Here is a 115,343-nt window from a genome sequence, read left to right on the forward strand (position 1 = left end):
AAGCCTCAGCCCCCAGATGATTGATCGAAAGCGTGGTGACCCACGTTGCCAGATTGGTATCGATTGGCCAGCCCGGCAGGGAATCATTCCCGGCGCTACGGCAGATTCCGCACGAAATGCGGCTCTGGCAGCTTTGAATGCCGTCGATGTGCGGGATGCCGTCGTGCGCGTCTCCCCGACTGTCATCGTGCCATCCACGTCCCGGGTCTCGGTCGAAATCGAAGTCCCCGTCGCCAGTAACAGTTGGGGAACCTCCTCATTTGTGGGGCTCGACAACTTAACCCGCTCTTGCACACTCAGCCGCGAACTTCTGGCTTTTTGAGACTTCGAGAGTCAAAGCACCGTGCCATGCTTGCGGCTCTGAGCTGTCCATTACATACATCTTAGACTTTGAGTCCACCCAAGGGTGGCCCGGCCAACTTGTGGCCGGGTCGTTGTGGCTCTGCACAACGACAAGAGGCCGCGCCATGCGCTTGCCCTTTCATATTCTTGACTTTGTCTCGGGTGGCACGCTTTTGGGTGGCACGACGCTGAAGCCCTTAAAAACTAAAACAGTGCGGAAGGGCGTGGACATCACGCCTTTTTACTTCATGTTTTCATCCTGTCAGGTGGCAGGGGTCGGATGTCTTCATCCGCCCCCTCATCAATCGAATTCACCAACGTAAATGCATCCGGAATAAGCTTTACTAACTTTCTACATGTTCGCGATGAACAAGCAAAGTCCCATGACCTGGGGGCAAACGAAGACGTTTGACCCCAGCCACCCCGTTTTAAGCCACGCAGTTGCCAGTCACACTTGAATGCAGAGATGTGTGTAATAGACAGCGGCTCTGAGCAAGCATGTTGTTGCATTCTTCAAGATGAGATTTCAAGCAACGATTCGTATCGGAAACATGAAGACAAACACCCGGAGCATGCGTCTCGGCAAAGAGCATGCTCCGGGTGCTGTTGTTTGTTCAATGACCAATCGAACTGAGTTCCTCTTGCGGAACGGTCCAGGTCATGTGATCGGTACCGGGACAAGCCGGTCACGCGTCATCGCTATCGCGCAACTTGGCGAGAATCGAAAGGTCTTCCAGAGTTGTCGTGTCCTGGACTGACTCCCGCCCAGCCGCAATATCACGCAGGAGCCTGCGCATGATCTTACCACTGCGAGTTTTTGGAAGTGCTGCCGTGTAGCGGATCTTATCAGGTGTTGCCAGAGCACCAATCTGCTTACGGACATGCTGAATCAGCTCTGCCGTGAGCGAGTCAGAACCCTCCGAATCCGCCGTCTTCAACGTCACAAAGCAGCAGATTCCTTCCCCCTTGAGATCATGCGGGAAGCCCACGACAGCCGCCTCAGCCACTGCCGGATGAGCGACCAGTGAACTTTCCACTTCCATGGTACTCAGGCGATGCCCGGAAACATTGAGGACGTCGTCCACTCGGCCCATCACCCAGATGTCGCCATCAGCATCGCGTCGGGCCCCATCACCGGCAAAGTAAGCCCCTTCAATCGTGCTGAAGTAAGTCTGCTTGAATCGCTCATGATCACCATAGAGCGTGCGCAGCATACTGGGCCAAGGTTGCTTCATCACCAGCAGCCCACCTTCGTTGGCTTCCAGTGGTGTTCCCTCTTTGCTGACAATCTCTGGCACCACACCTGGTAATGGTCGCGTACAACTTCCAGGTTTAGTGGCCGAAACACCCGGCAGCGGGCTGATCATGATGGCCCCGGTTTCGGTCTGCCACCAGGTATCCACAATCGGGCAGCGTTCCTGGCCAATCGTGCGGTGATACCACATCCACGCTTCCGGATTGATCGGCTCACCCACCGAACCCAGCAGTCTCAAGCTCGAAAGATCCCGGCTTTGCGGCCAATGATCGCCCCACTTGATGAATGCCCGAATGGCAGTCGGTGCTGTGTAGAAAATACTGACGCGGTACTTCTCGATAATCTCCCAGAAGCGGCCCTCATCCGGCCAGTTCGGGGCCCCTTCGTACATCACGACGGTCGAGCCATTCGAAAGCGGCCCGTAAACCACATAGCTGTGCCCCGTAATCCAGCCAATATCGGCAGTACACCAGTATGTGTCTTCCTCCTTCAGGTCAAAGACCCAGCGGCTGGTCATCGTCGTTCCCAGCAGGTATCCCGCTGTTGTATGCAGCACACCTTTGGGTTTACCTGTACTTCCTGATGTATACAGGATGAATAGCGGATGCTCACTGTCGACGGGTACCACATCGCAATGCGGATCCACGTCACTCATCAGATCATGCCACCAGTAGTCGCGGTCGGTCTGCATGTGAACCTGCTGACCCGTCCGCCGGACGACCACTACCTTCTGCACGGTGTGACTCTTGGTCAGACTTTCGTCCACGGCCGACTTCAGTGGAACTTCCTTGCCACGCCGCCAGCCACCATCGGCCGTCACGATAATTTTGGCCTGAGCATCATTGTTTCGATCAGCGACCGCATCGGCACTGAAGCCACCAAAGATGATCGAATGAGTCGCACCAATTCGGGCGCAGGCCAGCATCGCAATGGCCAGTTCGGGAATCATGGGCATATACAGCGTGACTCGATCACCCGTAGTGACACCCAGTTTCTTGAGCACGTTCGCGAACTTGCTCACTTCCCGGTGCAGATCGTTGTATGTCAGCACACGCGTGTCGCCTGGTTCGCCTTCCCACAGAATCGCCGCCTTATTGCGCCGCCAACTGGTGAGATGTCGATCGACACAGTTTTCGCAGGCGTTAATCTGCCCCCCCGTAAACCAGCGTGTCTCGGGCATTTCTCCCGAAATGACTTCCTTCCACGGTGTGATCCACTGCAATTCCTGAGAAAGCTCTCCCCAGAAACCGGCAGGGTCGTCTTTAGCCTTCTGCCACATCGACTGATACTGCTCTTCACTCGCAATGTGTGCCTGTGCCGAGAATTCACGCGAAGGCAGAAACTTTCGAGTTTCCTGGAGCGTACTTTGAATACTGCCAGAGTTCGTCATGCGGTCGCTCCGTGATGTCTGTCGAGAAGTGAGTGCTTGCGATTGGAGTTTTTTCTGTCTCAGCAAAGTGACCGCTTCGAGCTCATTTCCAATAAAAAGTGAGACTGGGACTTTGGTCGAGATGGCTGATCAGAATATTCACATATAAACCACTGGCCCAGAGTTTAGGTCGATTTTTGACGCAGTGTCAATCGCCGCCATTTCGGTAAGTCGGTCTTCGGGCAAAACAGCGGCTAAGGAAGCGACCACACGATCTTGCGAGTTGCCGCATTGACCTCTGTTTTGGTTTGAGCATCCGTCGGAATTCCTGTGGCCGAAGTTCTCAATTTGCCAAGCTTCTCGGCAAAGTCGGCCAGATCATTCACCGGGCCGATCTCCACAATTGTCTGACCTCCCAGAGTACTGGTCACGTATTCAGTTTCGTTGGGTTTCGGGCAGATTGAAACCATCTGATCCAGTACCTGAGTCAACTGCTCTCCTCCCAATGGCCGATTGATCAGGATGGTCACTTTTTGAGGCGGGCCCACCTGTGGCAACGACCGGGCCGATTCCGGGCTCAGTCTCTCTGCAATCCTGGCCAGTTCTTCCCCAATCGCACTTAAAGCCGGGAGCATGCCACCGGCATCGGTCGCTACATCAATCCGCAGAATCTGTGCTTCGATCGTTGCCAGGTTCGCCATGAGATCAGGTCGCAATTCTTCCCAGTCAATCCGGCCAAACTGTCGCCCCCATTCTCGAGTCTCTTCCAGAAAATCGGGCCAGGCTTGCGCCATCGATCGCGGCACAAAAGCATCTTCCACCTGAACAAACTCAATGCGCTGGGATTGCCCCGTGACCGGATCCTTGAGAACCACAATCGAAACGCCGTCTTCTTGAGATGGTTCCGTGCTGGTTTCCAACCGGCAGAGAAGCTCGAAAGGCATCTCGCCACGCAATTCGGCTTCATAAGCCATGCGGCCCATCACCCGCCGACCGGATTCGCGGAGAATCTCTTCGACAGTTCCTCGACGCAATTGATCGAGTTCCGTCACTCTCGAAAACGCCAGAAGGTTGATCACTTCAATCAACTCCTGAAAGTTTTGTTCAATCATCAAAGGCGCTGATTTCCCATCGCTGGTGGAACGGGATGGAAGATTTTCAGAAACGCTTCCATCAGGTTTCTCCGCTTTCTGACGTTCCATTTCAACGGCAGATGTGTTGAGCACATCCTTCATGAGTGGGAACTTCGTCCTCATGGCAAGGCCAAACCGCCCCAGCACATAAAACGATCGACTCCAGATCATGGCATCCATCGACCAGGCGGCTTCATGCATCGCTTCGTTCAAATCGTTGCGCCACGATTTGGGCAGAAACAATACAAATCGCTCGGGTTGCCGCTTTCTGATTCCTTCGAGCAGAAAATCAACCGTCTCTTTGGCGTTGGTTCGAGGCGGTTCCGCCGGTGGTTCTGTCAGGTCGGCACTGATCGTCGGATCGGGCTGAGGTCTCGGTGGCCTGACAAACTTCTTGAAACTGTGTGTGGGAAGTTCTTTCTGCTCTTCCAGATACTCTTCTGCTTCGCTTTTGCAACCAGCGAGGCATAACAGGCTGCACCACAAAATGCTGCCCATCCACACGTTCCACATGACGCCAGTCCAATCAAGCAGCGTTCGCTTCGCACCAGGTCGTTGATTTCCTGACCAATGCCACACGACTCTGCTTCCAGTCTCTGATGTTCGAGAATTGCTGATCGACAGATTCATGCCGGACAATCCTGCACAGAAGTTTAAAACCGCCAGAAGACAACGCGCTGCACGTCAAACAACGACGTCATTGAGCTTACTCTTTCCGGGTCGAGGTTTCGAACTCTGTTTCGATCAACTCCCGTTCAACGGACATTTCATCAGTATTGATGGCATCGTTTGTTGGCGAGCGTCTGCCGGATCTGCAACGTCCTCAAACTAGCAGGCTTCGACCGGAACTGGTTGATCTTTCCGGGCTGAGAGCAGGCAGGCTTCGAGAACCAGTTGCGTCTTCAGGGCCATCTCTGGCCAGTAGCTATCGGGGCTGTTCGTCAGCACGTTGTTCGAGAAAGTGCGGAACATATTCGTCTCTTGCGCCGTCGACCCACCTGTCGCGATTTCATCGACAGCATGATATCGCTCGTGGTTTTCCATCCGCATGAAGCAGCCTTCCGCCACGACCTGTGCCTGATGAGATGACCACCGACTGGCAGTTCCAAACCAGGGCAAAACAAAATCATCGAGAGAGACATATCCCTTCTCACCACTGAAGTGGGCCCACTGCTGGGTTTCCGTATGGAATGAACAATAAAAGCTGGCGGTTGTGCCTCCCTCAAAATCGAGTTCCGCAGAGAATTCGGTCGGCACGCCATTCCCGGTTGTTTGCAGACATCGGGCGCGAGCCGTATGCGGCATCTGACCGCGCAAACCACAAAGTGTCATACGAATGTTGTACCAGCCAAGATCACCCAGGCAGCCCAGTGGTTCGAGCTCATCGCTGGCACGAATATTCTCCTTAAAGAAACTCTCCGGGGCATGGAAGGAAAAGTGAGAGCAGATTCGCCGCACACGCCCCACTCGCTCGCTATCCATGATCTGTGCCACCATCGGCTCCAGCCGGGCACTGTGCATGAACATCACACCATCCATGAACTGGAGGTTCGCCTTTTGGGCAGCAGCCACAATCTCCCGGAGATCACGAACGGAAACTGTCACCGGCTTCTCTGATAAGACATGCTTCCCCGCAGCAATCGCTCGAAGAATCCACTCTTTCCGCACTCCCGTCGGCAAAGGAATATAAACGGCATCCACCTCTGGATGTGCCAGCAGTTCTTCATAGCTTCCCAGGGCCTCAACCTCATGAGGTTGAGGCACACTCCCCTGGCACTCTCGAATAAAACTCTGACTTCGTTCGAGGCTCCGGCTGGCAACGGCGACTAAACGCGAATTCTCGGCCCAGCGCAATCCCTGCCAGTTCTTTCTCGCAATGGCAGCAGCACCCATGATCCCCCAGCGACAGGGCTTGCCCGCAATCGAGGCCGACGATGCTTGAACGGACATGATGACGACCTTCTCAGTGCATATTCATAAGGAGTGAATTGTATTCTCAGAGAGCCGACACAAAGACCGGCTTTTCGCGAACGCGAACGATTGGAAACATGACAGACTTCCCTGTTGTTCTAGCGGCCACAAGGCCGTATCGACAAGCGCACAAACCGCAGGCTCGTCAACGATCTCAGTTTTCAGCCAAACAATCTCAACGATTCGCTGATCAATACGATCGATCTCTGCAAAAGTTCTCAGCAGACCGTGCCTCAGGAATTTTCAAAAAGCTCTGTCAGTGAAGAAATCTGTGAGGGGAGGACAACCTCATGTGCAGGTTCACGGCAGATCTGGATGGCGCTGAATCCCGCTCTTCGGGCGGCTTCAACGTCATGCTCATAGTCATCGCCGACCATGAAGATCTGTGCCGGGCTGATCGATGGGCTCTTCGTTCCTGCGGCTTCGAAGATGGCACGATAGAATTCGGGTGCAGGTTTTCGCCAACCCACCTGGCTCGAAATCAGGAGCTCATCAAATCGGTCAAGCAGCGAAAACCCCCTGAGAATCTCGATCAGTCGATTATCAAAATTACTGGCCAGCAGAACCTTGATGCCAGAGGCTTTCAACGCGTCGAGTGCGGGAACCACATCCGGGAAAAGTCGCCAGGAGCCCGGGTCAGCAAACTTATGCCACAGCTCGTCAAAACAGTCGTCGATCTTTTGTGGTGGCAATTCCTGAAAAACCGTCGCCACAACGTCATGCCAGAATCGGATCTCTTCAGCGTGAGATGTTCGTGTTCCTGTCTGCCGAGATCGATAGGCCATTCGAAATCGCGAGCCTACCTCGACTTCCGAAAGTGTGCTTCCCCTTTGATGACCAGCTCGATGATAAATGGTGACAATCGATTCGCCGGGCGTGATGATCGTTCCAAAAGCATCGAGCGCCACACAACGGATCGATCTGTCTCTCAGAAATCGATGAGGCATGACGACTTACCGCCAGGTGTTGTTCGATCGACTTCGCCCACACGTCAACAGGCAACCCAGTCTCAATCTCGAATCCGGATTAAACTCGCGTCATCGCGCGGAATCGAACATATCCCGCCGTGAAAAACGCGAGCGAAAAGCCCAGGAGCACAGCACAACTCTGCAAGACCACGGGAGTATCCACGACTCGACGAGTCAGGATCACATCGAAGCCAATCAGTGACCACGCATGCGGAGTTGCGAGGCTGATCGTCTGCATGACGGGTGGCAGCCAGTCGCGCGGCATAAAACAACCACTGATCGAGGCCAACAGAATCACCAGTGAAGTTCCATAGGCAGCCACCTGCTGATCAGTCTGCACGATCGTCGCCAGCAGCAGCCCCAGTGATGTCGCTGCCAGTGAAGTGCAGATCATCATCGGAATCAGCCAGACAGGATCTGGGCCCCACGACATCTGAAAAAACAACTTACCCGCAACAAACAACAGACAAACCTGCGTGAGCGATACCAGAAAGAATGGCAACGTCTTGCCAATTAAAATCCCCGTTGCCGGAATTGGAGCAATCCGCAGTCGGTCCAATGTCCCCCGGTCACGCTCCGCCAGAAAAGAGCGAGCCATAATGTTGACCACGAAAAACACGAACATCACCGTGAAGCCAGGCACCAGAATCAGATAAACATTGGCAGCGGCATTTTCCTTTGGTTTTGCAGACACTGGTTGATCCGCAGTCGGTACCGCTGAATCAACAGCGGGACTTGAAGCGGCTTCCCCCTTGGGGCTGGCGGCATCCACAGGCAACGTTTCGTTCGAAGGAACTTCTGTGGAAGATGGCGCCTCGTTGTCGACATCCTCGGGAGTCGTGGCGCTGTCATTGAAGAATCGACGTGTCAAGGCATTGCGGCGGCCCACGATCGGTGCAATGACTTTGAGAAGATCCGAGAGCAGTGCCGCCCGGAACATCTCGGCGTCTACCAGTCCGGGCCGCAAATCGAGTGTCAGATCAATGGCACTTAATCCCCCCGAAAGCTGACCATGATCCGGATCGAGCACATCCCGTAATCCCAGTTCATCAACTTTCGCAGTGAACTCCGGGCCAATAATCAAAGCACCATCCACCCGGCCCAGATCGACAAGGCTTTGAGCTTGCCCCGCACTATTTGCAATCTGAACATCAAGATTAGGACGGCTCTGATACCTCTCGACCAGCATATTGCCATACTCGCTGGTATCGGCATTGGAAATCGCCAGCCGGGGCGCCTTGCGAGTATCTCCGCCCGTGAGAAGCTGGCCTGTGGACATCCCCACAATCGCAATAAAGACCATCGGCAGCACCAATAGCGTCACCAGTGGCCGGCGATCTTTCAGGAGAAGTTTCAGATCCTTGATGGTCATCAGCAGGAACAATCCGAAGCTCCTTGTCCACGTCGATTCAAACTGAAAATGTTCATCGATGGCAGTTCATCACCACGCCAGGTTGTCCCCCGCATCGTTTTTTGAACGACTCAGGCGCTTACTCGACTGGCTTCACCATCCACTTTTCCGCGTCTGTGTCTACAATGAAGAGATTCACTGTTCTACGGAATTACCAGTAATGTCCGAAAACTCAGAAAGTTCTGATAATCCCGAGTTTGACGAGGGTGCACCTTTGGCAGCAATGCCCGAGGATCGCCTTTTGTCCGGTGAACGACCTTTACCACGTGAGAAAGTGAAAACTTTCCCCACGACACCCGGCGTCTATCTTATGAAAGATGCTCGCGGTCGTGTGATCTATGTCGGAAAAGCGGTCAATTTAAGAAGTCGCGCTGGAAGTTATTTTACAAAGCAGGCTGCCATCGACCGGCGGACGGCAGACCTCATCCCGGAAATTCACGATATCGACTTCCTCAATGCCGATTCAGAAGTCGATGCCCTGCTGCTGGAATCGCGATTGATTAAGGATATTCAGCCGCGATTCAATTCCGATTTAAAAGACGATAAGACATTCCCTTATCTGCAGATCACCACGCGCGAGCCCTTTCCACGAATTGAGTTCACCCGCAGGCCAAAATCTCGCGGGGTGAAACTCTTCGGGCCATTTACGAGTGCTCGAAAACTTCGTGGAGCCATCGCAGTTCTGCAAAAGATTTTCCGCTTTCGCAATTGCTCGCTCGATATCGACCCGAATGAAGAGAAATGGCGCTGGTTCCGCCCTTGTCTGCTGGCCAGTCTCGGACAATGCACCGCTCCCTGCAATCTCAGGATCTCCAAAGAAGATTACCGGCGGGATGTACGCCGGTTGATCATGTTCCTCGACGGGAAGAAAGAGCGTTTGCTCAAGGTGATGAACCGCGAGATGCTGGACGCTTCCAGGGAACTCAAGTTCGAGAAAGCGGCCCGTCTGCGTGATCAGATCAAAGCTCTGATGACCTTGCAGGAACGCGGCGACCTGGCATCCCACGCACAACCCGAAGCATTCTACGTCGATCCCAAAAAAGGGCTCTTAGGGCTCAAGAAAGTCTTTGGTCTCTCGAACTTGCCGCGCCGGATTGAAGGTGTCGATATTGCTCATCTGCAAGGTGGGGAGACCGTCGCCAGCCTGGTGCAGTTTATTGATGGAGTCCCCTTCAAGCAGGGATACAAACGATTCAAGATTCGTACCGTGGATGGTGTCGATGACTTCGCTTCCATGAGAGAAGTCGTGAGCCGCCGCTTTCGCAGGCTCGATCAGGAAGGGGAGAATTTCCCGGATATTCTGCTGATCGATGGAGGCAAGGGCCAACTGGGGGCGGCCATGGAGGCACTCAAATCCATCGAAGTCAAACTTCCACTGGTGATCTCGTTGGCCAAACGCGAAGAAGAGATTTTCCTGCCGGGCGAGAGCGAGCCAAAGGTTCTCAGCCGCCACTCGTATGCCCTGCGGCTGTTGCAATCCGTCCGCGATGAATCGCACCGCTTTGCCCAGCAGTACCACCATCTTCTCAGACGAAAGTCCACGTTTGGAGAAGAGTAAGCCCCCTTGTCTACTTTCTATCGATACATACCGACGAGAAGAGACCCTCTTCACTCCCCAGTCGCTGTGCTCACACCACTCAGAATTCATCGCCTGCATTCCCGGAAGATCAGAGGGAATAGGCAGCTTGCGAAATATGTCATGAATTCTTTCACCCTGGGGCTTTAAGTCGTTTGAGGGTCCTGAGGTGTCTTAGTGTCGCAAAACATCGGCAATTTTCGCCGATGAAGAAAATCGTGTCGGCAGAGTGCGAGGTGAACTTGAGGGAAAATCTTTCCGGGTTGACCAATTTTTCAGCATGACCTATATCGGAGCCTGAGAGGGCAGGATGCCATCTCGAAATGAATTGCTGCGCTATCAATTGCCGCAATGGAACTGCGACATGAGGCCCCCACAAACACCACGGATGAAACCTCCCCAACCAACGGTGGTGATGTTCTGTGTATTGCTGTTTGGCACCATTGGATATTCCGGTTGCAGCTCTCCCAACCATTTCTCAGCGCGAACATTGCCCCCGCAACTGGTCGCCAAAAAAGCGGAGAATGCCCAGACTCTTGACCTTTCCAAGCTGGCGACACAGTACCCAAGTAATGAATTGATCGGGACTGGTGATGTCGTCGAAGTCACCATCGCTGCCGGCCTGGGAGCCACTGAAGCCGTGATTTTTCCCACACGCATTGGGGAAGATGGCACTGCCAATATTCCTGTTGTGGGCCCGGTGGAACTGGCCGGGATGGAACTTTCAGATGCTGAAGGGGCCATTGCCTCTGTCGCAGTCAGCCGTGGTTTGTATCGCCAGCCCCATGTGACCGTAACAATGAAACGCCGCCGTTTGAACAGAATTACTGTTCTCGGCGCTGTCAACAAACCGGGTGTTGTTGAATTACCTCGCGATGCCAGCGATCTCCTCGCTGCCATTGTGGCGGCTGGAAATCTCTCACCCACTGCCGGCACGCATGTCGAAATCCGTAATCCGGAGAAAGGTGCTCCTTCACCCACACGGAACAGTGATCCCATTGCCCGGGTCAGTGGTCAAACCGAGATGGGTAAACCGAATGACATCAATGCAGGTGTAGGAGCGAAAAAGACCTTACAGATCGACCTTGTCTCGGCTGTCAAAGAAGGGCGAGGTACTGAATATCGACTGGAAGATGGTGCCGTCATCAACGTGGAAAGGCACGATTACCAGCCATTGCAAGTCATTGGTCTGGTCACCAAGCCCGGAAAGTTCGACTTCCCCGTCGGAAAAGACATCCACGTTCTCGACGCCATTGCAATTGCCGGAGGAGTCTCTTCCAAAGCGGCCAACAAGATCTACGTGATCCGCCAGCGTACTGACAGCAGTGATCCCGCTGTCGTCACCGTGAGTATGCAGAAGGCCAAGTCTAACGGCCAGGAAAATCTCTTACTACAACCAGGCGATGTCGTTTCGGTCGAACAGACCGCCGCCACCGTCATGCTCGACACGATCACCCAGGTGATTCGCTTCACCATCGGTGGCAGTGCCGCCATTTTCTAACGCCAGACAAGTTCACTTAAAGCACTTATTGACCAGAAATTCAGCCAACCTGAAGTCGTGACTCAACTCCGAATGAAGTAGCGAGAAAGTCTTTCGCCAATGTCTGTATCGCCCGAATATGAATCCGGTTTGCCAGGGTCGAGTACCCTGATGATGCCGGAGGCGAACACCATGCAAACGCTCATGCGTTTCTGGCGGAGCGTACAGTATCGCAAAGGGCTGATTATTCTGGCCGTCCTGGCTGCCAGTGCTTTAGGGGCTGCTTACTACATCGTTTCGACCCGATACTACGAGTCGAAAGCCGAACTTCTCATCCTGCAGACAGGCAGCAAAGTTCTGGATGGTGCTCCCGAAGGAGCTGCCATGAAGGATCTCATGCCCACTTACGAACGCATCATGCAGGGCGATATCGTCCTGGCAGATGCTGCTCAAAAGTTGCCTGTCAAATACCGCACCGACTTTCGTGGAGTCGCCCCTGCCGATTGGCCAGGCGTCCTCAAGAAAATGGTAACTGTCCGCTCTGCCAGGCAGACCAACGTGCTCGAACTGACTTGCCGCTCGCGGGATCCCAAAGCTGCCGCTGCCATTCTGTATGCCGTTCTCAGTGCCTCCATCGATTTTCTCAATAAGAACCACCAGGGAACTTCGCAGGAAATCCTGCAGATCCTCTCGAAAGAAAAAGTCGAACTCGAACAGAAACTCGCCACACGAGAGGCCGAACTCATCGAGCTGCGCGGGCGCTCATTGACCTTCGTCAGTAACGGAACAGATAACGCCACAAACGTGGCCGTGGCGCGCGTCGTCAGACTCAACGAAGAGTTCATGAAGGCCAAAGAAGAAACTCTGCGGGCGACGGCTCAACTGGCAGCTCTCGAACAGGCCATTTCCCGCGGTGAAGATGTCCTGCAGTTTGCCATGGCCAGTCTCGATGTCGTGGGCAAACAGTTCATGATGGGAGAACTGGGCCTCGATTCGCAGGAAGGCATGGCCATCAGTCGCATGACGGAACAACTCCTGCAAGAGCAGGCCAAAATGCGGACGGCTCTCGAAAGCTATGGTCCCAATCATCCTAAAGTCATCGAGCTTCGCGATGCCATTCAGGCCAAAGAGCAGTGGATGGCCAGCCGCAGGCAAGTCACCATCGACCGGCTCAAACAACTCCGCATGGAAGAACTCACACCGCGTCTGCTGCAAATGGCCAGGCAGCGTGTGCAGCATTCTCAGCAGCACGAAGCCTCTGTCAGTGCTCAATTCGATATCGAAAGGCAGAATGCACTTTCACTCAACGGTGAACTGGCCAAGCTCGAAATTCTGCAAATGGATACCAAGCGTCTGCGTGCTTTTTACGATCTCGTCCTCGAGCGAATTCGTGGCATTGATCTTGGTAAAGACAAAGGTATTCGGACCGCTGTCGTCGGAGAACCCAAGGTCAACCCGAGACCTGTGCATCCCAAATTGTCACTGACAGTCGCTGTCTCGCTGATGGCCGGGATCTCTCTGGGCCTGGCATTGGTGTATCTGGCCGATCTCCTCGACGATCGTTTTCGCTCACCAGAAGAGACCAGCTTGCAACTCGGGGCGCCCGTCCTTTCGTTTATCCCAACGCTTCCTACATACGATGGGAACGGCCTCGATTCTGTCCATGCGTTTGTCGCTCCGCACGAATCTTCGACAGAAGCCTTCCGCACCTTACGCACTGCGATTCAGTTTGCCGGAGACGATATCCGCCGTCTGGTCATCACGAGTACTGAACCTGGCGATGGCAAGACCACCGTCTCGACGAACCTCGCTGTGGCTTATGCTCAATCCGGCCGACGCACCATCATTATCGACTGCGATATGCGCCGCCCCGGACTTTCCAAAACCATGAAGCTGCGCGGATCGTATGGCCTCTCGACAATCCTGCGAAACGACGATTCGATTGAGAATTCTCTACGCAACAATGTGGTCGTTTCTGATCTCGCGGGACTCGATATCATCCCTGCCGGGCCCAGGCCGGCAAATCCTCTTGAACTCCTTTCCTCAACCCGCTTCAGTGAACTTCTGGCCTATGTGGAATCTCAATACGACCAGGTTCTGATCGACGCTCCTCCCATTCTGGCAGTCAGCGATGCTGGCGTGTTAGGACGCATGGTCGATGGCGTGGTGCTCGTTGTCCGGCCCGATAAAAATCAGCGGCGGTCAGTCATCCGTGCTGCCGAAACACTGCGGATGTGGGGCAATAACCTGCTTGGTCTGGCCCTCAACAACATGTCCAGTGATCGGGCTGGCGGCTACGGCTATGGCTACGGTTATGGCTATGGCTACGGTCATACCGATACCGATGGTGATCACGATGACTTGCTCGATGATCATGCTTCGTCACATTCGAGTTATTCTTCCAGGACGGCCGCCTGATGGACGCGACGCATGCCGAACATCGCTCGCACCGTTCCTCGAGGCGATCCTCCAGCCGCCATCGCGAGAGTCATGCCCGCACCGCACTTAATGAGCACTCTTCTGTCAGGCATTGGACGCTGCTCGATGGGGCACTGGTCCTCCTCGCTTTCGCAATCCCTTTCATCATGGGCGGTCGTGAGCCTTATGGCTGGATTGCCCTGGCCATACTGGGTCCGCTGGCCGCTGGATTGTGGTGTTTACGGCAGATCGTGACCGATGAACCCACTCCTCTGGTCTGGTCGTGGATGTATCTGCCCATGGCGTTTGTGGCCGGTGTCATGTTTCTGCAACTGACACCCCTTCCTGAAGCCACCTTGAAATCGATCTCGCCTCAACTGACCACTCTAGTATCACTTTCACCGGGCACAGGAGCCACCTCGACGTGGAAACTGCTCACGGTTGCTCCGCACGAATCGCAACAGGGATTGATCCTCTTCCTCTCCACAGTGCTGGTCTTTGCCATGACTTATCAGCACCAGAGACAAACCAGCGATGCCTGGCGTGTGCTGGGGATTGTCGCCTGTGCAATCATCGCCATGGCTCTGTTTGCCCTGCTGCAGTTTTTTGCCGGCACTCATCTGTTTTTTGGCTTCTACGAACATCACTTTGGCACAGCAAAAGATGTCGTCAAAGGGGCCTTTACCAACCGTAATAACTTCGCCCACTTTATGGCCATCGGGATCGGCCCTGTCCTGGCCTGGATGTGCTACTGGCATAGGCAGCATCAGCAACCAGCAGAACAACAGTCGGCGGGCGGATTCTCTTCACCGGGTTTTGGAAAGACTTCAGGAATCTCCATCGCCCTGCTGATGGCCGGATTATTGGCCGTCAGCGCAATTCTCATTAGTTTTGCTTCGTTGCGATCACTCTCCCGCATGGGCTCGATTGTGACGATTCTGGCCATTCTGACCTTCATGATTTCTGGCAGCCTCGCCCGATTAATCTCCTTTCGAATGCTCATGGGTGGTCTGCTGGCCTGTGCTCTCGTGGCTGGTGGCCTCGTCATTTTCAAACCGGAATTCATGAGTCTGGATGAAAAAGTAGAAGTCGCCATCAGTGGTGGCATTGAAGAAATGGATGGGGAAGACGGTCGACGAAAACTGTGGCAGGCCCTCACAGTGATGATCAAAGATTTCCCTCTGGTCGGAAGTGGCCTGGGAAGTCATCGCGAAATTTACCCGGTCTATCTTCCCAAAAAAGATGGCGAGACCGAATACACGCATGCAGAAAATGGCTATCTGCAAATTGCTGTCGAACTCGGGCTCCCGGCACTGGCCTGTGCGATCCTCGCCCTGATCATCGTCTTTGCAGCATCGATCCGGCTGCACCTGGCTAAAGATCAGGAGCTGCGGCTCATTGGTGTCGCCATCCTCTCTGCGGCTGTGGCAACAACCGTCCATTCTGTGACAGATTTTGCATGGTATGCACCGGGAAACACCGTCATTCTGGCCATGCTCGCGGCTGTCGCCTGCCGATGTGACACATTGGCCCGCTTGCAGCCCGAAGGGACTTCCTCAGAAGTTTCATCGGCAGTCCCAGCTTTGCCCGGGCTGCAGTTACCACAATGGTGCTATGCAGCCCCTCTGGCTCTGACAATTCTCGCGGGAACCTGGTGGACTCTGGAACTCACACCGGTGGTCAAGGCCTACACGCAATTCCGTCAGTTTCAACTTCTGGTTTTTCGGCCGCGCCCGGATATCGAACCTCAAGAGATCAATACTCTCAAACTGAAACACATTCTGGCTGCCACCAAACTCGATCCGGCGGATGGACGCTACGCCATTCTGGCTTCTTTGCAGCTCAAGAACTTCTTTATCGAACTGCAGGAACGCGATCCCGAAAATGCCATTCCTCTGGCTCAATTGCAGCAGACAGCGGGCTCGGGTGGATTTGAATCGAACTCCCAACTCCGCGAATGGTTGCAACGGGTGGTTGGCCCATCATTGAAATACATCGATGCCTCCCATCAACTCGCCCGTCGATCGATTCGTTCCCTGCCATTAACAGGGACCGCTTATCTGCAGATGTATGAACTCGGGTTTCTGCAAGGCTCTTCGTCAGAACAATCCCGCAATATGCTCGAACAGGGACTCGTCGTCAGACCGTATGCCTCGAACCTCTTGCTGGCGAAGGGAACCGCACTGATTACCTCAGGGGAAGCAGAAGCGGGGATGGCATTGTGGAAGCAGGTCTTTGTCGATTACTCAAGTGCCAGACGGCAGATTATCAATCTCCTCGCACCATCGATTCCGGCTCAGGAATTGATCGCTCAGTTCGAACCCGACAGCAAAGCGGCCAGTGATATTCTCGCTGCCTACACTCAACTCAAAAAGGAAGCGGACATCACCTTCGCTGCCGATGCACTCGGGAAAATTCTCACTCAAGAATCGCAACAGGCAGCACCAGAAATTGCCCGCGGCAAGCTCATCTCAGCGGGTTATCAGTTCTGGAATGCAAAGAATCCGCAAGCTCTCCGAGAGACTCTGGCAAAGGTTGAAGAACTCCATCCCGAGACCGTCGCCCAACATCGCGATCTGGGTGGTTTATACATGCGACTTCAAGAGTGGGATTCTGCCGAGCGGCATTTGAAGCGCTGTGTCGATCTGCAGCCTGCCAATCCCGCCTTCGCCAAAATGTACGAATCTGTACTCCGTTCCAGACAATCCGCTCAACGTTCACTTTCTCCCCGCACATCGCTCGTGATCCCGGCTGGTCATCAGACTTCGCCATCGTTATCTCCCCTCCGATAATCCCCCCTGATCCACCCTTCCTCGAATGTCCTCCCCTTCCCTTCATGGAATTTGCACTGACACTTCTTGCCGGGCGAATTCTTTCTCAGGTTCAAAGCGGAATCATCGCCATGAACAGTTCACAACATCGCAACTTCAGTACGTCTTCCGTTCGAGCGACCCATTCTAGGCACACACCGCGAAAGCCCGGCATGTTCATCATCCCGGGGGCGTGGGTCATTGTGCTGATCGTCACATGCACGCTGGGTTGTGAATCGATCACCAAACTCAATATTCCCGGTATGCAGTATTATCGGCACGATGCCGAGTTCGAAGCGAAGAAGGCGAAACATCAGGCCAATTGGCGCGAGCATCAGAGTGCCGAATCTCTCACCTGGCTCCTGCGCAATACCATCGATAACGGCATGTCTGTCAACGAGGTCAACCAGGCCATCTCGACAGAAGCTGAACCTGCGGGTGATCGTGCCGAAAGTTACAAGACCGGTGCCAATTACCTGGTGACTGATGACGGCTATCGCTGGGGCCCCGACTCCAATGGCCGGGTGATTGTGCTCTTCTTCCGCAACAATCAACTGGTCAATTTCGATCCTCATGAAATTCAGTAAACGACGATCCATCGAAGGATCACGTTGAACTGGAGGCATGACCATCCGGATGAAGGATTTCGATGCCATAGCTGGGAGCAATTTCGATCAACTTCTGAATATCTTCCAGAGTTGGCGGCAAAGGGATTGTCGAACCTTCTTCCAACGGATGTCCGACTGCGAAGAACATCTCTTCGAGCCCTGCCGGAGCCAGAGTAATCAACATTCGGGCCGGTTCATCGCTCTCGTTTCGGAAGCAATGCCTGACTCCGCGCGGGACATTCGCAAACATCCCCGGCCCCGCAACAATCGTCTCGTCATTGATCTGGAATGTCACTTCCCCTTCAATTACGAAAAACCCTTCTTCTTCACGACTGTGAATATGCAGTGGCGGCCCTCCGCCCGGCGGGACGGTCGCTTCAAACTGAGCATAGGTTCCACCTGTCTCCTGTGCAGTGACCAGAAAGCGGTACACATCGCCGACGACACTGATGGTGCGGCCTTCCCAGACATGTTTGCGTGTTGGTTCTCGAAGCATGATCAGTCTCTGTATGTTTGAAGGAGCGGAAGTTGGATTGGTCGAGTCAAAGACCGTTTGCTGCCAAAAAGTGATCATGTCCCTGCTTCAGCACGACGTACCCACCAGCGGTAATGGGGGACTTTCCCTTTTTCGATCACAAAGCCGGGAGAGCGTGAGAACGATTCAAACACTTTCGCGGCTTTCTCCGGCTGATGATTTCCTGTGTGAGCGTGCAGCAGATACCTGAGCTTGAGTGGCTGAGCCTGAGTCACCAGCCGCGGGCCGGCAAAGCAGAGCGAGGCACCCATCCAGCCATCATTCCGAACATGCCAGTGCGTCGGATGATCGGGATTGGAAGGGTGATCGAAAAACGTAATCCCTTCTTCAAGATGGGACTGAGTCGCATCAGGAGCCGGCATGATCGGACCGGAGTAATCCATCCAGCGGGCCTTTTTACCAAAGATGTTTTTTTCGTTTTCAAGACCTTCGCTGCTGCTCAGTCGGCCACCGCCAAACACCGCAGAAATGCTTTTCGCCACCCGCACTGCCATCAGCCCGAAGTTGGTTTTCCCCAGTTCGAGCTGCTCGGAGACAGGCGTGAGTTTCGTTTCCACTTCAACCAGCGTTTCCCCCACGGGCAATTGATCCGGATTTTCACTTTCCGCAGCGTCATGAGGACGCACGGAGACAATCAGTTCCTGCTCGAGCAAAGGGGCGGGATTGTGGCCATCGAACCAGTCGAGTCGCACAGCCATGATCGCTTCGTCATCACTGTCGATGTAAGCCAGCCATTCTCTCTGGCGAACAAACGGACCTTTGCCATTCAACCAGAAGTCGAGGCCCGTCACATTCATGTGTGAGAACCAGATCGACTGATGATGATCGTGATCAGGTGCTCCCGGATGTCCCATGCGTGTGAGGCTCACGCCTGAAGGGCCAATCAGCGGATCCAGATAAGGCCTGGGATAATCTGTCCCGTAATGCCACGACAATCGATGCCAGCCATCCACGACAAACTTGACTTCATACCCACTGACGGGAATGGCCTGACAACGCGGAAAGAGTTTCGACATGGCAGCCTCATGCAGTCATCTCAATGGTGATTCTGATCTTCAGGCAGCGTACCAGATCGAGAACTTCCTATGACTCAGAAAATCAGGCAGAGACCATCAAACTCCCGAGGAGATTCAAAAAGACAAGCCAGCGAATCTATCAATCTTGCGGCTGGGGTAGAGCACGATTCTCGCGGTCAACGAGAATCACTTTCGGCTTCAATTCCTGACCGGCTGCTGTTTCCATCTGGACGTATGAACAGATGATAATCAGATCCCCGGGCTGTACCAGCCGGGCACCGGCTCCGTTGACACAGATGACTCCCGAATTGGGCGGGCCCTCGATGGCGTAAGTAATGAATCGCTCACCGTTGGTAATATTGTAAATGTGAACTTGCTCATGCACGAGAATATCGGCCAGTTCGAGCAGGACACGATCCACCGTAATGCTTCCCTCGTAATGCAGGAGGGCTTCGGTAATCGTCGCGCGGTGAATCTTCGATTTCAGGAATGTGCGTTGCATCAATCTCAGCCCCAATGGCTCGCCAGGAACCAGGCACGCAAAAGTTGAGTCGTCCGACCGTGTGGTTTCGAATCGAGAACATTCATCGAGCATCCACCAGCAGCTTAACTGCTATTCTCGCGAGTGGACTCCCCATCGAAAAGGGAGACAGGCAAAAAACTTCGATTGCATCACTTTGAAGAGGGAAGCATCAACAACAGTTGGTGCGTGCTGCAAAAACCGAGAATTGATCCGGACTTCTGCAAAAACCGAGACATTTCCCATTGGTCTTTTGATCTTTTCCTTGCCAGATCACGTTTTTTTCAAATGAGCGCAAAATTTGCAGTTATGGGTCCAAAGGCCATGGAGACTGCAAATTTTGCAGTCACTGGTCGGGAATCGGGCAGACCAAAGCCCTGTTGACCTTACTGGAAAGGAAAAGGAGAGTAGGAACATGCTGGGTTTCGATCCGGTTTATTTTGTGTTTGTCATCCCTGCGTTTCTGTTGTCGATGTGGGCTCAGTACCGCGTCAAAGCCGCTTATGCTGCCGGGATGCAGGAACCTTCCACGATTTCTGGGGCGACGGCTGCCCGGCAGATGCTCGATGACGCCGGTCTTTCGGATGTTGTCATCGAAGAAACACCCGGTGAGCTGTCGGATCACTACGACCCTTCCACGAGAGTCGTGAGATTGAGTACTGATGTCTACCGCTCGAGAACACTGGCCGCTGTCGGCATTGCCGCGCACGAAGTGGGGCATGCCATTCAACATGCCCGCCATTACGCTCCGCTGGTCATTCGCAATGCGGCTGTCCCAGCAGCGACAGTCGGCCCCATGTTGTCGTTCGGACTGCTGATGCTGGGGGCCTTGTTTGCGGCTCAAGGATCGCCTTTTGGCAAACTGCTGATCATTGGCGGGATCGCGGCCTTTGGTGGCATTGTCTTCTTCCAACTGGTCAATCTGCCCGTGGAATTCGATGCCTCCAATCGTGCGAAGCAATACCTGAATCAGATGGGTGTGGTCGATCAACAGGGGGCCGTTGTCGTCAGGCAGGTTCTCGATGCCGCAGCACTTACTTATGTGGCAGCGACGCTGCAATCGGTGCTGACACTGGCCTACTACATCTTCCGCTTCAGTGGATTCTTGAGATCGAACGACGAATAGTCACGCCGACACTTTTCAACATTTCAGCCACACCAGCAGCGGTCATTCCTCTGTTGGTGTTTTCGTTGGCTGGTCCCCATCATATGACAAACAGAGCCGGTGACACGCCCATTCGGCCTGGTTACCCCAACGTCATGAACACCCAGATTATCGTTGCCCCAATTCATCGTTGCCCCAGTGCCGGCCTGACAACGCCTGCCTCTTCTCCATAAACAACGATTCGATCACGCTGAGAAACGACCAGTCGGCCTTTGACCAGTGCCAGATGCCCTCCGGCACACTCGCTGCCACTGATCTGCCAATGGTGAATTCTGGTGGGTGTCCCACTCTGCGGATCGATTTCAAACAGAGCTTCGCGGGCAGGCCACAAAATCGACTCACCTGCAAATAGACCCTGCCCATAACTCATCCACTCGGGATCACTCTGTTCGAACTGCCAATCGGTTTTTCCACTCTTCAGTTCCATTGCCCAGAGTGATTTCCCTCCGGCAAACAGGCTCCCATCGCGAATACCCAGCCATTGCGAAAGTTTCTCCGGTTGTGGCCGCGACCACAGCGCGGCTCCCGTGGCCAGATCCAGCGCCAATAATTCATCCGTACCGGCGGGAGCTGCAATCACCACCTCGTTTTCAGCAAGACAAGGCAACACGACATAAGGCCAGCGCGGGTCTTCCCCGGGAACGACTTTCAACGCCACTCCCCAGAGGGCTCGACCTGTTTTTCCATCAACACAGATCACTCCTCCCGGCTCAACGGAAACAATCACAAACCCCTCTTGAACAGTCGCCAGAGCCAACCCCAGTTGATTGACATTCGGCAGTAATGTGGTGCGACCATAACCCAGCCTGGTCAGCCAGCGGAGATTTCCCGTCTCTGCATCCTGGCACATCAAAGCCCATTCGATGACCGCTCGCGAACGAGTCAAGATGGTGTAGACCGCACCGTTACGAACCACCGGTGTCCCGGCAAACTCCCAGCTTTCCCCCTCTTCAAAGAGATCGGCAGGGAGCACGCTCCAATGCAGCTTGCCCTGCTCTTTCCCCACGTCGAGGCAGATTAACTGGCCACCCGCATCTCGCGTTTCATTCTCGGCTTTCAGGGTCACTGGCCAACCCAGCCGGGCATAGAGACGCTCATCAGACACGGTCAGCGAATAAGCAGGTCTTCCGCGTGATGGAAGAATGGGAGGAACCAGCGATTCACCACCATTGGGCGGATAGATCGAAGCGTTTGCATCGAGAGCGGTTTTCCACGCGGGACGACCGCTGACAACATCCCACGCCATGATCTGATTGGCCGTGGGGAGCAGCACCAGATTGTTCCAGATTAAGGGATAAGACGCTGGTACATCGGCCAGTAACCGCTGCTCTGTCGGCTTATACAGCGAGAGCTTTTCCTGCGGAATGTTTGCCGACCAGACTGGTGCCCCCAGATCAAAAGCCGGCCCGGTATTCCCCGTTCGCGAAGGGATTCCTCCCCAGGTGCGCGGAAGTGTCAGATCCTCGACTCGTTTCGCCCACCCGCGACGGGAAAACATCACCGGAGATTCAGCAATCGCTGTTTTCTGTTCATCATGTACGAGATGCGCTGCGGAAGATGTGCTTCGTGGGTTCTGCCTCGCTCCTGGCTCACTCTGCCTGATACTTCGCTCAATCAGTGCCGCCCGCACCTGATCGATCAACTCAAACCATTTCCCTTCCTGATCTCCCAGCTTTCCCTTCGCTTCGGGGAATTCTTTCGCCAGCAATTCGATCCCGGCAGCCGTCCCTGGTTCATCACCACTGAAGAGTCGGCACAGCACAATGCGGGCCACGACATCGGCTGCCGGCAAGTCGCTATCCGGGTAAGTCGCCTCTGCGTGAACTTGAACCATTGAGAAACGACTGAGCTTCATCCGCAACTCAGGCTGGAGCAGCGATTGCCAAAGAAGCCTCGCCGTGATGTATTCCCGCTGCCGAAATGCGTGGTGCGCCAGTTCATCGACTGCGAGATCTCCATCGCTCGCCAGCCACGCCCGTTGCACGATCCGTTCCAGAAACGACACATCACCCGTCGATTGATATTCGCCCCACCAGCGGCGGGCTTTGGGATCAAACTTCTCGCGATAAACTTTGCGACCCTCTTCGGGCCAAACGGAAAGGATCTGTCGAACGGTGAGTTCGACATTCAACACTCGCTGACCGGGAGAACTCTTTCTGGAAAACTGTGGCCCTGAAATCTCTTTCTCAAGGTTCTTCTGACCCGCCCAGGCAGCGGTCTGAGCTTCGCCAATCCAAGCCAGTTGATTGAGTGCCACCAGTTCATGAGCCGACGACTCCAGCACTGACTCGACCATTTCGACAGCCTCTGACCATTGGCCAGCCTCCATGTTCTCCCGAACGGCATCGAGCTGCCGCAAAGCAGGCTCCGAGAAATTGAACGTCCAGGCCTCCCGCACCCCGGGAAGTTCCTGTGCGATCGTAATCTGCAGCCCATTGCCTGATGTGAACAGCCACAGAGGAATCACGAAGAGATAACAGAGTTGCTGACAACCACAGCGGCTCTGCCACCAGCCACAGGAGTTGTCATGTGATCTTGCGTTCATGTGATGTCGAGAATCGTGCATAGATTGAGTTTTGCCAGTCAGCTCTGACAGTTCCTGAGAATTGTGTCGTTTTTTCAAAAAACGATCCGGCATTTTGCCATCTTTTGTCAAAGCCCCGGTTTTGCCAACAAACTGATGCTCTCTGACCGCGGCAGATCAACTCCGTCTTGCTCAATCTGAAAAATGCGAGCTATGTTCTTCGCAGAGACAGATTGTATTTGCATCACTTATCTGCCGTGAGTCTTTTTTATTCGAAAGACAGTTATGTCTGGTCAACAGCTCGCCGAGAAACTGGGCAATCAAACAGCGGTCATTGGCGTCATTGGTTTGGGTTATGTCGGATTGCCATTGATCCGTGCTTTTACATCTGCTGGTTTCCGGTGTATGGGATTCGACGTGGATCAATCCAAAGTCGACAAGCTCAATGCCGGCCAGAGCTACATCAAGCATATTGATCCCAGCCTGATCAAAGCACTCATTACTGAAAAGAAATTTGAACCCACCAGCGATATGAACCGCCTGCGTGAAGCAGACTGCATCATCATCTGTGTCCCGACACCACTGAACGAGAGCCGCGATCCTGACCTGAGTTATATCGAAGGGACAGCCCATTCGATTGCCAAGGCTCTACGCCCTGGTCAACTCGTCGTTCTCGAAAGCACCACACATCCCACCACCACGCGGGTCAATGTGCTTCCAGTTCTCGAAGCAACCGGGCTCAAAGCGGGTGCCGATTTCTTCCTCGCATTCAGTCCAGAACGCGAAGACCCGGGCAACCCGACGTTCAGTGCCGAGGGAATTCCGAAGGTTGTGGGTGGCTACGATCCCGTCAGTACCGAACTGGCCTGCACGATGTACAGCAAGGCTGTGGTACGCGTGGTACCGGTTTCCAGCATGGAAATTGCCGAAGCCTGCAAGATTCTCGAAAACACTTATCGTGCCGTGAACATTGCCCTCGTCAATGAACTCAAGATGCTCTACGACAAAATGGGCATTGATGTCTGGGAAGTGATCGATGCCGCCAAGACCAAGCCCTTTGGTTTCCAGGCCTTTTATCCTGGCCCGGGCTTGGGTGGGCACTGTATTCCCATCGATCCGTTCTATCTGACATGGCTGGCTCGCAAGCATGGCGAACAGACTCGCTTTATCGAGCTGGCTGGCGAGATCAACGTGCATATGCCGTCGTACGTCATTACTCGATTGGCCGAGTTCCTCAACGATGCCGGCAAGCCGATCAAGGGAAGCAAGATCTGTATTCTGGGTGCTGCGTACAAAAAAGACGTGGATGATCCCCGCGAAAGCCCTTCCTTCGAACTGATGAAGATCCTCATCTCACGGAAGGCCGATCTCAGCTACAACGACCCTCACGTCCCTGTGCTCCCCAAAATGCGGCACTATCCCGATCTTCCTCACATGGAAAGTCAGGAACTCACTCCCGAATTCCTCGCTTCACAAGACTGCGTCCTCATCTCGACCGATCACTCGGCGTATGACTATCAGTACATCGTCAAGCACTCGAAGTTTGTTCTCGATACCCGTAACGCGACGAAGAATGTCGCCCTAGGACGCGAAAAGATCCGCAAGGCGTAAACTCAACTCTTCGAATCGGGTGGCGCCGTTCGATCAAAAGATCAGATTCGCCCGCAAGGCGACGTTCACCGAGGTGTCGAACGTCGAAATTCCGGGCGTAATGATCTGCAGATCTGGCGTGAGCTGGAATGTCGGTGTGACCTGATAGTTGTAGAAGAGTTCAACACCGTGCTCATCGCGGAGTGGTGTGCGAATGGGTCCAATCTGCCTCAGTTCACTGCTCACACCCAGGTAGTAGTATCCCACGCCAAACTTGTCATTCGGGCGTGAAACGAGAGGGCTGGAGCCACCAATCCCGATATCCGATCCCCAGCGGATCGGATTCGGATTGCCGTCGGCAATCCCCAGGCTGCCAAACAGGCCCCAGCTTCGCTTCGAGTCTGTGGCATCTACCCATAAGGCCTGGCTGAAAGAATACTCAAACGCCCACGAACCCGTTTCCTGTGGTGCAGGGACATTCAGCCCGCGAATTCTTTCGATGATATAGTTGAGCCCGGGGTCTGTGGCCCGATAAGTTCCACTGCTGTAAGCCCCCGAGAGTGAGTGCAGCCCTTCCATACCAAAAAAGCTGGTCGGGATACGACCCTCGATATACAGCGATGCGCCATTATTGAAGAACTCATCAAACCCGCTGGTGGTGGGAGTGCTGTTGGTATCAAAGACGTTGATCGACAGGATCGGCTGCATTTCCCTCAAAAAGATCACCCCGCCACCATAAGTGGAGTAAGGAATCACCCGTCCCATCACTGTGGGAAAGAGAAATGCGCCGTTCATGAAGCCATCAATCCCGTGCGAATTCCCACGGTAGGGCCGGATGAAGCTGTCGAGTGTGTTGATCTTTCCCAGGTAGACCAGCATCGATTCCGAAAGAAACTGCGTCACACTCACGTTCGAAAGTGCGACCGAGGGAGCATCGCCCGTAGGAAAGACCTGCGGGAAACTGATCGGCAGGAGTGCTCCGGTCGAGCGATTGACCGAATCACCGTAGTTCATTTCTCCGTGGAGCGTAATCAGCAAGCCTTCCTGCAGACCCGCTTTCCCGCCATCGACTTTCAGAAAGAGATCGCCACGTCCACCGAAGGCAAATTCATTGTTAATGCCGCCTGAAGCGACACCTTGATAGATGTTCGTCGAAGATGCTTCGATCGTCACGCCACTTTCGGCCAGTGCATCGCGATAGCCTCCCCAGTTGCCAGTCAACTGGGTGCGATCACGCCATGAGTCCGCACTGAGTGCTGCCGAGACGGGATCGATCGAGAAGCTGTCTGCACTCGAAAAAGAAGCCAGGCGATAGTCATCAGTTTCGATAACCGATGGAGAGAACGATTCACCACTGAGAGGTGAATCGACGTCGACAGAGCGCGATGTTGAAGTCCCGCGCAGAAACCAACTGTCAGAAAACAGTGATTCTTCCGCCAGACCCTCGACGGCCATGGAAGAAGCGAGGAGCACAGACCCCAGACGCCAGCCCGCATGAGCCCAACTTCGCCACGACTTCGTCGCCATTCCCAGGCCTCCCTGCCCATGACACCACTGAAAGCACTTCCATGCAGCCACCACGACCAACCGGGCTCGATCGATAAGAGCCCACCGGTCAGCATGGCCTGGCAGTCATGCACCCTCCGTTTCACGCTCCACTTGGGGCACAAAGAAACATCGGCCGCGCATTTGACTGCTCGTCTTCTATCGATCTGTGGGAAAATTGAACCCTGCCAAACTCGACTTCATGACATGCCCGTAAGGCAAATGCCTGCTCCTTGCCAGCAAACTCGTTTCAAACGGCAAAGCAACTCTTTCAGCGTGAGCTCACTGGAAGCACACGAATTCACAGACGATCGGATGAGCGGCAATTTCTGCCACCGACTTGTTCATCCATTTTTCACTGGCATATGTTCATTAAGGCGCTCATTATCAGCAGTGCTACATGAGATCCCATGTTATCTGGCAGCTTATGGACGAATTGACACGACTACTGGCCGCGATTGATACCGGCCAGGAACATGCCACTGATGATCTGCTCCCACTGGTCTATGCGGAGCTTCGCAAGCTCGCAGCAGCACGCCTGGCGCTCGAGCCCGCAGGGCAGACACTTCAGCCCACAGCTCTGGTGCATGAAGCCTATCTGCGATTGATGCATGGCCATTCAACAGACGAGCAATCCAGCACCAGCGATTCTTCCACGATCAATGACAGCGAAGATCGAGTCGATGACGATCGATACGGGAATCCTCAGCGTGGGCCACAGTGGAAGAGCCGGGCACAGTTCTTTGCTGCAGCCGCGATAACCATTCGCCGCATTCTCATCGATCATGCCCGCCGCAAAAAGAGTCTCAAGCACGGTGGCGAATTTGTCCGGCATCACATCGACGACTTCCCTCCCTGTTTTGTCAAGCCACAGGAAGATCTACTGGCCCTTGATGAAGCCCTAAACAAACTCGCTGAGACGAAACCTCAAGGAGCTGAACTCGTTCAGCTTCTGTACTTTGGGGGATTAACTCTCGCAGAAGCCGCCGAGACGATAGGCATTTCTGTCCGCACAGCCAGCCGCTTATGGGCTTACTCGCGTGCCTGGCTGCGCAGAGAGCTCGCCGACAACACGACTTCAGTGACAGAATAGTCACAGCAATCATGCGGGATAATCACAGGGCTCATTCGGGCCAGGGTCTGCCACATCGCAGATCGAGCACCGAAGGATTCAACAATCCCAAAGGATCGAGTTGCTGCTTGAGTGCCCAACTCCAGCGTGATGAAGAGGCCTCAGGAGGACGGTTGGCAGGTGGCGGAATCGAATCGTCCGGCCAGCGTGTCCATTCCCAGATCGCTTCCTGCGGATGACCAGCCAGTGATGCCGAGTCGATCAGACTTGCCAGCCCAGCGGCCAGCTCGTGGTGCGCCGGCGGTTCATTCCATGAAAGTACCAGCGTTCCATCCAATCCCCGGCCCATGATGCGGGTGGTCTCCGGGAATTGTCTGGCGAGTGCGACCAGTTTTGAACTCGGCAATGAAACCATCAGTTCGTAAGGCCGCTGCTGCTGACTGCTCAAAAGGCATGTCATCAGACGATCAGCAGGGGCTGTCTGCCGATCCTCTGAGATCACCAGCAGTTCTGTTGGCCCGAGGTTCGATAATTCTTTACGAATGGTCTGCACTTCCCAGTCGAGTGAAACCTGAGACCCTTCCAGCAGAATGGCCAGAGTCAGGTCATTCCCGACGGGTGGCAATCCGGCTCGCTGCAGCACATCCACAGCCACTGGTCGGGTCTCTGAGAGCAGCAATCGTTCGAGCGCCGGTTCGAGATCTTCCCAGGTCTCCCACGTCGTGAGCACCCACGACCACTGCGCGGGTTGTGGCTTTAACTTGAATGTGCATTGCGTGAGCAGGGCGAGAGTTCCTCGCGAACCACACATGAGCTTCGCCAGATCGTAGCCAGCCACATTTTTGACGACTCGCCCACCAGCCTGAAACAACAGCCCATCTGCCGTCAGTCCACTGAACCCCAAAAGATAATCACGGATGGTCCCATAACCATATTGTCTGGGGCCATAGAAGCCAGAAGCGACCAGGCCGCCGATCGTCGCTTCGCCTTCGAGAACATCGAGTGGTAACTGCTGACCTTCCACATCAAGAAGAGCACACAATTCCCGCCAGGTCATACCCGCTTCAACAGTAATGGTCATATCGCGGGCAGGATAATCAATCAGTCGATTCCACCCCGTCGTGTCGAATGTCACTAGGGCTTGTGGGGATCGATACAAACTCTGGCTCGAAAGTCTGGCTCCACTTGGCACGATTGTGGCCTGTGCCTCTCGAAAATTAGCTTCGAGCCACAGCCGCCCTTCGTCAATGCTTTCGGGCCGCACCGTATGTTTTTTCGCCGTGTGACTTTTCACTGTCTCATCTTTCAGTGTCTCATCTTTCACTGTCCGATCTTTGGCTGTGCCAACTTCCCCCGCAGAAAACGCTCCAGAAGTACGAGACATCGCACGAGCATCAGACATCTTGACGTTCGATCTGCCGGGGAACTTGGAAGAACAGCCGGACACGTTGAACCATGAAAACGATTCCTGAAATCAAGGTTTTGGTGCTGCCAGACCTTCGATCTTGAACTCGGTGGCCCTTTTCGTCTTCAAATCGACTTTCAGGACGCGATGGTTATTCGTGTCGGCAATGAACAGAACTCCGCCATAAGTTGCCAACCCCGCAGGTTCCGAAAGCTGGACTGGATCAAGGACAGCCCCCGGCTTTCCATTCCCGAGCCAGCTCTCGCAAGTTCTTTTGATCGGATCAATCACTTTAACTTTATGGTTGTAACTGTCGGCGACATACAGCTTCCCCTCGTGAAAGACAATCCCCAGCGGATGCTGCAGACGAACTGCTGATCCCTTGCCATCAATATCGCCAAACTCAAACAGGCTCGCACCTCGTGGCAGATCCGAAGCTCCCACCACTGTGGTGACTTTGCCTTCCGGGTCTTCCAGTTTGTCTGCTTCGCTGGTGGTGATTTTGCGAATGGATGAACCTTCGCTATCGACGACATACAGCGACTCGCCATCACTGGTGATTCCCGAAGGTTGCGCCAGAGCCGATTGAGCCAGGCTTCCATTGGTAATATCTTCCCGTCCAGAACCCGCATAGTTCTGAATCGTCTTGCTTCCCAGTGCGTGCGACCAGAGTTGATGGGGCCCCGCCATCGCCACATAGAGCACACCTTGATGAATGTAAAGATCCCACGGGCTGTTCAGCGCCGTGGTTCGTAACTCCCCGCCACGATCGCGGCCGCGGGCCTGTTCGCCAGTCCCCGCCAATGTCGAAACCTCCCACGTGGTCAGGTTCACCGTCCGCAGCAGATGATTTTCCGTATCGGCGACATAGAGCGTATTCCCCTCCAGTGCCATTCCTTGCGGATGATCAAACTGTGCCGATTCGGCTGGGCCATCTTTGGCACCAATCTTTCCATTGCCAATCACCTGAATGAGTTGACCTGAGAGTGATGCCACCACAATGCGATTGTGATTGCTGTCTGAAATAAAGACTCTCTCGCGGGTCGGGTCAACGAGCAGCTTGCCAGGGAATCGCAGTGGAGTGGCTGCTTCTTTGCCGCTTTCGAGATCGAAAGCCATCGGCTTTTCGTTGAGCGTCCCTTTTGCCCGATGATAATCGATGACTTTGGCAATCACTTGATCCAGCAGTTCGCGATTGCCCTCGCCGGAAGCCACACCACAAAACTGACCCTCAGGATCAATCAACACCAGAGAAGGCCACGACCGGATGCTGAACTTGCGCCAGATCGTCATTTCCGCATCATTGACGACGGGATGCTCAATCTCGTAACGCAAGATGGCTTTGCGAATGTTCCCCGTCTCTTTCTCGTTGTCAAACTTGGCGGAGTGAACACCGATGACCACGAGCTCTTTGCCATACTTTTTTTCGAGATATTTCAGATCCGGCAGCACGTGAATGCAGTTGATGCAGCAGTACGTCCAGAAGTCGAGCACGACAACTTTCCCGCGCAGATCCTTCAGCGACAGCGGCTGGCTGGTATTAAGCCATTCGATTCCCCCATCAAGCGATGGGGCAGGAATTCGATTCGGAAACGGATTCTCAGGCTTACCAGCTTCCGGCTCCGCCTTGGGAGTACTTGCTGCCGGTGTTTGCCCGCCAGACGTTTCCTGAGCAACTGCGGGTACGAAAGACAGACACAGCAGAATCGCAGACAGACACTTCAATAAAGCCATCCGATTTCGGCGGCAGACTCTGCCTCGCTGCGGCAAATACTCAAAATCTCGAAACCAGGCTCGGTCAGCAGAAGTCATCATTCGAGAACCTGCCTTTCGGAAGCGGCTCATCAGGGAGATCACAAACTCTTGGAGATTCGATCATCATTCACAGGTGACAAAGTTCAAGCACACTTTTACTCGATCACCTGCTGAACACTCTCCTATGGTAAAGCTTTTATACGATAGAACGTAGCCTCAAAGCCTTCCCTATCGACAATCAAGTCCTAATCAGTGATGTGCACTGCCCATTCTACGGGTGCAGTTTCGAGCATCCTTCGACAACTCCTGGCCAACAGAATTCTTCTCCAGCCATTTGCGAGTCATACAGCAATCGGCTAACTTTAAACTCCGACCAGTTTGGTGATCTTTGTCATTTCACTCTCGTCTCATCATGGAATTCGCCACATGACTCACGCCTATCGCCCAGAGACACTTTGCCTGCATGCCGGTCAGTCCGTCGATCCGACGACAGGTTCCCGCGCGGTCCCTCTCTATCAGACCACGTCTTATGTCTTTAACAGTACCGATCATGCCGCCCGCCTCTTCGCGCTGCAGGAATTCGGCAACATCTACACCCGGTTGATGAACCCCACCACCGATGTTCTCGAAAAACGTCTGGCAGCGCTCGAAGGGGGTAGTGGTGCCCTGTGCGTCGCCTCCGGTCAGGCGGCCGAATCGATTGCTCTTCTGAACCTGTGCGAAGCGGGCGACAACTTTGTTTCGGGCACCAGCCTTTATGGTGGTACCTATAACCTGTTCCATTACACCTTCCCCAAAATGGGCATTCACGGGAAGTTCGTCGATCAGAGCAAACCCGAAAACTTCGCCCGCGCGATTGATGACAAGACAAAGGCCATCTACCTCGAAACGATTGGCAATCCTCGCGTCGATGTCCCCGATTTTGAAGCCATTGCGGATATCGCTCACAAAGCCGGTGTGCCTCTGATTGTCGACAACACGCTGGCCTCACCCGTGCTGTGTCGACCATTCGATTTTGGTGCCGATATTCTCGTCGAATCGTGTACCAAGTTTATTGGCGGCCACGGAACATCGATTGGCGGGGTGATCATCGAGAAGGGGGGCTTCCCGTGGAATAATGGCCGGTTCCCCTCATTCACAGAGCCCGACCCCAGCTATCATGGCATGAAGATTTTCGACACCTTCGGCCCCATGAACCTGGCGTATATCATCAAGTGCCGCGTTCAAGGCCTGCGCGATCTCGGCCCCGCCATGAGCCCGTTCAATGCCTTCATGTTCCTACAGGGGCTGGAAACACTGCATCTGCGTATGGAACGCCACAGCTCGAATGCACTGGCAGTGGCTAAATTCCTCGAAGCTCATCCCAAGGTCAGTTGGGTGAACTACACCGGCCTGGAATCGCATCCTTCTTACCAACTGGGCAAGAAGTACCTTGCCAAAGGTTGCGGCGCCATCATGGGCTTTGGCATCAAGGGAGCCACTCCGAAGCAGCAGCAGGAGAATGGCATCAAGCTCATCAACAATGTGAAGCTCTTCTCGCACCTGGCGAATGTGGGCGATTCCAAGTCGCTGATCATTCACCCATCGAGCACAACTCACCAGCAACTCACTCCCGAGGAGCAAGTCTCCACCGGTGTGACACCTGACTTCATCCGTCTTTCGATTGGTACCGAAGCGATTGAAGATATCATTGCCGATCTTTCACAGGCACTCGATGCCGTGTAATGATCGCCCTTGTGTTGAATGACGTCACCAAATAGCCAACAGCCCGGCTCTCGAAATTCGAGGCCGGGCTGTTGCTTTTGGCAATTGTCGAGATTCCACGTCTCTTTCCGAGACTTGACCACGAACTACTTGGCTTTGGCTTTCTTCTTGCCTGGCGTAGGCAGGTTGGCCTTCTGCTCATCAGTCAGCATGGCGACAACCTGTTCGCGAGTCGCCTTCTGCAGGTCAGTCAGCTCCTTTTCGGCTTTAGCCATCGATTCCTTCTGCTCGTCGGAAAGCTTGAGAGCTTCCGTGACGGCATCCTTCAGTTCCTTCCCTTTTTTGCCGGCGGCTTTAGCTGTGTCCGAAGCTGTTTTGCGAGCTTTCTTCTGATCCTTTGTCAGCACGTCTTCGACTTTTTTGACAGCGGCTTCGAGCTTGGGAGTCGCTTCTTTCTTGAGCTCTTCCAGCTTCTTGGTCTGTTCGTCGGTCAGCTTGATGCTGTCTGGCAGATTGAATGGCTGTGCCACACCTTGGGCTGGTTTCTTCGCAGGTTTAGCATCTTCCTGTGCACCGACTGGCAGAGAGACAATCACTCCACAGACAATCGCCACCACTAACGACAATCGGCAAGTCGTCATAATCATTGATTTGAGCATCGATTCACGTCCCTCAAAGTGAAGTCATTTGTGATTTAACGCCAACATCGACGTAAACCCATTCCATCAAACACAGGTCGCAGGTCACCCAGGTATTTCAGGGTCCATAAATCTCGGGCCAAATTATTTTCAGGAAAACAGCGCCGGAATGATGTTGCCGTCACGCACAATCATCAGTGGCCGACCGGTGTTAGTCTGGTACTCTTTCTTGGGATCAATCCCGAGATTGTGATAGAACGAAGCGGCCACATCATCTGGCGTAATGGCCTGACTCGCTGGTGCCATAGCTTTGTCATCGCTGGCACCAATCACCTGGCCAGCACGCACGCCACCACCGGCCATAATCATGAACATGTTGCGGGCAAAGTGATCCCGGCCAGCGCGGGCATTGATCTTGGGTGTCCGACCAAACTCACCTGTCACAAAGACAGCGGTCGAATCGAGCAAGCCCTTCTGAGCCAGACCTGCCAGCAAGGCCGCCAGACCTTCATCAAACGGAGGCAACTGCTTTTCTTTCAGCCGCGTCCAGTTGTCATCATGAGTATCCCAGCCACCATAGGAAATCGTGACAAACCTCACTCCCGATTCGATCAGCCTCGTTGCCAGCAGGCAGCTGGTTCCAAAGGGTGTCTCACCGAATGGCTCGGCAAACTTGGGAGATTCCTGGCTGATATCAAACGCTTTGCGGGCGGCTGGTGAAGTGATCATCGAGTAGGCCTGCTCGGCAAACTGATCCATCCCTTCCAGCAACTGGTTCTGCTTCTCGTAACCCGCAAACGTCCGATCAAGATCGTTGAGCAGATTCTTGCGACGATCCACTTCCTGCACTGTCAATCCATTCTGCAGTGAAACCCCACGCACTGAATAAGGCATACCGGCCTTGGGTGTGTTCCCCGTGGCCAGTGGTGCGTACTTCACTCCCAGATAACCCGACTTTGAACTCGTTCGTGGAATGGCGACATAGGCGGGAAGGTTATCCGGGCCACCCAACTCCTTGGCAACCACCGAGCCATATCCCGGGAATTCCAGCGAAGGGATAGGCCGGTTGCCGCAGTTGACATATTGCGTGCCCAGCTCATGAGCCGCCAGAGTGTGCGAGACACCACGAATGAGGGCGAACTTGTCGGCCTGTTTCGCCAGATGAGGCAGATGCTCGCAGATCTCGATCCCGGAGACATTCGTCTTAATGGGATTGAATTCCCCGCGATATTCAGCCGGTGCATTGGGCTTCATATCGAAGGTGTCCATGTGGCTGGGGCCACCACCGAGATTGATATAGATTGCGGCTTTGGCTTTCGCTTTCGACGAAACCTCTCCCGCATGGCTCAGTTTGAGAAAGTTGGAAAGCGACAAGCCCCCCACTCCCAGCAGCCCGGCTTTCAGTGCATCGCGTCGTTGAATGCCATCACATGTATAACTGGTCGCCATGGTATTACCTTGATTCCAATGTTCTGATCGAGAAAGTGTATTGAATTCCGATGGTGATCACGTCGTCATGGGTTTGACGAACACGATCAAGAAGCGTTTTCCGAGTTAATGATTGACCATGAATTCCTTGGTATTCAGCAGGGCCCACAAGAGATCTCTGCTGCCCACTCGCACATCCTTGGCTTCATGGAAGTAAGCCACTGACCGGCGTGTTTCTTCGTTCGATGGATATCGCGATAACGTTCGCAGATAAGCCGTTTTGACAATCTCCTGCAGAATCCGATCACTGGGCAGAATCCCCGCCTTATAGCCCTGATTGACAGGTTTGTCGGTTGTCTTGGCCTGGGCCTGGATTTTCTCCAGAAGTTTCTGCCGTGTTTGCTGCAGTTCAGCGAGTTGCTGCTTGTCCTTTTGTTGCCGGGCCTTTTCGATACGCTTATCGACGCGGGCCAGAACTTCTTTCAAATCCCGATCGTTCGATGAATCTTCAGTTGCCGACTCAAGTTTCTTTTTGCCTTTGCCCTTTTCGTCGGCGAGATCAGGCACGACGGCAGCGCTCGGAGTGATGGCATTCCTGTCACTCACCACAGGATGAGGGCCCACCTTGACAATCTGATCGACCCAGCCACCCTTGCGCTCAATGGCAGCCAGCAATTCCTGATCGTTCTGCAGGTAAACGGTCTGCAGCAGGCTCGGCTCCATCGAACGATCGCAATCGCAGTTACTCTCGCGGATGGATCGGCCGAAGATATTCAATGCATACACCTGAGCCCGGCCATTCTTCGCACCAGCTCCCACATCTTCAATCGCCCGGGAATTGAGTTGTTCATTCCACTTTGCCATTTCAAAATCACTGGCCGTGGCCTGACGGATAATGTCATACGCCACTTCCGCAGGCAGGCGACGGGGCACAGCGCGGGCAAAGTTCCGCTCGTCGAGCTTGTTGGTTTCATTGGGCTGCCAGCTCAACTGATAAGTGCGGCTGTTGGCAATCGTCCGGTGCAGCCACTTCATATCGTAGCCGTGAGCCACAAACTCCCGTGTCAGTTCATCCAGCAGCGCTTCATTCGAAGGAGGATTTGCCAGACTCAGATCATCGGGTGGTTCAACAATTCCTACGTGGAAGTAACCCGCCCAGACACGATTCACAAAGGCTCTCGCGAAGTAAGGGTTCTCTTCTGAACGCAACCAATCCATGAGTGCTGTTCGCGGATCATCCAGTTCTTCAATGACAATCTCATCGCCACCCAGCACCTTGGCTGTTCGGCCAGCCACAACCTGTGGTCGTTTGGCATTGGGCTTGGCCTTGGGGTTCACAGGTTTTGGTTTCACGGGAGGAGTCACAAAGACTTCCTGAACCGGCACCACCTTGCCAGATGCCAGATAGTCCTTCAGAGCTCGATCCAGCATGTTCCCCTTGAGATCCTTGTCCACACCCAGTTTGGCGAGCATGGCCGCTTTTTCGTCTTTGTTGCCTGGGGTATCGCCATAGCGAATGCGGGCAAAGAAGTTCTTGAAGCGATCGAAATCGTCCTTCGTCCATTGGTCAAACGGATGCTTATGACACTGGGCACATTGCACTCGAATGCCCAGGAACGTATAGGCAAATCCGAGAGCCCGCTCTTCGACAGTGCGGAAGTTTCTCCTCGCCCAGTAATGCGTCATCGCAGGCTGTTCGGCAAAACTTCCCTTGCTGTTTTTCGCATAGTAGCCACTCACACGTTCGCAATACTGCTCATAGCTTTCCCCTTCCTGACGACTGGTCGCCAGAATGATATTCTCGGCCAGTTCATCATAAGGGACATTTCTTTGAACTCGGTCATGAATCCACTCATACCAGTCGCGAGCCGCCTGAGCAGAATTGTTCCCCACCACTGCGTTCTGCAAATATTCGGGATTGTTCCCGGTGTAGTCGCAGATCTTGGTCGCCTGCCAGGCGGCATAAGCGGGTCGTTCCAGCAATTCATCAATCTTTTTCGAACGCTTGGCCACATCCTTCGAACGTACAAACGCTTCCACTTCCTCTGGCGTCGGCAATGTTCCCGTGATATCCAGCGAAACCCGGCGGAGGAACTCTTCATCTCCACACAGATCTGACTGCACGACGCCCACTTTCTTGAGCTTCTGCACAACCAGTTCATCAATACGGGTTGGTGTGGGAGTCGAAGGATATTGATCCCCTGTGAAGTTCGACACAGGCAGAATCACAGGGACAGGGACCACGCCATTGTCATAGAACGCGACGACGTGTGAATCTCCAGGGCCGGTGATCGTCACCACACCTTCCTGAGTCACTTTGGCAATCTGATCGTTATTCGACTGGAAGCGCGACAATGGTGTCACGTCTTCGCGAGTTCCGTCCGACCAGACCGCAATGCACTTGAGCTTCCACGACTGGCCTACCTTCGAGCCCACCATCTCAGGACGTTCGCCTGCTGCCGGGTCTTTCCCATCCGGCAACACATCGAGCCTCACAAATTCCGGTGTCTTATCGGTGACAGGTTTTGCTCCTTGAGAAATCCATTTATCGAGAACGCGATATTCCCATGTCCCCTGCTTGAGAGCCTCGCCTCCTTCATGAGGAACCTGCTCAGTGGGCTTCATGAGGATCAGGCTCTTCGAGCGATCCATCAGGTTGACACGCGGCTTATCACCCAGCACGAGGTTCTCATGGTCGGCCTTGAAGTCGTAACCAAACAGAGACAGCCGGAAGCCACCCTGACCCTGGAACGATCCATGGCAGGCACGTCCGTTACAGCCGAGTTTGCCGAGCAGCGGCACCACATGCTTACGGAAATCGGGCCCATCCACATTCTTGACCTTCAGGTCATATCGCTCATTGATGCCAGGGATCACAGCCGATTCGACAACGGCCGATGACTTCAGTTCCTCAGCAGGTAGAGTCTGTGCAGCAGACTTGCTGTTGTCTGCGGGCTTTGCCTCAGCCGCCCAGACCTGGGGAAGCGGGGATATGCCTGGTTGACACAGTCCCAGCCAACTGGCAATCGCCAGGCAGAACCATTGCCAGCGGCGATGTTCTAAGGCAGGCCAGCGGCGATGCGCCAGAACAGCTGGATCATGATGATGAGCAAACTCTTGCATGGTGATTCGATCCTTACAGCACTTGATGGCAAACAGTGCAAATGACAGCCATTCAGAGCTGGTCGTCATGGTTTCTGATTGTTCTTCGCCGGCTTTTCAGCAGCTTTGTTGGTGGAATCGGACGGAGGAGCATTCGATGGAGAACGCGGCCTGGTATTCTGTGTGGACTTCTCTTTTTGAGCAGCCTTTTGGCGTGTCTTCGCCTGGGAAGCATTGGCTTCGAGTCGATCGAGTTCGCGTTCGATGTTCTGCCGCTCGCGCTCGGAAAGTTCGCTTAATTGTCGATTCACCTTTTCGAGGCGATCCTGCAATCGTTGGCGTTCTGCGGTGAGCGACGACTTCCGAAGCTCGGCCCGTTCGATCAGCAGTTCACGAATTTCCTGTTTGATCGTCCTGGACGACGCTTCCGGGTTCTCGACAGGAAGTGCATCAGCCATGGCCAGTCGAGCCGCCAGCAGCCGGATTCGTGATGTCAGCTTCCAGTCTTCTAACTCGACTCGACCACGCTCGGTGTTTTTTTCACTCAGCTTTTCCAGACGATCCATCGTTCGCAGCAATTCCTGAATGGCCTCGACAAACGAAGGCTCGTCATAGCTTTCCAGTCGGCCCAGCAGTTCACCCAGTTCTGGATGATGAGTGGCTGCAAACTCTTTGGCTCGCTCAATCTGTACAGGTGTCAGACTTTGCGCCCTTGACGAAACGGCGCGAGTGCCGTTTGCCTGGGTTTTATCGCTCGTTTTCGCATTGGATTGATCACTAGCACGAGATTGATCACTGAGCTTTGTGCTGTCGGTATTTGTCTCAGCTTTTGAAACCGGACTTTCCTGAGCCCGAATCATCCCGGCTGCGAGCGGCCAACACAGGAGAGTCCACAACAGCAGCATCGATCGCACACGAACCGGAGTGCTCGGTCGAGAATGCTCGTGTGCAAGCGGCGACTGCATTATCTGACCTGTCGTTCCCATCATCCCCAACTTTCAGGATCCTCAGCCTTCAACCATCCTTGAACAGCACCAACTTGTAGAAGTTCCGCGAAATCATTGAATGATCTGACCAGGAGCAGGAGCGACGTTATGAGGTGTATTCGCTGGCCCCGCGTTGGTTTCGCCCTCCGCTGGATCAGCCAGAAGTGCGGCGATCATCCAGTCGGGAATCGAATTTTCGTCAATGTTTTCAGCAGCTTCTTCGTGATCGCGGTTCGCCTCGCGGTCATTCCCCATTTCACGATGAGTCATCGTCAACCCGGTCTCGGTCATGTCGACATCGATTGTTCGCCAGCCTCCCAAGAGGTTCGCAGCCAGACGGGCTTCTTCGCCACGTAAACTCCCGGACTCATGGGTTCCCGATGAATTCTCCAGGGCCACACGCTGGTCACCCCAGGGGTTCCATTCAAACGGCAGTCCCACTGCCAAAAGCACAAGAGCCGCCGTGATCAGACCGATCACCCACCAGCCTCGGCGTTGTTCTGAACGACTGACAGGTATGGATCGCACTGTTTTCGTACTGGCTGCAACCTTGGCTGTGACCGCAACTGGAGCGGCCATCACCTGCTCACGCATATCGGCAGGCTCAGGCAGGCTGACAGCGACATCTGTGAGAAGACGAGTCGCTTGCACGACCGCCTCGCAAGCCAACAGATCGACCTGCAGTCTCTCTTCAAAGGCGAACACCTCGTCGGCCGACAATTCACCCAGCACGTAGCGGGTGGCCAGCCAATCGAGATCAGTCATGGCATTTCCTGTCATGGATTGATGTTCGTGTTCAAAAGTCATGATGAATCGCATCTCAGATCGTCAGAAAACTGCAGCCCGCAGTGTTTGTTATTTTTCCTTGCCTGAATTTGAACTGACGAGTGCTTTTTTGAGCCTCTCCAATGCCAGCCGCATGCGGGTCAAGACCGTTCCCAGAGGGACTTCCAACTCGTCGGCAATCTGCTGGAACGTCTGTTCGCCTTCCAATCGTTTCTGAAGCACGAATTTCTGTTCGAGAGAAAGACCATCAATTGCTTTTCGCAAAGCCTCGTATTCTTCGCCTCGAACCAACGACTCTTCCGCAGCAGGCAGATCCACAAATTCGACATGGGAAGATGTTTGTTTCGGTCGTCTTTCCGAAGCCCCCTCGCTGGTGAAAACACCCTGAGTCTTCTTCCAGGAAAACCACTCCGAGAGCTTTCGAGTCTGCAATTGCTGAGACCGACGCAATTGAAGAGCTTCCCGAAAGCCCACTTGAAACAGCCAACTGCGAATCTTTTCAGGTTCGACAGCAGCACCACTCTCCCACAACTTCACCCAAGTTCTCTGAAGTGCCTCTTCAGCAGCTTCGGGATCCTTGAGTACCCCGCATAGAAACACTCTCAGATCACTCCCAAACTGGCGGTGCCAGCTTGCGAACTGCTCTTCGTTGAGTTTCGGAACTTGACGGCGGGTTGCATCACTCACGGATCACGGAGCCTGTTGAACGCACACTCCTCACAAGGAGATGCGCCAGTGTTGACAGTTATTTTCAGTCGTTTCCATTAGGAATGATTTTTCTGTGGAATTTCTTTCCCCCGGGTTTTCTATGAATGGCGTCATTCGACTTAAACCCTTGACCGGAAAGCTACTGGAATACAGCCAGACGAGACGTTACCCTCACTGATCAGGGAAAAGAGGTACGGTTGTAGACCCATCAAACAACGTGGCTGAAGGAGTTTAACCTCAAGTTTTTACAGTCTCTCGGACTGGCAAGAATTTCCGGCATGAGCTCCTGAAAGAAATTTCGAACATTTCGCGATTGCAGTCACCAGGCTGTCCGCGATCTTCAGGGATGCAAACCACTTATCATGATGTGTCCATACTGCCGCCACGGCGAAACCAAGGTCATCGATTCGCGGACAAGTCAGGATTTCGTGATTCGCCGTCGGCGGGAATGTCTGGCGTGTGCCCGCCGCTTTACCACCTATGAGAAGATCGAGGAATCCCCCATTCGCGTCATCAAGAAAGATGGCAGCCGGGTCCCCTTTGATCGAGATAAAATCGCACAAGGCCTCGAAAAAGCCTGCTACAAACGACCGATCTCCCCGGAGCGCATTGAGGAGATAATCTCGGTCATCGAGCGAGAACTTTACGAGAACTTTGATCGGGAAGTTCCTTCCCGGGAGATCGGCGAGCGAGTCATGGAGCAATTGCGAACTCTCGATCATGTCGCCTTCGTCCGCTTTGCCTCCGTCTATCGGGAATTCAAAGACGTCAACGACTTCGTCGAAGAGTTGCAGCCGATACTTCGTGGCGAAAATCGGCGCACTTGAATCCTCGCTGGAAAAGTTTCTTCCTCCAGCGGTGTGAGTTCCGTTCGATCATACTCACACCCGCAGGCAGGAAGTCTCAATTGGAAATTAGCCAAACAGTTTGGCAGTGATTCTGGCGACATGCTCGCCTTGAAATCGGGCCATGGCCAGTTCACGAGCCGAAGGCTGGCGCGAGCCATCCGCACCCGCAATTGTCGCTGCACCATAAGGCGAGCCACCCTTCAATTCCGAGATATCCGCCAGATCCGGGCAGGAATACGGCAACCCCACATAAACCATTCCATGGTGCAGCAGCGTCGGGATGAATGTCAGAATCGTCGATTCATTTCCGCCACCAGTCCCTGTACTCGCAAAGACACTGGCGACCTTGCCCACGAGGGCTCCTTTCACCCACAGCCCACCCGTCTGATCGAGAAAGTTCCGCATTTGCGAAGCCATGTTCCCGAATCGGGTGGGGGTTCCAAAAATGATGCCGTCGTAGTTGCCTAATTCCTTGGGATCAGCCAGAGGAGCCGCCTGATCGAGTTTGGCACCTGCTCTGGCAGCAGCTTCGGGTGGCATGAGTTCCGGCACTCGCTTGATGGTGACTTCGACTCCCGGAACTTTCCCTGCCCCTTCGGCAATAGCCCCCGCCATCGATTCCACATGTCCGTAAGTCGAGTAATACAGAACCAGAAGTTTCGCCATCTGTTTCCCTTTGGCTTTCATTTCCCTGGAGGCCCGATGCACGCTGCACAAGGCTCAACATCTTTCCAACTTTTTGCTGCTCAAATTCCTACAGCCGCTACAACCTGCCAAACCTGACCACCCACAAGCAACCCATCGCGCAAAATCGCACCTGGGATCGACCTCGTTTTATCTTCTCACGTGAGATGCAAGGCCCTATCCAAAACTGAACCGAACGAACAACCCTGCCTGCACCTGCAGAGAATTCCCTCTGAATTCTCCCGCCGTCCTCCCGAGCTCAATTCATGTGCCATAATACTTTTACATTTCCGCATATTGGAAACATTGAATAAACACCAGCTCTCCATCTCGTGAACATCTGTCTGAACGAGCTCCTGTTGGGTCATCCATGAGCATTCTTGAACCTTATCATCTGCATGAATTCAGTCATTTTGAGTTTCCACCGGCCAGCCGGGTTCTCGATGTGGGTTGCGGGCCGGGAGAACAGATGCTCGAACTGCTGAGAAGAGGTCACGAGCCAGTCGGCATCGATCCCGATCCTGCCTGTGTCGAAACAGTCCGCTCGTATGAACTTGAAGCCGTCCAGGGGTTTGCCGAACATCTCCCTTTTCCCGACAGCAGCTTTGACGGCGTGATTTCGAAAGTCGTTTTGCCCTACACGCGTTCTGCCATCGCCATGCAGGAGATGGCTCGTGTTCTCAAACCTGGTGGCATGGCTCGCTTTTCCTTTCATGGGGCGGGCTACTTTTTGCTCTATGCCGCCAAACACCCCAACTGGAAAACCCGCATCTACGGCTTGAGATCGTTAGTCAATGGCTGGAGCTACGCAGCGACCGGCAAACGCCTGCCTGGTTTTCTCGGTGACACGATCTATCAATCACGGACACGCCTGAACCGATATTACCGCCGACTCGGCCTCGAATTGCTCGAAGATCCACAGGCACCAACCTTCATGGGTTTCCCCGTATTCATTTATCAGGCAGTTCGTAAACGACCGCTGGCTCGACTCTCAATCTACAGGCCACAAGTGGGCTCCTCACAAGGCCAGAAACTCACCAGCGAACGTCAAATATCTGACAAATTACATGAATTAACAGCAAAAGATGAATTCGCCATGAAGTAAGTGGCGGGTACATCGTCCATCAAGACTGATCCGGTGCGAGGTGACACTCTGCCTGAATTGGTTTTCACCCGCCCGTCGCATCTCTTTGGACGAAAACAGATCCATACACCTCGATTGATTGATGGCAGTTAAATTCCGGGAGTCTTCTGACTTCTGGGAATCACCCATTGCATTTTCCTACTCCTTAGAAGACGCTTGGCAGGCATGAAACTGCCGATGGTCCAAGGGATGGAAGAGAACTCTCAGTGCGGGTATGGCAGACCGGCCTGAATAGGGAGCGAACAGGGTGGAATGGGGACTTTTCGGCGAGCTGGCTTTGATCCTCTTGCTGATTCTGTTCAACGGATTCTTCGCCGGTGCGGAGATCGCGATTCTGACTGCCAAACGCGGGCGGCTGGAGCAGCTTTCACAGGAAGGCGATCGTGGTGCCAAAGCCGCACTTAAACTCTCCAGCGATGCCGATCGGTTTTTACCCACTGTTCAAGTCGGGATCACACTCGTGGGTACGTTTGCCGCTGCCTTTGGTGGTGCCAGCTTTATCAGCGAAGTCTCACATCTCATTGGACAAATCCCTGTTTCGTGGATTCAGCAGCGCAGTGACACGATTTCTTTAGGTGTCATTTCGGTCGGGATTGCCTTTTTCTCGCTGATTCTGGGCGAACTCGTCCCCAAACGAGTCGCTTTGCAGAATGCTGAGTTCATGGCCCGCTGGGTGGCTTTGCCCATGGTGCTGCTCCAGACCATCGCCCAGCCATTTGTCTGGTTCCTCCGCGTCTGTACCAAATCCGTCCTGTTGATCCTGGGTCAGAAAACTGAGATTCGCGAGTCCGTCTCGGTCGAAGACATTCAGCACCTGATTGATGCAGGTCACGAAGCGGGGATTCTGCACGAGGCCGAACAGCAGATGGCCCAGCAGGCTTTGAAAATGCGCGAACGGACAGCCGCAGAGATTCTCAGGCCACGGATCGATATTGATGCTATCGATGTTGATACGCCGCCCGAAGAAGTCCTGGGAGCCATGGCCATGTCGGGCTTTTCCCGAGTCCCTGTCTGCGAAGGGAGCATCGATCGGATCGTCGGTTTCATCTATATCAAAGACGTTTTTCTCGAAAACTATCTGGGCAGGTCTCTCGATATCCGCCGTGTCATGCGAGCCCCGCTCTTTATTCCCAAAACACTCACCATCTCGAAGCTGCTTGAACTCTTTCAGAAAGAGCGGACTCAACTCGCGATTGTGCTCGACGAGTATGGCGGCACCGAAGGGATGGTCACCCTCGAAGACGTGATGGAGATTCTCGTCGGCTCGATTCATGACGAGCACCGCCGCGATGAAGAGCAACTGGTCGTCCAACGAGCCGATGGCAGTCTGCTGGCAGATGCTGCTCTCAACCTGCATGAACTGCAGGAAGCATTGGAATTCAGCAAATGGCCCGAACCTCCTCCTCGGGGCATTGCCACGATCTCGGGACTTGTTGTCGCCCTGCTCAAACGACCTCCTAAAATTGGAGATGTCATCCAGTGGAGCCAACTCCGGGTCGAAGTGGTCGATATGGATGGCCCGCGGATCGACCGGCTTCTCGTAAGTCGCATCGTTCCTGAATCCTCGAACGACGCCGAGATCAAACCACAGGAAGAAACGCAAAGCTAGTCTCAGTCGAGTGTTGCGGTGATTTCGATACCCTCGCCTGAGACTTCTCGATGATGTCTCATCCATGGGAATTCGCTGATTCGTCGCTGGTGGAAGATTCCAATCCCCTTGAATGCAGCTAGACTGTTGGGCCGCAGCCGAGTGAGAATCATGCGATGACTCAACCTTGAGGCGATCTACGCAGACGGTTTATGTCCTACCCGTTGGTTTCAACCCACCATCGATGCCAGATTGCGAGTGAACGTTTCGTTTCATTCTGTCTAGTCGTGTGGGGTGCCGGTCAAAAAATGATCCGGGAGCTGGCCACTGGGGACTGGCGAAGAAAATTCACTGGCGTCTTGCTCATTGTCTCTTACTGCGTTGGGGCGTGGGGATTCTCGACCAACTCACTGAGCCTCATGTCTGGCGGCGCCTTCCCTTGCGCTGGTCACAGATGTGGTTGTGCTTCGGCGACGCAATGCTGGAAAAACTGCTGTTGTTACACACCGGTAGAACGACAACTCTGGGCGAAGCTCAATGGTATGCACCTCCCGGAAGGGTTCGTAGAGAAGCCAACTTCACCAGTTCCATCCCAGGCTTCCTCATGCTGTTCTATGGGAAAAGCCAGATCGTCTCCAACGCGTAGCCAGGTCGTTCCAGAGCCTGCCTGCGGATCACAAATTTCAACTTCATTACGCGAACTCCGCATGCAGGCGGCTCGCGGTGACGATAGCAGCCTCTGCTCACGCAGGTCGTCCATCGAAGTGACTCCCCCGAAGACTGCGAAAACAATTCTTGTAGAAACCAAGAGTACATCCTCTTCAAGCTGTTGCTCGGTCAATCAGAAAGCTATCAAAACAGAGCCCGTTCCTGTTGCCAGCAAGCCGGCCTGCTGTGCTCCCTCCTCACCCGCAAATCCATCAGCAAGTCAATTGCAGGCCCAGAAGTCGTCGCTGTCCGAGCCAGAATCGGCACTAACTTCATCAATACCAGCTTCATCGGTACCTTGGCTAGATACTCTCAAGTGTCAAGGTGCCGGCTCCATGTGGACCATGCTCACAGAGCCCCTGACCACGCCACCGATCGCCATGTCGTGGCAACCGTGGTCGCCACAACGGTCAACCTTCTCTCCTTCGCAGGGAATTCCCTGTGAAGTCTTCTACAACCGGCTCTCTCCTCCCGGTTGAACGCTCTCTCACGATCTCATTCCGTGTGCCTTCCTGCGCCGAAGATCGTCAATCGATTTCGCGTTCCAGCGATCATAAGTGCCATGCTTGCAGCACTGAGCAAGCCTGCCTTATCCGCAATGTAACGCCATCGTTGAATCTCTACCTCGTGCGCAGTTCCGGCTCTCCTAGCACTCGCTGCGCTCTCAATTGAGCTTCACACGAGATGAGATCGTCCATGCGTTGATGGGCAATGAATAGCCCATTAACCGCCCCATTCTGGATGCCCCGGGCAGACGCACTGATGGCTTGAACCGCACTCGCTTTGTGCGTGTTGGTCGTTTTCTGCTCCGAGAGTCTCAGTTCACGAATGGCCTTGCTCTGCATGGCCTGAGAGTTCGTTCAATTTCACTGACATCTCAATACCCGAGGAGGGTTGTATGCTGGCTTCATTAATGATGATCAATCATAAGGCAAGTGCGACTTCGATTCTGGCACATGCCATTCTGGCTTTAAGCGTGGCGGCTATCAGTACCATCGCTAGCGCTCACGATACCTGGGTTCAAACCAATGTCGCCCAGGTTGCTCCGGGCGAAGTGGTTCATATCGATCTCATGCTCGGTAATCACGGCAACGAACATCGCGATTTCAAGCTCGCCAGCAAGATCGGCATTGAAAAGGTCAGCTTTGACCTGATCACGCCCGACGGAAACCAGCAGGATCTCAAGTCGCGCGTAGCCGACATTGGTAATGCCGCAAAAGAAGGCTTCTGGTCAGTGCGGCAGGTCGCGAAACAACCAGGGCTCTATGTCGCTGCTCAGTCTCTCGATACGATCCACGGCACCACGCGCGCTTATCGCAACGCGAAATGCTACTTCCAGGTCGGTGAAAAGGCCGGAGGTGTCGATCCTTTGAAGCCGCTGGGCCAGCCCATCGAATTGGTGCCACAGAGCAATCCAGCCACAGCCAGAGCAGGTGAACCAATCACAGTTCAAGTGCTCCTCAAAGGGAAACCGCTGGCCGATGCGACGATGTCGTTTATCCCCCGCGGTGCAGAACTCGCCGCCGATTTCGATCCGAACTTCGAACGGAAGACGGATGCTTCTGGCAAAGCCACGTTCACACCGGCAGAAGCCAACTACTATCTGGTCGTCGTGCATCACGCCGCTGATGACGAAACCGGCGAGAAGTACGAACGCTCTCACTACGCCGGCACACTCACGCTGAACATCGCCCGCTGATTGGCGAGTTTTGTGCCATGCTTGCAGCTTTGGGCAAGCATGTTTCGCGATGCCCTGCATCCAGGCATACACGACGACGGCTGCCACTAGCACCGCCAATGCTGAATTGAGCATTGGCCGCTGATGACCAGTCAGCTCATGGACTTCTCATAACTATGACCACACACACCCTTTGAAATCCTCCGACAGGACACCATATGCCCATTAAAACTCAACCTCCCCATCGAGGTTTCACACTTATTGAATTGCTGGTGGTGATTGCGATCATCGCCATTCTAATTGCTCTGCTGCTTCCCGCTGTTCAACAGGCTCGGGAAGCAGCCCGGCGAACGCAGTGCCGTAACAATCTCAAGCAGATTGGCCTCGCTCTGCACAACTATGAATCGACGTATGGCCGCTTCCCCTGCGGCTGGAACGGGCATACCAATCCCGCTCAGGCGACGACGATGCGTTGGAGTTTCCTGGCGTATATCCTGCCCTATATCGATCAGGCCAATACACTCAACCAGTTGGATACGAACTACACGCTTTATCCGCCGGGAGGTGGTCAGCCGCCACGTGCCATGCACGTCAATACGATCATGACAAAGATTCCGACCTATCTTTGCCCGAGTGATCGCTCGGACTATGTCTCCAGTCCCACCGGGGTGATTGACTCTGCTCCTTCCAACTATATGGCCTGCATGGGTTCTGGTATCAACAATGTGGCCGATACCAGTGATGATGGCCAAAGCGATGACCGTGCCGATGGTCTCTTCAGTTCGATCTCCTGGCGAAGAATTGCGGATTGTACGGATGGCCTATCGAACACCGTTTTCTGTTCCGAAAGTCTGTTAGGTGTTGGTGGTGCCGACCCCGCTGCTACTGAAAATCCTGATGCACAGACGAATATGGCGTTGGTGAGCCCGGCAACCAGCGTGACCATTGCGAACTGTGATCAGGCAAAGCCTGGGAGTATCGCTCGCTTCGTAGCCAGTCGAAATCGAGTCTGGGCGGGGCAGGCCTTTGAGAACACGGCTTACAACCATTACTTCACACCGAACAGCCGGCGCTACGACTGTTTCTTCTGGGTAGCGCAAGGCTTCAAGGCCGCCCGCAGTCGGCATACAGGCGGTGTCCATACCCTCATGGGTGATGGGGGAGTTCGATTCACCAGTGAAAACATCGACGCCACGATCTGGCGGAACATTGCTACACGTTCCGGTGGTGAAGTCGTCAGCGAATTCTAAGTCAACACTACGATTCAAATCTTTACGGGATAAATGTCATGTCAATACGACCCATGCAAATTCGAAAAGCTTTTACACTCATTGAACTCCTGGTGGTGATCGCGATCATCGCCATCCTGATTGCCTTGCTGCTACCAGCCGTGCAGCAGGCGCGAGAAGCGGCGCGACGAACGCAGTGTCGCAATAACCTCAAGCAGTTCGGGCTCGCAATGCATAATTATGAGAGCACCTTTACAATGCTCCCCATGGTGAATGCCCAGAATTACCTGCCGAATACTCAGGGGTTTTCTCCACAAGCCCGTTTGCTACCTTACTTTGACCAGGCTGTCCTCCAGAATACCCTGGACTTCACTCAACCGGCATTTACCGGGCCATTTAATAACCTGGTGCCCAACCCCAGCTTTGCTGCCGCATTTGCAACGCCTCTCGCGATGCTGCTTTGTCCCAGCGATCCGGCGCCAACCCAGAATACCGGTGCCGGTGGTGCGATCTATGCCGGTACGAACTATTTCGTCAGTTATGGTAGCGGCACAGGCACTAACTATGACCTTCGCTGGAAGACAGACGGCATCGTCTATGAGAACAGCAATGTCCGCATGCGCGATGTCACTGATGGTACGTCGAACACCGTCTTTATGAGTGAATCGGTTCGTAGTACCGGAAGTGATGTCACCTTTCCGGCGGGGACTCTTCCCCCCTTTCCTTATCAGCTCACGATGAATGGTTCAACGGGTGTCGGCACAACACTCGGGACGTCTCAAGGGATGCCTCCTACGGGTGGGGCCTGGTCATCGTTTGCCAATGCCCAGGGTTTTATCGCAAACCCGGATCTGAATGCGGTATGGCCGACCATGACAAACTGGCGGGGAGCCGCCAGTCTGGCTCTGCGAGGCCGTGGGACCTCCTGGGCACATTCAGGAGCGATCAGTACGCTCACGAATGGCTATAGCACCCCCAACAGCCGTATTCCTGATGTGGTCACTCACTTTACCGGCTATTTTGGGCCGCGCAGCTACCACGTGGGTGGGGCGCATGCACTCATGGGCGATGGTACAGTACGTTTCCTGGGTGACAACATTGACACCCGAATTCATCGTGGACTTCACAGTACCAACGGTGGTGAGGTTCTGGGTGAATTCTAGTCACTGAAATGGGCTTGCTGATGGTGCAGTTCTCGGCACAACCAAATGTCGAGAACTGCACCATTGCTCCTATGCGTACGTTAAGTACATGAGCAAAGTCTCTATTTCATTCTGGTGCGCTCCGTTGTCCACCAGGGTTAACTGCGTAGGAAGGCCTGCTAGAGAGCTGCTTTCCGAAGAGAGGTCGATTGAGAAGATGTCTACCAGCGAGTTCTTCAGATATGCTTTGCCTGCTTATCGCACTGTCTGGCGATGGCACTTCTATGCAGGACTGTTCACGATCCCGTTCGTCATCATTCTGTCACTTTCGGGAATCGTCTATCTCTTCAAAGCCGAGATCGAAGACTGGCTGGATCAGCCTTACAATCATCTGGTGATGACTGGTCAGCCAGCAAGTCTGCCAGAGCAGGTGAATGCGGCTCTTGCGTCAAAGCCAGAGAGTCGTTTTGTTTCTTATGAGCTTCCGGTTTCTCCCCATCATGCCAGTCGAATTGTCGTCAGCGAAGCCGGCAAGAACTGGCGGATCTATGTACATCCACAGACGCTGGCGATCCTGCATGCAGTTCCCGAACAGGATCGACTGATGCGCCAGATCTTCAGGCTGCATGGTGAACTGATGCTTGGAGAGGACGGTTCTCATCTGGTTGAGCTGGCCGCATCGTGGACGATCATCATGATTCTTACGGGGCTCTATCTCTGGTGGCCCCGTCATCTGCGTGGGTTTGGTGGAATTCTCTACCCTCGCTTCACAAGTGGAAGGCAGCGTTTTCTCCGCGATCTGCATGGTGTGACCGGGTTCTGGATCTCAGCCTTTGCACTCCTTCTGCTGGTTTCCGGTTTGCCGTGGTCTCACTTCTGGGGTGATTATTTCCGTGAGATTCGCAAACTCACTGGCACGTCAGTCGCACAGCAGGATTGGTCGAATCGGTCGGAAAACCCTCAGGAACGAGCCGCTAATTCCGAGGCCAAGCTGGCATCAGCAATCGTTCCCACAACTGCTGATGGCGAACATGCAGGGCATGCCTCACGAGAATCCAGCTCGAACGCCGGAGAATCTCCCACAAAGTCGGGGCGCTCGAACAGAAGACGAAATGCTGCCCCGGTCTCGCCCGAAACGTTGGCGCAGTTGCCACTTGTCGTACAAGTCGTGGAGCCGCTCCAGTTGCCACATCCCGTGATCTTGACTCCACCAGCTTCCGAGCGACAGCCCTGGACCGTGAAATCGATGACTGCGAATCGTCCCTGGCGGGAGACGCTGAAAATTGACGCCATACAAGGTTCGATTCTCTCTCGCGAAACCTTCTCTGATCGTCACTGGATTGATCGCGTTGTCAGTATTGGAATTGCCCTCCACGAAGGACGACTGTTTGGTTGGCCCAATCAGCTTCTCGGTTTACTGACAGCCCTTGGGCTGATTCTGTTGCCCTGTACGGGGCCACTGATGTGGTGGCGACGACGAGCGCCTGGCACGTTAGGTGCCCCGGCCGAGTCAAAGATCGCGATGCGTCATGAAGTCCTGTTTGCTGTCCCCTTCATGCTATTCGTGATCCTTCTGGGCATTCTGCTCCCCATGTTCGGTGTCTCGCTACTGGCTGTCCTGCTGATTGAACGAGTCGTTCTGAGAAGAATTCTGCCACTTCGAAACTGGCTGGGGCTGGCTTCTTAGTTCATCTAATCCGTACACGCTGAAAACGAAACCCGCAAACCGCCAGCCCTCTTTGAGAATGGCCGCATAATGCAAGGCTATGAGTATTCATCCCCATCCAAGAAGAATTGACATGTATTCGACAGTCACGATTTCAAACATAAGGAAGATTGCCGTTTGTCTTGTCCTGATGATGGTCACCGTTTTCCAGAGCTGTGGCCCCCAGCCGATTAGCGGCGGTACGGAAGGTGTCCTCCGTCTGGATGGGCAGACAGTCAGTGAAATTCAAATCTCGCTCTATCAGAAAGAGGGCGGCAGTTTCCGACTCTGCGGGTTTGGCACCACCCGCGACGATGGCTGGTTTGCACTGGTTCAGCCGAAAGCGGTGGGCCCCTTAAGCCTTCCCCCGGGAGAATACCACTGCACCATCGAGTCAGCGGGAGCCCCTGTGCGAATTCGAAAAGAATTTCTTAAGCCCGAAACCTCGACGATTATGCTGAACTGGGAGCCCAAAGATCGAGTGATTGATCTCGATATCAATACTCAATCGAAATAATGACGACATAGCGGGAAGAGATCGAATACGAATTTTCTCCTGGCTCTGTTCCATGATTCGCTGAAACTGTCATGCTGAAAAATGATCTTTGTCACTCATCAACTGGCTAAACCCAGGGAAACGTTTTATGTCCACAACTGGCACTCCTGACTCAGCCTCAAATGCGGCACTTCTCCGGCAGCAGCAAACCCGTTTTCGTCGGAGGGTGTTTCTTGTCATTGCAGCGGTGATCGTGAGTTTCTACGCACTGATCTTTACCTATCACCTGCTCACTCCGACCCCTTCTCAAAGCGCATCTCTCCAGGTGCTCGAGCAGTGCCGGGAGATTTGTCTCAAGTATGGGTTGATCCCCACGGGGAACATCAAACAGGATGCGGAGGCTTACCTGGAGGCGGTCAAGAAGCCCAGGCTTTCTGAACCTTTAAGAGAACTGCTGGCCGATGGACAGTTCATTGTGGCCGAATCGCGTCCGCATCCTTTACTGAAGCAGCCGGCCCCCGATTTCCAGTTAAAGAACCACGAAGGGCAACTGGTCTCACTGCAGGAAACGCTTGCCCAAGGCCCGGTGGTGCTTGTCTTTTACTATGGTTACGACTGCAGTCATTGTGTCGCACAACTCTTTGGACTTCAGGAAGACCTGAAGTATTTTCAGGAGCTGGGTGCCCGGATCGTGGCGATCAGTGCCGATCCCCCCGAAGAGACCAAAGCCCGCTTCGAGGAATACGGCGCATTCAACTTTACCGTCTTGTCAGATCCCGAGAACAGGATTGCCCAGCAGTATGGCGTCTTCATCCCGGAAACGGCGGAACGTCCGTCCGATCTGAAACACGGAACCTTCCTCATCAATCCCGCCGGGAAGGTCTTCTTTTCGACCTTCGGCTACAAGCCGTTCCTCGACAACAAATCGCTGCTTTTCATGCTCAACGAGTTCTCGCAGCCATCCTCCTCAGAGCATCATTCAGCCGAGGGAACCTGATTGCAGCTCGCATCAACGTCTGCGGCACTCCTTGAACAATCCTTAAGCGATTCTCAGCCAATGGATTAGGTGCTGCCGGACAGTCGATGAAGGGTGTCATTACAACCCGCAAATTCGACATTTTGGTAAGGGGACAAGTCGTTTAGCAGTGTGATCAGCAACGCGATTCTCAGACGAATGGACAAAACGTCGATATCCCCACTGTGTTTTCGGCATGAATCGCCGAGAAGAGATCGATGGATCGAACTAAGGAATCAAACCAATGCTTCGCACTGCTTTTGCTGCTCTGGTCATGTCCGCCAGCCTGGTTCTGGGTGGCCAGATTGAAGCGGCTGACGCCCGCATGGAAGTTGTCAACAACCGTCCTGCCCGTACCGGATTCTTTGCCCGCCTGATGGAACTCGAACGCCGCAAAAACGAGCGGATCCGCGAATGGTTCCGTGGCAGCCGCTAATTGTCAGGATTTGACAAAGATCCTGAGTGATCAGCACTCGCACTCCCCAAGTGGGTCTGTCAATTTGTTGGCAGGCCCACTTTTCGTTGCGGGTCACACAAAGACCTCCTGCCAGCGATCGGCATAAATCGCTGGAAAATCAGAGCTTATCTCACACTGGTGAGTTTCTTCAGAACTCGACTTGGCAAAATCCGCCGATTCTCTTACATTTTGCTGTACCAGATCGGTCATTTTTGCCGCTGGCCTCGAAATTTGCCTCAAGTTGATCTCATTTTCCCACCTGTTTCTCATCCCCTTGTCTGCTGACTTTCCCTCGTTCCATGCCTCGTTCCCTTCTGTTCATCAATCCCGTTCTTGATCATTAACCAGCAGTCATTTCTGACTGTGGTTGAATTTTGCTTCTTCCCTTCGCCTCGCATTTCCGCTTTGTGGCCTTGAACCTGCCTGTATTCATCAATTCCTGTCCAACCTTTCGCCTTCCATCCATTGGTAAACCTGTTCCGGAACATCAGCTTTCAGTCTGACTGAAGACTGCCGGAATCTTGAGTTTGTCGTCTCAGGAGTCCTTCCATGGGCCCGTATTTACGTTGTCTCGTTCTTGCCTTACTTTGCCTCGTCGTCGCGATGCAGAGCGGCTGTCATTGCCGTGAAAAGAGGATGCTGCGCCAGAGCCAGTTGCACTCCCGTCAGCTCTATCAGCAGTACCAGGGACTGGCGATGGAACGCAATCAGTTCCAGGGCAATCTGTCTCAACTCATGGCTGAAAAGGCACAGCTCGAACAGCAAAACGCGACACTTCGCAATGGCCTCGAACTGGCCAATCAGCGGGTGGATAACATGCTGGCAGCCAACTCGAGTCTGGAAGACAAAGTCAAGAACATGCTGACCAGCAGTTCGAAAAACCCACTCTCGACAGATGCCAATCAACGCATGGAAGAGCTTCGCCGCAAATACCCCGATTTCGAATTTGATCCTCAGACGGGTGTCAGCAAGTTCCAGGAGAATCTGCTCTTTGCCTCAGGAAGTGATGAAATTCGGCCTGAAGCCTACGCCCTGTTGCAGGAGTTTGCCCGCATCATGAACAGTGCGGATTCCAAACATCTGAAGGTGCTGGTCGTTGGTCACACGGATGACAAGCCGATCTCGCGCAAGGCGGTGGCTGATAAGCATCCCACCAACTGGCATCTCTCGACCGATCGCGCAAACTCGGTGGTCCTGGCACTCAAAAAATCAGGTCTCGCTGAACAGCGAATGGGCGCTGCAGGCTACAGCCTGTTCCAACCACTGGCTCCGAATACTGACGACAAGAACCGCCAGAAGAATCGCCGTGTCGAGATCTTCGTCCTCGCTCCTGACGCAGTCGTAGCTGGCTGGGAATCAGGTGGTACGAACAATTGATCGGGCAGATATAAACCGGTCGATGTCTCCAGAAACTCAGCACCAACGCTTTTAATGACAAAGAACTGCATCGTGAATCGATTTGTGTTCAAAGGCTTCAGTTGCGGGCTTCTTCTGGCTGCGGTTCTGCTGACTTTTGTTCCTTTGGTTCCGTCGCCGGCGGTTCTGTGGCTTTGTCTGCTGCTGGTTTTGTCTCAGCAGGCGGATTGTCGGCAGGCTTGACCTCTGCTGGTTGACCTTCGCCTGCTGCAGCTTTGGATTCTGCCTCATTTGCCGCAGGCAGCGAGTTCTTGATCAATGTCACCAGAGTGCGATAAGGATCCTGAGAAATCGGTAGATCGAGAGCGTTTCTCGCTCCCTTAAGATCGCCCAGTTCGAGCATGCCATCGACCAACGCAACTCTGGCAACCGATCGCCATCGTCCTCTGGTGCGATATCGATTGATGTATTCCGTCAACAAAGCGACGCCACCCTTGATATCTCCGTCTTCGATCTTGCTGATCGCGCTGAAAAACAAGGCGTCTTCAGCAGCAATCAGATGCAATCGTTCAATGGGTGGTGGGTAAACCCCCGTAATCGCTGACAGTTGCCGGATCGTCATGTAGGCGGAAATCGCCTGAGAGTAATCGCCACTCAATTGTAAAATTCGATTGCGAAACTGCCGGAAAAGCGATGAGCCGAGAACCTTCTGCCGTGTTTTCGGATCCACTCCCATTTCCACAGGAGCTTCAAAAGGTCGGAAAGATTCCTGAAGCAGTTGTGCCATTGTGGGTGTCATTTTGCCCATTTTCTGCAGGCGATTTTCCGGATATGGCCACGCGAGTGGTGGCAACTCTTTCCAACCAGAGTGGCTGGCAGAAACTCGATCCCACAATCCCGGCTCTCCCTCGCTACTAAAGATGGGCTGCGCCACCAGCGAAGAGTTATTTCCTGTTAGCGATTCCTGCAGAAACAACATCCTCCGGGCTGACCAGCGGGGATCTGTCACAATCAGCGGCTTAAGCTTGGCCACACTTTCTGTGCTGAGACGATAAGGCTGATCTTTACGTGGCGAGAGGAGCGCCAACCACTCGGGATGAGCTTCCAGTTCTACCAATGTCGCCACAGGTTGATTCACCAGCAGTGAAGGCGATTTTCCTGGGGGAATCGGCAAGCCAATAATCGGGTCATAGACCAGCACTTTTCCATCAACCAGTACACCAATCAACCATTCTTCACTGAGAGCGTCGACGGGTTTTTCTGCGAGCACGAACGCATCAATACGCAGTTGTCGCATGATTTCAAAAAACACACTGGCCCGGGCTAATGCCGTTCCACGTCCCAGGAACAAGGTGTCGTAAGCGCCCAGTGGCAGCTCTTCTTCACTTTCACTCAGCAGGCTCACGTTTCTGAGACAATAAAAAAATACCCGGTTCACTCGCTCTGTATCGCTGCTGGCACCTGTGGTGATATGCCCTGCAACTTCATCAAAGAGAATCGAGTCGCGAATATGAGTGCCATCGGCATTATCAAAGACGGCTGATTCCAGGATTTCTTTCTGAGCTTCACCGAAGAACGCCAATGTCTTTTCGGAAACGGTCGGCAAGGTCTCTGATTCCTTGCGGATCTTGATCCACGTATTGAGCACAGGGATCGCAGTCTTCAGATCGGAATCAATCCCCAGATTTTCTGGCCGTAACTGATGCAGGGCTCCTTCGAGAATTTTGGCGGTCTGCCGGGCAGTGCCCACCGATTTTTCCGCCTGGGCTGATGGTTCGCTCTCTTTGCTGGCAGGGGCTTTGGCAGGGCAACCACTCAATACCATCAGGCACAGAATCGCAAAACTCCAGGCACTGACGATGCGGGCCAGCGGTACAAAGTTGCTCCAGAACCTGTTGCTGGACGCTACATGCGTTAACCCCACAGAATGTAAAACAGCCGATGACTGCCGAGGGAAAGTTACATTCTGACGATGAGGGTGAGAATAAAATGTACCGCGGTGAGCAAAGTTCGAACCGTGAACCACAGCATTAACTTTCACTGAAAAATCGGGCAAGGGCGATAAAAGCACCCTCTATCGTGCCCGCCACCCCTGAGACAGGCAACAGTCCCGAGTTCAATGCCGGGAATTTTCACTCGAAACTCGTCGTTGCACGGGAATGTTTTGAAAGTTGCGATCAGAAACTCTTCTGACACACTTCCCCTCAGGTGCCACTTCATCAACTTCAAAGGGTACGCCTTTCTCGACTTCAACAACTCGAAATGTTTCCACGTTCTGTGCAGACATCTCCGGCCTGGAATCAACCTTCACAGACGATGCGAATCGGGATTGTCAGCTCTTGAGGTTCTGACATGGCATTGCGTTCAGTGGTCTTGCGAATGGTTTATCTTCCCAATGTGAACAGATTCCGGTAGATTCTGCCGCTCAGGTCAACAAGGAAGGTTGTCCCAGTTGTGAATTTCCGGGCAAAGGCGATCCCTTTTGCCTCATGGCATTGATTGAAATCAACCAAAGGTCAGGCATGGACGCCAAACCCATACAGCCTCAAAGTCGTGGCATTTCTTCATCCCGTCCGCGGATTGACAGGTATCGGCTCGCGAACCTGTCGAGGCAGATTTTTGGCAGCTTGAATCAGGTTTTGTCATCCCTCTGGAGCCGTATCGATCGTGGGGAATTCCTCACACTCTGGGGCTTGGGAACGGGTGGTCTGTTAATGCTGCAGGCGGCTATTGCCACCTGGGGCGTACTCGAACCCTGGCGATCCTGCGCGCTGGTTGCCCTTTGCCTCGGTGCTGGCCTGGGGAGTCTGGCCCGAGTTCAACCGCGACGTGCTGCCTCATCTCTTGAGCAAACCTCTTCCCCAGAAAAACCTCTCTGGAAAGCCTTGCTCGCAGGTTCGCCACCTCTGGGAGCAGTGCTCCTGGCCACCTGCGTCTGGTTCTGGCTCGGCCCACTCTGGTACAGCATACCCGCCATGCTGCCGGGTCTGTTTTCAGTGGAGTTTCTCGCGCAACGTACCGGCTTGATTCCCGTCGCATTTCTGGTCGCCATGTCCACAGTGGGTGTCACCAGCGCCCTGTGTGTCTGGTCGTTGCGTGAGCTGGCTCAACTTCGGTCAACGGCGGCCCACGAATCAACGACGAATCGCAACTCGAAACCAAGTCTTGAGCAACCCGAAAACATGCTTGCCCAAAGCTGCCAGCATGGCACTCACAGCAGCGCAAAAAGTCTTGCGTGTGCTGCTGATGCAAAATGCTATGGGCGACTTGCTCTGCTTTCTCCCGCCTGGATGGCAGGTGGTGTGAGCCTTGGCATGGGGATCAGTGCTGCCCTCCTCGCTTATGGAGCATCTCCGTCCATCCTCCTGGGATTGGCCGGGCTGGCGACGGGCATGCCTGCCATTCGCTACTGGATGAGCCTCGAAGCAGAGGTCATGGGATCAGCTCATGCACAACGACACACCAGCCGCCGAACCAAAGATCATGGTTTAGAGACTAGCTGGATCAGTCACTGCCTCTTACTGATGGCTGCTATTCTTGCGGGAAGTTTCGCGTGGGGAATGGAACGACTGGTGAACGACCGCATGCCCACCGGCACGTTCGTCATGACCGGGTTGGCTCTGGGGGGAATCTGTGGCTGGGCTCTTTCGGCTTGGATGAATTCCCGCCGCAGCCGGATGGCAGTCGGGACAGATCTGGATGCCGCACATGCACATCACAAACCCGCCGACATCTCGACCAGTGCCATGATCTGGATGGGCGTTGTCGCGATCGCCCTGAATCTGTTGTTGCTACCCGCACTGACCGAACTGCTCCTCTGGACAAACGCGACAGTGAGCTGGTCGCCCGGTGTCTGGTGGATTCGTATGTTGTTTACGATCCTCATGGTTTGGCCTGTCGGCTGGCTCATGGGCTGTGCCACCACACGGCGTTCGGGTTCGATGACAATGCTCTGCCTGATGTTAGCTGCCGCTGGCTGGCTGACTGCTCAATGGTTCGGTCGTTTCGTGTTGAGTCCCGCCAGCTTGCTCCTGGCCTGCAGTTGGGCCCTGGCGGCTCTCTCTGTCATACCACTGGTGCTCAATCCTCGCATGCTGCGCGACTGGGTGTCGCCTCGATTTGGGAAAACGTTTGCTGCGAATGAGGTCACCTCCAGCGACCACCGCACGCAAGCTGGTTCGCCTTCCTCCTTCGCGATGCAATCTGGTCATCTGGCCTTATCGACACGCATGGCCTCGTTGTTTTCGGTCGTCGCGGGTGCTGGCCTGTTGGCCACGCTCCCCTGGTCTGTCAGTCGCGAGTCATCAGCCTGGAACTCCCGCGCGCTCTTCTCGACATCGGCTTCCGTTGCCTGGCATGCCGGCTTTTCGTCGGACATGCTGACAGCGCTCGATGACAGTCGTCTGGTCGAGGTCGAACATGCCGAGAATGGGACGATGGTCCGCTGGCGTACCAAATTTCTGGAAGAAGTCACCCGTGTCAATGGGCTGCCACTTCCACCTGTCAGCCGCGATCCCGGTGTCGTTCCCCAGGCTGTCCCGGAACTGATCCTGACAACCTTACCTCTCGCTCTGCATCACGAAGCCCGGCACATTCTGCTCCTGGGAGCAGGTTCTGGTTTGCCACTGGTCACGTTATCCGACCTGCCGGTCTTGCAGGTGACATGTCTGGAAGGCGATGGTAGTTGTCTCCAGGCTGTGCAATCCCACGTGGTGCGCGCTCTGGGTGCAGAGATTGACGAGCGATTCGATATTCACGGGGTCGATCCGGTCTGGGGAATATCGAGCCTGCAGGATCGCTTTGACGTCGTAATTTCGGCTCCGCAGCTCTCATCGACCGATCGAGGGACCGCCAGTCTGACACGCGAGCATTATCTGCAATGCGCCGACCGGCTCACAGAGGATGGCATCTTCTGCCAGCGTTTTGAATGTGTGGATTATGGCCCGCAGGTGCTGGTGGATGTTTCCCGCACGCTGCGATCGGTCTTCCGCGAAGTGACTCTCGTGCAGACTGGCATTCCCGGAGAGGCGGTCTGGATCGCTACAAATTCTTCCAAAGGTTTAATGCGCGAAGGGCTTCTTTCACGCATCAAATCGCCACAAATGCGGCGCATTCTGGCTCAGGCAGGCTGGGACTGGTCCATGCTGGCTGGACTTTCCCTCGTCGATGATGCGGCTCTGGGTGAACTCGATGGTACAGACTCCAAAATTCATCTGAGGCATGCCCGGGCGAACACAATCCGTTCCAATCATCTGGCCTGGCAGACACCCATTGAAACGATGCGCTGGGGAGCCAAGCTGCAGCAGACACAGGCTCTGTTAAGTGCTCCGCGTTCGACGGAACCGGTTTATCCCCCTTTACCAATCCCTGTAGATCCCGATTCAGGTGAAGAGCCTCCGCCAGTCGTTTATCGAAGGCTGAGCCTGCTGATGGAAGGGATGGGGTTTGATGGTGAAGATCCTGATCTGGTTCGTCGACTCGAAGAGATCGTCGCCCAGAGGCATCTCATTAACGATCACCCGGAAGCGTGGTGGTGGGAATATCGCAAAGTCGTTAAGGAACGCCTGGGTAAGCCACCAGTCGCCACTGTGCGGCTGGCGACGGCTCAGGCTCTCAAAGGGGGCATGCTTCCCGATTATGCCCGCCGGAAAGATTACTTCGAGCATCTGGGAGAGGCGATTCGTTCGCCCAATCCTGCGGCTGAAGTCCCTGAATTACTGAAGTTTGAAGAAGCCTACGATCCCCTCCTGTCGCCCTTCATTCATCAGGAAGTGGCCGAATTATTGCATCGCAGCGGGAAAGAGGCCCGTGCCGAAGAACTGCGTCATCGACTCCATCTCGTCTACTTTGCACCGGGCTTTGACAGCTCTGTGCGTAACGTGCAAGTCGCACTGGAAATGGTACTCGACCATCCCGAAACCATTGTGGATGACGCAGCACGCTATGACCTGATCCTGAGCCTGATGCATACGATGCGCAATCGATGGAACCTGCGGACATCCCAGACACTCAAGTCGATCCGCCTGACATTGCGGGATATTGATGCCTGCCTGCTTGTGGCCCGGCGAGGGAAAGAAACGCTCGATCAACTGGCTCTGGCTGGGGCCGCCGATCATGCCGATTGCGAAAAACGCCTGCAGGGGCTGGATCGTATGTTGTTACAACCTCTGGAGACATACCGCAACAACCTGCGCAGTGCGACTCCCGAGTTCAAGGATCCTTCGGCGGTGAAACCGACTTCAAAATAAGCCTTGATGGCTGATCAAGTGACAGAGTTGTTCGTCGTCGAGTGCTTCGAGTTCCAGGAGTGCTGCAAACGGATCGCCAGGTGACAAATCGCCGGGTAATTGCAGGCAATGAGCAAAGGCAGGTTCTGTTTTCAGACCAGACTGCTTGAGTTCAATGATTCGCAAACGCAATGGTTCTCCAGCCAGTTTGAGTAACCTCGCTTCGATGAGCAGGTGACGATAGCCCCATTGCTCATGAACGGGGATTGGCTGGGCGAAGATTTCCAGTTCAAAGTTTTCAAATCGGCCACTGGCGACGAACGACGGGATGCCGCGAAGTACCATCTGACGTTCGCGGTAGTCCGTCAGTTGGGGTGCCAGTTTCTGGCCATATTCTGCAAAGATTTTTAAATCGGGTGCAAAGCACAGGATATCGAGATCACTTTCCGGGAGATCGATCGCCAGGGGAATCGTCCCTGCGAGAACGGGTGTGAACTCTTTGAAAATCTGGGCGAGCTCGAGTGTTGCGACCGTTCGTGCCGCTTCGAGCTGGCGAGGTAATGAGCCAAACGATTCGGGTTCGTCGAGAGAGAATCGCAAGTTCACCGCTGTAACCTCTTATTGACCGATTCAGGAATCCCGATTACACCACCTTGGATGCAGAATCGGCAGATCCTGCCGGAAGTCCATCTTCAGGCGGGATGACCTGTCCGATAGGGCTTCGAAAGTCCATGAATAGTAACTCAGCCTTTGTTCGCGAAAAGGATGTCCGAACACCGTGTCTGACGATATGAGCGATCTCCTCAGCCCCGAAGAAATTGAAGCCCTGATGCAGGCGGCTCGCGGGGAAGGTGCGGGAGGTGCGTCAGCCGGTCTCTTTGGCCCTCCGGGAGGTGCGGCGACTCCTGCGGGAGCCAGTCCACGTCAGGCTCAGCAACCAGCCTCAAGAACGACATCGGCCGAACAATCGCTCCGGCAAGCCGAGCAGCAACTGGCGGCAGCACTTTCGGAAGAGTTGCCTCCCCGCAATATGCGAGGATTGCCTCCGGGTGAAGCACCGGCTCCCTTCGAATTTGAAGAATTTGGTACACCGTTTCCCACACGTGCTGCAGCACCTGTCTTTCCACTCGATGCACTGCAGGATGTCGAACTCGATATCCGCATTGAGCTGGGCCGGACAGAACTTCTCATCGATGAAGTGATGCAATTGCGGGAAGGCGCTGTGGTTCCTTTGGATAAACTCGCAGGTGATCCTGTCGATATTCTTGTGAATGGCAAGTTGCTGGCCCGAGGCGAAGTCCTCGTGCTGAACGACAATTTCTGTGTACGTATTGCCGAAATTCTGACACAGGATGGCTGATCCTTTCCCGGGAGACGCCATGCGTCCAACACTTTCCTTCCATCGCACTCAGACGCACCTGCACCTGCTGATGGTGCAGCTCTGCAGATGTATTCTGGCGGCGACATTGTCTCTTATGTCGGTGACCCCGTCTCACTCGCAGGCTCAAGAACTGCGGAATGATCGCCCCTCCTGGCCCTATGATGCGGCCGTCCCTTTGGGCGAACCGCAGCGAGCTTCACCTCCACCAATGCCCGGCGAAGGTGTCGAACCAGCCACATTCCGGCCAACACCTGGAACGTCAGGACACGTTGCCACGGCAGATGCTGAGTCAGGGCTCTCACTCTCCGGGAAGGCGTTGCCATCGCGTGGAAGTGCCAAAACTGGCACTGGTCAGTCGCATCGGCAGGTATCATCCAGTTCATTATGGTGGACAGTCGGTGTTTTCGTGGTGGTCCTCGCTACGGCTGGAGCCACACTTCCCTGGCTAAAGCGACATATCCCGGGAGCTGTGCAACCCTTGCCCGAATCTGTCGTCCAGGTGCTGGGAAGGCGTCCACTCGACCCGCGAACATCACTCCAATTGATTCGTGTCGGAACGCGAGTGCTGGTAGTGGGCCTGGGGCCGGATGGTGCGCGAACACTGGCCGAAATCACAGAACCAATTGAAGTCGATGTCCTCGTCGGTGCCTGCAAGACCAATCGACCAGAAGCTCAGGTGACAAAATCGTTCCAGCAGTTCTTCGAGCGAAAGGTCAGCTCATGAAACTGCACCATCTGGCTATCTCACTGGTGGTTCTCGGCGTTTGCTGGCTGGGAATGTTCACTTCTCCCGCGATGGCTCAGGCCGTACTGAAGGAAGATGCACCTGGCGTCATCCGTTCCAACCGGCCGAATCCAACGAATGATCTCCGTCCGGCTGTTGCGCCAGTGCAGTTGTCGAGCCCGGCACTCGTAAGGACTGGTGCCGAAGGTAACGCCCCCGCGGATTTCAACGGTGGTGAAAACAGCACCCTCGCATTCCCTCCCGGCTTGGCGGCACCAGCCCTGCCAGCCGGACTGGATGCCTCAAATCTCACATCGCGGAGCGGGTTGTCGAATACACTCAAAATCATGTTCCTGCTGACAGTGCTCACTCTGGCACCCAGCATTCTCATGATGACCACCTGCTTCATTCGCTTTGTGATTGTGCTCGGATTGTTGCGGCAGGCACTGGGAACACAGCAGTTGCCTCCCAATCAGGTGATTACTTCGCTTTGTCTGTTTCTCACATTTCTCGTGATGGCACCTATCTGGCAGGAAGCCTATGAAGCGGGCATCAGGCCCTATACTTCACCTCGTGCGGGTGAAGCAGCGATTGATGAATGGACAGCGTTCAATCGCACTTTAGTGCCGATCCGCCGCTTTATGGCAGAACAGATTGACCGCACCGGGAGTAGTGATTCGGTCTGGATGTTTATCGACTTCATGCGACCACCCAAAGACAGCCCGGCTCTGAGCACCTGGAAAGAACCCACCACCTACGAAGACGTGCCATTGGTGGCATTACTACCCGCCTACGTTCTCAGTGAATTAAAAGTCAGCTTTCTCATTGCGTTCCAGATCTATCTGCCGTTTCTGATTATCGACATGGTCATTTCCTCCATTCTGATCAGCATGGGGATGATGATGCTTCCCCCTGTACTGATTTCTCTCCCGTTCAAACTGCTCCTCTTTGTGATGATTGATGGCTGGTTCCTGACGGTTGGCATGCTGCTCGAAAGTGTCAGGCCCTCCGGATAGCGCACACTTCGTATCGAGAGTCCATTTCCACCCTTCTTCAAACTGTAGGAACGCCAAAGTCCTATGACGTCTGATACTGCTCTTGAACTCTGCCGGAATGCGGTCGTCGTCGCGCTGATGGTCTGTTTACCCAGCCTGATGTCGGCCATGCTGGTCGGCTTGATCATCAGTCTGGCACAGGCTGTAACACAGCTTCAGGAGCAGACGCTGAGCTTTGTTCCCAAGCTGGTGATCATGCTGCTGGTGGCCTTATTAACGCTTCCCTGGTCGATGAGCCTCATGGACAGTTATGCCCTCGATTTGTACTCCAGCATTCCCGAACGTCTGGCGAATGAATGAACACCAGGCCGGTGGAATCTTCCTGACAACCTCAAACTTACCTTGCCGAAAGTAGATTTCGCTCCATGCCGGCCTTGCCCTGGACAGAATGGCTGCTGACCGAAGCCACTTTTCAGTTCCAGATCTTTCTGCTGGTGCTGGTGAGGCTCTCAGGCCTCGCATTGACAGGCCCGATCTTTGGGGCCCCTGCCGTACCCACGAATATCCGGGTACTGCTGATTTTTGTACTCGCACTGCTGGTGACACCGTCCATTGGCCATCAGGCGGCTCAAGGTTTTTCGCTCCGAGATGTTAACAAAGATCAGCGATTAACCAGTGACGAAATTCCTCCGGCACTGGCTGAGCGATTTCTCACAGAATCATCAAACGCACCAGCATCTGCCGAGCTTTCGACGCCTGATGATCGAGTCATGACACCCCAGGAGTACTCAGCGCTTCCCGCACCTCCAGAAAACCTTGGTCAACTGGTGCTGGTACTTCTGGGAGAACTGGTGATCGGCTTGTTTCTAGGTTTAGGCGTGCAGATGGTGCTGGCTGGTCTCCAGATGGCGGGACAGATTATTGATCAGCAGGGAGGGTTCGGACTGGGTGAAGTCTTTAACCCGGACATGCAGATGAATGCGTCGCAAAGCGGGCAGCTTCTCTTCTGGCTGGGGACAATCATCTTTCTGGTGCTCGAACCTCTGGGCGGGCATCTCGTCATGTTGAAATCGCTGGTCGAAAGTTTTCAGTCAATCCCGGTGGGACGCGCCTTCTGGGAGCCGGGAACTGTGGAACTGTTGAACAATCTGATGCAGGCCTCGTTCTCGCTGGCAATTCGCTTTGCCGCACCGATCATGCTCGTGATGTGCCTGGTCGATGCTGCCATTGGTTTTTTGAGCCATACCGTTCCGCAGATCAATATTCAGGCCGTCGGGTTCTCACTCAAGGCCATGGTGAGCCTGCTCCTGCTGATCACACTTTTCAGTACCTCGCCCGCTGTCATCGTGAATGCCTTTCAGGAAACCTTTTTCGTCTTGAGACAAGGGCTCTCCCTTCCCGAAGGAATCACGATTCCACCCTCTGGTTAACAGGTCAGATGGCATCCATCGCTGTACCGAATACTGACGCTTCGAATCCTCGATTCCATTTTTAGCCAGAACTTGTGATGCGGAATTCACTTCAATCTCAGTGGCTGGAGCCGGAGGCTCCCACCTATGGCTGGCTGGATCATCCCGGCCAGCGGCTGAGAGTGCTGTTACTGATTTTTCTGCTCCCTTCACTGGTCATTGGATATCGTCTCGTGCAGTTGCAGGTGTCTCGTCAGGCAGAGTTCACTCGCGTTTTCGAAGCCACAACCACACGGATCGTCGAGATCCCCGCTCGCAATGGTCGAATTCTCGCCTCAGATGGCTCGTTACTGGCGGTCGATGAAGAGAACTTCGAACTCTGGGTGCATTATCGATGGCTGGAAGAACCGCCTCATCCGGACTGGCTTAAGCGGCAGGCGAATAGTCGGTTATCCCGGCGGCAACGACGCGATGACAAACAGGTGGCTGCAATGACCACCACGCTCCTCGATGAACGCCGTCAGCAGTGGGAACGTATTGCCCGCATCACGGGTGTGTCGAAAGAAGAATTGGATCAGGCACGCCAGAGTGTGCAGACCCGGATTGAACGGATGAAGCAGGCGGTGCTCGAGAAACAGAATCAACAGCAGCCAGTCACCGCACAGCCAACACGATCAATACAGCCAGCACGATCAGTTGCAGAAGAATCCTCATCACATACTGTGACTGCGTGGCTCGGCTGGGGACAGAAGTTATGGCAGGAGTTTCAGTATGAGTTAACCACGCCACCACCTCGCGCAGAAAACGGGCCTTTGATATTGGCTGAAGAACTTGAAGCACAGCGAGTGCTCGAGACGCTCCCCAAAGAGGCAGCCGATGAGATTCTGGCACACCCGGAGTTATACCCAGGTCTCGAAGTTCGCGTTCGCCATCACCGCACTTATCCAGCCCGGCAGGTCGCCAGCCATTTGCTGGGTGTGCGTACTCCATTACGCGAAGAAGAAGCACTGGATCGGGCCAAACAGTGGCCACAAGGTGATCCCCTCGATTATCGCATGGGAGATGCCCTGGGCCGCAGTGGCCTCGAACTGGCTTATGATGCTCAACTGCGTGGCTTGAGAGGCCTGAAACGGCTGACACTCGATCGACGCGGGCAGATTGTTGAAGAAGTCATCACGCGCGAAGTGCGGCATGGAGCCGACCTGTATCTGTCACTCGATGTCGAAGTCCAGCGCACTGCCGAAGCTCTGCTGGAACAAGCCCTCTTGCCCGATGTGATCGATGCGCCAGGCAACTCATCAACGAATGATGTGGACAATCCCCAAAAGCCAATCCGATCGGCATCACCTCAGGGCGGCAGTGTCGTCGTGATCGATGTCCGCACTGGCCAGGTGATTGCTGCAGCGAGTGCTCCGGGCTATGACGCCAATGTCCTGACGAACCCCTCAGCCACTGAGTGGGCGCAGTTAACAGGCGATGTCCGGCGGCCACTCTATCAACGCGTCACACGCATGGCACTGGCACCGGGTTCGACCTTTAAGCCTCTCACGGCAATTGCCGGTCTGGAGGCTGGCATGAAGGCGCAGTCGGCCATCGAGTGTGCCGGGTATCTGGATCAACCACAGCGCGATCGCTGCCTCATCTTCCGGCATTATGGCGTCGGCCATGGTTCGACAGATCTCTCAGATGCACTTTGCCAGTCATGCAACGTTTACTTTTTCAAGCTGGCCCGCATGCTGGGGCCCAGCCCACTGGTCGAACAAGCCCGACAATTCGGCTTTGGCCAACTGACCGGAATTGACCTCCCTTTTGAACAGTCTGGTCATCTGCCATCGCCTCAAACGAATTCGGCCCGTCACCCGTGGTATCCCGGCGATACGTTGGGACTGGCGATTGGTCAATCGCGGCTGCAGGTGACTCCATTGCAAATGGCTCGCTTCATGGCGGCCATTGCCAATGGTGGAGAACTCCTCACTCCCCGGCTCAAGACTGATCAAGGCCCCCTGCTGGTGACATCATTCGCGGAGACTACTGGAGAAACCACTCGCACGAACGTGCGAAAGCCTTCACTCGCTCCTCAGACGCTGAAAGAGGTTCGTCATGGGCTGTATCGAGTGGTGAATGATGCTCAAGGGACAGCCTATAAGACCGTGCGTCTGAAAGAAGTCGAGATCTGCGGCAAGACCGGGACTGCCGAGGCAGGAAGTGGTGTAGCCGATCATGCGTGGTTTGCCGGCTATGCCCCTGCCTCTCAGCCGCGCTATGCCATTGTGGTGGTGCTGGAACATGGAGGAAGCGGTGGCAAAGAGGCTGGCCCCATTGCCCGCGAAGTCATCCGCCGCATGCATCAACTGGGCCTGATCCCCTCAGGCAGCCTGGCGAAGAACGACGACTAGTTGTTGTTTCAGGTGCCAGGCATCTGGTTGTCGAAAGACTGGATTTCAATCTCCACATTCATCACCCGCACAGCAGCACTTCAAACTGATATCTACACCTACCTTCGTGCTCTTCGCGTCCTTCGTGGTGAACTCCATCTCGGCCCTGAAACACATCAACACCTTCACATTGTCTATACAAAGAAAAAAGTGCGAACAGCAGCCTTGCGATCTTCTACTTATCTCGGTTCCGTCGTTCGCGAAAGTCACGAGGAACGTAGGGACGATCGCCCAGTTCCCAGGGAGTATCGGGACGCTGGGTCGCTAGCGGATCAGGACGAAGTTCCTCCCGGCCTCGCAGCAGTTTCCAGCGTTCATTCTCAACGAGCGGCACCTGAATCACACTTCCATCGGCTAAAAGTACAAATGTCTCACCCGGAAAGCAGTTCCCGAAAGACTGCGGCCCGGTATTGCGCGCCAGTTCCGGATCCCGCCAATTGGTTGTTGAACCAAAGACTTCATAAGGTTCACTGGCATCAGCGATGAGCATGGTATGTGCAGAATCGCCGATCTTTTCGAAGTTCACGCTGCTGTTACGATGCAAGATCCACGAGTTGCCTGCCATATGGCAAATCGTCATCGGCCCGCGAAGCCTTGTTTTTGCCGGGCAAGTATAGTCATGCACTGGATAATTACTATACATATAGTAGCCCAATGTTTCGGGGTCATCCCACGGTTTACTAAATCTTGTCACTTCAGAATAGAATGGTGAGGCGTCTAAAAATGGAGCAATCGAAAACATCCAACCTTGGTAAGGAGTGCCATCTGCTAGAAAAATACCGCCTGATGGAAACATATTGCGTGTGTCATGAAAGTTATGCATGGCCAGTCCGACCATCTTATAGTGATTTCTCCATTGCGTCTTACGAGCCAACTCACGGAGATGCAACATCCAAGGGAGGCCGACGGCAACGACGAGCGTCAGCAGTAATGACGTAACGATGAATGGCAGGAGACTGCTGAAACGAAACATGCTGCACCTGAGAAAACTGTTGAATGCTGCTAGGTCGCTACCTTCGCCTTTTTACAAATAGAGAAGTGAAACTCGCCGTATCGCGGTCTTCTATCTATTTCGGTTCCCCGACTGTTGACGCGGCCGAGGAACGTAGGGACGATCGCCCAGTTCCCAGGGAGTATCGGGACGCTGGGTCGCTAGCGGATCGGGACGAAGTTCTTCCCGGCCACGCAGCAACTTCCAGCGTTCATTCTCAACGAGCGGCACCTGAATCACACGTCCATCGGCTAAAAGTACAAATGTCTCACCCGGAAAGCAGTTCCCGAAAGACTGCGGCCCGGTATTGCGCGCCAGTTCCGGATCCCGCCAATTGGTTGTTGAACCAAAGACTTCATAAGGTTCACTGGCATCAGCGATGAGCATGGTATGTGCAGAATCGCCGATCTTTTCGAAGTTCACGCTGCTGTTACGATGCAAGATCCACGAGTTGCCTGCCATATGGCAAATTGTCATCGGCCCACGGGGCCGTGTTTTTCCAGGGCAAGAACAATCGCAGTAGGGGTAATAACTATGCATGAAATACCCGAGTGTTTCCGGGTCATCCCATGGTTTATTTGTAGACAATACAGCACTATAAAACGGAGAAGAATATGTAAAAGGCGTGATAGAAAACATCCAACCTTGAAACGGAGTGCCATCAGCTCGAAAGACACCGCCTGGGGGGAGCATGTTAAATGTGTCATGGTAATTATGCATGGCTAGGCCTGCCTGCTTATAGTTGTTTCTCCATTGCGTCTTACGAGCCAACTCACGGAGATGCAACATCCAGGGGAGACCGACGGCAACGATGAGCGTCATCAATAGTGAGACAATAATGAATGGCAGGAGACTGCTGAAACGAAACATGCTGCACCTCCCAGATTCTGTCGAAGAACTTTCGCAAACTCCAGCAGAACACGCCCACAGGGATTTCTCAAGACCTTGACGACCGGGAATCGATTTGATCCCCTGCCTTCCACTCGATGCATCCCTTGTCGAATAGGGCTTCGGCAACAGAGAGGTCGTTAGAGGACGAGTCGATCAAGGAGAGAGCTCACTGCGCAGGCGGGCGAGTTCCTGCCAGGCGGCTTCGGGACTCATGCCATGCACATCGAGCTGGCGGATCTTTTCTAAAATCGGGTGTTCAGCCAGTTCAAAGAGTGTAAGTTGCTGCTCGCGTGAGCGGCGGGTTTTTCTCGCTGGCAGTCGCGATTTCCCCGGATCCTGCGAGAGATGATCCGTCTGCTCGGCTTCCAGAACTTTCAGAATTTCACGCGCACGGTCGAGCACGACACCCGGCAGGCCGGCGAGCCGACCCACATGAATGCCATAACTTTTATCAGCCGCCCCAGGGACAATCTGATGCATGAAAACCACATCGTCATTCTGTTCGCGAACTGCCACGTTCCAGTTCATCACCGACTTTAATGAAGCACTCAGTTGGGTCAATTCGTGGTAATGCGTCGCAAAGAATGTCCGGCAACCGACGGCATCATGCAGGAACTCCGTAATGGCCCAGGCCAGCGAAATCCCGTCATAAGTGCTCGTACCACGTCCAATCTCGTCGAGAATCACCAGGCTCGATGCGGTGGCCGAATGCAGAATCCGGGCTGTCTCAGTCATCTCGACCATGAATGTCGATTGCCCCCGGCCCAGTTCATCGCTGGCACCGACACGGGCAAAAATCCGATCCGCCAGACCAATCCGGGCGGATTCCGCCGGGACAAACGAACCAATCTGTGTGAGGATCGTTAATAAAGCCGCCTGACGGATATATGTACTTTTACCTGCCATATTAGGGCCGGTAATCAGTTGAATAAAACCATTCGAGCCACCCAGGCGAATATCATTCGGGACAAATCCACCTGTCGGGAGAAGTTGATCAAGTACCGGGTGGCGCCCCTGGCGAATCTCCAGCACTGGTTCACTGGCGATCTCCGGGCGGACATACTGCCGCCGCGTGGCCAGTATGGCAAAACTGCAGAGCACATCGAGCACAGCCAGTGATTCTGCCGTTACTCGCAATTCGGCGGCGCGAGAGCTGACCTTCTGCCGCAAGTCACTGAAGAGTTGTTGTTCGAGAGCAATCGACCGACTTTCGGCCTGCAGAACTTTATCTTCATACTCTTTTAAGGCGGGGGTGATGTAGCGTTCGTAGTTCTTTAGAGTTTGTTTACGGATATACTCGGGAGGAACTTTATCTGCCTGGCTGGCACTGCATTCTAAATAGAAACCAAAAACGCGGTTAAAGCCGACTTTCAGATTCGCGATCCCTGTCCGGCGAACTTCTTCCGCCTGATAAGCTGCCATCCACTCTTTACCACCACGCGCCAGATCGCGCCATTCGTCAAGTTGCGCATCAAAGCCGGGCCGAATGGCACCACCTTCTGTCAGATTGAGAGGCGGTTCATCGACCAGTGCCGCTTCGATCGCTTCGCGCAAGTCCTGATGAAAATCAATCTTTGCTTCGAGTTCGTTCAGCAGAGTCGATCGTCGGCCAGCCAGACGTGCCTTGATCTGCGGCAAAAGACCGAGCGTACGCGTCAGGCTGACCAGATCACGCGGCGTAGCGCGACCTGTTCCAATGCGGGCCGTAAGCCGCTGAATATCGTACCCCGTCTTGAGGATCTCCTGCAGCGACTGTGTTGTCCGCAGATCAACCACCAGTTCACTCACAGCGTTCAGCCGGGCTTCGATGGCAGAACGTTCTTTGAGTGGATTCGAGAGCCAGTCGAGGAGCAGCCGGGCCCCCATGGGTGTGACAGTTTGGTCGATGGCCCACAGGAGACTTCCCTCCCGCTGATTCGATCTTAAGGTTCGCGTCAGTTCGAGGCTGCGGCGAGTCGATTCATCAATCAACAGATGCTGCGATGGCTCGTAGGGCTCCAGCCGGGAAAGATGAATGAGCTGCGACTTCTGAGTTTCCCGCACGTATTCGAGCAAAGCCCCGGCGGCAATGATCCCGGGCTCGATGGTGGTCTGTGTGGTCGATGAATTGTCGCCGGAAAAGCCAAAGCCTTCGAGTGTAGCCACACCAAATTGATCAAGGAGCAGGCGGTGAGCTTCTTCGGGCCTGTAGGCCCAGGGCGGACGTTCGGTCACAGCCCAGGCACCCAGGCGAATGCGGGCAATCGTCAGATCTTCGCGTGATCGTTCGGGCGTCAGAACTTCGGCTGGCTGCAGTCGCGCTAGTTCATCATGGATCTGAGTCGCAGGAAGTGTGGCACAGATGAACCGGCCCGTGGAAAGTTCGAGCCAGGCGAGGCCACTGTGGCTTTTTCCGGGAAGGATGGCGGCCAGCAGATTGGTTTCGCGAGGATCGAGGAGCGAGTCGTCGGTGAGTGTGCCGGGAGTGACGATTTGCGTCACTTCCCGTTTGACCATTCCCTTGGCCGCTTTGGGATCTTCGACTTGCTCACAGATCGCCACGCGGTGTCCCGCACGGATCATCTTCTGCAGATAACCCGTGAGAGCATGGTACGGAAAACCTGCCATCGGGACTGGGTTTTCCGAGTTCTTATCGCGGCTGGTGAGTGTCAGCCCCAGAATGCGGGCGGCGACCTTCGCATCCTCATAGAAGAGTTCGTAAAAGTCGCCCATGCGGAAGAAAAGAATAGCCGCAGGATGCTGGTCTTTGACCTCCAGATACCGCTGCATCATCGGCGTCAGCCCCGCGCGATCCACCGAGAACGGAGGATCTGCGGGCGACGTTTCCACCGGAGAAACATCGGCAGGGCTGGCTATATGCTCCCCCATCACTGCATCAGGGATAGACGCATCGGGAGAGTAATCATCGGCAGGCATCATGCGGGAACGTTCACTGGAAAGAGAGCGGGGTTCAAGTCGATCCCGTCCAATCCTAATCAGGAATCTGCTCTGGGGGAAACGAAAGCTCTCTCTCCAGCAGGAACCGTTACCCACGGGCGGTCCACACTCCCTCGTTACCACATCACCATGCGGCGGTAAGCAGGTCGTACACGGACCGAATACCCGCCGAGAATAGGGCGGCGGCGTGAATAGACGACGTTCATGGGCTCGTAAACCACTCTCGGGCTGCGCGAAACCCGCACTGGCTCTTGCGAAACCGGCACAAAATAGCTCGGTGTTGAAACCCGCACAGGATACCTCGGATTGACGCGCACAGGCCGATAACCCCACTGAGCTTCCGCTACAGCACCCATGCCGGAAAACATGAGAGCCGTCATTGCCAACATCGCTAAGAGTTTCATGACCCAACCTCCTATTTGTCATCACCAGAACAAAAATCACCAGATCCACAGACAAGGAGACCGCACTCCCTTTTCGCGCATCCCCCGTAAACCTCGCAATTGACTATCCCTCGCCAGAATTGTCCTGTCAACCAGCCAAGCCACTCTGCCATCGAGCAGAGCAGTTACAGAGTTCGCCAGAGCGGATCAAACGGTGCCGCAGACAACAGCGCAATTGACCGCCACCTGGCAGAGTGAACCCGCCTTTATGAAATAGAAGCGATCATGGCGAGTGACAAATGGCAGCAGCAAATGGATGGCAAACAATATGGCTTTGAGCGAACCGCATCAGTTGTTGGCGACCCCGACGGAATCTTGGATGCGGGCTGTGCCGTCGAAAAGTCGCCGAATCGCAGCTTTGGTAAACAACTTCACTAGAATCAAGCGTGTGGGTCAAGCCAAGGCTGCTTCGCCCGACAGGATTCAAGGGCAATCTTTAATACATCCAACCTAATTGGATCGTCTAAGAAATATGTAGGGTGCATGCAGGAGGGTAAAATGCACTGTTTCTTATAGGATAATCAAGGCTGGTGCATTCCGTCGTAACTTCTTGCATCCTGCCGATAAAAAGTACCCTTGGTTCATCAGTTTAAACCAAACTTGCGTGACATCAACGCTTTCATCCAGTGAGCCTCGCGAGCCAAGATATATTTTTCTGAGGCGTATGTGTCGGCGATCTCCAATAATGAATATTGAAAGTTCTTCATATATTCCTCGCCGTTTTCGACAAGAACTTCTATGAGTTCCTTGTTTCCACCATGGCCATTGTCGGCGTAGGTGCTCCATCGTTGCCAAATACCGACATCGCCGGACGCCTTTCCGACATATGTTTTTCCGTTGGTTGTGTCGACTATCAGGTAAACTCCTCGAATGTTGGCGAGGGCTGAATACCACGAATCGATCTTCATGCGGATGATTGTCTTAAGAGTATCATGATTGATGACAATTGAGTGGTAACCTGGAAAGTCGGCGATGGTCATTTTTTCACGTTTGATCTCCACAATCTGCAAAGCCATCTCCGGCTTGCACCAGACATAAGACTGGCGTGTACGCTGGTGTTCGATGATCAGGCGTCCGACGAGGTCAGATTGCCCGGGAAGGAGTTCTGTCGAGTACAGGTAATGCCCTCCCTCCCAAGTTGGGTGTGGTTGACAACCCAAAACATGGTAGATCCCTGCAAATAGCCAAATTCCTCGTCCCAAGTCGATGAGACTCATCACATGTTTGCATTCAAAGTTACGACGATTCTGCCCTTCTTGCCAAGCTTGGAACTCACCGCGGTAGTAGACATTGATCGGTTCTTCAATGCCATTCCAACAGGCCAGATGAATTCTTGTGTCGCTTGGATCAAACACGACGCCGCTGGCAAGCAGATACGGGACGAGACCGAGCATTTGTTGGCTTTCGTCACATTTCGGAATTATTTATTGACGTGGTTTTGTGAATGCATTTGATGCAGGACATCACAGGAAAGAAACAGGGGACTGACGTCCCCCGCTCGCCGCATTATTCGCTACTACTTCAGCACCTTCACCTTAATATCCTTATACCGCACATACTGATCCACGAAGTTTCCGCCGCCGTGGACTTGTAGCGCGATGCCGCCTTTATCCGGGTGGCGGAGTTCGGTTTCGGTCCATTTCATGAACTTCACGCCGTTGATCCAGGTGGTAATGGTCGGTGGGTTACCTTCAATGCGGGCGCGGAGTTCGTTCCATTCGCCGTGCTTCCAGAACTCGGGCCATTCTTCGGCCGAGACCGGTGCGGCGACCGGAGCGTCTTTCGTTTTGATTTTGGTGACCGCATCGAGGAAGTCATAGTTCCTTAAGTGAGGCTTGCCCCCTAAGCCTTCGCCATAGATACCGGCGACATTTCCACCATTATGATAGTCGATCATATACTGCCAGGCTTTGCCGTCTTCGGTACTACGCAGGAAGAGGCCGCTATCGGGGCCGTAGTCGTTCTTCATTTTGAGAACGACTTCGAAGTCGCCGTACTGCTTATCGGTGATGATGATGCCGCCATTGGCAGGGATATCCTGAGAGCCGGTAATCGCGCCATCTTCCACCACCCATTTCCCACCCGTGGTGTTCTTACTCGCCCGGCTGTGGCCGGTCTTAGTACTGACATGCCAGCCATCGAGTGTTTTGCCGTCGAAGATCGATTCGAAGCCGGTGTCGTCGAAGGTTTCGCGAGCGATTTCTGCAGCATGAAGAGCGGGCGAGGTCATCGCAGCGACACTCAGCATGAGCGCTGCAAGCCTGGTCAGGGAAGAAAAGCGGAAGGTGGGCATAGGGCGAGCTTTCATCAGGGAGGTCTGTTCGGGCTGCGGCAGAATGGAAGATCAGCGTCCCATCCGCAGGACGCTTTCTGCACACAACTATCGAAACAAATCCCTACAGCAAACGCCACAGGCAATCGGGAAAAGTCGGGCAGGCTCCTGCCTGCCTTCCTCGCTGCACCCAAACCATGATCGATTCAAACGAATACGAGAGATTCTTTGTCGGTGGGCCGGGATGGTGGAGAAGATCGTACTACCAGAAACACGTGCACGCCGGTTGCCGGGCATTTCCAGTTGATCTTACCCAAGGCATACAGGAAGGCAGGCGGGAGCCTGCCCTACAACTACACGGCTTCGACCGCATCGGCGTCGAGGCAGGCCATGAGGTGATACAACTGCTGCGCTTCGCACCGTGTGATGTAATCGGCCGGCATGCGGGATAATGTCTCGACATCCCACTCGATGACATATTTCTCGGCGGGAGGTTTGCCAGTCACTTCGACGACGGTGCCAGTCCATCCGGCCAGCAGAATCTCGGGAAACTCCGGTGAGGTCACGTCGGCCTTCACGCGCACTTTACGGCCTGTGGCATCATTGGCAGATTTCTTTTTAGCCATCGTGTCCGTCACAACCTGCTGCAGATTCTGTGAGATCCTTCTCAGGACAAAGGCCTGTTGAAGGCTGCCACTGCCGGGTTTGAAAAACCAACCCGACAACTCCTGAAAACCTATCGTGGTCAGTTTCTCGAAATCAAGCGCCAGATGCCAGCCCGCGCGGGAAGTTCATCCTGTGGTCACAAAACAATGATGTGAAGCCGTCCCCTGTCCAATTGTCTCTTCAAGAGCCCCGCAGCATTCCTGAAGACTGATTTTCACTGGAAAAGTGGGAAAATCTCACGAGATTGCCTGCTGCAGAGTGGCCTGTCAAAAGGTTTTTGAGGAGCATCTTGGCATGATTCGAAGTGAGAGATCATCCTGCAAACGGGTGACGACGATTTGATTCTTTTGTCGGATCCCAGATTCTTTTGTTGGATTTCATGAGAGAAGACTGGCTCAAGTGTGAAGCGGGACCTTCATCATGAGTTGTCAGATGTGGTCTTCAGACTTGCATGCCAAACTGAAAGAGGAGTGAGTGAACGTGGGCGAGGCGGTGAATTCTCCCATCGTTGTGGCTGTCATGCCTGCCTACAACGCAGCAGCGACTTTGGAGCGAACCGTGGCCGACATCCCGGCTGGCAGTGTGCAGCACATTGTTCTGGTCGATGATTGCAGCAAAGATCAAACGGTCGAAGTCGCCCGCAAGCTGGGCCTCGAAGTGATTCAGCACGAGACCAACCAGGGTTACGGCGGCAACCAGAAAACCTGCTACGCCCGGGCACTGGAACTGGGTGCTGATTACGTCGTGATGATTCATCCCGATTATCAGTACGACAGCCGGGTCATTCCGGCGGCGATTGAGTTTTTGAAGCTGGGAATCTGCGATGTGGTGCTGGGTTCCCGCATTCGCACGAGGCAGGAAGCCCTTGCCGGTGGCATGCCCGTTTATAAGTACCTCTTCAACCGCATGCTGACACTGATTGAGAATATCTCGCTCGGGCAGAACCTGGGCGATTTTCACTCGGGCTTTCGTGCGTATCGCAGAGAAGTTCTGGAAACGATTCCTTATCAGAAGAACTCGAACGACTTCGTTTTCGACAGTCAGTTCCTGGCGCAGGCGGTCTGGTATGGCTTTAAGCTGGGAGATATCCCCGTCCCCGTGCGTTACTTCGATGAAGCTTCCAGTATCAACTTCCGCCGCAGCGTGATTTACGGCCTGAGAACACTCCAGGTCCTCGTTCTCTACGCCGCCTGCCGGTGCCGAGTATGGCGCTCGCCACTGTTTGGTCAGCGATGATCTGGCTGTGCTGGGTTTATGGTATTGAGCGTGGGGGGAACTTCGCGAACGGTCGTCAGGCGATTTCGGATGGGTAGCTTCGGAAGCATACCTCGCAGACGGGTGGCCTCTCATTCAATTGTCTACGTTCGATGATCATTTCAGAGATCAGAGCATGCGGCTTTCCCGGTACCACCTGATTGTCTTTGTCTCGTTTGCAGCGATTGCAGCGACGATCGCTGTGCGTGCTTGTCTCATCTACAACGAATTCGCAGGAACGGATAAAACTCCACTCCATATTGCAGCCATCGCACTGGGCGTGGTGATGGGCCCGATGACAGGCCCTTTTGCGAACTCGGGAGAGATTGGCGGCCCCCCGCTGCTCATCCTCTGGACTGTTATCTTGTTCGTGGGGTTGCTTGCGACTCTATCGCCCTTTGCGTTCATCAAGAGCCGGGTGTCGCCCGGCGTGCATGTTCTGGTTTGGAGCGGGTATCTGCTGGCATGTCTGGCATGGTTCAGCTCATCGATTGTCTCTCTTGGCCATTACCTGAGTTGATATTGGAAATCGCCAGCAAAACGAGTGACGTATAAACCCAATTTCGCATGCTTGAACTGGAAGTCGTAAGCCAGCCTGCAGGAGTTGGCGAGATTCAAGGACTCGATCGATGCATATTGACAAACTGGATCATCTGGTGCTCACAGTCGCCAATATCTCGACGACATGCGATTACTACTCCAGAGTCTTAGGGATGAGTGTCGTCACTTTCGGTTCAGGTCGAAAAGCGCTGTGCTTTGGAGATCAGAAGATCAATCTTCACGAAACCGGTAAAGAACTCGAGCCCAGGGCGGCTCATCCAATACCTGGTTCGGCTGACATCTGCCTCATCACCTCAGTACCACTGAGCGAAGTCATCGATCACTTAATCGCCTGCAATGTACCCATCATAGAAGGCCCAGTCGCTCGAACAGGAGCGACCGGGCCGATCATGTCGGTCTACTTGAGAGATCCAGACTCGAACCTCATTGAAGTCTCAAGATACGCTGACGGCTAGCCTCTGGTGCCAGAAGTTTCGAAGAAGGATTGGCTCTAAGGAGCGGGAAGCTCACTTACTTCGTCGCGTATTTCAGTGCCATCAGTGCGTAGGCTGTCGCAAGGTTCGGGTCGCCTTCCATCCAGCGGGAATTCTTGTTCACCCAACTGCCGTTGGCCTGCTGCTTAGCAATTAAGGCGTTGGCGAGATCTTCCCGCCAATGGTGCTCCTTGCCCTGAGCATCGATGAGAACTTCTTCTCCCAGTGCGTTCAAAGCTTTGGCAAAGGCCTGGTGATAGTAATAGATCCCCTGGTCACCCAGGCCGGGATTTTCATCCACTGTATAAAACTTGCGAATCCATTCAGTCGCCGCTTTCACACGGGGATCATCTTTGCTGAGCCCTGCGTAAATCATGCTTTTCAGGCCGGCGTAGGTCATACTGCCATAAGAACGCAGACCACCTTCAGGAGTCGTACCGGCCTGAGACTGGCCACCCAAAGCGGGGGTGTAGTAAAAGCCACCGTCATTGATCTTGGCGGCTGCTGGTGTGGTGTTGTACTCAGACTCCAGATTCTGGCAACGGGACAGGAACACCAAAGCGTTCTGCACGGCCTGATCATCCGATTTCACACCCGCTGTCTGCAGGGCTTCGAGAAAGAAGGCTGTATTCGAAAGGTCGGGCCGATCATTGGTTTTTCCATAACCAGCACCACCCCAGCGGACATCGGATGATTCAATCTTTTCCGACTGATCCCACTGCACGCCGCGAATATAGGCTTCGGCTTTCTTGATGAGATCGTTGTATTTGCCATCCGTATTCGCTGCCGAAAATGCCAGGAGCGAAATGGCCGTTTCGTAATTGCCATGATGAGCCTTGGGGCTGTAGATCCCGCCGTCGGGCTGGCGATATGACTCCAGATACTTGAGGCCTTTGACAATCATCGGGTCGTCGGCGGGAGCACCGGCACTGAGTGCACCATAGAGAACAAGCCCTGTAATGCCGGGAGTCTGACTGGTTGTCCAACTCCCATCTTCGGCCTGGGATGTCTTGAGAAACCCAATGGCTTTCTGCCGGGAAGCGGCTATCTCGGCTGGGGTGGCGGCCTCAGAAATCTGAGCCACCAGACATACTCCGGCAATGAGAGTCAGACACAAGCAGCGGAGGGAAGTGCAAACCATCGGAAGACCCCATTACTTCAAGTTGAACAGCGGGAGATTTTGTCCAGAGCTGACAATTGAGTACGTGACCCAGGACGACAGGCCGTCTCTCCATCAGTCAATCACAGCATAAGACAAAGCCAGAAAACACTCTGCACATGACCATCAATTCTAAGCGGGCCAATACCCAATCAACAGCCTGAGACGCAGAATCCGGGTGGAATCAGGCTAGAACTCGCCGACGGTCGTTTCGTTGCTGCCGCCATTGCGGGTTCCTAAGGCCCGCCAGATCCCATTGTCGATGTTTTCACTCACCGTTCGCACTGAACCATCGACCATACAGACATTCACAATTCCCTCATGCCAGCTTCGCGAAACGATGACGGCATAACTTGGTGAACCTGTACTTCCATTGCGACCTTCCTGCCACGAGTTGAAATCGCAGTCGGTATAGGTCACGCCATCGGTGTGAGTCGTTGACAGATTTGTATTGGGATTCATACAGGTCGTGAAACCTGCATGATGGACTCGACCGTCTGGCCATTCCGTGTGCCCTGTGGCAGGATTGTATTTGGGGTCAGTTCCCTGAGTTAAGAGAGCAGCCGCAGCCGAGGCATTTCCCGGGGGAGTCGTTGTCGAGAAACTCGAAGCATTCCGATTGTAAGGTGTCCAGGCCTTTACTTCAGCGGCGAGCAGTGTATTGCTGGTGCCATCGGTAAATGAGTTGAAACTCAATTTACTATTGGGAAAGAAGGCTCCATCGCCACCCTGCCCAGTGGTGGGGTTGAAGACAAAGTAAGTGCCATAGTTAAAGCCGTAGGTGGTGGGATAGAGCAGTGCACGTCCACCACCGGGATCGCGTACAGTATCCGACTTGGGATCACTTGGGCAGGCGTAGCTGGGAATCTTTAGTCCGCTGATGGCGAGTTGATTATCCCAGGCGATACTCAAATCGACTTTCGAATACAGATTTCCCTGTTCGAGATAAGGGAGAATTCTTCCATGAATTGACCACGATCCATTGTTTCCCGTCGAGGTGACAGCGGTATTGATAGTGGCTGAAGGAGGAAATGCATTGAGAGCGGACTCGTAGTTGTGAACTGCCAGTCCCAGTTGCTTGAGATTGTTTTTGCACTGCGTTCGCCGGGCCGCTTCGCGTGCCTGCTGAACAGCGGGAAGGAGCAGGGCAATCAGAATCGCAATGATCGCGATGACCACCAGCAATTCAATCAGAGTGAAGCCGGGTCGAAGGCGGCGCGACGGTCGTGAGTTGGTCATCATTTCAATCTTCTGGCGAAACAAGAAATTCAGGACAGCACAAAGCCGCCACTCGACAGATGTCAGCTATGCGAGCAGTTTTGATGCCATGGCTGTGAACAATCCTTAAATCTCTATGCGTCAATGTGTTACGCGAGATCGTCTACCCCAGGGCTCGATCTTCAAACAGACAATATCATCGCATGCTGCACCAAACTGTCGCGCGGCGCGACAATTCGACGCTGTTGAGTGACTGAGATTGTGACTTCGCCGAAACACATCAATTTTCGGAAATCTGTACTGAAGCTGCAAAATCTCTGGAGTTTTGTCTGCTCTTCCCTGCGTCACAGATCCACAGACAGGTCAACTGCCTGTTTTCCGCTCGATATCCGCCTGTGTTGTGATGACACAAAGGCTAATGAAAAAACAAGTTACGACTGAATATCGCACTTTGTTGCAAGCCCCTCAGTTTTGGTTCCCGTGAGACGCATCGATCCACCAGTCCAGCAAGAAAAGATTTTCTACCCACGTTGCGCGGGCGATTGTGAGACAAACCATGTTCCGCAATGTGTGTAATCGCTATCTTTGACATCTATGCCACCAGTGGCGCAAACAGCGTATTTCCCTTAATTGACCCATCCGTAAGCTTTTCCTCACAGGGGAAGCTGTTGATTTCGCAGAAAGTCTGCCATGCGCTCCTCCTCGTCATTGACTGTGATTCGTCTGATGATGGCTTTGCTGGCTTTGGCTCTGTCACCAGCCACTATGGTTTTCGCCCAGGAGGAGAACGCCCCACGCCCCTCGGCCCCGTCACAGGGGAATCAGGAACTGGTTCAGCGGTGGATCTACATCCCTTATCAGAACCTCAAGCAGGTCTTTGGGAAAAATGATGCCACGATTGCATTACCACTTTCGGAATATCTCGAACTCTGGAACAAAGCTCATCAGCAGAGTTTGAAGCCCGGCGAAAAGCCACCGGTCCCGGCAGTCGTTTCCGAAGCTCGTTACACCGCCAAGGTCGAGAAAGAAGCCGTCCGACTGAATGTGCAATTGAAGGTGCTCTCTCTCAATCAGGGCTGGGCCGTCCTGCCGATTTCGTTTGGCGATGCCGCGGTTGGCAAAGTCTCATCCAGCACCAATCGAGTTCTCCTTCAAGGTTTAGGCCAGGGCAAACTCGCGCTGCTCATGCCGGAAGCTGGCGAACATGTGGTTCAATTCGAAGTCGTCACCAAAGTCAGTGTCTCGCCCGACGGACGACGATTCGAAATGCAGTTGCCAAATGCCGGGATCAGCAGTCTCGAACTGACGATTCCCGAAGCTGATCAGGTTGTCGAGCTGGCACCAGCCGCCGCACTCGAATTGCTCCCCACTGCTCCTGGTTCCAAAGAAACCCGGATTCGGGCAGACCTTGGAACAGTCGAACAATTGAAGGTCAACTGGCATCCACGTGTCGGTTCCCGGCCCGATATGGAACTGCTGGCCAGTGTCACTAACCTCACCAGTGTGCAGGTTCAAGATGGGCTGATTCACACGCACGCCCAGCTCAAATACGACATTCTTCGCGGACAACTGGCTTCTTTACGAATCGCTGTCCCTGCAGATCATCGCGTTCTCGATGTGACATCTGACGTGCGCCTTCGCGAATGGAAACTCTCCAAAGAAGGCGAGCAGCAGATCATCTCGGTCGAACTGCTGGGTCGAGTCGATAAGCCAGCCACGATTCAGGTGCATACCGAGCGATCGGTCCCTGCCGAAAACTTCTTTGTTGCAGGGATCGTTGATCAACAATCCCGTGGCATTCATGCCCTGGGTGTCTTGCGTGAAAGTGGTCAGTTGGCACTGCATGCCGGGCCCGATGTCAACCTGACTGTCGAACTGCAACGTGGCCTGCAACGGACCGATGAAGCCGGTGCTGCTCCCTCGATTCGAACCCCAGGGGCCACTTATTTCCGCTATTTTTCACCCGAGTTTGAACTCGAACTGCGAGCTCGGCCTGTCGAACCTCGACTGGTTGTCAATCACAACTCACAATTGATCTTCCGCGACGATCAGCTCCGCTTGAACGCCTCGCTGGATTATCTGGTCGAGCGTGCCGGCGTCTTTGAATTGCGATTCGGCCTGCCCGAAGGACTGACTGTCGAAAACGTCGTGGCGACGGGAATGAAGCAGTTCGATGTCAACGAGACCACGCGTGAACTCGTGGTCCAATTCACTGAAAAGCGGCTGGGACAGATCAGTCTCTCCATCAATGGTTTTGTCCCCTGGGCCTCTGCGGCTGCGGCCCGGAATCTCCCTCTGATCGAGCCGCGTGGTGCTGAAGTTGAAAACGGACAGGTGGTCGTTTTCGCCCCCGAAGCCATGGAAGTGATCACAGAGACCGAGAAGGTCATCTCGGCACAGCCAGATCCCGCTGTGGCTCCCGCACAAACAGGCAATGCCCGCCTTGTTTCTGCCTGGCGCTATCAGCAGAGGCCTGTTGTCATTCCTGTTTCAACAGTTCGTAAACCTTCTCGATTAACGGCACAAGTCACCACTCGTCTCGATGTCCGCCAGGGACAAGTCAGTTCACATACCACCATTGGCTATCTCGTCGAGTTCGCAGGACTCTCGACCTTCCGTTTTCAGGTTCCCGAAAGTGTGGCGAGCAGTGTGCAGATTACCTCCACGGCTGATGCGCCAATCAAACAACAAAGCCGTGAAGAAAAGGGAGTCGATGGGTGGGTGACCTGGACCGTCGTGCTGCAGCGAGAAGTTTTGGGCCGCCAGACATTTGTGGTCACCTTTGATGTGACTCCCATAGCGGGCACTCCGCCAGAAGAATCGGCAACTCTGGGACTCGTCCGGTTGATTGATTCCCCACTCCCTGAATCGGGCGGAAATGCTTCGTCAGAATCTGGCAAAAGCAGTCCTGCTGAAGCGGAGGCTGCCAAAACCGAAGAAGTCGAGAAAAAACCTGCTATGCCAACTGTGGCGACGACAGTTCCACTCACGCGGATTGTGGGTGAAGTGGTGGTGACGAAAGACCGGGCCTTAGCTGTGGATGCCGTCGCCACAGGTGGCGATGTCGAAAGCATTGACACCCGCGAATTGACCATGCCTGTTCCCGAAGGCTTTGCTGCTTTCCGGTACTTCCGCCAGCCTGTGGAAGTCAGTTTGAAAGCCAGCAAACTCGATGTGCAGGGTGTGGTTCAAACCGTCATCTCTCGCAGTCTGGTCGAAATTGTGGTGGATAAAGCCGGTGTCGTCACGGGCCGGGCACGCTATGCCATCAAGAGCAGTGAGCGCCAACGCTTGCGGATCGATTTACCAGGTGATGCCCAGCCACTGGGAGCCGCTATGGGTGATCGACCAGTCGCTCTCGAAAAAACACCAGGTGCCAGCGACAAAGGACCTTATACGACTCACTTTATCAATGTGGCACGCGCCAGTGGGGCCGATGAGTTGTTTCATGTGACGATTCTCTATCGCTTACCACTTTCCCCCGCACCATTTGGCAGCAATGGGGGTAAACTCCTCTTGAGAATGCCCGTCTGGGGTGGCCTGGATGCCCAGGGAATCGTTACTCAGCAATCGCGAGTCGCGGTCTGGGTGCCCGATGAATTCTCGCTGGTTGGCTCACCCACTGGCTACACACTCGAAACACGCAGAAAGTTCAACGACCTGATCTTCGCGTCGCCAACCACTTCACGAGGCAGCCTCGAAGGTTTGGATGAATGGATTGGTCAGACTGCCAGTGGCATGTTCGATTTTCCGCGGGAAGGTCGTGGCACACTTTACAGTCGACTCGGTAGTGGCAATGAAATCACCGTCGTCTGGTGGCGACTCCCCTTCTATACCTGGATCGCCACCATTGTACTGATTGTGGTTGCATTGCTCCTCAGGCGAACGCCGCTGGAAAACAAACTGACCGTTCTGCTTCTGGCGGCCACCATTGCTGCCGCCAGTGCGATTGCCGATGCCGATCTCGTCTTACATATCGTCGCGGCCATGTTCTTCGGCCTCGTGGCCATGGTACTGATCTGGCTGGTCGCCAGCATTGTCAACTGCTGCCGTCCTGGAAAACCAAAACCCGTCGAGGTTCCACTTGAGCAGCCCGTTGTTAAGACCAAAGTCGAAGAGCCACTCGCTGTGTCCACTGGAGATGCCTCATCCGCGACATCCAGCAAGCCAGAGGATCCACCTTCACAGAATACAACGGGTGAACTTCAGAGCTGATTTCTCAGTTGATATCGCTTTTACGAGTTCAGAGTCGTTCTTCATTGAATGCCGTGAACGAGAAAGAGCAGTTTCCGCTGGGCAGAAAACTCCGAGTGACCAGCGATGATCGATACCGATGCTTCCAGAGATGTTGTTGATTCTGCGAAATGACTGAGCCAGATTCTGGCAGGAACAAACTGATGTCACTCATCACCTTCAATCTCCGAACGAAGTCTTCGCCTCGTCAAAAGGGTCGATCCTTCTTCATGAACGATATCTGTCGGCTCATGGCTGCTCTGCTGTGCCTGGTGTGCGGCTGGAGTTCATCACAAAAGGCACAGGCACAGCCCCCCACCAGTCGACCAGTACAGAACGTCTCTGTCGAAAGTGGTGAATCGCCCAGCATTCGGCGAGAAGTGTTTGTCCCTCTGGCAGATCTGCAGGCTGTGCTTGAATCTCAAAAACGAGGTGTCCTCCTCTCACGAGATGACTACGAAGCACTCCTCAAGAAAGCACAGGTCAAAAACAACTCGCCCACTCCGCCGGTTCATCAGGTGATCACCAGCGGAACGGCTGTGGCCACGATCGAAGGGACTGTTCTCGTCATTAATTTGAAACTTGAACTCGAACAACTCACTCCCGGCTGGGTCGAATGGAAAATCCCTGGACTTGAACGGCTTTCGATCGACTCCGCTCGGCTGGATGGAGAGCCGGCACCTCTTTATCGACCGGCGCTCGAAATTCAGCCCATGGTCAAAACTCAGCAAAAATCGGTTCGACTGCCGGCTCCACCTCTGCAACTCCTGACCAATGAAGTCGGCACTCATCATTTAGAGCTGCAGTTAACGACACCTCTGGTCAATGCGGGAAGTGATCAGGTGGCCGCCTTTGTACTGCCACCTGTCCCTGCCGGGGAAATCGTGGTGACTGTTCCACCGAAAAAACAACTTGTTTCTTCTGGTATGACCCTGGATCGATTGAAGCCACTCACCGAAGCGAATGAGTATCGCCTCCCCTTTGGCGGGCAGGGCCGCTTTCAATGGCGTCTTACCGAACGAGCCGAAGCCAAAGCGACTGATGCCCTGCTCTTTGCGAGCACAGCCTACGGTCTTGTCAGCAGCCCCGGTGAAGTCTCCTGGCAGGCCTTGACCAGCCTGCAGGTCTTTGGCCGCTCGATTGATCGACTCGAATTGTCTGTCCCATCAAAGCTTGAAGTCGCTGCCATCGAATCGACAGGCCTCGAAGCGTGGACACTCTCCGATGACCCGGCGAATCCCGAGCGCACGAAAATGTCGCTGGTCTTCTCGCAACCGTTTGAAGGTCAGCGCACGTTGACAGTTCGTGGCGTCATGCCCACACAAGTGGGTGAGGCCTGGTCGGTACCACCACTGAAGATCGATGGAGCCACCAGTCATGTCGGGCAACTCATCGTGCGTCATCCGCAGGAAGTCCGCTTAAGAACCCTGGAAGAAAACGGAGTGCGCCGCTCGGAAGGTCTTTCTGCCACTCCTCGAAGTACTGCTCCTGCAGCCAATAACTCGCCCAGCGATAACAACACCTATTCTTCCATCGACTTTGAAGTCTGGCGGGAAGATTTTGAGTTAAACCTCATGACTGAACCCAAAGCCCGCGAACTGAATACAGCAGTCGCCATGGTTGTCGAAATCACTGCCCGTGGTATTGAACTTACCGCCAGTACGATGGTTGAAACCCGGTATGTCTCGCTGTTCGATCTCGAATTTGATCTTCCTGCTGAGTGGAAATTGCTGCAGGCCAGCACTGCCGAAGGTCAGGGGTTAACCTGGCAGACGATCCCTGGTGATGCAGGGATCAATCGCATTCGTGTGGCTCTCGACAAGCCATTGCTTCCGGGAGAGAGAAGATCGATCCGATTCTCAGCCAGGCAGCTTGTCGAGAACTGGCCGGTGGAAGAAAACGCTCCTGTCTCGCTGGTTTTACCTTCCCTACCCATTGCCGAAGCCACTCTCACAGAGACGGCTGTCGTGGTGCGAGCGGATGAAGATCTCGATGTCACTGCTCGCGATCTCGTGGCGATTGATCTGGCACCACTCAAAGCGGAAGACGAGCGACTCAGGTTGCAGTCGCAGGTCAACAACTGGAAAGCTGGCTTGAACATATCGAGGCAGCCTTCCCGCTGGATCACGAAAGGCCTCACTGGCTGGAGACTCGATCAGCAGTCGATCTCGTCATTTGTTTCCGTGCAGGTCGAAGTTCAAGGTGGTGGCGTTCGCGGACTGATGCTGACATTGCCGGAAAGTGTCGGGACCGATTTGCGGTTCTCATTGACAGGTGCTGGCGGACGGATCGTCCAGCAGCAGGACGGCCCGGTGGTCAAAGGTCGCAGATTGTGGATCCTGCGGTTCGCGGAACGAGCCCGGGGAGCCTTGACTCTGTGGGCGACGATTGAGCAACCCAGACCTGAGGCCGAGAAGTTCGAAGTGCCCGAACTGCTGGTGCTCGATTCTCAACTCCATAGTGGATTTATAGCTCTCGAAGCCAGCCCGGATCAGAAGTTATCGATTGATGCTCTGGCCGCTGATGGATCGCCTCTCAAAGAAGCGGACCTGCTGGAACTCCCCTCATCCAAGTGGGTCCCTCGCGAGCGACTGGTGGCTCTGTTCGAAACATTGGCCGAAGGAGCCAGGGTTGTTGTGAGTGAGCAACGATTTGATCGCTCGGCACTTCCCAGCGCCATCTGCCGCCGTTTGAAAGTCGATACGCACTTGCCGCTGGTCGGCGCTGCTCAGCATAGGGCGGAATTCCTGTTACAGGTCGCCAACGTGCAGAATCTCAGTGTTCAATTGCCCGGAGATCAAGGTCAGCCTGGTCAGGGGAGCCGCTTGTGGGCAGTGATGGTTGATGGACGGGCTGTGGAAGCCAGGCTCGCCTCACGAGGCTTTCTGGTTCCTCTCAGCAGTCGAAATGAGGGAGCGAACAGCTCATCTGCAGGTTCAGCGGTCGGTGGTACCGAACGATCTGTGGTTGTCTATTACGAGACAGATCATACGACGGCTGGTCGATCGGCACAGGCCAGCCATTTTGAGGGGACAACACCTGTGCTGAATGTCGTCACGTCATCGAGCGATCTTGAAACCGTGGAAGTGCTCGAGCAGACGTGGGAAGTCCATTATCCCGAGAAACTGTTACTCGTCAGGCAGAATGGTTTACTGGAGGCGACCGCGCCACTTGATCAGCCGGGAGAACTGGCGAGGTTAAAAGAGCTCTTCCAACATGCCAGTTGGGAACGCCTGATTCCCTTATTGCTGGTGGCCGGGCTCATGATTCTGTTCACTGCGGGAGCCTGTTATCTCCGGTTCAAGGCTGGCTTCTGGGGTTGTGCCGGTGCCGGTGGACTTCTTGCTTTGGGGCTGGTGCTGGTCGTCTGCGTAGGACCCTGGTTTTTCCTGGGTGGCAGGGCCGAACGACACGTCGCCGCTTCCCGCACCGCTGCTCCTGCAGCCTCCTTTTATACCGACAATGCTGTCGAAGGTTTCGCTGTTGAACCTGTCGAGAAATCGATGAAGCGTCTCGAAGAGAGTAACGGTAAACCTATGTCGGATATTGATGCTCTAGTCCCGGCTTTTGACGCTCCAGCACAGGCTGGCGAGAAGATCGCAGAATCGCGCAAGATGCTGCGGGCGGGTGCCAAACCTGCCGCGCCTCCGAGCGGTCCTGCTTCCGCTGCTCAAACACCTTTAGCTGCTCCGGCTGAACCTTTTGGGGCTGTCAGCGATCCTGCCGTTGCCGTGAACCGGCCCCAGCCGGTGGCAGCCGGTATGCCAATTCCGGCAGAAGCAGGCAAAGAGACGACAGACAACAAAACTCCAGCAACTCCCACTCCTGATGCACGTCCTGCGACTGCCGGCGAAGGGGCCGAAACATTGACAGGTCGTGCGGATCAATCGTGGGGGGTAAAGTCGGGTACATCCCGGCTCTCTCTGGCTCTGAACTGGCAGGCACCCGCCGGTACCCGCAGTCGAGAGTTTCGCTATGTCGGAACGGGTGAAAGCCTCGATGGCGGAGAAGTCGCCTCATTGAAACTGACCTATCTTGACCGTCAGGAGATCACACTCTGGGGACGCTGGCTCTTCTGCATGGGAGCACTCATCGCGTGGTTCTGCCGTAAACTTCCTGCGACGCGCAAATGGCTGATTCTCGGGATTGGCCTTCCTCTCGTCATTGGCTTTAGTGGCGTGCTTCCCGCCAGTGCACAGCTTTGGCTCGATGGTTTGTTTGCCGCCATGATCGGGGGGTTGATGGTGTGGCTGGGTGTCGCGCTCTACTCACTGATCGATCTCTGTCTGACGTGCTGCCTCTCACGTTGCGGCAAAACTCGATGGTCTGGCCCAGGTCAACTGGCGAGCCTCGTCGTGGGGTTATGTCTCTGGTCAGCCTGTACCACTCCGCTGATGGCACAGGAAGAGGTTCAAAAGATCGACCAGGAAGCTCAGAAAGCCATGGCTCCGCTTCCCCCATCGCCTCCTGTCAATCAAACAGTCATTCCTGTGGCGAGTGGTGATCTCACTGACCCCGCGATTCTCGAAGGGAGCCAGCAGGTTTTTATCCCTTACGAGAAGTACCTCGAACTGTATTTGAAGGCCAACCCTGACAAACGACCCCAAACTGCTGCCCCTCATGCTGGTGGGTTAGCCGAAACGACATTAGTGGTCGATCTTATTCCTAAACCACAAGTCAAACCTGCACCCGGTATTGCGCAAGATGCACAGCCGGCTGGCACAGATGAAAAAGCCACACCCGCCCAGAGCCAGTGGACACACGATGTTCGCTTAAAGGCCAGGCTGGTCTATCTGTCGAGAACGAGCGCTCCTCAATTGCTGGCCTTACCACTTAAGCAACTGGCGTGGAACCGGGCGGAACTGGATGGCAAAGCGGCCCCGCTGGTTTCTAAAGATTCGCAGCAGCAAATCCTGATCACTGGAGAAGGACTGCATGTCCTCGATCTGGAAACGATTATTGATCGCAATTCCTCCCCCTCGGCTGGCCAGTTCCAGATCCTCCTCGAACCTTTGACCAGTGGGAAACTGATCTGGAATCTTCCCAAAGAGGGTCTGCTCGTCCGGCTCAATGGCGCTACCACAGGCTTCCGGCAGATACCCGCCCGAAACGACCAGCCGCGAAAGGTCGAAGTCTCACTCAGCGCTTACAACGAGGTGTCCATCTCCTGGCAGCCCGAAGGTGAACTCAATGTGGCCAACCGCACAGTCTCGCTCAATTCACTGACGGCTCTCTCTTTTGATGACACCGGCCTTAAGGTGAGCACCGGGCTTGAATATCTGATCCGACAGGGGAGTGTTATTGAACTCGATCTTCAGGTTCCACCAGCACTCAAAATTCAATCGGTCACAGGCCCTGATGTCGGCAGTTGGGAACTCTCTGGCGAAGACCCCGCGCGAAAACTGAAAGTCTATCTGCGACGAAATGTCGATGACACCACCCGCCTGACGATCGATGCCTATTTCGAACTTCCCGTCTCGCAGGAACCGACCGTTTTGAAAGCGCCACAGTTGATCCCTGTCGGTGTGACACATGAAACAGGAACCTTGGGTGTCTTTGCGGCTCGCCAGTTCAACGTGCGAGTCAATAAAACCGAGCTACTGACACAAATTGATACGTCTCGCTTCAGTGGCTCAGTCCCTGTCAGTCGCCCGGCTGCCGCTCCACAGTTCGCCTATCGATTCTCGGCGAGACCTTATGCACTCGAACTGCGGGTTCAAAGGCAGTTGTCCCGCATCACCGCCCAGGCTCAGCATGGCGTGCTCATGACTCCCACACGCCAGCAGCAAACAACGCGGCTCATCGCTCAGGTCTCGGGCGTGCCCCGCGCGACATTGACCTTGCGTCTCCCTAAAGATTGGCAGCCGCTGAGAGTCGAAAGCGCAGGCTTACAGGACTGGTACGAAACCCGCACAGAGGGGCAGCACCTGTTGACTCTGGAATGGAAAACGCCGCGTGAAGGGACTCTGGAGATTCTACTCGCGGGGGCAGTCCCCTTCAGCCGCAATGGCCAGAACCGCTGGTCCATGGCCCTGGAACTTCCCGAGTTAACCGATGTGGATCGATTGAGTTCACAAGTCGGTCTCTGGACAGATTCCGCCATTACGGCCAACTTTTCCAACCTTGAAGGCTGGAGATCGATCGATCCCGCCACCCTCTCTCCCGGGTTGACGCAACTGAAAAATGGTCAGGCTCCTCAACTCGCGTTTTCTTCAGAAAACCAGACCACCCGTCCCATTTCGCTCTCGCTGTCGAGACTTGAGCCGCAACTGGCGGCTGAATCGCTATCGATCGTCAGTGTGACTGATGGTGCGATTGCTCATTCACTCCTTTTGAACTGGCAGATTGCCCGTGCTGCGGCCGATGTGGTTGAGGTTTCTGCCAGCCCTGAATTTGCCGGCAAACTCGAGTTTTCAGGTTCTGAAATCCGGTCGATTGCCACTTCCAAAGGGAAAGATGGCCGCCCCCGGTGGACGATCTTTTTGCGAACACCCATTCTGGGCAGCCTTTCGCTGGCTGCCGTCGCGACGACGGAGTTTCGTGACCTCCAGGTGCATTCGCCCGGCTTACGCTTTGAAACGACTGAGGCAGACCGCACCAACACAGGCTCGGTCGAATCGATTCCGCAATCTCATTATGTCCTCTTGCTCAATCCTTCGCGCAGCGTGCTGACTCGTGAAGCTCCCGAACAGGCCGATGCTGTCACTCGCGATGATCTGCGGATTGCACTGAATGATGATCTCATTAAACGGGCTGCTGAACTTCTGCGGGTGAAAAGCTCCGGTGTCTCTTTGAAGTGGAAAGCCGTCGCGCTAACGCAGGCTCGACTGGCAGCGGCCAGTGTGAATCTGGCCGACCTGGTGACGATTCTCTCCCGCGATGGGACTTATCGAACCAGCGCGACTTACCTGATCAAAAATCGCTCGCGCCAGTTCCTGCCGCTGGTCATTCCTAAGGAAGCCAGACTCCTCACGGTCTTGATCGATGGTGCCCCCTCTCGAGCAGTGCAATCGTCGAAAGACGGCCAGATGATTCAACTGGTGGCCTTACCCCGCACAAGTGCTGCCGATCTTTCGATCACCGTGCAGATCACTATAGCGGGCAAGCTGAATGGTCGATTGCCGGCCCGTGGCGGTTGGACAACCCGCCAACTCGATATTCCGGCACCACAAGTCATCAGCCCCGAAAAAGATGAATCTCTCGGGATTCCGGTTTCCCGCACACGCTGGGCGGTTTCCATTCCCGATGATCTGCATGCGACCGGGCTGGCCGACCTCACGCGCAACAATCTGAATAGTGCCTCATTGGTTCAATCCGAGCTATCACTGCAACAGGCTCGCCTGCAGGAGTTGTCTTATCTGATTTCGATTGCCGACAATTCGACCAATTTCTCACTTCAGGCACAGGCCCTGGGAAATGGCATCGCACTGAAGTCGTTGCTTTCCGATAGTTCCAGCTACCGCAGTCGAGCTTCAGGCAAAGATTTAGCCGCTGTCGATGAGTATGAAACCAGTTTGAATGCCACACAAAAGCAACTTCAGGAATTACAACGCAAGGTTGAGCAAAAAGGTGAAAAACTGAACCTTCAAAACCAGTCACTGAATGTCTCAGGGCTGGCAGTCAACGGCATCATCCTGGGGCAACCTTCCGAAGGTGCTCTCGAGGCGCAGTCGAATGCTCTCCAGATTCTGACCGATAATCGCAGCCAGTCTCAGGCGGATCATTTCTCTCAAGGAGGAGCCTTCTGGTTTAAGTCCGAACTCAAGGAAAACGAGTTTGTTCAAGAGTCCGCTCCATCGAAGAAAGATCGTCAGGAAGCGCGGGAACAACTCGATGCCCGCCGTCAGTACCAGGCCTTCAACGATCAGCAACTCGATTCTTTGAACAGTGCCGTGCGGAACCGTTTGGAAGAATCACAGCAGCGCCAGCAGGTCGATCTGGCCAAGTCCAAATCGAGTGAATCACTGGAACGCTATCAGTCATTGTCGGAAGATTCCGCAGCTCGAAAGCAGGAGTTTGATCGAGGAAGTCAAGCGGTGGAACTTGGTCGAGGTATGAGACGCAATGCGGCCGATTCCATTGCACTGCAGCAGCGTGCCCTGGGAGAAAACAAAGGTCAGTCAACCTCGTCTCAGTCATCATTATCACAGTCAACATCATCTCAATGGGATGAAGATGGCCTGCAGAGGGCAAAGCTCGGCGTCGATAAAGCCCGCGACGCGTCTGCCCGCGACGGTTTCTTCGTCCTCTCGGAAATGGCGGCCAGTTCTGGCGGGACAACTCTCGGGACGGGCGGCTTAGGTGGTGGCCTGGGTGGCATGGTCGATTTTGAATTACCTGCCAATCGAGGTGCCGTCTCACAAGGACTTTCCGTCGTGGCAGAGCTTCCTCAAAGTGGCCAGACCGTGCGATTCTCGAAAGCCGGTGGCGATGCCCGCCTGGCACTCGAGTTTGTCCCCTCCGGCAGAAAGGGATCTCTGTGGGGATGGTTATGGCTGCTGGCTTCGATCATTCTGGCAGCCTGGATGGTGGCGATTGTGACCCCGGATAAGAAACAGCGCTGGCTTCAGATCACCACACTCCTGTTGATTCTCATCCTCACCATTGCGGCACTGACTCTCCCTCCTCTGCTTGCCATTCTGGCTGGCCTCGGTGTGGCAGGTCTGTGTACTTTACTGGTGGTACTCGCAACTCAGGCCAGGTGGAACAGCTCAGCAATTGGGTAACAATCGCCTTTCAAGACAAATTCAAGAATCCGTCAGGCTCTCCAACGCATTGATTGGTGGCATGATGAGAGTGGATCCATCAGCTTCCACCCAGCTTTTCAAGAAACGGAATGTTCTGCCTGAGGAGTGGCAGGAGCAGGTAGACCCCGTAAATCGCACCGGCAATCAATCCCAGCCAGATCAGCAGACTGACCCAGCCCAGGGCACCTGAAAGGGCCGCTCGAATTTTGCGGGTGAACTTCCGCCATCGCTCCTGCCGATCAATCTGGGCATACAGCGACTTCATGTCCCGGCCTTTTTTCTCTGCTTCCTGCCGGACAATAAGGGCCTGAATGGCATTTTCAAATTCAGGGAGCTGAGCAATTGGAATCGCGGATGTCGCACCTGGTTTTTTGATCTTCGCCCGCTGGTCAATGATGCCGGCTTTGATCCCTTTGATAATCGCGGGGGCAGTCATCTTCGCAGCCGCTGGTTTCCCCTGGGCATCGATGAACTGAATCGCATAGATGATCTCTTTGGCTGCTGCCTGCTTCTGCTGAGCGGCATCTTCAGCGGAAGACTTCGGCACCGCGGGCAGGCTTCGCGTGGCGGCCCCGGGACTTTTGACAGTGGCCGTATTGGCTGTCGCCACCACTTTATCGGGAGCCTGAATAAAGCTGAGTGAAGGGTTTTCGAGGCCCAGCATCGCTAGGTAACGAATCACTTCGCCGAAATCCTTGAATCGCTGTTCAGGAGAGACAGCCACCATCTTATCGATGATCAGATCCAGCTTTTCCGGGATCTCGGGATTCGCTTTTCGAGCCGGTGGAAACTTTCCCTGTTCTTTGTTCATGATCAGTTCGACGGTGGTATTGCCGGTAAATGGCAGTTTCCCCGTGAGAAAATGATAAAGCGTGACCCCCAGGGCGTAGATATCGCAGCGGCCATCCACATGTTTGGCATTGCGGGCCTGCTCAGGAGCCATGTAGTAGGGCGTTCCCAGACCGGTCCCGCTCTGTGTGAGCGAGTTGTCTTCATCGTCGATCGCTTTGGCCAGGCCAAAATCCGCCACCTTCACCTGCCCACGAGCCGTCAGCATGATGTTGTCAGGTTTAATATCGCGATGCACCATGTTCATGGCATGGGCATGCTGCAAAGCCTCAGCACATCGCAACGTGACATGCACGGCATCACCAACAGAAAGTCGGCCCAGAGTCTCGATCCAATGCTGCATGCTCTTGCCATCGATGAACTCCATGGCCACAAAGTGCACACCATGATCCTGATCGACGGCATAAACGCGTACGGCATTTGGATGATCGATCTTCGCCATCGACCGCGCTTCGCGATAGAACCGTTTGACAAAGTCGTCTTTGCCAGCAAGTTTTTTGGAGAGAACTTTAATCGCCGCTTTTCGATCGAGACTGTCCTGATGTGCCAGGAACACCTCGCCCATGCCCCCTTCACCAAGCTTGCGAATCAAACGGAAGTCGCCCAATTGAGAAATCCGCTGCGGAGCAGTCGTCGACGAACTCTTCCCTGTTGGTTCTCCGGCATCTGTTGAGCCAGTCAGAACTGTGTCAGGCGCAATGTTCGTAGCTGCCATAGCACCATCAGAGACATCCGATGCGATGAATGTCTTCTCGGAATCAGCAGTGGGATCTTGGGGCGTGCCTGCAGAACTCATGGGAGCCAACCTGTCGGATAGACCTGCGAAATGCTTTCTCGCATCAACGCTCGATGTCAGACAAAGGCCACTTCAAAGCCTCCATCAACTCGGCCCATTATGCTCAAGACGTTCAACAGTTCTCTACAGGGAGTTTCTGCACTGGCTGACTTTATCGATTTTTCATCATCGCCTGACTGCCAGTCATCGATGTGATTGGGTCGCCGAAAACCCGATGAGCAAGGTCAATGGCCATCAGTCCAGAATCAGGCTACTGGGCTTCTCAGGAGGTGGCCCTAAGCGATTGACCTTCACGCCAAAATGCTCGCCAATTTTGACGGCTTCACCCTGAGCGTACTGCCGATTTCCAATATAGATATCGAGCAGGTCTTCACAAGGTTTACTAAACGTCACCAGAGCCCCGGGTGACAATTGCAATAAAGCAGCCAGGGGCATGCGCTTTTCTGCGAGGCGCACGCTCAATTGAACCCGCACTCCAGAGAGCCTTTGCAGCATCAATTGGCTCGTGACCGTTTGCTGAGGCATCGTCTCTTGAGCCAATGGTGCCGCAGATTCCATTGGATCTTGAGCGGCCAGTCCCTCATAGTTCGATAGCAGATCATCAACCGGGCCATCGACTGGCGCTACTGCAGCCTGTGAATCGGGCAGTTGTCGCTCGGCACTGGAATTCTGACGACGTTCGGTCTCGAGGTTTGCTGAGGCCTCTTCCCATTCATCCTCGAAGTTCTGGGGAGTGACTCCCGTCATGCCAGTCTTGCTGGATCCTGATGCAGCATCGGCACTCGACCCCGATGGCTGACCATCTTTTGCTGATAGAGGAAATGGCCCCAACACGATGATCGCGGGTGTTTCACCTTCTTCCGGCGGATTCTCGAGAGTTGTCACCTCCAGAGCATAAGCCAGCAAACGGGCATGCAGTGGCAGGTTTTCGACATGACCCGCGATGCGCGAGACGGTCATCGTTTTTGAGGCACCGATCTCGATCGACTCAGGCAGCAGAAGAATGCTCCATTCCTGTGCCAAAGTTTGCAGTCGCGATTCCTGACTGGCATCCGGCGTCGTAAACCAGTTTGGCAAGCCGATCGTTTCTGGCAATAACGCCACAAAAAACGTCTCATCACAGGCGAGTTCAACAACGAGACCTGCCGCATCACCAGCAGGCCACGGTTCATGTTGAACTGCTAAATGCTGTGTCACCCACTCGGCTGAAAGTTCTTTCGCCTGGAACCTGGTCGACAGATCCGTTGTCTGTTGAAACGACGTGACGAGAGCTTCGATATTCCCTGTCAGGTGACTCAACCACGTCGATTTCAGCTTCTCGTACTGCTCGATGCCGGTCGAAGTGAGCTGATGCTCTCCTCCAGCAGAACTCTCAGAAGAACTGGGTGAAAGATCTGTCGCGGGGTTGGGTTCTGCAGATTCGGACATGGGTATTCTCGGGAGCAGGGAACCGCACCACCAAATGGCTACTTATCAGGGGTCGCAAGTTTTGATTCAACCTCAGGGGGCGAAGCAATACTTCTACGAAAGTCGTATCGGCCCGAAAGTCATCGCTGCTGGATGAATCTCTGCCATCGAAAAAGTCGATCACGTTCCAGCGGCAAAAGCAGCCATTCAGAGCACGCACCAGGGTTTCAGCGGCAATCTTTGCCGGGGCATTCCTGCTGAATCTGCTTCGTATCGAGTCTCCGAGACATCTGGCGATTCCTGCCGAAAATGCATCTCAACCACACCTTGACGATCCAGCCGTCCTGTGGGAAGACGCATGGTTGAGATGAACCTGAATTCACAGGTTCGAAGACTTACTTTCCCGCACCGCCGCCATAGATGTCCGGAACCGGATCGATGAACGAAAGGATGAGCACCAATATGGAACGCAGGTTCTGGCTGGCACTTTGGGCATTGGCCGTCTTGGGTGGGATCAGCGGTTGTGCCTTCTTCCACGATCTGCAGCCCCATCGGCTGCATCGCCTCAATCGACAACCCGCTCCGGCACTCGATCCCGAGTTCACGGTCGTTGATCACTCGTTCGCCCGCGAACTCTCGTAGGTGCGCTTCAACCAATCGCAACTCGAGATAAGGCGACAACGTATCCACTCTGTTCGACCAAAACAGATCTGCAGAAAGTGCAAACCTGCACGCCGCGTGGAGTCGTCGTTCGACCTTTCAATAGGTTTGCGAACTGTGAAGAGAGCCGCTTGTTCCTTAACATGGTGGACCGTAAGCATTCAATTGTTTGTACATTTGCTTTGTCACAGTGCTCAAAAGCTGCAATTTATGGAATTCCCCAGAATTTTGATCAGCATTGACTTGTTTGCTGATGGTCAATGGAGTGATTTAGAGATCGCGAATTCTCTACTTCACGATGTTCTGACAGGATATTCCAGATGCTTCACGTTGATCTTCCCTCTCGAGATGATATTGCCACCCTGATGAATTCACGGGGTGAGATCAAGGTCAGCATTTATCTTCCCACGACGCCACTTTCTCAGCAGGCCCAGCAGGATCGGATTGTCCTCAAAAATCTGACAAAAACTGCGATTGATCAACTGGCAGAGCATCCGAAAAAAGATATTGAAGCCATTGAAGGACTGCTTCTTGATCTGGTGGATGATGGATCATTCTGGGAATACCAGGCACATGGCCTCGCTATTTTTGTGACACCCACACAGATTCATACTTTAAGACTTCCCTACAGCGTTCAAGAGCTGGTGGAAGTCAGTGATCGATTCCACGTCAAGCCATTGCTGCATCCAATGGCGGCTTCTTCGACAGGCTTTGTCCTGGTGCTTGGTCAGAATAATGTCAAGCTGCTGCAGATCTGCTCCGACCTGCCCGCAGTGACATTGAACATCGACGGCTTGCCGAAGGATGCAGCTAGTGCAGTCGGCAAGTCGTCCATTCAGGATCGCTCACCCAGCGGACGAATTCAGGGAGACGAAGGGAAGAAAGTTCGTCTCACACAATATGCACGCCTGGTTGATCAGGCACTCCGGCCGGTTCTCAATGGACGCAGTGAACCTCTGGTTCTGGCAGCAACAGAACCCTTGCTTTCCATTTACCGCCAATTGGCAACGTATCCATTTCTCGCTGCCGACGAGATTCGCCACAGCCCGGATGCGATTTCCGATGTCGAAATCGTGGCCGCCGCCCGCACCATCTTCCAGAACCTCGCCAGTGCCCGCATTCAAACGGCACTTGATACCTTCGAACAGCGAAAAACTCAAAATCGCACGACCACCATTCTCGAAGAGATCGCTGTCGCTGCCACACAGGGTGCCGTGCAATCCTTAATTGTTGATGTCGCCCGAGTCACCCCCGGGACCATCGATGAGCACGGCAAAATTACGCCAGGTGCCGCCAATTGCCCGGTCAGTTACGATGTCGTCGGTGAAATCTGTGCTCGCGTCATGATGACCGGAGGGACTGTCCTCGCAGCCGGAGGCGAACAGGTTCCCGGTACATGTGGGCTGGCAGCTACTCTTCGTTATGCTCCACAGTAGCCACAGATCATCATTTACTGGAAATCAAAGCAGCATGGCATGGGCTGGCTGTATAGCTAAGCACTGGGGGTGACAATCTCACCCCCAGATTCTTTCCAGCCACGGAAGCCACCATCCACCGAGATCACATGCATGTAGCCCATTTTCTGCAGCGTGTCGGCGGCCAGAGCTGAGCGAAACCCACCGCCGCAATACAGGTAAATTTCGGTTTCCGGATCAGGGATCAACGTTTCTATATCCCGTTCGATAATGCCCCGGCCCAGATGCTTCGCTGTCGGAATATGGCCCTTGGCCCATTCATGATCCTCGCGCACGTCAAAGAGAAGCACGGGAGATTTCGTTTCGAGCAGCAACTTCAGGTCGGCAATACTGCATTCGCGAATGTTGGTACGAACCGATTCCACCAGTTGCAAAAATCGCGGGTTGTGCTGCATGTTCGTCAGTGACCTTCAAAGGGATGATGAGAATAGATTACCAGCCAATGTCTTTTGTGAGTGCCTGTTGAGCTTCGACCAGTTTGGCGTAATGCCCGCCGGACAGCTTCAACAACTCTTCGTGAGTTCCTGATTCGACCAGACGACCATGATCGAGAACCACAATTCGATTGGCTCGGCGTAACGTACTGAGACGGTGAGCAATCGCAATCGTCGTTCGGCCCTTGACCAGATTCTGCAGCGCTTCCTGAATCTGCCGCTCGGTTTCGGTATCGACGGCACTGGTTGCTTCATCAAGAATCAGCAGCCTGGGGTTAATCAGCAGCGCCCTCGCAATCGAAATGCGCTGCCTCTCACCACCCGAGAGCGATTGTCCCCGCTCACCGACCAGCGAATCGTATCCATCCGGTAACTGCAGAATGAACTCGTGAGCACGAGCCGCCCTGGCCGCTTCGATGATTTCATCGCGCGAAGCCCCTGGCTTCCCATAGGCGATGTTTTCCGCAATGGTTCCAAAGAAGAGGAAAGGGTCCTGCAGCACGATCCCGACATTCTTGCGCCAGTCTTCCACTCGGAACGAGCGAATGTCTGTGCCATCCGCATAGATCGCCCCTTCGGCCACATCAAAAAAGCGGCACACCAGATTGATCAGCGTGCTTTTGCCAGCACCGGTCTGGCCGACGAGTCCGATCATTTCCCCAGCGGCAATTTTCAGATTCACACCATCCAGCACTTTGCGGTTTCCATATCGGAAACCAATCGACTTCAGTTCGATCTCGCCCTTGAAGTCTTTCAGCGGGACTGGTTGAGCGGGCTCGGGAACACTTGATACCCGATCGAGAATTTCAAAGATCCGATGAGCACTGGCAGCCGCCCGCTGCGATGAATTCACCATGCGGCTCATCGATTCCAGCCGACCATAAAACCTCGCGATATACGCCAGGAATGCAGTCAGCACACCCACAGTAATCATCTGCTCATGAACCCGGTAAATCCCGTAGCCCCATACGACCAGCACACCCAGTTGATTGAGGAAAATGATCATGGGCCAGAAGAACGTCCAGACTCGATTCACTTTGTCGTTGGCCGAAAGAACTTCTCGATTGGCCTGTTCAAACCGCTGAATCTCACGCGTTTCCTGGGCAAAGGCTTTGACAACCCGAATCCCGGGGATGGTATCCGCCAGGACACTCGTCATGTGGGCCCAGGCACGTCCACCCTTCTGAAAGCCCGATTGCAGGCGGTCACGCGAGACATACATCAGCCAGATCACCAGTGGAAAAGGGACGAGCGAGACCATGGCCAGCCACGGGTCAATCCAGAAGAGAACGACGGCCGTCCCGACAATCAGAAAACAGTCGGCAGCAAAATCGACGACACCATCCGAAAGGAACTGGCACAGGCGATCCGAATCCGTACTGACGCGCGACATGAGATCGCCCGTCCGTTTACCACCAAAGTACTCGAGAGACAGCCTTTGCAAATGGGCATACGAGGCATTGCGAAGATCGGCCGCAATCCGCTCACTGACGCGAGCCAGAAGTGCCCCCTGCAGCCAGCCCAGAATCCAGGCGGCCACAGCCGCCAGCAGCAAACCCGCCAGGTACATCCCCGCCAGTGACATCGAAAAGTCGACCGCAGGTGGAATCGGCTGACCTGTCTCGCGCGAAAGCGTCGCTGCTGTCTGATAGGGGATAAGAATATCATCCAGCAACGGAACCGTAAGATAAGGCGGGATGAGCCCGGCAATCATCGCCAGGAAAGACAGGAGAAAACCTGCTGCAATTGCGGCGGCATGAGGCCTGGCAAATCGGGCAAGCCGCCAGAGGGCTTTGGTGGTTGGCGGAGTCGTGGTCGATTCAGCTTCGGGAGCCTGCACTGGCTCTTCCAGCGAAATTGACTTCCTGCCCAGCGAAGCCATCTGAAAAGCTTCGATCAACAGCAAAATGGCAGGGCCCAGATCGAGTGTGTAATGCCAGATCGCCAGGCGACGATCGGTCGATTGCGCTTCCAGAGTTCCCAGCCCGGCTCGGTCGCTGGTCGTCAGCTTTTCAATTTGACTGAGAGGCCACTGCGAAATCTGGGGAGACTCAGGGGAGCCAGCAAAAGCCATTAGATTCCGATTGGTCAGGACCAACAACGTTTTTTGAAAATGTCGCGAGGCATCGATATTTGACCACGCCCATTGCAGGACAGGTTGTTGCGAACTCACGCACTTGCTGACAACAGCCTGCCAGGGTTCTGGCAAAGCAGGAAGATTGGTGGGGATCTGGTCGACAGATGTCGCCACGTCGATATTCCGATCGTAAGGCTGCGGTTTGATGAAACTCATTGCCGCTGGTTGAGGAACGTAAAAAACCCGCAGGTGGCTTCGGGATCAACAATCCTGTGAAGCTCAGTTCCTGCCAGGTTCGCTGCAGATCATCTCACGAGCCGTGCAGAAGCGAAAGAGTAGAAGGATCGAACTCACTTTCCAAACCATAACCTGGCAGCCACCGGGCAGATTCGACTGTTAAGGGAACTCTGCTTATGAGGCGGCGCCAGACCTCCGTCCATCCCGGAACTCCCGCCAGGCATCAGAATAATTACTTATTTACATGTGTCCCGCTGATGAATGATCCCGCTGAGAATTTTCGACGAAACGCTGATGACATCGCATTTTTCCTTTGAATAGGGGCGCAGAGTTCTTAGAGATCGACCAGATGCCGTTTGCTCATTTTCGGCGCAATTGCTGAACAGATTCTGTTCAGAACGAGATCGCTCTCTGGTTGACCAGAAACCCTCGATGATCAATCGGTTTGACATAGGGCACGTGCTGACGGCGGACAAAGATGTGTTTTCAGTTCATTTTCAACATTTAATTCTGGCAAAAGCGCAGGGAATGGCAGAATTCTCAAAATTTCGATCGCGGCAATTGACTCGGCACATCCCTTGCATTGACGTCTTGAAGTGTCCTACCTCCCTAAAGTCCATTCGGCCCCGTAATCATGATGTCCACCGCGGTTCAATCAACAATCGCACCGCGAGGTTACTGGTCGGATCTGGAGTATCTGCTGCTGGGCGATCTCCGTCAGGTGCTGGATGAACCCTCAACTTTGTTGAGAGATCGCTGGCTCGTCAGTTTGCTGGATGTCCTGCTGGCAGGGAATCGACACGAATCAGCGCAGAGTTCGAGTATCGGGAATTCGGTTGCAGGAAGCTGTCCTGCCATGAGTTCTGAAACCATCCATTCAGACTCAACGATGTCAGATCGAGCAGACTCAATGATGTCCAAAGACTCGTTGTCTCAGCGGCTCTCCACCTGTCTCACGACCTCTCCATCCACGTATTCGGTTCAGTCCTCATACGCCTCTGCCAGCATCCGGAATGATTTTCTCACTGGGGAACGAGAGCAACTCTACAGCAAATTGCAGCGTCTGAGAGATCGCGTGGCACATCGAACACCTGCGAGCCTCCTCTCGAATGAAATCCGATGTGACCTGCAAGATTTATTGCCGGTATAAACGCCACGCTGCCCGTAATACGACACGCTTCACGCAGATAGGCAAGCTTGCTTTCTGATTTTCAAGCACATCTGATTTTCAAACACAATGGGAGCGCTGAGCCAAATTAGCTGGCTTTCATGGTTTCCAGTCGATCACGCAGATCGCGAAGTGTCACGGGTTGCGGCATGACCTGGCTGTAACGGGAAGTCGGCAGTTGCGGCAACAGATCAGCTCGTTTTGCTGATAAGGCCAGCACCAGGGGAGTCTCAGTACGATCAGCGTACTTTTTCAACTGGCCATATCGACCGACCACATCATCAGCTAACGCTTCACAGGTCACGAGAATCCCTGAGACAGCCATGCTTTCGAGACGCTGCAGAGCTCGATCGGTATCACTGAGCATCAACACCCGATATGCATGCTTGGAAAGATATTCGCGGAGACGATCCTGTTGAGTCGCACGACCTTCAATACACAGGATGGTCGAGGTGTTATTCGCCGTGGAGGGACTGGATGAAGGTTCGCCCTCAGAATTCTTGATTGCGGGCATGGGCCCGCTGGTGCTTCCTGAACTTTCGCTGCTGGCTGATGTTGAGCTGAAACTGGCCTGAAGTTTCCGCAAATCTCGCAGCAGTTCTGTCGGTGATTGATAGCGCTCGTGGGGATTGCTGCGCAGCAACTGGTCGATGATCTCCACCAGCGGCCTCGTAAGTCCCGGGCATACGGAAGTGATGGGCCGGATGTTACGGTACCTGCTGATCTGCCGCCGCTCGTTAATGTCTTTTGTTGGTGGATAAGGGGGTTGGCCCGAGACCATTTCGTAGAGCATGACCCCCAGAAAGAACAAATCGCTGCGCGGGTCACCATCAGGAGCTCCCGTGAATTTTTCCAGCGTGCCGTATTCCACAGCACGGTCGGCTTCATCAGCCACACCCGAGGCTTCGCCACCCGCCAATCCAAAGTCGACCAGCTTCGCGACGCGTTGTGCTGAAAGCAGAGCGTTCGAGAGCTTCAGATCGCGATGAGTAAAACCCATCGACAATGCATATTCGAGCCCTTCCGCCAGATCGATGATGTATTTGACCGCTTCTTCGGGAGTGAACTTGCCCCGAATTTTCAGGATATCCTTGAGATTGCCACCTTCGACGAACTCCATCGTCAGGTAATGCTGGCCACCATCACTCCCCACTTCGTAGATGGGTACGATGTTTTTATGTTTCAGGCGACGCCCCAGTTCGCCTTCCCGCTTGAAGAGATTAACAGCGCGTGGATCACTGGCATAACGCTGGCGCAGGACCTTCAGGCCAATCATCTCTCCAGTCAATACAGAGCAGCCACGGAAGACCCGGGCAAAACTCCCTGAAGCATTGCGATAGAGCAATTTGTAATTGCCAACTCGCAAACCCTCGGTCTCATGCTTCAGCAGAATCCCCGACTGATAACCCGTCAGCTCCATCCGACGTTCCAGTTCTCGGATCAACTCCTTGATCGCCGACGAATCAGTGCCGCGAATATGTCGGGCCGCCTCCGCCAAAGCACGCGGCGACACCAGTTGCTGCTGAACCAGATAATCTTCAAATGAAGCAAGCGACGAGAAAGTCATGCCAGTCCCAGAGCCAGGGGATTTGAGAAATGGCAGCATAACTGACCTTCCACACCATTCACGAGTGATGCCGTCGATTTGTTGATCATGACGGCAAGAAAAATCTGAACCTCAGTAGAAATGCTGATAACAGCCCTGCGGGATTCAAAAAGTTGGATAGGAGACACTCTCTCCCAACCATTTACGAAAATTTGATCCCCAACGGTGCAATCTTTTTGCAAAGAAATGCACAGACCATGCCAATCCCTCAAGAGAGCCGCTACCTTACAAAAATCGAGTCAAATCCCACCCCAAAACACACCACGACTTGGCCGTGACGAAGCAAATTGCTGCATCCGTTGCAGGTTGCTGCATACTGTTGCCAGGCGGTCGGCGCACTTTGAGATGGATCGGACATGATCGATACGACGTAGGGATATGCACTAACGTGCACATCCCGTTGGCGATCGTGCTCTAAAGTCTGGCGGCTTTCTGACTCAATCCTCACGAGATGTGTGAGTGACGGCCGGCAGTGGTGAGCTCGCTTCTTGATGAGTGACTGGCTCGTTTGCCGCTTGTGCAGTGGCAGTCGACTCATGCTTTTCCGCTTTGGCAGCGGGGTCGTTAAAGATGAAGTAAACGGCACCCAGCATGCAGCAACCCGCCCAGAGGAAATTCCAGGATAAAGGCCGATTCATGTAGTAAATGGCAAAGGGGACGAAGACAGCCAATGTAATCACTTCCTGCAAAATCTTCAGTTGACCCAGACTGATGTGATGATCATTCCCAAATCGATTGGCAGGAACCTGCACCAGGTATTCAAAAAACGCCACCCCCCAACTCACCAGCACCGCAATCCACAACGGCTGATGAGCATGATCTTTCAAGTGCCCATACCAGGCATACGTCATGAACAGATTGCTGATGGTCAGCAGGACGGCAACAACAAGAATTGGTGGCATGGAAGGAATCGTTGATCCAGAGAAATATGTGAACGACATCGCAGGCAAGTGAAGCAAGACTGGGCCATGAATGCAAATCCCCCGGCTCTTCATGAGAAGGCCGGGGGACATTAATTTTTGCATGACAGCATGGGCCTGCCTGTCGGCTGAGACCAATTGATTTCTCATGCGAAAAGTTATGGCTTCAGATCATAGCAAAGCACAGCATCCTGCTCGCGCAGATACAACTTGCCATCGGTAATGACAGGATGCGACCAACTGGGGCGATCACCACTGCCAGGAATCTGGAAAGAGCTGATTTCGGTGTACTTCTCTGGCCCAGTTTCCGAAAGAACCATCACCCCGTCACTGAATCGCCAATAGGCTTTCCCATCAGCACCCACGACAGAGACCGAACCTTTCCCGGCACCACGACCTTGCCATTTGACTTCGCCTGTCATGAGGTCAGCACAGTAAGGGATACCGGCATCGTCAGAATCTCCATAGAGATAGTCACCCATCAGGATGATCCCGCCATGCTTGTTGGCCAGGCGTGGGTTGAGTGGGTAAACCTCCTCGATCTTCACTGTTTCGTTCTCTCCGGGAATCTGCTTCAGCAGAGCTCCGCCGCGCTTGTAACCGGCAGCGAAGAACACGAGATCATTCTTAACGATGGGAGTCGGAATCACGGCTGTCGTCTTTTCAATGGGGTATGACCAGAGCAACTGGCCATCGTTGGCGCGCACACCCAATGGGCCGGAGCCCGTCGTCTGCACATAAACCTTCACGCCACCCACTGTCACAGGGACAATCGAAGCATGCCCTGCTCCACGGTCATCCTCACGGACAGTCGTCCAGATCGTGGCACCAGTTGCACGGTTGAGTGCGGCCATCGTCGTCTTGGGGCCGCCGGGAGTCACAATCACACGGTCGCCATCGACCAGGACTGATTCACTATAGCCCCATGAATCAGCCTTCTTGCCACCAAACTCAGCCTTGAGATCTTTCCGCCAGATTTCCTTGCCAGTCGCGGCTTCACAAGCGACCAGCACTCCCTGTGGAGAGAGCACGAACACATCGTCACCCGCCACAGTGGGGGTACTGCGGGAACTCTGCCACGACTCTTTCCCCTCATTCCAGGCGGGGCCAGTCTTGGTTTTCCACAACAGCTTGCCATCGGCCCGGTTGAAGGCCAGCAGATATTCATCCTTATCTTCTGCGACTGATGGAGCATCACCAAGAGTGAAGACCTTGTCGCCGGCAACTGCCAGGCTCGAATAGCCACGACCGGCACCTTCGGCTTTCCACAACAGCTTCGGGCCTTCCTTGGGCCACTCTTTCAAGAGGCCTGTATCAGGTGCGACAGCGGTCCGATCGGCACCCCGGAATGTCGGCCAGTCCGCCTGGGCCGAGATCGTCGGAATGAGCAGCAGCCCGGAAAGTATCGCAACCGTTGCCTTAGACAACGCACTCCATGATGACAAACTCAGCATGTTAGGAAACCTTTTTGCAGACCAACTTGAAATCACGACGATCGCTCAACAAGCAGACAAAACAACGCAGCCACATTGAACAAACCATCGTGGCAGGCCCTGATATGCTAATCCCAAATCATCAATAAAGGAATTGCCTTCCTTCACCGGTGCGTAAATTCAGGAAGCGACAATGGCTCTCACTCTCTCAATGAATTGCCTGCAGAGTGCGAGATCCTTCACCCCCGGGGAAACTTCGACGCCACTGGCAGTATCGACACCGGTCGGATGAACAGTTCGCATCGCTTCCTCGACATTGGCAGGGGTCAAACCACCCGCGAGGTACAGCGGCGTCTGCCTCAAGATTTCCCGCCAGCCAATCAGCAAGGGCCAGGGGGCCTGGTGTCCACTTCCTCCATAGATCGTTTCACCAGCTTGGCCTTGATTCGAAGAAGAGATCTTCGTGACTCTGGCATCAATCAACACACCATCGTACTGGAAGCCCAGTTGCGACAACTCTTCCAGATGTTTCGACACATCGACGAGACCTTCCTCACCCACACGAAAGGCGCGGTAAATTCCCGGTTGAGGCAATCCTTGCGATCGAGCTTCTTCTCGAATTTGAGTGACAACATGAGCCGGTTCATCTCCATGAAGCTGGATCACATCCAGTTGGGCCTCTTTGAAGATCGTGAGCATGGAGTCCACTGTCTCATTCACAAACACCCCCACAGCCAGCACTCCGGGTGTTATGGCGGTACGAATCTCGCAAGCTTGCTCTAAAGTCACGCATCGAGGCGATCGCCTGTAAAAATTCAAACCCAGTGCCGTCGGCCCCAATTGCGAAATGGCAGCCGCCTGTGTGGGAGTTGTCACGCCGCAGATTTTGACGAACGTCGAGAGGTCAGGCATGGCAGATCGAGACTTCTTTCCCGGGAGGATCTCTTACAGGTTGGAAACCACATTCCATTGGATTCCACAGTCGATTCCACAGCAAAGAATTTTATCTGGTGATCACTTCGAACATCAGGAGTTTGATGGAGCTTTTCCGGCAATCCCTTGAGAATTCTCGGCCAACTGACGGATTTTTACCGTAAGGATCTGCATTCATTCATCCCCTGCTCTTCATCATCAATGCCCCACTTGCTCGAAATGGCCGTTTGTGCTTGGATCGTAGCACAATTCATGAGTCGTTCTGGCCAATCCCCAGATCGAACCCTCAATCTCCAAGATCCGACGATTTTCTACCTCAGGTGAAATATGAGCGATTACGAAAAGCTGGGAGTGTTCTACTTAGGTCGCGAATACAACCTGGCAAGTGGTCAGCTCAGCAATACTCCCGTCCTGTACGATTCCAAGGATCTCACCACCCATGCCCTCTGCGTGGGGATGACGGGCAGTGGCAAAACGGGCCTGTGTCTGTCACTTCTCGAAGAAGCGGCCATTGATGGCCTCCCTGCCATCTGCATCGATCCCAAAGGCGATCTGGGGAATCTCCTCCTGACGTTTCCATCTCTTAAACCGGCCGATTTCAAACCGTGGATTGATCCTGGCGAAGCCACTCGCAAAGGGCTCACTGTCGATGAACTCGCTGCCAGAACTGCCACACAATGGAAAGAGGGCCTGGCGGCCTGGGATCAGCCTCCCGAGCGAATTTCCCGCTTCCGCGAATCAGCCGATGTCTGCATCTACACTCCCGGCAGCACTGTTGGTGTCCCGCTGACAATTCTCAAATCGCTTTCCGCTCCGCCCCCTGTCATTCGCGATAATGCCGAGGCCTTTCGCGAAAGGATTGGCAGTGCTGTTTCGGGGCTGCTGGCACTCCTGGGAGTCGATGCCGATCCACTCCGCAGCAGAGAACATATTCTTCTCTCGACACTCGTCGAACGGTCGTGGCGCGACGGACAGAATCTTGAGTTGGGCCGGTTGATTCGCGATATCCAGCAGACCCCCTTTGATCGAGTCGGCTTTCTCGATCTGGAAAGTTTCTTCCCGGCTAAAGATCGATTCTCGTTTGCCATGTCGCTCAACAACCTGCTCGCTTCGCCCGGGTTTCAAGCCTGGATGACAGGCGAGCCACTCGACATTCAGCGTCTGCTCTATACCCCCGAAGGCAAACCCCGAATTGCGATCCTGTCGATCGCTCATTTGAGTGATGCCGAGCGCATGTTCTTTGTCACGATTCTGCTCGGTGAAGTCATCAGTTGGATGCGCGCTCAATCGGGAACGACAGCACTTCGAGCGTTGCTCTACATGGATGAAATCTTCGGCTATTTTCCGCCGAGCGCAAATCCACCCAGCAAGCAGCCCATGCTCACGCTCCTCAAGCAGGCCCGCGCCTTTGGCCTGGGTTGCGTTCTGGCAACGCAGAATCCTGTCGATCTCGATTACAAGGGCCTTTCCAATTGTGGGACCTGGCTGATCGGTCGTTTACAAACCGAGCGCGATAAACTCCGAGTACTCGATGGTCTCGAAGGAGCCTCGACAGCGACGGGCCATGCCTTTGATCGCAGTTCGATGGAAAAGCTCCTGTCTTCGCTGGGCAGTCGGGTCTTCCTGATGAACAACGTCCACGATGATCAGCCCACAGTCTTCCAGTCTCGCTGGGCTCTTTCCTATCTGCGGGGGCCACTCAGTCGAGAGCAGATTCAACTGCTGATGGATGAACGCAAATCGCAAATGCCCGAGGATCACGCCGCTTCCACCTGGCATGCGGATGCTGCCACAGGAACCCGACCAGTCCTTCCGCCCGAAGTTTCGGAAGTCTTCATCGAGCGGTCGGGCGCTCTCTCGACGGGCGAGAACCTGATCTATCATCCCGCGCTCTACGCCACAGCCCGTATTCACTTTACACAGACAGCGGGTGGGATCGACGAATGGCAGACCGTTTCCCTGTTATTGCCAGCTCACGAAGGTGAGGCTCTCAACTGGGAAGCGGCCGAAGAACTGGAAGGGGAGTTAACTCTTGCCAGCAGCCCTGAAGCCAACGCCACTTTTACCCAACCGCCTGCGGAACTCTTTCGAGCGAAGACTTACACATCTCAGGCGACAGCATTGAAAGATTGTCTCTATCGCTCGCGAAAACTTTCGCTTTTCAAATGTGCTGACCCCAAAGGGATCTCGCTGCCTGGTGAATCCGAAGGCGATTTCCGCCAGAGGCTGGATCAGGGGCATCGCGATCAACGGGAACTGGCCAAGGCCAAAATTCAGGCCAAATATCAGTCCAAGCTGCAGACTCTCGAAGATCGTTTGCGTCGAGCCGAGCAGACGGCTGAAAAGCAGAAAAGTCAGGCGAACTCCCAGACACTTTCCGCTGTCATCAGTTTTGGAACATCACTGTTAGGGGCCTTTACCAGCCGGAAAAAGATCTCGACAACGAACCTTTCGAGAGCAGCGACATCAGCCCGTGCTGCCTCTCGGGTTCTGGAAGAACGGGGCGATGTTGGCCGGGCCGAAGAGACCGTCGAGGCTGTTCGATCGCAGATTCAGAAACTGCAGGACGACTTCCAGCATGAGATCGATGAAATCGTCGGGCTCGACCCTTCTCGTTATGTGCTGGAAGAAACGCAACTTACGCCCAAGAAGACCGATATGAAGGTCGAGAGGATGATCCTCGCCTGGGTCCCCTTCAAGCAGGATCGTTCTGGCAAAATGATCCCTGCCTGGTAATCAAAACCTCACTTCGATGAAGCAGAAGCTCAACGTTTTTCTAATCGTCTGAGTCTGTCAAAGAATCGCTCTCGCCTGTGAAGTCTTCCATGAGATCTTCCGGCAAGTGCGCGGACTTCGTCACGGGAGCTTCATCGAACCAGTACCAGTTCACCTTCAGATAGAGTGATTCCGGGCAGCGCACATGCACCGGATGATCGGGCCCGGCACCCGTCTGTTCACACAGTCGGGCTGATCGCCCTGCATTGTCGATCGCATAGCCCGTGACCCGCGTAAAATCGGCTGAAGACAACAACCCTGAACAACTGCAGGTAATCAGCATGCCACCTGGTGCCACAAGACTGGCTGCCAGCCGATTCATATCAAAATACTTCTTGCGACCATCTTCATAATCATCACGTGTGCGAATGAGTTTGGGCGGGTCGAGAACCACAATATCCCATTGCTGGCCCTGTTTTTGAGCTTCTCGCATCCAGGCAAAAATATCTGCATGCGCCCATTCAATCTGGACTTTGTTGAGCTTGGCATTCTTTTTGGCCACAGCAATGGCCGCTTCATCCAGATCGACGCCATGGACGCTTTTCGCCCCGGCAACAGCCGCCGAGAGAGCAAACCCGCCCGAGTAGCAACACAAATCGAGCACGCGCTGTCCGGCTGCCAACTCGGCCACTCTGGCGCGATTCTGGCGTTGATCACAGAAGAAGCCGGTCTTGTGGCCATCCTCAAATTGAACTTCGTACTTCACACCATTCTCAACCACCTGCACACTCTCGGGGGCATTCTCCGAGCCAAACGGGTCTGCATCAAAGCCTTCCAGTTGAGCGGCATAAGCGCCGGGCCTCAAAATGCCATGCTTCGCTCCCGTGCATGCCGCCAGCAGATCCAGAATGCTTTCGGCCCGCTGATACATCCCCAGGTTGAAGGCCTCAACGGAAAGAACATCGCCATAACGATCAACCATCAGTCCCGGCAATCCATCTCCTTCGGCATGCACCAGTCGATAGACATTGCCCTGCTGTTCGAGTCCCAGAGTCTCTGTGCGGAATTTGACGGCTGCTTCGAGCTTTGATTTCCACCACGCTTCATCAGGGATCTGATCACCCCGGGTCAGCATGCGGACAGTCATCTCGGCCCGCGGATTGTAGAGCCCGTAGCCAAGTGTCTGCTGTGATTCTTCCAGGACGACCTTCACGAGATCGCCTGGCTGAGCGGCTTTAATCCCGCTGACGAGCATTTTGCGGAAGTAGTAAGGATGTCGGCTGGGGCTGCGCGCCACAATGACCGGGATCTTGTCTGCCGTCAGTGGACGGGGACTCAACATTTCGGGCGAGTACAACGCGAGCCGCCGCTGAACTTCACTTCCTGAATCGATCTGTGCCCGACGCTGGCGGACAGATTTAGCGTTGCTGGTTTCATGAGCAGGAAACTCGCCCGTCGCAGGATTTCGCGAAGCCGGCCCGCGCGATCGCGCATCCGGCCCACGAGATGAGGTGCCATAGCGTCGCCCACCGGCTGCACGATTGTCGCCCTGCGGAGCATGATCTCCACGCCGATTGCGTGCAGATTCGCCCCTCTTCTCCGCACCGTCATCTCCTGCGGGTGGTTGATTTGTGGCAGGACGACGGGAAGACTTCGGGTAGGACTGGCCCTGAGCAGGACGTTTGGCGGCAGATCGGCGGGGGTTGGGTGAATTCTCCATCCCGCCAAGTATAGCAACTCATCAGGATCATGCCCGTTTCCGACAGCACGATCCCCGGGAATTCGCAAGTTGTGTTCACCCCACTGCTGGCAGTAACGTCTGCAAGGCTGATTTCTCAGATTTTCAGCCAGCGGCAGGAGCGTTCTCACTGGATGGTGCAGCACTATGACGATCATTCAGGCAGGGACGATTATTCAGACACGTTTGCCACTGGTCGAATGGAAGTTCTCGGGCAAACTCCGTCACGAGCACGGGGATCTCCTCCCGAATGGAAAATTCGAGCCGGCAGTCGGTATTGGTGCACAGCAGAAACTCCTGCACGGGACTGACAGCCTCGGTCTTCGTCTCGTTCGTCTGGGCGGCTGGTACAATTTGTCGGAGTATCAATCCCTGACGACAGCGCGCACATCTCAGGTAACGAAGCACTTCCGGGTTGCGAAAAGACATGACAGACCGGGCCTTCAGCAAGCGTGAGAATCGACCATAGCCAGTGCCTCGGCTCGTGGGGAATGAGAGTCTTCAATCCACGCACCGCAAATCACTCGTTCCAGCGAATCATAGAGCACGACGGCTTGCCCCGGCGCCACTCCCGATTGAGGCTCGCAGAAGCGCAGATGCAATGTTCCATCAGCATCCACCTGTGCATACGCTGACGCTGCCCGATGCATCGATCGAATCTGAGCAGTGCAGGAAAACACTTCGTTGGTGGGGGCTGAAAGCCAGTTGGTGCGTGCTGCCACAAGGGAGTACGAACCCAGCTCTTCGGCAGTTCCTAACGTCACATTTCTCGACTCTGCATCGATCCTGATCACAAATCGAGGTTCACCCAGTGCAATTCCCAGCCCGCGGCGTTGACCAATCGTGAACTGCTCAAACCCACTGTGCTGACCCAGGATCTTCCCCTGTGGATCTACGAAATTCCCGGAGGTGTCACTGACATCGCGGTATCGCCTGAGGAACCCTCGATAATCGTTGTCCGGAATGAAGCAGATCTCCTGGCTGTCGGGTTTACCAGCAACTCGCAAATTGGCCTGTGCTGCAATCTCACGAATCTCCGCTTTGGTCTGATGACCGACAGGGAAGAGAATCTTCGAAAGAATTTCCGGGCGAATCCCGAAGAGCACATACGATTGATCTTTGGAAAGATCAGCTCCCCGCATCAATCGGGTCTGCCCGAATTCGTCTTGAATGATGCGGGCATAATGCCCTGTGGCAATACGCGTCGCACCGACCTGCTGGGCAAACTCCCACAACCGGCCAAACTTCAGCCAGACATTGCACATGACGCACGGATTGGGAGTGCGGCCCTTGAGATATTCATCCGCAAAGTACGATTTGATCTGATCGAACGAATCACGAAAATTGAGGGCATGGAAGGGAATATCCAGCAGATCGGCCACACGCTGGGCGTCCGCTGCATCAGCCGCACTGCAACATCCCTGCTTATGAGATTTTCGCTCAATAACAGGCAGCAGGCCACTGGGAGGGAGTGAGCAGGCACTGGCACTGGCTTCACCAGAACGCATGAAGAGGCCGATGACCTCGTAGCCTTGCTGCTGCAGCAGAACGGCAGCCACAGAGCTATCCACTCCGCCACTCATCGCGAGGACTACACGCTCTTTCGACATGCCATATCCCAATTGATTCCGACCGAGGTAATGAATACGAATCCCAACGTTTAAAACCGCTCTGTTAAAACCGTTCTGTGTGCCATGCTTGCCGCTCTGGGCAAGCATGCCTGATACACCCCAGCCAGCCATTGATCTTCAGGAGATGTGCCAAACACACTTTGGAGACTGCGGAATGTTCCACAACATCTTCACGTCGATTTTAGCCGTCATCTCTCTCTCGGATAGTCTCAAAAAGAACCTTCCCCACCAACGGTTTTCAGAATGTTGAGCCTTCGGGAATACTCAAGTCGTCAAGCCCGCTTGAGCGACTGCAGAAACTTCTCATCAAGATAGACATCCTGATGGAACTCGATGCCCGGCTGCAGTTGACCTGCCAAAGTCTCGAGGTCGCGGGCCACCAGAGGGCTGATCTCCACTTTCACACCGGGGGAAACTTTCGCACCTGCCTGCAGCAGCCAGCTTCGATGGAGGTCGAGTAAGGCTTGCCTCACGGAGGCGGGCGAATCGGCCCCATCGCGATTCTTGACTGGCAGAAACTCGCGAGACCGATCGGCTTCCACCACGAGTGAACTCTTCGCCAGCGGCAGTGTATCGAAAATGAATCGCTCAAATTTCCAGGCATTCGGCTCGGCTGTCGAAATCATCTGTCGGCTCTCGATATCAAAACAGCCGACAGGCTTGTGGGCCACATGCAGTGGCAAAGCGCGATCGCCATCCAGACCTTTCAGAAAGGCCAGGTCGAAGAGATGGATGGCCGTATTTCCGGCCCATAACTGCAACTGCCCGCGGGCATCAACCCGCTGGGCCAGTTCGGCCGGCATATCGCTGTATTCGATGATCTGGGTGGCACCATCAATTGAGACCACCACACCCATCCGCTCGCTCGCACTGGACTTAGCTACCACTTTGGTCGAGACCTGTGAGTCATATCGGGCGTGCCAACCGAGAAAAGCCGGTTCAGCCAGAATCGCTGCCGGATTGTCGATCTGATGATAGTAGAGCGTGGTACGACCTTCGGAGAGGAACTTGTCGAGCAGCCCACTTTCCCGGAATGCACGCAACATGCCGCCGTGCCCATCCGGACTCATCGCCAGTGAATCCGCAGTCGCCAAGAGGGGTTCACCCGTGCGGCTATCGAGTGCCGGAAGATTCCCCTGCTTAAAGAAATGCACCTGTTCCTTCGACAAGCCAAAAAACGCATTGGCTTCAAAAAAACGCATCGTCGCTTCGTGTGTCGAATCACTGGTCATCAGGCAATAGGGCAAAACAACCCCGACCTCTTTCTCGAGTGCTCGAATCTGCTCGCAAAAAATCTGAAAGAGTGAGGCCTGGCTGACTGGACCAATCGGATACTGCCCCTTCGGATGCGAAAAGCCCAGTCGCGTGCCTTGTCCACCAGCCACCACCATCAGCACAACCTGCCCCTTTTTGAGCAGGTCGCGGCCACGTTCTGCTGCAGTGCGCCAAGCCGAAAAATCGTTCGAGTCCTTTGGCTGGCGGATCAATTGTTCGGGCGCGACAGCTCGCGAGGCTGGAGAATTCGCTCCATTCGCAGGGGCCGTTGTGATTTGCTTTGCAGCCACAGCATGTTTGAGTAGTGGCCAGTCAATGGCCACGATTTCTCTGGCAAGCTTCGACCGGCTGACAGCAGGCAATGTCTGGAGCCAACCCGCGAGTTTGCCGTACCCCGCCTCGACCAGCAAACCGCGCGCTTGTTCAATCTCTTTGTGTTCTGCATCAGCAGGGAAAGGCCGAGTCATCTGTTATTCCGTCAAGGCAATTCGAGGGCAAAAGTAACGATGAAATTCATCGCTGCTATCGAGGTTCCAGAACCTGAGCTGGCTGCTACGCCATGTTCTGTCTGGGCTTGGTTCACCATCAATCGGGTTGATGATTCGATTCGATCTGCCGGGCTCAGCGAGCAGATCCACTTCCAAGGTTAACCATCCACCGTACTCAATAAGGATAAACTCCGGCACCCGGAATTCCGAGTCTGCAACGCTCTTCATCTTGAGTTCATCAATTTGCATGCATTCTGCCCGTAACATTCCACTCGATAATGCTTTGAAGATCGGTGCGATCAGTGATCGTGGAAGTGGAACCTCTGACGGACACCCTCGGGCAACAAAGCACAGTTCTTTCGCAGGATTCAACGAAAAGGCCCTTGTCATGCCTGCGTCTTGAGCGCAGTTGACAAGGGCCATAGGTTGAGACTGTGGATTACCAGCGACTATCGGACGTAGATCCCGAAACCCGGTGTATTGATGCCGAACCCGCTCCGGTAGCCATAACGTGGGCCATACCAATTCTGGTAGTAACCATTACGATATCCATAACCTGGATATCCATAGCCGGGATTGCCGTACCAGCCGTAGCGAGGTGGTGCGTAGACATTG

84 protein-coding genes and 2 pseudogenes (1 of these 86 running past the window's edge) are annotated in these 115,343 nt (G+C 54.3%); 40 read left to right on the plus strand and 46 right to left on the minus strand.

Going from position 1 to position 115,343, the window contains the following annotated elements; translation table 11 throughout:
• Positions 1-322, plus strand: a pseudogene (locus A6X21_RS17790) (hypothetical protein); the annotation flags it as partial.
• A gap of 706 nt (positions 323-1,028) precedes the next feature.
• Here the strand turns inward: A6X21_RS17790 and acs are convergent.
• The 5 genes from acs to A6X21_RS17815 form a co-directional block, all read right to left on the minus strand.
• Complete coding sequence (gene acs, locus A6X21_RS17795) at positions 1,029-2,987, minus strand: acetate--CoA ligase (RefSeq protein ID WP_068850898.1); 1,959 nt, start codon at positions 2,985-2,987, stop codon at positions 1,029-1,031.
• A 233-nt stretch (positions 2,988-3,220) separates the two neighbouring features.
• Positions 3,221-4,597, minus strand: coding sequence for a hypothetical protein (locus tag A6X21_RS17800; protein WP_131818415.1), 1,377 nt, complete (start codon positions 4,595-4,597; stop codon positions 3,221-3,223).
• 330 nt (positions 4,598-4,927) lie between these two features.
• The gene (locus tag A6X21_RS17805) at positions 4,928-6,049 is read right to left on the minus strand and encodes a Gfo/Idh/MocA family protein (RefSeq protein WP_068850582.1); all 1,122 of its coding nucleotides are present in this window, start codon (positions 6,047-6,049) and stop codon (positions 4,928-4,930) included.
• Positions 6,050-6,303: 254 nt separating this feature from the next.
• On the minus strand, positions 6,304-7,017 hold the full coding sequence (locus A6X21_RS17810; RefSeq protein WP_068850585.1) for an HAD family hydrolase: 714 nt from the start codon (positions 7,015-7,017) through the stop codon (positions 6,304-6,306).
• 79 nt (positions 7,018-7,096) lie between these two features.
• Entirely contained in the window at positions 7,097-8,422 is a 1,326-nt protein-coding gene (locus A6X21_RS17815; RefSeq protein WP_131818416.1) for an ABC transporter permease, read from the minus strand.
• Between the two features lie 250 nt (positions 8,423-8,672).
• Here A6X21_RS17815 and A6X21_RS17820 point away from each other — a divergent pair, with 250 nt between their 5' ends.
• The 5 genes from A6X21_RS17820 (at position 8,673) to A6X21_RS17840 (ending at position 17,320) form a co-directional block, all read left to right on the plus strand.
• On the plus strand, positions 8,673-10,007 hold the full coding sequence (locus tag A6X21_RS17820; protein WP_369009499.1) for an excinuclease ABC subunit UvrC: 1,335 nt from the start codon (positions 8,673-8,675) through the stop codon (positions 10,005-10,007).
• Positions 10,008-10,335: 328 nt separating this feature from the next.
• Positions 10,336-11,526 (plus strand): polysaccharide biosynthesis/export family protein, encoded by a 1,191-nt coding sequence (locus A6X21_RS17825; RefSeq protein ID WP_068850589.1) that lies wholly within the window; start codon positions 10,336-10,338, stop codon positions 11,524-11,526.
• A gap of 171 nt (positions 11,527-11,697) precedes the next feature.
• Positions 11,698-13,923, plus strand: a complete 2,226-nt coding sequence (locus A6X21_RS17830; protein ID WP_165603846.1) for a GumC family protein — start codon at positions 11,698-11,700, stop codon at positions 13,921-13,923.
• On the plus strand, positions 13,923-16,715 hold the full coding sequence (locus A6X21_RS17835; RefSeq protein WP_068850592.1) for an O-antigen ligase family protein: 2,793 nt from the start codon (positions 13,923-13,925) through the stop codon (positions 16,713-16,715). The genes A6X21_RS17830 and A6X21_RS17835 overlap by 1 nt, the downstream gene beginning before the upstream one ends.
• A gap of 110 nt (positions 16,716-16,825) precedes the next feature.
• A complete protein-coding gene (locus tag A6X21_RS17840; RefSeq protein ID WP_131818417.1) occupies positions 16,826-17,320 on the plus strand; it encodes a hypothetical protein in 495 nt (164 codons plus the stop codon).
• A gap of 19 nt (positions 17,321-17,339) precedes the next feature.
• Here A6X21_RS17840 and A6X21_RS17845 read toward each other — a convergent pair whose 3' ends face one another.
• The 3 genes from A6X21_RS17845 to panD form a co-directional block, all read right to left on the minus strand.
• On the minus strand, positions 17,340-17,837 hold the full coding sequence (locus A6X21_RS17845) for a quercetin 2,3-dioxygenase (protein ID WP_068850904.1): 498 nt from the start codon (positions 17,835-17,837) through the stop codon (positions 17,340-17,342).
• Between the two features lie 74 nt (positions 17,838-17,911).
• A complete protein-coding gene (locus A6X21_RS17850) occupies positions 17,912-18,892 on the minus strand; it encodes a DUF6807 domain-containing protein (RefSeq protein WP_068850596.1) in 981 nt (326 codons plus the stop codon).
• Positions 18,893-19,031: 139 nt separating this feature from the next.
• A complete protein-coding gene (gene panD, locus A6X21_RS17855) occupies positions 19,032-19,394 on the minus strand; it encodes an aspartate 1-decarboxylase (protein WP_068850907.1) in 363 nt (120 codons plus the stop codon).
• A gap of 433 nt (positions 19,395-19,827) precedes the next feature.
• Between panD and A6X21_RS17860 the strand changes: the two genes are divergently transcribed.
• Positions 19,828-20,538, plus strand: a complete 711-nt coding sequence (locus A6X21_RS17860) for a zinc metallopeptidase (protein WP_068850598.1) — start codon at positions 19,828-19,830, stop codon at positions 20,536-20,538.
• A 163-nt stretch (positions 20,539-20,701) separates the two neighbouring features.
• On the opposite strand, the gene A6X21_RS17865 is transcribed toward A6X21_RS17860, so the two are convergent.
• Positions 20,702-23,122 carry an outer membrane protein assembly factor BamB family protein gene (locus A6X21_RS17865; protein WP_165603847.1) on the minus strand — a complete coding sequence of 807 codons (2,421 nt, stop codon included), beginning with the start codon at positions 23,120-23,122 and terminating at the stop codon, positions 20,702-20,704.
• A 264-nt stretch (positions 23,123-23,386) separates the two neighbouring features.
• On the opposite strand from A6X21_RS17865, the gene A6X21_RS17870 reads away from it, so the two are divergent.
• Positions 23,387-24,712: a nucleotide sugar dehydrogenase gene (locus tag A6X21_RS17870; RefSeq protein WP_068850602.1), complete on the plus strand. Its 1,326-nt coding sequence runs from the start codon at positions 23,387-23,389 to the stop codon at positions 24,710-24,712.
• Between the two features lie 33 nt (positions 24,713-24,745).
• On the opposite strand, the gene A6X21_RS17875 is transcribed toward A6X21_RS17870, so the two are convergent.
• A complete protein-coding gene (locus tag A6X21_RS17875) occupies positions 24,746-26,218 on the minus strand; it encodes a carbohydrate porin (protein WP_240490310.1) in 1,473 nt (490 codons plus the stop codon).
• Positions 26,219-26,663: 445 nt separating this feature from the next.
• Here A6X21_RS17875 and A6X21_RS17880 point away from each other — a divergent pair, with 445 nt between their 5' ends.
• Positions 26,664-27,329 (plus strand): sigma-70 family RNA polymerase sigma factor, encoded by a 666-nt coding sequence (locus tag A6X21_RS17880; RefSeq protein WP_068850607.1) that lies wholly within the window; start codon positions 26,664-26,666, stop codon positions 27,327-27,329.
• 31 nt (positions 27,330-27,360) lie between these two features.
• On the opposite strand, the gene A6X21_RS17885 is transcribed toward A6X21_RS17880, so the two are convergent.
• Both A6X21_RS17885 and A6X21_RS17890 read right to left on the minus strand, forming a co-directional pair.
• Positions 27,361-28,692 carry an FAD-binding oxidoreductase gene (locus tag A6X21_RS17885; RefSeq protein ID WP_165603848.1) on the minus strand — a complete coding sequence of 444 codons (1,332 nt, stop codon included), beginning with the start codon at positions 28,690-28,692 and terminating at the stop codon, positions 27,361-27,363.
• A 90-nt stretch (positions 28,693-28,782) separates the two neighbouring features.
• Positions 28,783-30,525: a thioredoxin-like domain-containing protein gene (locus A6X21_RS17890; protein ID WP_240490312.1), complete on the minus strand. Its 1,743-nt coding sequence runs from the start codon at positions 30,523-30,525 to the stop codon at positions 28,783-28,785.
• 369 nt (positions 30,526-30,894) lie between these two features.
• Between A6X21_RS17890 and A6X21_RS17895 the strand changes: the two genes are divergently transcribed.
• Entirely contained in the window at positions 30,895-32,193 is a 1,299-nt protein-coding gene (locus A6X21_RS17895; RefSeq protein ID WP_068850611.1) for an O-acetylhomoserine aminocarboxypropyltransferase/cysteine synthase family protein, read from the plus strand.
• A 125-nt stretch (positions 32,194-32,318) separates the two neighbouring features.
• On the opposite strand, the gene A6X21_RS17900 is transcribed toward A6X21_RS17895, so the two are convergent.
• The 6 genes from A6X21_RS17900 to A6X21_RS17925 form a co-directional block, all read right to left on the minus strand.
• A complete protein-coding gene (locus A6X21_RS17900) occupies positions 32,319-32,831 on the minus strand; it encodes a hypothetical protein (RefSeq protein ID WP_068850613.1) in 513 nt (170 codons plus the stop codon).
• Between the two features lie 129 nt (positions 32,832-32,960).
• Complete coding sequence (locus tag A6X21_RS17905; RefSeq protein WP_068850615.1) at positions 32,961-34,259, minus strand: DUF1501 domain-containing protein; 1,299 nt, start codon at positions 34,257-34,259, stop codon at positions 32,961-32,963.
• 105 nt (positions 34,260-34,364) lie between these two features.
• Positions 34,365-37,361 carry a DUF1549 domain-containing protein gene (locus A6X21_RS17910; RefSeq protein WP_068850913.1) on the minus strand — a complete coding sequence of 999 codons (2,997 nt, stop codon included), beginning with the start codon at positions 37,359-37,361 and terminating at the stop codon, positions 34,365-34,367.
• A 65-nt stretch (positions 37,362-37,426) separates the two neighbouring features.
• Entirely contained in the window at positions 37,427-38,245 is an 819-nt protein-coding gene (locus tag A6X21_RS17915) for a coiled-coil domain-containing protein (RefSeq protein WP_131818418.1), read from the minus strand.
• A 153-nt stretch (positions 38,246-38,398) separates the two neighbouring features.
• Positions 38,399-39,091, minus strand: coding sequence for a hypothetical protein (locus tag A6X21_RS17920; RefSeq protein ID WP_131818419.1), 693 nt, complete (start codon positions 39,089-39,091; stop codon positions 38,399-38,401).
• A gap of 90 nt (positions 39,092-39,181) precedes the next feature.
• Positions 39,182-39,799 carry an RNA polymerase sigma factor gene (locus tag A6X21_RS17925; RefSeq protein WP_068850621.1) on the minus strand — a complete coding sequence of 206 codons (618 nt, stop codon included), beginning with the start codon at positions 39,797-39,799 and terminating at the stop codon, positions 39,182-39,184.
• Between the two features lie 383 nt (positions 39,800-40,182).
• On the opposite strand from A6X21_RS17925, the gene nrdR reads away from it, so the two are divergent.
• Positions 40,183-40,647: a transcriptional regulator NrdR gene (gene nrdR, locus A6X21_RS17930; RefSeq protein WP_068850623.1), complete on the plus strand. Its 465-nt coding sequence runs from the start codon at positions 40,183-40,185 to the stop codon at positions 40,645-40,647.
• A gap of 87 nt (positions 40,648-40,734) precedes the next feature.
• Here nrdR and wrbA read toward each other — a convergent pair whose 3' ends face one another.
• Entirely contained in the window at positions 40,735-41,334 is a 600-nt protein-coding gene (wrbA, locus tag A6X21_RS17935; RefSeq protein ID WP_068850917.1) for an NAD(P)H:quinone oxidoreductase, read from the minus strand.
• Between the two features lie 388 nt (positions 41,335-41,722).
• On the opposite strand from wrbA, the gene A6X21_RS17940 reads away from it, so the two are divergent.
• The 4 genes from A6X21_RS17940 to A6X21_RS24815 all read left to right on the plus strand — a co-directional run bounded on the left by A6X21_RS17940 (position 41,723) and on the right by A6X21_RS24815 (position 45,271).
• Positions 41,723-42,457 carry a class I SAM-dependent methyltransferase gene (locus A6X21_RS17940; protein WP_068850626.1) on the plus strand — a complete coding sequence of 245 codons (735 nt, stop codon included), beginning with the start codon at positions 41,723-41,725 and terminating at the stop codon, positions 42,455-42,457.
• Positions 42,458-42,743: 286 nt separating this feature from the next.
• On the plus strand, positions 42,744-44,105 hold the full coding sequence (locus tag A6X21_RS17945) for a hemolysin family protein (protein WP_068850628.1): 1,362 nt from the start codon (positions 42,744-42,746) through the stop codon (positions 44,103-44,105).
• Positions 44,106-44,472: 367 nt separating this feature from the next.
• Positions 44,473-44,730, plus strand: coding sequence for a hypothetical protein (locus A6X21_RS24810; protein ID WP_165603849.1), 258 nt, complete (start codon positions 44,473-44,475; stop codon positions 44,728-44,730).
• Between the two features lie 397 nt (positions 44,731-45,127).
• Positions 45,128-45,271, plus strand: coding sequence for a hypothetical protein (locus A6X21_RS24815; protein ID WP_165603850.1), 144 nt, complete (start codon positions 45,128-45,130; stop codon positions 45,269-45,271).
• A 141-nt stretch (positions 45,272-45,412) separates the two neighbouring features.
• On the opposite strand, the gene A6X21_RS17955 is transcribed toward A6X21_RS24815, so the two are convergent.
• Positions 45,413-45,637 (minus strand): hypothetical protein, encoded by a 225-nt coding sequence (locus A6X21_RS17955; RefSeq protein WP_068850632.1) that lies wholly within the window; start codon positions 45,635-45,637, stop codon positions 45,413-45,415.
• Between the two features lie 53 nt (positions 45,638-45,690).
• Between A6X21_RS17955 and A6X21_RS17960 the strand changes: the two genes are divergently transcribed.
• The 8 genes from A6X21_RS17960 to A6X21_RS18005 all read left to right on the plus strand — a co-directional run bounded on the left by A6X21_RS17960 (position 45,691) and on the right by A6X21_RS18005 (position 53,891).
• On the plus strand, positions 45,691-46,491 hold the full coding sequence (locus A6X21_RS17960) for a DUF4198 domain-containing protein (RefSeq protein ID WP_240490313.1): 801 nt from the start codon (positions 45,691-45,693) through the stop codon (positions 46,489-46,491).
• A gap of 197 nt (positions 46,492-46,688) precedes the next feature.
• Complete coding sequence (locus tag A6X21_RS17965; protein ID WP_068850635.1) at positions 46,689-47,720, plus strand: DUF1559 domain-containing protein; 1,032 nt, start codon at positions 46,689-46,691, stop codon at positions 47,718-47,720.
• A gap of 38 nt (positions 47,721-47,758) precedes the next feature.
• A complete protein-coding gene (locus A6X21_RS17970; protein ID WP_068850638.1) occupies positions 47,759-48,862 on the plus strand; it encodes a DUF1559 domain-containing protein in 1,104 nt (367 codons plus the stop codon).
• Between the two features lie 196 nt (positions 48,863-49,058).
• Positions 49,059-50,528: a PepSY-associated TM helix domain-containing protein gene (locus tag A6X21_RS17975; RefSeq protein WP_068850641.1), complete on the plus strand. Its 1,470-nt coding sequence runs from the start codon at positions 49,059-49,061 to the stop codon at positions 50,526-50,528.
• 112 nt (positions 50,529-50,640) lie between these two features.
• Positions 50,641-51,063, plus strand: a complete 423-nt coding sequence (locus A6X21_RS17980; RefSeq protein ID WP_068850644.1) for a hypothetical protein — start codon at positions 50,641-50,643, stop codon at positions 51,061-51,063.
• A gap of 127 nt (positions 51,064-51,190) precedes the next feature.
• A complete protein-coding gene (locus A6X21_RS17985) occupies positions 51,191-52,039 on the plus strand; it encodes a peroxiredoxin family protein (RefSeq protein ID WP_068850647.1) in 849 nt (282 codons plus the stop codon).
• Positions 52,040-52,301: 262 nt separating this feature from the next.
• Positions 52,302-52,493, plus strand: coding sequence for a hypothetical protein (locus tag A6X21_RS17990; protein ID WP_068850651.1), 192 nt, complete (start codon positions 52,302-52,304; stop codon positions 52,491-52,493).
• Between the two features lie 570 nt (positions 52,494-53,063).
• The gene (locus A6X21_RS18005) at positions 53,064-53,891 is read left to right on the plus strand and encodes an OmpA/MotB family protein (protein ID WP_068850663.1); all 828 of its coding nucleotides are present in this window, start codon (positions 53,064-53,066) and stop codon (positions 53,889-53,891) included.
• A 97-nt stretch (positions 53,892-53,988) separates the two neighbouring features.
• Here A6X21_RS18005 and A6X21_RS18010 read toward each other — a convergent pair whose 3' ends face one another.
• Positions 53,989-55,794, minus strand: a complete 1,806-nt coding sequence (locus tag A6X21_RS18010) for a transglutaminase-like domain-containing protein (protein WP_131818420.1) — start codon at positions 55,792-55,794, stop codon at positions 53,989-53,991.
• A 598-nt stretch (positions 55,795-56,392) separates the two neighbouring features.
• Here A6X21_RS18010 and A6X21_RS18015 point away from each other — a divergent pair.
• The gene (locus A6X21_RS18015; protein ID WP_165603851.1) at positions 56,393-60,118 is read left to right on the plus strand and encodes a spermidine synthase; all 3,726 of its coding nucleotides are present in this window, start codon (positions 56,393-56,395) and stop codon (positions 60,116-60,118) included.
• Here A6X21_RS18015 and A6X21_RS18020 read toward each other — a convergent pair.
• Entirely contained in the window at positions 60,110-60,703 is a 594-nt protein-coding gene (locus A6X21_RS18020; protein ID WP_083233706.1) for a DUF4269 domain-containing protein, read from the minus strand. The genes A6X21_RS18015 and A6X21_RS18020 overlap by 9 nt on opposite strands.
• Positions 60,704-60,875: 172 nt before the next feature.
• Here A6X21_RS18020 and fliN point away from each other — a divergent pair, with 172 nt between their 5' ends.
• The 6 genes from fliN (at position 60,876) to A6X21_RS18050 (ending at position 67,002) form a co-directional block, all read left to right on the plus strand.
• Positions 60,876-61,457 carry a flagellar motor switch protein FliN gene (gene fliN / locus A6X21_RS24820; protein WP_205847495.1) on the plus strand — a complete coding sequence of 194 codons (582 nt, stop codon included), beginning with the start codon at positions 60,876-60,878 and terminating at the stop codon, positions 61,455-61,457.
• Between the two features lie 19 nt (positions 61,458-61,476).
• Positions 61,477-62,202 carry a FliO/MopB family protein gene (locus tag A6X21_RS18030; protein ID WP_165603852.1) on the plus strand — a complete coding sequence of 242 codons (726 nt, stop codon included), beginning with the start codon at positions 61,477-61,479 and terminating at the stop codon, positions 62,200-62,202.
• A complete protein-coding gene (fliP, locus tag A6X21_RS18035) occupies positions 62,199-63,218 on the plus strand; it encodes a flagellar type III secretion system pore protein FliP (protein ID WP_068850681.1) in 1,020 nt (339 codons plus the stop codon). The genes A6X21_RS18030 and fliP overlap by 4 nt, the downstream gene beginning before the upstream one ends.
• 63 nt (positions 63,219-63,281) lie before the next feature.
• Positions 63,282-63,557 (plus strand): flagellar biosynthesis protein FliQ, encoded by a 276-nt coding sequence (gene fliQ, locus A6X21_RS18040; RefSeq protein WP_013112308.1) that lies wholly within the window; start codon positions 63,282-63,284, stop codon positions 63,555-63,557.
• Positions 63,558-63,622: 65 nt separating this feature from the next.
• Positions 63,623-64,627 carry a flagellar biosynthetic protein FliR gene (locus A6X21_RS18045; RefSeq protein ID WP_068850684.1) on the plus strand — a complete coding sequence of 335 codons (1,005 nt, stop codon included), beginning with the start codon at positions 63,623-63,625 and terminating at the stop codon, positions 64,625-64,627.
• 77 nt (positions 64,628-64,704) lie between these two features.
• On the plus strand, positions 64,705-67,002 hold the full coding sequence (locus A6X21_RS18050) for a peptidoglycan D,D-transpeptidase FtsI family protein (protein ID WP_068850687.1): 2,298 nt from the start codon (positions 64,705-64,707) through the stop codon (positions 67,000-67,002).
• Between the two features lie 214 nt (positions 67,003-67,216).
• Here A6X21_RS18050 and A6X21_RS18055 read toward each other — a convergent pair whose 3' ends face one another.
• The 4 genes from A6X21_RS18055 to A6X21_RS18070 all read right to left on the minus strand — a co-directional run bounded on the left by A6X21_RS18055 (position 67,217) and on the right by A6X21_RS18070 (position 72,264).
• On the minus strand, positions 67,217-68,014 hold the full coding sequence (locus A6X21_RS18055; RefSeq protein ID WP_068850690.1) for a DUF1559 family PulG-like putative transporter: 798 nt from the start codon (positions 68,012-68,014) through the stop codon (positions 67,217-67,219).
• 90 nt (positions 68,015-68,104) lie between these two features.
• On the minus strand, positions 68,105-68,902 hold the full coding sequence (locus tag A6X21_RS23820) for a DUF1559 family PulG-like putative transporter (RefSeq protein ID WP_083233707.1): 798 nt from the start codon (positions 68,900-68,902) through the stop codon (positions 68,105-68,107).
• A gap of 174 nt (positions 68,903-69,076) precedes the next feature.
• A complete protein-coding gene (mutS, locus tag A6X21_RS18065; protein ID WP_068850926.1) occupies positions 69,077-71,695 on the minus strand; it encodes a DNA mismatch repair protein MutS in 2,619 nt (872 codons plus the stop codon).
• Between the two features lie 281 nt (positions 71,696-71,976).
• Positions 71,977-72,264 carry a hypothetical protein gene (locus A6X21_RS18070; protein WP_131818421.1) on the minus strand — a complete coding sequence of 96 codons (288 nt, stop codon included), beginning with the start codon at positions 72,262-72,264 and terminating at the stop codon, positions 71,977-71,979.
• 264 nt (positions 72,265-72,528) lie between these two features.
• On the opposite strand from A6X21_RS18070, the gene A6X21_RS24825 reads away from it, so the two are divergent.
• Positions 72,529-72,681, plus strand: coding sequence for a hypothetical protein (locus A6X21_RS24825; protein ID WP_165603853.1), 153 nt, complete (start codon positions 72,529-72,531; stop codon positions 72,679-72,681).
• Between the two features lie 206 nt (positions 72,682-72,887).
• On the opposite strand, the gene A6X21_RS18075 is transcribed toward A6X21_RS24825, so the two are convergent.
• The 3 genes from A6X21_RS18075 to A6X21_RS18085 form a co-directional block, all read right to left on the minus strand.
• Positions 72,888-73,697, minus strand: a complete 810-nt coding sequence (locus A6X21_RS18075; RefSeq protein WP_068850698.1) for a GIY-YIG nuclease family protein — start codon at positions 73,695-73,697, stop codon at positions 72,888-72,890.
• Between the two features lie 122 nt (positions 73,698-73,819).
• Positions 73,820-74,611, minus strand: coding sequence for a 3-keto-disaccharide hydrolase (locus A6X21_RS18080; protein ID WP_240490315.1), 792 nt, complete (start codon positions 74,609-74,611; stop codon positions 73,820-73,822).
• A 317-nt stretch (positions 74,612-74,928) separates the two neighbouring features.
• Positions 74,929-75,300 (minus strand): hypothetical protein, encoded by a 372-nt coding sequence (locus A6X21_RS18085; RefSeq protein ID WP_083233708.1) that lies wholly within the window; start codon positions 75,298-75,300, stop codon positions 74,929-74,931.
• A gap of 421 nt (positions 75,301-75,721) precedes the next feature.
• Here A6X21_RS18085 and A6X21_RS18090 point away from each other — a divergent pair, with 421 nt between their 5' ends.
• From A6X21_RS18090 to A6X21_RS18100, 3 genes are all read left to right on the plus strand, one after another.
• Positions 75,722-76,477 (plus strand): glycosyltransferase family 2 protein, encoded by a 756-nt coding sequence (locus A6X21_RS18090; RefSeq protein WP_083233720.1) that lies wholly within the window; start codon positions 75,722-75,724, stop codon positions 76,475-76,477.
• A 154-nt stretch (positions 76,478-76,631) separates the two neighbouring features.
• On the plus strand, positions 76,632-77,015 hold the full coding sequence (locus tag A6X21_RS18095; RefSeq protein WP_068850701.1) for a hypothetical protein: 384 nt from the start codon (positions 76,632-76,634) through the stop codon (positions 77,013-77,015).
• A gap of 109 nt (positions 77,016-77,124) precedes the next feature.
• Positions 77,125-77,511, plus strand: coding sequence for a VOC family protein (locus A6X21_RS18100; RefSeq protein WP_068850704.1), 387 nt, complete (start codon positions 77,125-77,127; stop codon positions 77,509-77,511).
• Positions 77,512-77,566: 55 nt separating this feature from the next.
• Here A6X21_RS18100 and A6X21_RS18105 read toward each other — a convergent pair whose 3' ends face one another.
• Complete coding sequence (locus A6X21_RS18105; RefSeq protein ID WP_083233721.1) at positions 77,567-78,613, minus strand: prenyltransferase/squalene oxidase repeat-containing protein; 1,047 nt, start codon at positions 78,611-78,613, stop codon at positions 77,567-77,569.
• A gap of 264 nt (positions 78,614-78,877) precedes the next feature.
• Positions 78,878-79,930, minus strand: coding sequence for a DUF1559 domain-containing protein (locus A6X21_RS18110; protein ID WP_068850939.1), 1,053 nt, complete (start codon positions 79,928-79,930; stop codon positions 78,878-78,880).
• 666 nt (positions 79,931-80,596) lie between these two features.
• On the opposite strand from A6X21_RS18110, the gene A6X21_RS18115 reads away from it, so the two are divergent.
• Complete coding sequence (locus A6X21_RS18115; RefSeq protein WP_068850710.1) at positions 80,597-84,121, plus strand: hypothetical protein; 3,525 nt, start codon at positions 80,597-80,599, stop codon at positions 84,119-84,121.
• A 248-nt stretch (positions 84,122-84,369) separates the two neighbouring features.
• Positions 84,370-92,865, plus strand: a complete 8,496-nt coding sequence (locus tag A6X21_RS18120; RefSeq protein ID WP_068850712.1) for a coiled-coil domain-containing protein — start codon at positions 84,370-84,372, stop codon at positions 92,863-92,865.
• Positions 92,866-92,944: 79 nt separating this feature from the next.
• On the opposite strand, the gene A6X21_RS18125 is transcribed toward A6X21_RS18120, so the two are convergent.
• From A6X21_RS18125 to A6X21_RS24830, 3 genes are all read right to left on the minus strand, one after another.
• On the minus strand, positions 92,945-94,531 hold the full coding sequence (locus A6X21_RS18125; protein WP_068850715.1) for a serine/threonine-protein kinase: 1,587 nt from the start codon (positions 94,529-94,531) through the stop codon (positions 92,945-92,947).
• A gap of 234 nt (positions 94,532-94,765) precedes the next feature.
• Complete coding sequence (locus tag A6X21_RS18130) at positions 94,766-95,959, minus strand: FliM/FliN family flagellar motor switch protein (RefSeq protein ID WP_068850718.1); 1,194 nt, start codon at positions 95,957-95,959, stop codon at positions 94,766-94,768.
• A gap of 186 nt (positions 95,960-96,145) precedes the next feature.
• Positions 96,146-96,298 carry a hypothetical protein gene (locus A6X21_RS24830; RefSeq protein ID WP_165603854.1) on the minus strand — a complete coding sequence of 51 codons (153 nt, stop codon included), beginning with the start codon at positions 96,296-96,298 and terminating at the stop codon, positions 96,146-96,148.
• Between the two features lie 90 nt (positions 96,299-96,388).
• Between A6X21_RS24830 and A6X21_RS18135 the strand changes: the two genes are divergently transcribed.
• Positions 96,389-96,580, plus strand: a complete 192-nt coding sequence (locus tag A6X21_RS18135) for a hypothetical protein (RefSeq protein WP_165603855.1) — start codon at positions 96,389-96,391, stop codon at positions 96,578-96,580.
• Between the two features lie 338 nt (positions 96,581-96,918).
• A complete protein-coding gene (locus tag A6X21_RS18140; protein ID WP_068850724.1) occupies positions 96,919-98,034 on the plus strand; it encodes a baeRF11 domain-containing protein in 1,116 nt (371 codons plus the stop codon).
• A gap of 56 nt (positions 98,035-98,090) precedes the next feature.
• Here the strand turns inward: A6X21_RS18140 and A6X21_RS18145 are convergent, their stop codons facing one another.
• Together A6X21_RS18145 and A6X21_RS18150 are read right to left on the minus strand one after the other, a co-directional pair.
• Entirely contained in the window at positions 98,091-98,468 is a 378-nt protein-coding gene (locus tag A6X21_RS18145; protein WP_068850727.1) for a rhodanese-like domain-containing protein, read from the minus strand.
• A 37-nt stretch (positions 98,469-98,505) separates the two neighbouring features.
• The gene (locus A6X21_RS18150; protein ID WP_205847496.1) at positions 98,506-100,800 is read right to left on the minus strand and encodes a cyanophycin metabolism-associated ABC transporter; all 2,295 of its coding nucleotides are present in this window, start codon (positions 100,798-100,800) and stop codon (positions 98,506-98,508) included.
• A gap of 658 nt (positions 100,801-101,458) precedes the next feature.
• Here A6X21_RS18150 and A6X21_RS18160 point away from each other — a divergent pair.
• Positions 101,459-101,971, plus strand: a complete 513-nt coding sequence (locus A6X21_RS18160) for a hypothetical protein (protein ID WP_068850733.1) — start codon at positions 101,459-101,461, stop codon at positions 101,969-101,971.
• Positions 101,972-102,077: 106 nt separating this feature from the next.
• On the opposite strand, the gene A6X21_RS18165 is transcribed toward A6X21_RS18160, so the two are convergent.
• From A6X21_RS18165 to A6X21_RS18180, 4 genes and pseudogenes are all read right to left on the minus strand, one after another.
• Positions 102,078-103,556 carry a serine/threonine-protein kinase gene (locus A6X21_RS18165; RefSeq protein ID WP_240490317.1) on the minus strand — a complete coding sequence of 493 codons (1,479 nt, stop codon included), beginning with the start codon at positions 103,554-103,556 and terminating at the stop codon, positions 102,078-102,080.
• Between the two features lie 605 nt (positions 103,557-104,161).
• Positions 104,162-104,497: pseudogene (locus tag A6X21_RS18170) on the minus strand (DMT family protein); the annotation flags it as partial.
• Positions 104,498-104,673: 176 nt separating this feature from the next.
• Positions 104,674-105,969: a PQQ-binding-like beta-propeller repeat protein gene (locus tag A6X21_RS18175; protein WP_068850739.1), complete on the minus strand. Its 1,296-nt coding sequence runs from the start codon at positions 105,967-105,969 to the stop codon at positions 104,674-104,676.
• Positions 105,970-106,128: 159 nt separating this feature from the next.
• Positions 106,129-106,860, minus strand: a complete 732-nt coding sequence (locus A6X21_RS18180) for a phosphoribosylanthranilate isomerase (RefSeq protein WP_068850742.1) — start codon at positions 106,858-106,860, stop codon at positions 106,129-106,131.
• Positions 106,861-107,208: 348 nt separating this feature from the next.
• Here A6X21_RS18180 and A6X21_RS18185 point away from each other — a divergent pair, with 348 nt between their 5' ends.
• Positions 107,209-109,617 carry an ATP-binding protein gene (locus A6X21_RS18185; protein WP_068850746.1) on the plus strand — a complete coding sequence of 803 codons (2,409 nt, stop codon included), beginning with the start codon at positions 107,209-107,211 and terminating at the stop codon, positions 109,615-109,617.
• 40 nt (positions 109,618-109,657) lie between these two features.
• Here the strand turns inward: A6X21_RS18185 and A6X21_RS18190 are convergent, their stop codons facing one another.
• The 6 genes from A6X21_RS18190 to A6X21_RS24090 all read right to left on the minus strand — a co-directional run.
• Positions 109,658-111,316: a class I SAM-dependent rRNA methyltransferase gene (locus A6X21_RS18190; protein WP_068850748.1), complete on the minus strand. Its 1,659-nt coding sequence runs from the start codon at positions 111,314-111,316 to the stop codon at positions 109,658-109,660.
• A gap of 123 nt (positions 111,317-111,439) precedes the next feature.
• Positions 111,440-111,763 carry a hypothetical protein gene (locus tag A6X21_RS18195; RefSeq protein ID WP_068850751.1) on the minus strand — a complete coding sequence of 108 codons (324 nt, stop codon included), beginning with the start codon at positions 111,761-111,763 and terminating at the stop codon, positions 111,440-111,442.
• 14 nt (positions 111,764-111,777) lie between these two features.
• On the minus strand, positions 111,778-112,944 hold the full coding sequence (gene mnmA / locus A6X21_RS18200; protein ID WP_165603856.1) for a tRNA 2-thiouridine(34) synthase MnmA: 1,167 nt from the start codon (positions 112,942-112,944) through the stop codon (positions 111,778-111,780).
• 293 nt (positions 112,945-113,237) lie between these two features.
• The gene (locus tag A6X21_RS18205; protein WP_068850754.1) at positions 113,238-114,707 is read right to left on the minus strand and encodes a UTP--glucose-1-phosphate uridylyltransferase; all 1,470 of its coding nucleotides are present in this window, start codon (positions 114,705-114,707) and stop codon (positions 113,238-113,240) included.
• A 3-nt stretch (positions 114,708-114,710) separates the two neighbouring features.
• Positions 114,711-114,977, minus strand: coding sequence for a hypothetical protein (locus tag A6X21_RS18210; protein ID WP_131818424.1), 267 nt, complete (start codon positions 114,975-114,977; stop codon positions 114,711-114,713).
• A gap of 200 nt (positions 114,978-115,177) precedes the next feature.
• A protein-coding gene (locus A6X21_RS24090; protein ID WP_131818425.1) for a hypothetical protein crosses the window boundary here: on the minus strand, positions 115,178-115,343 show its 3' portion. The gene runs 143 nt beyond the window's last position; the window shows 166 of its 309 coding nt (coding positions 144-309); its start codon lies beyond the right edge, outside the window — the gene reads right to left on this strand; the stop codon is at positions 115,178-115,180.

It is taken from the genome of Planctopirus hydrillae, from assembly GCF_001707835.1.
In the GTDB taxonomy this organism is placed as follows: domain Bacteria; phylum Planctomycetota; class Planctomycetia; order Planctomycetales; family Planctomycetaceae; genus Planctopirus; species Planctopirus hydrillae.

What these genes read in the sequence shown, in the direction of transcription:
- A6X21_RS23820 (WP_083233707.1), bottom strand. Translation starts at nt 68,902, where the DNA reads ATGTTTCGTTTCAGCAGTCTCCTGCCATTCATTATTGTCTCACTATTG.
- A6X21_RS17885 (WP_165603848.1), bottom strand. Translation starts at nt 28,692, where the DNA reads ATGTCTCGTACTTCTGGAGCGTTTTCTGCGGGGGAAGTTGGCACAGCC.
- A6X21_RS18075 (WP_068850698.1), bottom strand. Translation starts at nt 73,697, where the DNA reads ATGCTCGGTCTCGTCCCGTATCTGCTTGCCAGCGGCGTCGTGTTTGAT.
- A6X21_RS18080 (WP_240490315.1), bottom strand. Translation starts at nt 74,611, where the DNA reads ATGAAAGCTCGCCCTATGCCCACCTTCCGCTTTTCTTCCCTGACCAGG.
- A6X21_RS24825 (WP_165603853.1), top strand. Translation starts at nt 72,529, where the DNA reads ATGGCGAGTGACAAATGGCAGCAGCAAATGGATGGCAAACAATATGGC.
- A6X21_RS17875 (WP_240490310.1), bottom strand. Translation starts at nt 26,218, where the DNA reads ATGGCGACGAAGTCGTGGCGAAGTTGGGCTCATGCGGGCTGGCGTCTG.
- mutS (WP_068850926.1), bottom strand. Translation starts at nt 71,695, where the DNA reads ATGATGCAGCGGTATCTGGAGGTCAAAGACCAGCATCCTGCGGCTATT.
- A6X21_RS18195 (WP_068850751.1), bottom strand. Translation starts at nt 111,763, where the DNA reads ATGTCTTTTCGCAACCCGGAAGTGCTTCGTTACCTGAGATGTGCGCGC.
- A6X21_RS17980 (WP_068850644.1), top strand. Translation starts at nt 50,641, where the DNA reads ATGTATTCGACAGTCACGATTTCAAACATAAGGAAGATTGCCGTTTGT.
- A6X21_RS18130 (WP_068850718.1), bottom strand. Translation starts at nt 95,959, where the DNA reads ATGTCCGAATCTGCAGAACCCAACCCCGCGACAGATCTTTCACCCAGT.
- mnmA (WP_165603856.1), bottom strand. Translation starts at nt 112,944, where the DNA reads ATGTCGAAAGAGCGTGTAGTCCTCGCGATGAGTGGCGGAGTGGATAGC.
- A6X21_RS17835 (WP_068850592.1), top strand. Translation starts at nt 13,923, where the DNA reads ATGGACGCGACGCATGCCGAACATCGCTCGCACCGTTCCTCGAGGCGA.
- A6X21_RS17915 (WP_131818418.1), bottom strand. Translation starts at nt 38,245, where the DNA reads ATGCTGCTGTTGTGGACTCTCCTGTGTTGGCCGCTCGCAGCCGGGATG.
- A6X21_RS18070 (WP_131818421.1), bottom strand. Translation starts at nt 72,264, where the DNA reads ATGAAACTCTTAGCGATGTTGGCAATGACGGCTCTCATGTTTTCCGGC.
- A6X21_RS17985 (WP_068850647.1), top strand. Translation starts at nt 51,191, where the DNA reads ATGTCCACAACTGGCACTCCTGACTCAGCCTCAAATGCGGCACTTCTC.
- wrbA (WP_068850917.1), bottom strand. Translation starts at nt 41,334, where the DNA reads ATGGCGAAACTTCTGGTTCTGTATTACTCGACTTACGGACATGTGGAA.
- A6X21_RS17860 (WP_068850598.1), top strand. Translation starts at nt 19,828, where the DNA reads ATGCTGGGTTTCGATCCGGTTTATTTTGTGTTTGTCATCCCTGCGTTT.
- A6X21_RS17940 (WP_068850626.1), top strand. Translation starts at nt 41,723, where the DNA reads ATGAGCATTCTTGAACCTTATCATCTGCATGAATTCAGTCATTTTGAG.
- A6X21_RS18095 (WP_068850701.1), top strand. Translation starts at nt 76,632, where the DNA reads ATGCGGCTTTCCCGGTACCACCTGATTGTCTTTGTCTCGTTTGCAGCG.
- A6X21_RS24815 (WP_165603850.1), top strand. Translation starts at nt 45,128, where the DNA reads ATGTGGACCATGCTCACAGAGCCCCTGACCACGCCACCGATCGCCATG.
- A6X21_RS17990 (WP_068850651.1), top strand. Translation starts at nt 52,302, where the DNA reads ATGCTTCGCACTGCTTTTGCTGCTCTGGTCATGTCCGCCAGCCTGGTT.
- A6X21_RS18120 (WP_068850712.1), top strand. Translation starts at nt 84,370, where the DNA reads ATGAACGATATCTGTCGGCTCATGGCTGCTCTGCTGTGCCTGGTGTGC.
- A6X21_RS18210 (WP_131818424.1), bottom strand. Translation starts at nt 114,977, where the DNA reads ATGCAAATTGATGAACTCAAGATGAAGAGCGTTGCAGACTCGGAATTC.
- A6X21_RS17825 (WP_068850589.1), top strand. Translation starts at nt 10,336, where the DNA reads ATGCCATCTCGAAATGAATTGCTGCGCTATCAATTGCCGCAATGGAAC.
- A6X21_RS17975 (WP_068850641.1), top strand. Translation starts at nt 49,059, where the DNA reads ATGTCTACCAGCGAGTTCTTCAGATATGCTTTGCCTGCTTATCGCACT.
- A6X21_RS18110 (WP_068850939.1), bottom strand. Translation starts at nt 79,930, where the DNA reads ATGATGACCAACTCACGACCGTCGCGCCGCCTTCGACCCGGCTTCACT.
- A6X21_RS18030 (WP_165603852.1), top strand. Translation starts at nt 61,477, where the DNA reads ATGCGTCCAACACTTTCCTTCCATCGCACTCAGACGCACCTGCACCTG.
- A6X21_RS17800 (WP_131818415.1), bottom strand. Translation starts at nt 4,597, where the DNA reads ATGGGCAGCATTTTGTGGTGCAGCCTGTTATGCCTCGCTGGTTGCAAA.
- A6X21_RS18150 (WP_205847496.1), bottom strand. Translation starts at nt 100,800, where the DNA reads ATGAGTTTCATCAAACCGCAGCCTTACGATCGGAATATCGACGTGGCG.
- A6X21_RS18015 (WP_165603851.1), top strand. Translation starts at nt 56,393, where the DNA reads ATGGACGCCAAACCCATACAGCCTCAAAGTCGTGGCATTTCTTCATCC.
- A6X21_RS18180 (WP_068850742.1), bottom strand. Translation starts at nt 106,860, where the DNA reads ATGCCTGACCTCTCGACGTTCGTCAAAATCTGCGGCGTGACAACTCCC.
- A6X21_RS17905 (WP_068850615.1), bottom strand. Translation starts at nt 34,259, where the DNA reads ATGGCGACCAGTTATACATGTGATGGCATTCAACGACGCGATGCACTG.
- A6X21_RS17880 (WP_068850607.1), top strand. Translation starts at nt 26,664, where the DNA reads ATGGACGAATTGACACGACTACTGGCCGCGATTGATACCGGCCAGGAA.
- A6X21_RS17850 (WP_068850596.1), bottom strand. Translation starts at nt 18,892, where the DNA reads ATGTCGAAACTCTTTCCGCGTTGTCAGGCCATTCCCGTCAGTGGGTAT.
- panD (WP_068850907.1), bottom strand. Translation starts at nt 19,394, where the DNA reads ATGCAACGCACATTCCTGAAATCGAAGATTCACCGCGCGACGATTACC.
- A6X21_RS18045 (WP_068850684.1), top strand. Translation starts at nt 63,623, where the DNA reads ATGCCGGCCTTGCCCTGGACAGAATGGCTGCTGACCGAAGCCACTTTT.
- A6X21_RS18050 (WP_068850687.1), top strand. Translation starts at nt 64,705, where the DNA reads ATGCGGAATTCACTTCAATCTCAGTGGCTGGAGCCGGAGGCTCCCACC.
- A6X21_RS17970 (WP_068850638.1), top strand. Translation starts at nt 47,759, where the DNA reads ATGTCAATACGACCCATGCAAATTCGAAAAGCTTTTACACTCATTGAA.
- A6X21_RS18145 (WP_068850727.1), bottom strand. Translation starts at nt 98,468, where the DNA reads ATGCAGCACAACCCGCGATTTTTGCAACTGGTGGAATCGGTTCGTACC.
- A6X21_RS17920 (WP_131818419.1), bottom strand. Translation starts at nt 39,091, where the DNA reads ATGACTGATCTCGATTGGCTGGCCACCCGCTACGTGCTGGGTGAATTG.
- A6X21_RS18005 (WP_068850663.1), top strand. Translation starts at nt 53,064, where the DNA reads ATGGGCCCGTATTTACGTTGTCTCGTTCTTGCCTTACTTTGCCTCGTC.
- A6X21_RS17840 (WP_131818417.1), top strand. Translation starts at nt 16,826, where the DNA reads ATGAACAGTTCACAACATCGCAACTTCAGTACGTCTTCCGTTCGAGCG.
- fliP (WP_068850681.1), top strand. Translation starts at nt 62,199, where the DNA reads ATGAAACTGCACCATCTGGCTATCTCACTGGTGGTTCTCGGCGTTTGC.
- A6X21_RS17965 (WP_068850635.1), top strand. Translation starts at nt 46,689, where the DNA reads ATGCCCATTAAAACTCAACCTCCCCATCGAGGTTTCACACTTATTGAA.
- A6X21_RS17900 (WP_068850613.1), bottom strand. Translation starts at nt 32,831, where the DNA reads ATGCTCAAATCAATGATTATGACGACTTGCCGATTGTCGTTAGTGGTG.
- A6X21_RS17810 (WP_068850585.1), bottom strand. Translation starts at nt 7,017, where the DNA reads ATGCCTCATCGATTTCTGAGAGACAGATCGATCCGTTGTGTGGCGCTC.
- A6X21_RS18165 (WP_240490317.1), bottom strand. Translation starts at nt 103,556, where the DNA reads ATGACTTTCTCGTCGCTTGCTTCATTTGAAGATTATCTGGTTCAGCAG.
- A6X21_RS17805 (WP_068850582.1), bottom strand. Translation starts at nt 6,049, where the DNA reads ATGTCCGTTCAAGCATCGTCGGCCTCGATTGCGGGCAAGCCCTGTCGC.
- A6X21_RS17890 (WP_240490312.1), bottom strand. Translation starts at nt 30,525, where the DNA reads ATGACTTCTGCTGACCGAGCCTGGTTTCGAGATTTTGAGTATTTGCCG.
- nrdR (WP_068850623.1), top strand. Translation starts at nt 40,183, where the DNA reads ATGATGTGTCCATACTGCCGCCACGGCGAAACCAAGGTCATCGATTCG.
- A6X21_RS18100 (WP_068850704.1), top strand. Translation starts at nt 77,125, where the DNA reads ATGCATATTGACAAACTGGATCATCTGGTGCTCACAGTCGCCAATATC.
- A6X21_RS18175 (WP_068850739.1), bottom strand. Translation starts at nt 105,969, where the DNA reads ATGCTGAGTTTGTCATCATGGAGTGCGTTGTCTAAGGCAACGGTTGCG.
- A6X21_RS17870 (WP_068850602.1), top strand. Translation starts at nt 23,387, where the DNA reads ATGTCTGGTCAACAGCTCGCCGAGAAACTGGGCAATCAAACAGCGGTC.
- A6X21_RS17820 (WP_369009499.1), top strand. Translation starts at nt 8,673, where the DNA reads ATGCCCGAGGATCGCCTTTTGTCCGGTGAACGACCTTTACCACGTGAG.
- A6X21_RS18185 (WP_068850746.1), top strand. Translation starts at nt 107,209, where the DNA reads ATGAGCGATTACGAAAAGCTGGGAGTGTTCTACTTAGGTCGCGAATAC.
- A6X21_RS17895 (WP_068850611.1), top strand. Translation starts at nt 30,895, where the DNA reads ATGACTCACGCCTATCGCCCAGAGACACTTTGCCTGCATGCCGGTCAG.
- A6X21_RS17910 (WP_068850913.1), bottom strand. Translation starts at nt 37,361, where the DNA reads ATGCAAGAGTTTGCTCATCATCATGATCCAGCTGTTCTGGCGCATCGC.
- A6X21_RS17830 (WP_165603846.1), top strand. Translation starts at nt 11,698, where the DNA reads ATGCAAACGCTCATGCGTTTCTGGCGGAGCGTACAGTATCGCAAAGGG.
- A6X21_RS18135 (WP_165603855.1), top strand. Translation starts at nt 96,389, where the DNA reads ATGAGCACCAATATGGAACGCAGGTTCTGGCTGGCACTTTGGGCATTG.
- acs (WP_068850898.1), bottom strand. Translation starts at nt 2,987, where the DNA reads ATGACGAACTCTGGCAGTATTCAAAGTACGCTCCAGGAAACTCGAAAG.
- A6X21_RS17955 (WP_068850632.1), bottom strand. Translation starts at nt 45,637, where the DNA reads ATGCAGAGCAAGGCCATTCGTGAACTGAGACTCTCGGAGCAGAAAACG.
- A6X21_RS17960 (WP_240490313.1), top strand. Translation starts at nt 45,691, where the DNA reads ATGCTGGCTTCATTAATGATGATCAATCATAAGGCAAGTGCGACTTCG.
- A6X21_RS17845 (WP_068850904.1), bottom strand. Translation starts at nt 17,837, where the DNA reads ATGCTTCGAGAACCAACACGCAAACATGTCTGGGAAGGCCGCACCATC.
- A6X21_RS18160 (WP_068850733.1), top strand. Translation starts at nt 101,459, where the DNA reads ATGTCCACCGCGGTTCAATCAACAATCGCACCGCGAGGTTACTGGTCG.
- A6X21_RS17865 (WP_165603847.1), bottom strand. Translation starts at nt 23,122, where the DNA reads ATGAACGCAAGATCACATGACAACTCCTGTGGCTGGTGGCAGAGCCGC.
- A6X21_RS18055 (WP_068850690.1), bottom strand. Translation starts at nt 68,014, where the DNA reads ATGTTTCGTTTCAGCAGTCTCCTGCCATTCATCGTTACGTCATTACTG.
- A6X21_RS18140 (WP_068850724.1), top strand. Translation starts at nt 96,919, where the DNA reads ATGCTTCACGTTGATCTTCCCTCTCGAGATGATATTGCCACCCTGATG.
- A6X21_RS24830 (WP_165603854.1), bottom strand. Translation starts at nt 96,298, where the DNA reads ATGCGTCTTCCCACAGGACGGCTGGATCGTCAAGGTGTGGTTGAGATG.
- A6X21_RS18115 (WP_068850710.1), top strand. Translation starts at nt 80,597, where the DNA reads ATGCGCTCCTCCTCGTCATTGACTGTGATTCGTCTGATGATGGCTTTG.
- fliQ (WP_013112308.1), top strand. Translation starts at nt 63,282, where the DNA reads ATGACGTCTGATACTGCTCTTGAACTCTGCCGGAATGCGGTCGTCGTC.
- A6X21_RS18190 (WP_068850748.1), bottom strand. Translation starts at nt 111,316, where the DNA reads ATGGAGAATTCACCCAACCCCCGCCGATCTGCCGCCAAACGTCCTGCT.
- A6X21_RS18125 (WP_068850715.1), bottom strand. Translation starts at nt 94,531, where the DNA reads ATGAGTTCTGCAGGCACGCCCCAAGATCCCACTGCTGATTCCGAGAAG.
- A6X21_RS18205 (WP_068850754.1), bottom strand. Translation starts at nt 114,707, where the DNA reads ATGACTCGGCCTTTCCCTGCTGATGCAGAACACAAAGAGATTGAACAA.